We start from the raw sequence: 115343 nt of genomic DNA, 5'->3' as shown, positions 1-115343 counted from the left end.
GTGCATCAGGCAGATCAATGTCTGTGGATTGGCTCTTAAAAGGTTTTCAAGATGGTAAAGATCAACATTGCCGCGCTCATCCAACTGCACAAAACTCGTTTCGATATCACCCGATTTTTCATGTTGGAGAATGGTTTGCAAAACGGCCTTGTGTTCAATTTTACTTGTCACGACATGGCTAATGTCATATTTCGCAATCGCACCGGATATGGCGAGGTTGATGGCCTCGGTGGCTCCGGACGTAAAATATATTTCTTCCGCAGAAGCATTTAAAACCTTCGCAACCAGCTTCCGCGAATCTTCTATCGCATCTTTCACCTTCCGTCCTGCCCAGTGAGTGGACGACGGGTTGCCGAAGCTGGCGGCAAAAAATGGAAGGATCGCTTCAATCACTTCCGGATCCAGTGCAGTTGTGGCGGCGTTATCACAATAAATTTCCATGTTGATCTAAGTGTTAAATGTTATCAGTTTATTGATTCCAAATGCCGCACCTTGCCTGGATAATCGTAACAATTCCGCCAAAAACGAAACCGTAACGAACATACACGGACAAGCCTCTGGCTTTCCTTAACTCGATTGTACTCTGTTACTCCGGTGGTTGGATTCTCAGATTTATCATTAGAATTAGGTTGGGGCACCTTAAAAAGTCATAGGTTGCCAGAAGATCATAGAGCCTAACCTCTCCCTTCCTTCTTTATAAATCTACTAATTCGATAGACAAAGATGTAATAAAGATTTTAAAGATCCAAAAAGAGCGAAAAATTTCTTTGAGAAAATTCTTGATGCGCAGATTACCCGCCGTTTATTTGGTTTCCGGATAGCCTTTTTGGAGGAGCATGGCTAGTTCATTGACCGTGATAATGTAGGTGCTTTCTTTGGCGAGGTTTGTGAATTCGTTGGGGTCTTTTTGGTGGTCGTATAATTCCACGCCGGCTTTTCCTCCATCCCATTCCGTGTAACGGAAGCGCTCCGTTCTTACGCTGCGACCAGTAATTTTATTCCGCCGAACTTGGGTGTAAGCAGCTTTATCCCAAATGCCGTCCGGGTTTTTGAGTAATGATGTCAGACTTTTGCCGCCGAGTTTTTGGGTAGGCATCAGTCCGCAAAGCTCAGCCAATGTTGGGTAAATGTCCAGTAATTCCACCGTCCTGCCCGATGCCTTTCCTGCGGTTCCGCCAGGCACTGAGATGATTAATGGAACGTGCGCAGCATTTTCGAAAAGGCTTTGCTTCATCCACTGGCCGTGCTGGCCTACATTATAACCGTGATCGCTCCACAAAACGATGATCGTTTTATTGGTCAGTTTCAACCGGTCCAGTTCGTCCAGCACCCTTCCTACTTGCGCATCCACGAATGAAATTGACGCATAATAGGCCCGTAACGCCTCTTTCCTTTGTGCTACTGAAAGGCCTAAATGTGCCGGTTTGGTGGAAATTGCTGCTTCCGGAACGTCGTCAAGGTCATTTTGAATTTCTTTCGGAAGCGGGATTGATGCCAGTGGATATTGGTCAAAATATTTTTTTGGCGCTACGTAAGGGGAGTGCGGGCGATAAAAACCAACTGCCAGGAAAAATGGCCCGGCCTTCTTTTCCTTCAATAATTTGATAGCCTCGCTGGCGACCATTCCGTCTGTCTGCTCTTCATCCGCTCCCTCGCTTGCATGCCAGGCAAGTGCGCTGCCCAAGCCTTGGTCCGGCGTAAGATTTTTGACTAGTGATTCTTCGGTTTTGTCACGCCCTTTTGGATTGACTTTGCGATCCCAGGAAATAGGATCGTCCAGGCCGTCTGTCCCGATCTGGCCCGGAACGCCATAATGATAGATTTTCCCGACCCGGGCGCTGTAATATTCATTGTTCTTAAATAGCTGCGGCAATGTCACCACGTTGGGAAGATTCTTACGGAAGTGTGTTTGCAGTTCGTAGACCTTGGTAACATCAGGCCGCTGGCCAGTTAGCAGCGAAGAGCGACTCGGGCTGCAAAGTGGGAATTGAGTGTAAGCTTTGTCAAATTTCACCCCGCGTTTAGCCAGGCGGTCAATGTTTGGCGTTTTGACAAATTTGTTTCCATAACAACCTAAATCTGTGTTTAAATCATCAACTGCGATAAAAAGAACATTCAACTTCTTTTCTGCCTTGCCTTTTTCGTCTTCTGCGGCGTAACTTTTTTTAACAATACACCCGGAAAATGAGCAGACAAAAAATGCGGAAACGAAATATCTTTTTATCATCGGTTGTAGGTTTAGTTTAAACTTGCTTTACGCCCAGTGTATCCTCACCAAACGACTTTCAATCCATCCGAAGCATATTTACGAATGTTTTCATCATCGCTGATCAATGTATACTTATGGCAAAGCGCCTGCCAAATGAGCATTCTGTCAAACGGGTCTTTGTGGTAGGTGGCTGTAAGCTGATGGAAACTGCTTGTTTCACTCGCACTCAGATTCAAGATGCTAAAACCCGCTCCTTCACAAATATTGGGCATTAAGGATGGACTTGTCTCTCCTATCCGGAGTTTGCCCGAACTCACTTTAATAGATATTTCCCAAAAGCTTATGGAGCTTATCAATATCTTGTTGTCACTACTGGACAAAATTTCCTTGACGCGTCCGGTCAATTTTTCAGTTTCAAAAAATGCCCAGAGCAAAATGTGTGTGTCTAATAAATAGGTCATATTCCAAATTCTTCATCAGTTGTAATTTTAAAATCATCACTCACAAAGAATTCTCCTTTACCTTGAAGTATCCCTAATTTTCTTGGTTCTTTTTGTACATCATTCGGCACGAGCAGCGCCTTCACTTCCTTACTTCTACCGTAAGTAATACCAATCTTTTCTCCCTTTTCGACGTCTTTCAAGACCTGGGAAAAATGTGTTTTAAATTCGCCAACAGTCATTGTTTTCATAATCAGCTTTTTAATCAAATATAAAGTTTATTTGTCAAGTTGTCAAGTTGCTTATGTAATGAGCGTTGAGCTTTGAATTTGTATCAGTCTAACTTTTTTGTTAACGCATTCAACGCTGCCTCCGTGGGCGTTGCTGAGGGGATTCCCTCTTCCGGTATTTTGGCTTTGGCAGTCCAGGCAATAGCATTCAGGACTATTTTTCTGAAATTATCATTGCTCCAGTTCTTGTGCATATGCCCACCTGAAAACCCAAACCCGCGACCACCGTCTGGTCTTTCCAATGCCCAGGCCACAGGTTGCAGCTCTTTTTTGGTAAGCACTGCTTCGCGGACGGCAGGGTTATTAGAGTGCGTTCCGTCCTTTCCTTTTAACGTAGATTCTGGTGGTAAGGCTTGTAAAATTGGAGTAATATTTTTCATCCCGTCTGCAAAACGCATGTGATAATACCACTCGTCCGTGATGGAAAATGGCTTTACGCCATTAGCAATAGGATGGTCAGGAAAAGTGGAAAACGCCGCTTCCCAGACCGGGTTCACCGACCAATTTATCTCGAAATAACCCCCTATCCAATCCTTAAAGTGATTTCCAACCTCTCCCGCCGGCACTTCAAGCGAGAAATGCAGCATTACTAACCCAATTCCTTTCTTCGTCAACCGGTCCATTTCTGCCAGATGCGGAATCAACAAGTGATCGCCTCCCCCATCCGCATAGATCACAATTGCATCAGCATCATTTAGTACCGCGCTGTCCTTTGGCCAACCGCTTTGCAGCAACACAGCATTCACGCCCGGTAATCCTTCCTGGATGGATTTCACAAGCAATGTGCTTCCTCCCTGGTGCTCATGCTCTCCTTTCCCATGGCTGTCGGGCCCGGCGATAAAGACAATTTTTTGGGCGAAAATGTGACCACTCACAAGAGCCAGTAATAATGTGATTTTGAGTATCCGCTTCATCCTCGTATATAGTCGGTTGTAAATGCAGCTGGTAAAAAATCACGCCATACGCATTATTCCTTCATGAATCTTACCGCCTTAATGCTTTTACTGACAAGATCTTCGACCTGTAAAATGTACACTCCGCGCTGCAATGCCGAAACATTGATGGAATTGCTATTTGTCTGGGAAACATGTTCCAATCGCTCTAGATGGCCGTCTGCATTGTAAATCGAAACATTCATCTCGCCCCGCTTTTCCCCGTTCGTTCTGAAATGCAGCAAGTCTGCAACCGGATTCGGAGAAATAATCAGATCTGATTTTTGCAGCATTCCGCAAGTGTTCCGCAAAATTCTCGAATACTGAACTTTCCCATCCATGTCTTGCTCGGCAATGCGGTAATAATCTTCATTTGCCTGGGTGGTGTAGTCTGTGTATGTATAATGTTTCAAATCAGTGCTATTCCCGGCCGCTTCCACCGATCCGATTTTTGACCAGTTCATTGCATTGCTGCTTTTCTGGATCTCGAAATGGTCAGCATTTAATTCCTCGGAAGTAGTCCAGATGAGTTGTGGCTGATCGCCCAGACATTGGACCTTAACAGTCTCGAAAGTGACAGGAAGTGGGTCGGACGATTTTGCGATGCAGATAATTCTTAACTCCTGGGAAAAACACTGCATCACTTAAAATCCACCGGAGCATATATAGCAGGTGCGAGCCTTTATAGTAACTCAATCGCTGGCTGAAAATCCGGTTCGGATTGTTCACATCATCTACCCTTACCGACCCGCCGGGATCAGCGGTGATGGCATTTATCTGTGCATTTCGGTAGACCGTTGCGTTTGCCGGAAATTTGTTTTCAATGTAAATGCTGGCCATGTGGGTAGCGAAGCCTTCATTCAACCAGATATGTTCCCAATTGCCGCAGGTGATTTTATCCCCAAACCAATGATGCGCAAGTTCATGGGCGATGGGTTTTCACCCATAAATGCTGATCGAATCCGTTACCCCGCCTGCAACGGGAACCGGGAAAGAAACTGTTACAGCGCTATTAACAACACCTTTGATATAACGGACAGCAGAATCCACTTCCCATTCGCAACGATAGTATTTGACGTCGAAATTCTGTGAAGCGCTTGTTCGGGCATTAGCTAAGTCGCCGTTTAGTCTGCGCTGAAAGCCTTTCTGCTCCATTTGAGAAATGCGCTCTATTTCTTCCTGATAATTCGGAGCGAACTGCGCTTGTACATGGACAAAGGCAATCATTATAAATAATAGCAGAATTAATCTCATATTAGCGGGGTTGGTTAATCAATGTACGTAAAAATGACGCGTTGAAACTTTTCGCTAAAATGAGTAAAAGGATGCTGTTAACGAGAAACGGTTTACCCAGCGACCATATGATTTTTCTAACGGTAAGAAGCTGCGCCTGGAACAACAAGTACGCAGCAGAGGAGGGTGATTAGGCCGCTAATCCAATGCGTCAATCAATTGAATTGTATAAACTCCGTCATCGCCTTTTTCGGGCAGCGACATTTCAAGTCCTTCGCTTTTATTGACCCGCAAATAATTCTCGACAGCCAGGATCGCTTCATCCTCAGATGAAACATTGGATACAGAAAGCGTAACTCCCGACTTAACAGATCCCGAAGGATCCAGATTTTTGATATTTGGCATAATGTTCTGTTTTTTTAGTGACGTTAATAAATTCCCGTACCAGATTCTATATATAACAAAACAGCCCGCCGATGGGCGGGCCGTTTATATTCAAAACCGTACTATGTCTCAGCTATTATTTCTGAGGAGTTGATGGTCTTGAAGTGCTGCTACCTGGAACTGTCGATGATGATGATGGCGTGGTAGTACTTCCCGGTACTGTTGATGATGGGATAGTTGTACCCTGCGGAACAGTTGAAGGTTGTGTCGTATTGTTAGGAATGCTTGACGCTGGTACATTGCTGTTTGGCGTTGTACCTGATGATGGCTGCGTTGCGCTTCCAGGAATTGTTGTCGATGGCTGTGTAGTGGATGAACCCGGTGTTGTGGATGATCCTGGCACAGTGCTCGATGGCTGTGTAGTTCTGTCAGGCACAGTTCCCGGGGGAACTGATGATGGCCTGGTTGTAGAACCAGTTGTGGTTGTCGACGGCTGCGTCGTCGAACCTGACTGGGTTGACGAGCGAGGCTGTGTCGTAGAACCCGGCTGGCTCGATCCCGGTAAAGTTGATGGTTGCGTTGTGCTGCCGGGAACCGTTCTTGGCTGTGTTGACGAGCTGCCCGGCGTGGTCGACGGTTGCGTCGTGCTGGATGGCGTACTGCTTGATGATGAACCGCTTGACGGTGTTGTCGTTTGAGCAAATACTGCTGTTGACCCTAATAATGCAATTCCTAGTATGTTTAACTTTAAAGCTTTCATGTCAATTAGTTTTTAGTGATGAATTTTGATTGTTTTATGCAATTGTAACTGGTAAGTAAAAAGAATCATACCAATGCGGCACATGTTTAAGCAAACTTCCCCAAATTACCCCCCTGAATCCGGCTCCACGTTTTTCTGTCCCAAACGCCCCCCGGATTCGACGTTTTTACACACCCTTTTTTACCCAATTATTGGGGAAGTTTGTAAACAACAATCATATACACATGGAAAAACAGAACAAATTCTCAGCTGCTATCGCGATGGAAAGCACTGATAACCATCACATTGTATCGCAGGAAAAATGGATTGAAGCGCGGAAACACCTGCTCAAAAAAGAAAAAGAACTTACACGGCTGAATGATGAGCTGGCCCGTCAGCGCCGTCAATTGCCGTGGGTTGAAGTTAATAAGCACTATATATTTGAGAGCGAGCAGGGCCGGAAAACGCTGTCCGACCTCTTTGATGGTAAAAGTCAGCTGATCATTTACCACTTCATGTTTGCGCCCGGCGACAAAGAAGGTTGCCCTGGCTGCTCGTTCCTGGCCGACCATATTGATGGCGCTAACCTGCACCTTGCCCATCATGATATTTCAGTTGTAGTCGTTTCCCGTGCTCCGTTGCAGGAATTATTACCTTTTAAACACCGTATGGAATGGAAGTTCGAATGGGTTTCTTCCTTCGGCAGCGATTTCAATTATGATTACTTTGTTTCCTTTACCCAGGAACAGCTCAATAACGGGTCGATTTATTACAATTATGAAGATTTAAAACACGATGACGGCACGGAGTCTCCGGGGACAAGTGTGTTTTTTAAGGATAAATCGGGCAAGATTTATCACACATATTCCAGCTATGCCCGCGGTGGCGATATTCTGGTAGGTGCCCATAATTTTCTTGACATTACTCCAAAAGGCAGAAATGAAGAAGGCGCCATGGATTGGATGCGGCATCACGATAAATATGATGATTACAAAAAGGATAATAATTCCTGCTGCCATTAATACATTGATAGGGTTGAAATTATTTAAGTGTGCATGCGAAAACTCACCTTACTACTGCCTGTTATCGCTTTCGCAGCCTTTGCAGCTTATCAAACGAAAGACGATGACCGCACCTGGGCTATCTATAAGGCAGATGCCGAAAGCACGAGTTACGCGCCGCTCACTCAGATCAATACAGCCAATGTACATCAGCTGCAACCCGCCTGGACCTTCGGATTGAGCGATATGAAGCCAGGATCCAGACCCGCGAATAGCGAATGCAACCCCATTATTATAGATGGCGTCATGTACGCAACCTCAGCAAAACACCTCGTGTACGCTGTGGACGCAGGAACAGGAAAACAACTTTGGTCCTTTGACCCCTTTGATGGGGCCGAAGGTGGCGGCGTGAGCCGTGGTGTTACCTATTGGGAAAATGGCGATGACAAACGAATACTGCTCACCGGCGGAGATGTACTTTTCGCGTTAAATGCGCACACAGGCAGGCCCATCCCAACATTTGGGAAAGAAGGCAAAGTGAGCATGAATGTAGGCCTTAGGGACGACCCGGAAACGATTTCTGTGATTCCTACCAGTCCGGGAATTGTGTACAACGACCTGCTCATTATGGGTGCAGAAGTGTCGGAACTGTATGGTGCACAGCCCGGCTATATCCGCGCCTACAATTGCGTGACGGGCAAATTGGAATGGACCTTTCACACCATTCCGCTGCCGGGAGAGCCTGGCTATGAAACCTGGCCGAAGGACGCTTATAAATATGCAGGTGGCGTGAATGATTGGGCAGGAATGAGCCTGGACATAAAACGAGGCATTGTTTTTCTCGCATTGGGCTCCCCCAGCTACGATTTTTACGGCGCCGACCGGAAAGGAGACAACTTATATGGCAACAGCGTTGTGGCGCTCGATGCTGCAACGGGCAAATACATTTGGCATTATCAGCTTGTGCATCACGATCTTTGGGATTATGATCTGCCGGCTCCGCCCAATCTCGTAACCGTAGCGCGGGCGGGCAAAAATGTGGATGCAGTTGCCCAGGTTACCAAGCACGGATTTGTTTTTGTCTTTAACAGAGAAACCGGTGAGCCACTCTTCCCGATCGAGGAGCGAAAAGTGCCGGCTTCCCGCATTCCCGGTGAAGAGGCGTCGCCTACCCAGCCATTTCCGCTCAAACCCAAACCATTTGCAAGACAATGGATGACCGAAGCTGATCTGACGCACTATTCAGATGCTGGCCGGGATTCTGTTCTCAAAAAATTCAGGTCCATGCGATATGAAGGACTTTTCACCCCACCCGACCTGAAAGGCACATTAATGCTACCCGGCAGCCGGGGCGGTGCAGAATGGGGCGGAGCGGCATATGACCCGTCGACTTCTGTTCTTTTTGTCAAATCAAATGATTCACCCGAAATCCAGTCGATGAAGAAGGTGGAAGAAGAAAAGGAAGCCAGGGATCAGACGGTTTTCGAACAAGGGAAATCCGTTTATATGACTTACTGCGTGGCATGTCATGGCAAAGACAAAAACGGCGACGAACCGAATTATCCCTCCCTGATCGGACTGAAAAACCGGATGACACGGGAGGCAGCATTACATAAGATCAAAAAAGGCGGAGGAAAGATGCCTGCTTTCGCCAGTGTAGTGAAAGGTAAGGAAAAGGGAATCATTGCCTTCCTTTATGAACGCGAACAAAACTCTGGCAAAGTCAGTAAAATGGAAACCGGTCAGACCAAAGCCGGGGCTGACAAATATCTCAACCTGACTGCATACGGACATTTCCGTGATCCGGACGGCAATCCAGCGCTCCGCCCGCCCTGGGGCACATTGAATGCGATTAATCTCACAACCGGAGATTACGAATGGCAGATCCCGCTTGGAAATAACGAACGGCTACGCGCTAAGGATGCACCCGAAACGGGACAGGAAGGTTCTGCGGGACCTATCGTAACGGCCGGCGGACTCATTTTCATCAGCGGTACCAATGATAAAAAGCTCCGCGCGATTGACAAAAAAACCGGAAAGATCGTTTGGGAAACCCTCCTACCCGGCGTCGCCAATGCAACGGCCTGCACTTACATGCATAAGGGCAAGCAATATGTTGCATTGTCGGTGGGCGGGACGAAGGAAAACCCTTCTGGTTCTATCATGGCGTTCGCGTTACCTTAATACCAGGCAGCTTTTTCAGCATGCGAACCTGGCAGAAAAATGCTGCTATCGCGCAGGAATGCCGCAATCCAGATCAAAATCATCGGAAGCAGTGCATTGAATGGTGTCCCGTGAGAAAGTTCGGTGGCCAGGGCCCCGGCAAAGTAGCAGGATAGCAGAATAAAGCCAATCTTCATTGTTTTCGGGTAAATAAATAATGCGGCAAAGCCGATTTCCATCAACCCGAGCGGAACGCGATAATCGCCTACACCAACCTTCGCTAACGTGCTGACAACCTCTTCGCTTCCGGACAATTTCATGACCCCGCTCATGGCGACAAGCGCGCTGGCGACTATCGTTACGCCAATGGTGGTAATTCTCTTTGCTTTCATAATTGTTTTATTTTCAGCAAAAATAGATACCTTTACTTACCAATATATAGTAGTATACAAAAGGTTAGCAGTATCCTTTTGGTTAGTGTCAGCAATTATGGATGAAATAAACGGATTTTCAAGACCGCATTCCGGTGCGGAATGTAACAGCAAATTAGGTGCAATCGGAGATGCGCTTTATGTGATTGGCGGAAAATGGCGGCTGCGGATCATCGTGGCGCTGACAGAAGGCGGCTCGCGGTTCAATGAATTGCAGCGCATGCTGCCGGGAATCTCGCCGCGTGTCCTTTCCAATGAACTTAAAGAACTGGAAATCAACGGATTCTTAACCAGAAACGTTTTTACAGACACGCCGGTTGTTGTGGAATATAAGCTTACACCATATAGCCGCACCCTGAACAGCGTGATGGGAGCACTCGTGGAATGGGGCGAGATGCACCGGATTAAAATACGCGAGGATGATATGCAGACTACAAAGCCTATTGCTCAGGAAGCGATACTGTAATGTGCCACATGTCTCCCGAATTTGTCACTTTCGGCGTGCCCCAAACACCCGGACCGCCATCGGTTCGAAGATATACGGCAAAAACCAGGCTGGTAACATCTGAGCCGGTAACCATTAGGCTTCCGCAAGCGGCACCATTGCCGCAGTTGCCGGTTATAGTGGATTTGGTATGTAAAATTTTCGTTTTGGAATCATCCAGGACCAGCTCCTTACTCCCCGAAAGTTTGACTAGCGTTCTACCGGGCGTTTGAAGTTCCAGCTCTGTGGTAAAACCCAGTCGCTTATTGGCAAAATTGGTCGTTGCGCCTAACCCTGCCAATGTGATCACCGGATTATTGACCGGCCTGCTGAACTGCAAACGCAGCTTGCCGTAATAATAACGGCTTGTATCGGCAGTGGAAGCATTCGCAGCCTGCAAAGGTTTTGCCGACAAAAAAACCTGCACTCCTACATTGGTGTATAAATTCACCCCGCGCCCCGCTTCTCCCTTGGGATGCGACGTAAAAAGCGTTCGCGTAGAATCCTCAAAATAATAATTGCTATTGACCACCGGAACAGATTTCACCTGCGTGGCACTCGCGCCCGAAGCCGCCCCGAATGTCATTCCAGTCACATGCTGCGGAACAGTAATGTAAGGCTGATCATCGAAACTGAATGTGACGGTAAGGTCGGATTGGGGTTTTTGGAAATAAATGCCTTCGTCCTTGCTGCCGTTGTTGTTGACAAAAAAAGAGAGTGTTTGCGGAATGGAGGTCGGGCCTTTGGGGACGGGCGGCCGGTAACTGTTATTAACGCCATCCTGTACAAATTCAAGCGTATTTTGTGCAATTGTCGTTTGCGCTGTGATGCAGGCCATCAATAGGGAACACACCCGTATGGTCAGAGTCTGTTTTAAAAGCATGTGTAGTAAAAAAAGAATCGTTGAGTTGTTTTTCAGCCGCAATATAATATTTCGAGTGAAAGGTTAAAGCGTTACCAGTCACAAAAATCCGCAGACCTGCGACAGGTAACGCTATGCAATGCAATTTTAAGTATTTGAATATTAAGCCAGTGTGAACATTTGCGGCGTTCCTGAACGGATTGCAAATTTATCAAATGGCTGCGTCTGCATTACGGAACTGCGCGAAACCAGCGGTAACCGTAAGCCTCTAAGGTGATCGTATGCCTTCCCTTTTTGTCTGTTACACTTTCAATGTTGCTCATCAAGTCCGCGATTCGTGTGGCCCCTGCCATTTCCTCAGGAACGACCAATTCCAACGATTTTTCCTGGAAATTATGCCATATGAGCAGGATCTTGTTTTTCCAGGTGTAACGCATGCCCAGGATTTGATTTTGACCCGTATCCATAATTTCCCAGTTGCCGTAACCAATTTCCGGACATTCCTTTCGCATCCTTATCAGGGAAGTCATCCAATTCAGCAGGGAACTGGGTTCGCGCCGCTGATTCTCGACATTCACGTGATCATAAGCATAGTAACCTTCCTCAACCACCGGATGCACCAATGTCTCCGCTTGTGAAAAACCACCTTGTTTTTCGCCCGTCCATTGCATCGGCGTCCTCACGGCGTCGCGCTCTTCCAGTTCGAGGTTGTCACCCATGCCAATTTCATCACCATAACGGATAACCGGCGTCCCCGGCAATGAGAACATGAGGCTGTAAGCCAGTTCTGTTTGCTGCCTGCTGCCGAGCATAGGCGAAAGCCTGCGCCGGATGCCCCGGTCATAAAGTTGCATATGTTTTTCGGGACCAAACCTTTCGAAAACAGTCTGCCGCTCTTCCTCGGTCAGCCTGCCCAGGTCCAGCTCGTCGTGGTTGCGGAGGAAATGCGCCCACTGGCTGGTGCCGGGAATGTCCCTTGTCGCTTCCAGCGCCTTGATCAGCGGACGCGTGTCGGCAGTGGCCAGGGCGTAGAATGTATATTGGTTTACAAAAAAATTAAACATTAAATGAATGCCGTCACCGTCTTCCCCAAAGTACTTTTTGCTTTCATTTGGTAACACATTCGCCTCGCCCAAAAGCACCGCGTCGCCTTTACGCCATTGCAGAAACTTGCGCATTTCTTTCAGGTATTCAAAATGCAATGCGGGTTCACCACCCTTCTTGGAAGTGCTCGATTCGAGTATAAATGGCACGGCATCCACACGGAATCCTGCGATCCCGAGTTCGAGCCAGTAGCCCATAATCTTGTTTATTTCTTCCCTTACCTCGGGATTGTCCGTGTTCAGGTCGGGCTGGAATTCGTAGAAACGGTGAAAATAATACTCTTTTGACTCCTTGTCCTTTGTCCAGGTGGCCTTTTGTACACCCGGAAAAACCATGCCTTTGTTCCAGTCCGCCGGCCTCTTCTCCGACCATACATACCAGTCCCTTTTTGGACTATCCTTTGAAGACCGTGCTTCCTTGAACCACCGGTGCTCGTCGGAAGTGTGGTTCACAACAAGATCGATAATGACCTTTATACCCAGTTTACGGGCCTTATGAATGAAGCTAACAAAGTCGCCGCTGGAACCGTGGCGCGGATCAACGCCGTAGAAGTCGCTGATGTCGTAGCCATTGTCACGGTTGGGAGTGGGTTGAAAAGGTGCCAGCCAGATCGTGTCTAACCCTAATGCATGCAGATAATCGAGCCGGTTGCAAAGTCCTTCAAAATCGCCCGTTCCGTCACCATTTGCATCCATGAATGTTTCGAGATCGAGGCTGTAAATCACCGCGTTTTTATACCAAAGGTCTTCGAGCATAGGTTTGAGGTTTGTTGATTTTGCAAAAACCGTAAAAAAGCAATGCCATGAAACCTGCGTCTCATGGCATTGCCTGTATGGCCCCAATGTGCTAATTGCCTCCGCTATACATATTAAATGCTAGCAAATGCTTCCTGAAAATAGCCTCATACTTTTCTGCTTCGGCATCCTTTTTCGCGCGTTTGCATTCCTGAACAATGGTTTGCAGCATATAAAGATCCACATTCACATCGCGGTTCCTGGTGCCGCCGTTCTCCCTGGCCCAGGTAAGATTTTCATCCGATCGAAGTGCCATAATGCGGGCGGAATCCAACGCTTTTTTATCCTCACCGACATCAAACAGCATGCCCACAAAACCCACTGAAAACTGGTCAAACGGAATGGTGTCGTCCGGCATTACGGTCATGGCTGTGTTCACCACCTTCTTCGCTTTTACTAAGTCATTTTCGGCGATTAGCTGGCCTGCAAGGCGTAGGAACGAGATCCTGGCCGTAGCAACGGGCGAGCCGCGATACGTGTCATCATGATACACTTTGGGGTTATTCAGCGAACGCCACTGCATTTTTTTCATCATGTTATCATACATAATTTCAGAATTGACATACCCATCCGAAGCGCCCTGTACGCGGACTGGCAATAGTCGGTAAGTGTAACCTTCGAGCTGCAAATATTCCTGTAAACCCAGATTGTGCGTGGTGCCCATTGTGGATGAAAAATAGACGGGCCGCTTCCAGTTGTTGGTCGCGATAATGTCCAGCATCGCCAGGTCGCTTTTGTAAAGATCATTGGTTCCAATGTTCCAGCTCATAGAATTGGTGAGCATAGGCAGCAAATCATTTTTGACAATGTTCATGGACCGGACCTTTTGCGCATCCACGGGTAAGAAAAGTGTGGAAGAAGGTAAAATTGAGGTCATATCTCCGCTCGTCAGCGGAACCTGGATCGCCTTATTTCCCTGATTGATCAAATCAAGATATTCTTTCAGGTTAATGCCGTTCCTGACGGCCGGGATTTCGTAAAAGGGCACGAATTCATTCTTCCCGGTTGCATAATCGTCCAGATCCAGCGAGAGTGGCAAGGCTTCCGAAAGGTTGGTTTTGCGTCTCAGCTGCTCAATGTACCAGTCTATACCCAGGAATGTCTGCACACATACACGCACGTCCGTGCGAACGCCCTCCACTTCCTGCAAATACCACAATGGAAATGTGTCGTTATCGCCTCCCGTGAAAAGGATCGCATTAGGCGCACACGAATTGAGCAAATTCCTGGCAAAGTCCACAGAATGATATCGGTCGCTCCGGTCGTGATTGTCCCATCCTCTCGCCAGCATAATCACCGGCACCGACAGGCTCGCAGACACTGCCAGCGCAGTCCTAAGCTTAGGTGTTTTAATTAATTTTTGTAAAAGACCTGCAACAGCCATTACGCCGAACCCGATCCAGATGCAGAAAATATAAAACGAGCCTACGTAAATGTAATCGCGCTCCCGCGGTTCTGCGGGCGGTGAATTGAGATAAACAACAAGCCCTACTCCCGTAAGAACGAATAGCAAGCCAAGCACCAGCAACTCGTTCCGGCGTTTCCCGTACATCCAGACGAGGCCTGCAATGCCCAGCAAAAACGGTATCATGTAAAAGTTGTTATGGCCCCTGTTTGTGGCAATGGAAGAAGGAAATTTGCTCGCAGGTTGCCAGGGCATCACCGTCCCCGCTCCTTCCTTATCGCTTTCGCGCCCGGCAAAGTTCCAGAGAAAGTAACGCCAGTACATATGCCCCATCTGGTGTGAGAACAGGTAACGCAAGTTGTGCGTCATGGTCGGCTGCTGCCCTTCCGCCAGGCCTGTCATCTGCTGGTAAAGCTGCGGGTGGCCCGGCTGCGCGCTGTACATACGCGGAAAAAGAATGTTACTGCCCGGCGCATATTTGTAAACCGGCCGGTAATCAATGATGACATATTTGCCATCTTTCTTGCGGTAAACCGGCGCTCCCCGCTCCTGGCTGATGGGCTTTGAAGTGAAGGACGGCCCCCATAAGAGCGGTCTGCTTTCATATTGTTCCCTCTTTAAATAAGAAACAAAACGCAGCACGTCGCTTGGATTGTTCTCATTAATAGGCGGGTTAAATTCCGAACGCACCAGCACCATCGTATAAGATGAGTAACCAATGAGCACAAAAACCAATGACAGCAAAGCAGTGTTCAGCAGCGCCTTCCCTCTCTTATGCGCGTAGCGCACCGACCAGCTTAATGTTCCCAAAAATAGCACGACGAAAAAGACGATTCCGGAGTTGAACGGAAGGCCCAGCGTATTGACAAAAAAGATCTCAAACTTCCCCGCCAGGTCCGGCAGGCCAGGAATAATGCCGGAGTTAATGATCGCTAATACAACCAATCCACCGACAAATGCCAGAATCCGGCCTATAATGGTCGGTTTGCGATATGTTTTGAAATAATAAACCAAAGCCAGGGCCGGAATCGTGACCAGATTGAGCAAATGCACACCGATGGAAATGCCAATGAGATACGCAATCAGGATTAGCCAGCGGTTTGCCGTGGATGCGTCTTGCGTTTCCTCCCACTTGAACACGGCCCAGATCACAATGGCCGTAAAAAAAGATGACATCCCATAAACCTCAGCCTCAGCTGCTGAAAACCAGAATGAGTCCGACCAGGCGTATGCAAGGGCGCCGGTAAGGCCGGAAAAAATGACGAGTACTGCCTCGGATTGGCTGAGCTGTTCTGCCGTTTTACCAATAAATTTGCGAACCAGTAATGTAATGGTCCAGAACAAAAAGAGAATGGTAAAGGCACTGCTGAGCACCGAAACCATATTAACCCAGTACGCTACACGCGTCAAATCCCCAAGCGCCAGCAACGAGAAAAGCCGGCCAATGAGCAGAAAAAAAGGTGCTCCTGGCGGATGGGGCACCTGTAATTTAAAAGCTGCTGCAATGAATTCACCGCAATCCCAAAAACTCGCCGTACGCTCCATGGTGAGCACGTAAGTCAGGAATGCAGTTGAGAATGCTGCCCAGCCGGTAATGTTGTTCCATTTTTTAAAAAGTGTCATGTTAAGTTCGTTTTTTCTGTGCCCAAAGCTATGGAAAGCGCTTTGAAGCGATATCCGGCTAACTCTTAAAAAAAGTTAAGCGAATGTCTCAGAATCAACTATTTAACTTAATTTAACATGACGACTGGTCAGTGACTATCTGCCTAAAATCTGATAAAGTGCATAAATAGCGGAAAGCCAAAGCAGCGATCCGGCGGTGATAGTAAAAACAAGGGCTCCGATGAAAGGCAGAGCGCGGGAGTTCATTTCGAATTGTATAAGTCTGGCCATCTTCTTCTTCTCTCTACAATAATTTTCTGATAGGGTTACTCAAATGACCTGACGGCCATCTTTCTGTAAATATAATTATTGTTGAATTAGTGCAATTCACATGCTCAAAAACTACTTGTGCGAATATATTGACACATTGTAGCCAATATTCGACAAATTAGGAATGATGAAAGCCGGAGTTGTGCTTTTTGTAGATTTCCACTTTTTTGAATAATTCGAGAACATTAGTCACTTCGAGCTTTTCGAAGATCCTGGCCTTGTAGGTGCTTACCGTGCTCTCTTTGATGTTCAGTTCGATGGCAATGTCTTTTGTCCACTTCCCGGTGAGGAGCATATCCATGATTTCGAGTTCACGGTTAGAAAGGATTTCCAAGGGACTTTCGCGGCTTTCTCTATCGACTAATGTGTTGTTAACCAGCTGCTGCTGAACAACATTGCTTATGTATGTGCCGCCATTCAACACCGAAGATACAGCGCGTTCCAGCTCTTCATTGCTTGTGTCTTTGGGCAGGAATCCGTTTGCGCCTGCCTTCACATAGTGCAGCGCGTACAATTCTTCCTCCTGGGAGGAGAAAACCAGGATTTTAACATTTTCCTGCACAGCCCTGATCCTCGGGATCATATTAAAAGCCTCTCCGCCGGGAATCCGGATATCCAGTATCACCAGGTCAAAATGCCTGGTTTGCAGCACTCTAAGCGTCTCACTAAAACTGGCTGCTTCTAAAATAACCACAGCTGGTATAACGTCCTCAATCAGCAACTTCACGCCCATCCGCACTATTGAATGATCCTCTACTAACAAAATCGTTTTCATCAACACTGTTATTTCTTATTTCCTCTAAAAGTAGTTTAATATCAAGGAATAATACGTAGAAGTCAGGCTACGAAAGCGTCATTTCTGGAAAATGATGTGAATGGAGGCACCTTGTGTTTTGTCGGATTCGGCCAGCAGGCGCGCGTTAATCAATGCGCTTACTTCCTTAACAATCACGAGCCCCATTCCAAAGCTATCGGGATCCAGTCCGGCGCCGGGCACTTTCTCATCGCTATTGATCCAACGGATGATGGCGGGCTCCATTCCGGGCCCGGTGTCCTTCACGATGAGGTGAAGCGAATCACGATAATCTATATGTGTTACTTCAATGGTGCCTCTGCTGGTCACTTTGTTTGCATTGTCGATCAGGTTATGGAGCACAATGCTGAGCAATTGTAAATTGCTTTTCAGGATCACGCCTTGCGATACCGTATTGATAAATTCATTGCCGCTGCTTTCCGCTTCGGCCATAAAAATGGCAAACTTCTGGTCAACCAGTTCGTGCACGTCCAGATAATTGAAAGTCACACGCGTATTCCTGTAACGAAACTGCGTGTATTCCAGCAGGTTTTTCATAAAATGATAAAGCCGGTAACTCGACTGGCTTATAGCGCGGATCGTAGGCAAGTCGGGGTTGCTTTTTGCCAGGCGACCGGTGGTTGCCATCAGGAAGCGGAGCGGGCTTTTAATATCATGCGAAATACTGGCCAGCAACAATTTCTGGTGGCTAAACTCGGATTCAAGCTTGCGCTGCGATTCTTCTAAATAAGATAAACTCGATGTAAGCTCCGTTGTCCGGGCATCCAGCGCGGAGATGGTCGAGTAAAAGGAGTTAAAAAAGTAATAGTTGATTAGAAAAAGAAAAAAGAAGTTATGCAGTAACAGGATCGCAACAGTCATTTTACTGACGCCCATCGGCCCCCACGGAATGGCAGCCCCAAGCTGATGTTCCAGATACATGTAAATGAAAAAGGGTAAAATAGCGACCAGCGAATAAAAGAGCCCCCATTTGTTACCCAGGCCATAAAACGCGTAAATGCTGATGATCACTACATATTGGAGCGTGACCACATGGAAACCCTCTTTATAAAAAAACAGATTGGACCAAATAATGACCAGGAAGATCAAAATAGCCATGTGAATGGCCTTTTTCCATTTCAGCCCCAAACGCAGGACAACATAATAGAGGATCACAACGACCATCAACAGCCCGATCCGTTTGGTTTGGACAGCGTGATTTTCAAGAATGTAAAATACAAGCAGTATAATGGTCGTAATCAATCTCAGATGGAGCGACAACGATAACACTTTAATACGTGCAATGTTGAGAGCGTTTGTTTCCCCAGCCAGCTGTTTTTGAACGGGCCAATCAATAAAAGATAAATTCATGTAACGTTCAGTACTCTCCCGAAATAATATACTTTGAATAATCGGACGAAGGAAATCTTACGGCTCCGAAACAATAATAATGGGTTGCAACGAATTTTGAAAGAGGGAGGATACCTGAAATTAAAAACCAAATCTACCTAAATAAATGTCACCGGCAATGTAGAGAAATCGCTACAAGAGAATTCACAGCTATCTACAACCAATATTGCTTTGACATTGTAAATTTGTTTATTCTTTCTTTTGGAATGGCTTGTGTTATTGGCAGAAAGAATCACCCAAGAATGAACGTAATGAAATACGTTATAAACGTTGAGTATATCTTACACCTTCCGGTCCTGCCGTGAAGGTGTTTTGTTTTTTATGATACGGCGTTGAGAGACCGGGAGAAGTTAAGCAGAGGAACGAGAGCAGGTAATGCGCTTACTTTTTTATTATAACAGAGGAACGACTTAAATTTTAGTAATTGTCGGAAGTGCTAGCTTTCCCTGGCTTTTTCCTGTGCCTGTCTTTTGGATTTTTTCACTTCCCCCGGCGTAAACTCACCATTGATCCATCTTACAAAATTCTTTGATTGAACCTGGTAGACCTGTGCGGACAAAGGTTTCAAATCTGAATTTTCAATTTCCTTGAGATAATCTGCAAGTAACCGGTTAATCTCTTCCAAATACTGACTCTGCGTTCTCATGTGCAATGTTTAATTAATAATGATAATGTGTTTAAATTAAGTCTGAAACAGGCAGACTCTTCCTTTAATCGAATGCAATAATAATTATTCATTTTTTGGCAATTTTATTTTTGGGGTGATCCCTCGTTTTTTCAGGGTGTAACGTGATTTTGACGGGGAAACCCTCTTTACAGCTAACCCAACCGGCTCCGTAATACCAGTCCCTATATATGCGATAAGGGCTATACGCAATGCGTACAGCCCTTACTATTCATGGCTAACTTATATTGAAAACTATTCTTTACTCCGCAGATACACATCATTGCTGATCGATTCCAGCTTAACATCCGGCCCTCCGCCGTTCAGTGTGCCTTCCAGCAAATAGCCTACGATCGGGTTTTTCTCTTTTTTGTTTTTAAAATCAATGTCAAAATCGGAATAGACTTCTCCGGTTATGGTTTTCAAGGCAACATTAATCCCCTTGGATTTTGGCCAGCTCATATCCACAAATCCGCTGATCGTCTTCGCATAAACGGTTGTAGTAGCGCCTTGAATGTCGATATTCCCGTCGATCGTTTCCAGTTTGAGCTTGGCATTACGCGGCAGAAACACCTGGTAATTTATTTCTTTGCACAAATAGTATCGCTGCTTTCCATCCTTATCATTCCATGCGCTCCGATTGTTTCCGGGACAATCTTCCGCTTTGCCCTGTCTGAGCAGTTTATCATCAAATCCAACTTCTACAATCACTTCATCGGACGTTGCGCGGTCGGTTACGAGCAGTGCGTCGTTTAATTGGTTGTCATTGATGACCGCCCGGATTTTCACGTAAACTTCCTGTTTGTCCCAATAGCGGACCTGAATGCTGTCGGCAAACTTCAAGTTCAGGTTGGCGGTTTGCCCTTCCTTGTAAGGCAACTTTTTTTCAATGATTTTCTGGGCAGATAAAGGGCCTGCGAGCAATGCTAAAACGATTATTAAAAGTCTGTTTTTCATAACATTATATGGCCAAGGTGGTTATTTTTTCCTGATGTAGATGTTACCGCTGATCGTATTGAGCTGCATTTCAACCCCGCCGCCGTTTGTCGAGCCTTCAATGTTGCTTCCACCGCCCACTTTGGAAAGCCCGTCTTTGGTGTTTCTGGTGCCTAGATCAAAATCTGTGTACATTTCACCGTTAATGGACCGCAGCTTCATCGTCGACTTTGCGGTTGCGGGCAACGTCACATCCACTTCGCCGCTGATGGACGAAATTGCGGTCGGCTTAGTCTGGTTTAGTGCAGAAAAAACGACGTCCACGTCACCACTTGTCGTGTTGGCCACCACAGGCCCGGTAACATTGGTCAGCTGAATGTTGGCACCATTGGTTTTAATTTCAAGATCTCCATCCATATTGCTGATCACGATCTTGGATCCGCCCTGCCAGTTCACTTCCTGAAAAAGCACCGAAACCTGCCTGGGTATACGGATCGTGTATTTGGCCTCCTTGCGCGTCACTTTCTCCACTTTGATCCCGCTCGCATCCGTCGTAACCGAAAGGCCCATTCCCGTGTTGTCTACACCGGCATAATACAATGGTTTCAAACCCTTTGCCCGCTCTGGCGGCGCTTCATAACCCGAAGTCGTCTGGATCACAATTTCATCGCCCGCATATCCTTCGATCTTCACCTGACTGGCAGCCATTTCGATAGTTACCTTTTTATCTTTCGAGTTGGCCAGCTTGGCTTTGTATTCAGGCGTCTGAGCTATGGATTCGGCAAGGCACAGCAAGCAACCCATACTTATTAAAAGTATTTTTTTCATGGTTTTAATTAAAATATAAATGGAATAAAAAAAGCGTAATGTCTTTGTTCAGAAGCACTTAAACGTCCGCAGCTATAAGCTCACTGACACCCTGCTGCGCTTTAAGCCGGACCACTTCCAACACTTCCTGGTTTCTGGCCAGTTGCTGAAATGGTTCAACAGCCCGCTTTTCTTTGTTTGAAACCAGGATTTCGATCAGCATAATCTGAATGTTGGGATCGGTTTGAATGGCCAGGGAATGCATCAGCGCTTCCGCTACATTATCCTCATTGTCAAACCGTTGCAATGCCTGACAAGCTGCAAGCCTGACATTAACATTCGGATCGAAATTGAGTGTATTGATCAGCAGCTGCGTAATGTCCTTATCCAGGTTTGAAAGCGCATAGCTCTGATTTACAGCCTGAATGCGTTCGCTGGCCGATGTGGAATTCATTTTTTCAAAAGCCAGCACATTTTTCATTTCCAGCTGCGACACCGATTCTTTTGAAGCTATCAATGGAATCTCCGCACCATCGCGCTCCTGAAATGCACGTCCTCCCAAAAACCCGACGATCAACAGCGCCAGCCCGGCAGCAATCCTTACCAGCCAGCGACCAAAAGTGCGCACCGGACTTTGTTTCGGCGGATCAAGCAACATTAATAATTCACTGCCGAATGTCAGCGACGGATGTTCGTTTCTTGCCTCAACAAAGTAACCAAACTGTGCTGCGTGGCTCATTAAATGTTCTGGAACGTCACCATTTTGGAAAAAGCGTTTAATTTCCTTTTCTTCTTCAATGGTCGTTTCGCCTTCGTAATATTTCTCTAACAGTTTCTCAATATCCTGATCCATAATCGTTTGCTTTAAGATAATTTTCCCGAAGCTTCTGCCTCGCCCTCGAAAGGATCGTACGAATGTTCGCATTGCTCAATCCCGTAACCTGCTCAATCTCCTCGAACGAATATTCTTCCACGTCGCGCAAATGCAGCACTAGTTTGTGCTGGTCGGGCAGCTCGGCGATGAGCTTGTGGATGAGCGCGGCGCTGTCGCTGTTTTCCAGTTGCCGGTGCGGCGACAATTCCGCTGCCTGCACGCTGGTAACGTCTGCACCGTTTTGCATTTTCTGCTTATGATGCGATTTGAGCCTGTCCATACAGAGGTTTTTCGTCATCTGCACAGCCAGTGCCTCGACGCTATGATACGTTTCCAGCTGCTGCCTGTTCGTCCACAACCTCAGCAACACATCCTGAATGGCATCTTCCGCTTCCTCGCGGTTGCGAAGAAACATTTGCGCCAATCTGAAAAGGCGTCCCTGCACGGGAAGGATGCGTTGGTTAAAGGCTTGTAAATCCATTCACATACAAAGACGACCAAGCCAGCGCTTCGTTACAGGTTGGGGAAAATTATTTTTCAATTAGGCTTAAAATTGTTTTGTGTTTGCTTCCAGTAAGCTGTATCTGGACTTTTTCTGATATTAAACGTTTGCACTTGGATGAGATCAAAAAACATTTTTTAGATTTGAAGCTCACTAAATTACACACGGAATAAGGCTATATGGAAGCACTAAACATTTTATCTTCTATCGTCATCATCACAGCAGTTGGGGCGGTGGTTTACAAAACTGCGAAGCTTTTTTACAAGCTGATTACTAATGCAGATCTAACTGTAACCAACAAAAGAACCGGCAAATCCATAAAAATGGGAGCCCACCCTACTCCTGGTTTTGCGGAAAAACTACTGGATGTGATCAATTCGTGACCGATAATACTGTTTGGCAGCCAAACAAAGAATAGCCGGATAGAGATTTCAATTGCAACGTCAGGGCATTTCTTGCCAAACTGGCATAACCTCTAATTACATTTCAGACATAGGAAATTGCAATCCGGATGGCGGATAGCGCATATTGCACAACTTCTATCTGGATTATGCGGATTGCTGGGCTAATTTGTAATGAAATCAAATGCATTGTTACTCAATATTCTTAGCCATGAACCTGAAATTTTCTACTATTATCCTCAGCACCGCGCTGGTCGGTGGAACCATTACGGCCATTTGTCTCAGCATTTGTCAAAAGCCCTTGCCGCAGAAATCCTTGGAAGCGAAGGCTGTGCCAACGGAAACTGTGCCGAATTGTAAATATGAATACGACGAGATTGCCCATAAGCTCGTGGCTTACAGTCCAACAGGGAAATGCGCGGCTGGCCAGAGAAATTTCTCTTTCAAGATCGGCAGCCGGATTTCAGATCTTACAAACGGATCATTGACAGAGCCTCAGATTGTTACGCTTTAAATTCATTGCGCTGTCTCAAACATCTCTTCGTAGTGTGGCGATGGCGTGAGTATGCCTCCGCTTTCAGCATAGAATGTTGCGTCGGTGAGGTAAACACCTTTTTGTGTGCGGACCCAGGAACCGTCTTTTTTGGGATGATAGGTCATTAATTTCTCCCAGTTTTTGTAATACTGGTGACCATTCGTCTCCTGTAAACCAACGGTCATGCCTGGAAATGGCTGCAACCTTGCCGCCACATTCTTGTTCCAGTCTACCAGAATCGGATTAACCGTCAGGTCGGCGCAGAAGCAGGGCACTTTTTTTTCGTAGGCGAGCTGCGTGATTTTCATGGTCATGCTCAGCGTTTTAGCGATTGCTTTGACGGCAATAGCGCTGTAACCCAATTCGATCCGGTGCGCTGCATCCTCCACGGTGTGCGCACTTTCGTCGGCGGCTACGCGCACGCCCATATCACCCACAAAAGCCTCGTTTCGCTCTTCAAACGGCTCCTCGATCACCGCAATCTGGTCGAATGCACCGATCTTTCGGGCATGATCCAGGAAGCGGAGCAATGTTTCTTTCTTCTCATATCGCCCGTTTGCATCAAAATAATACGGGATTTTGCCGTTCTGAGTGTAGGGCGTTTCGTAATGTCCGATTGCCTTGTGTACCGCGCTCAGGAAGGCAATGTCCTTCTCGATCATTTCCTGTTGCGTTCCCGCTGAGCCGGTTTTCAATTTCATGATAAAATAACCTTCATCGGCTGCCTGCTTGATCCGCTCCGCCGAAGTCCCTACACTGAAAGACGGAATACTCGCCACTTTTTCGTGCCTGTGTGACAAGCCGGGCTGGTATGCCGCGGGAATAAGCTTATCGAATTGATCAATGTTGTTTTCTTTGGCATATAAAAGCCATGCAGCATTGTCAACACCTACCAATGCATTGAGTGCAAACGTTTTACGCAGGTCAGGGTTGCCCGTGATCTTTTTTCCGTAAGCCAGAACCTCCGGCAGGATGTCGTCCAGCAATTTTACCGGATCTGAGAATGTCGTGCCTTTGATCATTTGCAGAGCCCGTTCCGTCATGGCATACATCAAAGCATTGCCGGCGCTTTCAGAATGTCCCGCAAAAACCTTGGAATCAGACCATAACACGCCCTGTGTGCCAATCCCAATTTTCCTGGTCCCGGATTCGGACTCCAGCAGGGAAATTGCCTGCCAGCTGTCTGTGATAGCGCTTCCCTTGAACCTGTACGGGTTCAGCGGCTCTCTTTCAAAATTGGAATTAACGGTTTTGATCCGGATCGTTTTCATGGGTTTAGGAAGATGCGTAGATGCGCTTGTGAGTTCCGGCGCCAGCATGCCGGCCGCCGCGATGACGCCTGCCCGGTTGATGAAGTCGCGCCGGGAAATGTTTTCATCGTTTTTTAAGAACATGGAAATTACCTTTTACAGACAGTTTATTCAAAGGACTCAGAAATGCACAACTACCCTGACAGGGCCGTATTTCCCGGATTATTCACATGATTTTTCCGTTGCCTAAGTTTTTTGTAATGGATTGTTCCGGTTTTCCTATCTAAAAATGGAAACCAGTATATTTGACCTTAATCCTCCTCTCGCTGCGTTTTTATTAATGATTGCAGCTTAATAAAACCAACTGAACTTATTACTCAATGCTCTTTACAAAAAATGTAATGTATGAACGACGTGCACTTGCTTTTGATTGATGACGAAGTACAATATAGCGAGCTGACAAAAGAATACCTGGAAATGCGGGGCTGCAAGGTCACTCTCAAACACGACGGGATGGCCGGCATGGACGCATTTAAGCAAAAACCTTTTGACCTATGCGTTCTGGATGTGAAAATGCCCAAAAAGGATGGATTTACGCTCGCCGCCGAAATCAAGGAAATGAACGAGACTATCCCGATTATCTTCCTCACGGGCCAGTCGCTGAAAGAAGATAAAATCAAGGGCCTGACGATTGGCGCGGACGATTATCTGACCAAGCCTTTCAGTATGGAAGAGCTTTATCTGCGCATCCGAGCCATTTTGAAGCGGGTCAAAATCCATGAAAAAGTACAGGTGATTGATCAATTCAACATCGGATATTCGAGCTTTAATGCCGGCTTGCGCGAATTGGCCGTGATGGATAAAGTCATTAAGCTGACTTCTATTGAATCCAAATTACTGAAAATGCTTTGCGAGCACGAAAACAAGGTCCTTACCCGCGAAGTGGCGATGTTTGGAATCTGGGGAGACGAAGAGGCGTTTCGCGGTTATAGTCTCAACGTATATGTAAGCAAGATCCGAAAGTTTCTCAAAGAAGATTCCAAGGTCGAAATCCTGAATCTGCATGGGGAAGGTTACAAACTGATCAGCAAGGCATAGGAAATGGATCTTACTTTTTTACGCAACCTCATGAACGGCGACGAAAGGCTGGTCAGCAACTTCGTCCGGATCTTTCGCGAACAAGCACCGAAACAGATCGAAGAAATCCAGGAAGCACTCGCTAATGAAGACTGGGAAAACTTCTCCAACCTGGTCCACAGTCTCAAAACCCAGTTCGCCTACATGGGAATAACCAACTTATCAGAGCAAATGAAGATCATGGAGTTCGAAGTGGACAACGGCGATAAAACCCGGCTGAAACCCTTACTGGAACACTTCCATAAAGAATTCCAAATTCTTTCTGAAAAAGAATTACAATAAGGGATCATTGCCCGTTCGTTCAAACAACTTCCCCCGCCAACAACCTCCTGATCCTTGCCTTCAACTTTTTCGCTTCGATGGGCTTAGTAATATAGTCGTCCATTCCGGCTTCTTTGCATTTCTGGGCTTCTGCCGGGTTGGCGTTTGAAGTAAATGCAAGGATCGGGATTCGGCGGCCCTTCTCCCCTTCCCTGATCGCCCGTGTGGCCTTATAACCGTCCATAACGGGCATTTTTACGTCCATGAGCACAATGTCGAATGTGTGTTCCTGTAACTTCTGAAGCGCAATCTGGCCATTATCGGCAATGACGATCTGCACGTCAGGGATCAATTTTTTCAATGTTTCCTCCGCTACAACCTGATTGAAAAGGTTATCCTCTACCAAAAGTATTCTCGTTCCGGAAAGAGAAACGCCGTCATCGCGGTCCTCATTATCATCGGCCTCACTGCCGCCGCAAACTTCAAATGACAGGTTAAAGGAGAACTCGGTGCCTTGCTGGACCTGGCTGGAAACCGTCATTTCTCCACCTTGTTCCTCCACAAGCCGCTTCGCGATAAACAGGCCTAATCCGGTTCCCGTTTGCTTGCTGTTCAGGTCTTCGTCGAGGCGCGTGAATGTTTCAAAAATGTATTGCAATTTCTCTTTTGCAATGCCTATGCCTGTGTCTTTGACCGTAAAAAGCAACTCTTCAACGCCCCTGGCAGCTGATATGCGCTTTACTTCGATTTTAACCGACCCAAAATCAGTGAATTTCACAGCATTACCAGCCAGGTTGAGCAGTATCTGGTGAAGCCTCAGCGGGTCGCCTACCAGCTGATCGCTGACATCTTCTGCCACCGAAATGTCCAGGCCGATGCCTTTTTCCTCCGCGATAACCTTCAAAATATATCCCAAACGGTTCATCCGGTCGCGTATATGAAAGGGTTTTTGAACGAATGAAAACTTGCCTGCTTCGATTTTTGAATAATCCAGAATATCATTGATGATCGCCAGCAAATTCTCCGACGAATAGCGGATTCCTTTGGCATATTCAAGCTGTCGGGGGCTAAGCGGCGTGTCGAAGATCAGCTCTGACATACCAATGATGGCCGTCATAGGCGTGCGGATCTCGTGGCTCATGTTTGCAAAGAATTGCTCTTTAAACTTGGATTTCTCCTCCACAAGCATCTTTTGCCGCTCTATTTCCTCCTTCTGAACCTGGATTTCGGTCGTCCGGACGGCCACCTTTTTTTCCAGGTTTTCGTATAAAATTGAGTTTTCGATGGAAACGGCGATCTGGCCAGAAAGCAGTTTCAGCAGTTCAGTGCGCTCATGCGTAAATGCGCCGGTGGTGAGGTTGTTTTCGAGATAAAGCACGCCCACGATCTTTCCCTGGTTCATGGCCGGAATGCAGAGCACAGAGCGGATGTCGTTTCCGGAAATAATGCTATCCTGACTGAATTGCTCGTCAGACTTGGCATCATTGAGGATCACATCGGTTTTGGTCCTGAAAACATGCTCGATAATGCTTTCCGGCACCAATCCGGAACCGTCCAGTGGGATCTGACGTATATCACTTTTATCATTGGAAACCGACTGGCTTGCTTCAATATACAACTTCCCGCCCCAGTCCAGAATGAAAAACCCGGATTGTGCACCCGCATTTTCGATAGCAAACTTCATCAGCTTTTCCATCAGCCGCGCAAAAACTACTTCGCTGGATATGGCCGTCGAGGCTTTCATTAACGTAGAAATATCCAAGGAAGAACCAATGCTGCCGCCCGCTGTCTTAGCTGGCTGGCCATGCTCGGACAAGTCGGGAGACAAGCGCAGCTGCTCGCCGAATTGCTCCTTTAACTGCCTTACCTTGATCTCACAGCCCCATTTTTGGTAACATTCAATCGCGGACTGAATGTAAACCAAGCCAATGCGGGGCTGCGATTTTTCCATCCAGAAGTTCCCGCAAAGCTCATTGGCAAGCGCCTCATCCTGAGAGTAATCATTTTCTTTGCTAAGCCTTACAGCCGTATCATACAAAACCGCGGCCTGCTCACTCTTCCCATTTACACGCGCATGTTCGGCCTGCACGAGTGTATACCGGTGCTGAAAATTGACGGGCACCTGCTGCGCCCATTTTTCAAGCATTTTTTTATATCTATTGCCTGTAATTCTGTGTGTTACCGCCGAAGACTTATTGCCTGCAACAGCGTAATTCAACAATGCATAATAGTAACAGAATAGCGGCTGGAAGAGTAAACCTTTCACATTCTGGCTATAAACAAGGGCCTTTTCCGCATGGGCTAGTCCTTTGTCGTGATCCCGGGTCAGGTAACAAAGGATCATTTTGTATAAAAAGCAGGCAAAAATGCGCGTCTTGTCGCTCAGTGTCAGAATGTTGGAATAATTATTCCCTTCGTTGAAGTAATCGCCGATCAACAAAGTAGGATCATTATTTTCTCCCAAAAGATTGGAGACGATCTGGATCAGCGGTTCATTCTGATTGGAAATATGGTCGATAGAAATGGACTTGGGCAAATGGTTGAACTGGATCATTTCATCTTTAACCCAGTTGAGGTTTTTGCCCGAAAGCAGCAAAAAGAAACTATAAGTGCTTGATGCATAGGCACAATATTCAATGTCACCTAACTCTATCCCAACCTTGAATGCACGTTTCAGCGGTTCAAGGGAGTGGCTGATGTGTTCGCCGGAAGATCTGCTTACGATGTTGAAAACAAGCATCGTCCGTTCCTTGATAGCAATGTTTGAAACGCCTTCCAGCAGCTTCAAACCCGTTTTTCCAAACCTGTAACACGCCGGGTTCCGGGTCTCAATCGCATTCACGATGGCCCCATATGTAATGTAAGTCAATGCAGATTCTGGCGCATTTCCGTATCTGACCGACATGCCGACCATTTTCAGCACCATAAGCGGGTACAACAGCGGGATTCTCACAAAAGCAATGGCCGTGATATTTTGCAGGATCCGCATGGCTGCCAGCATCCGGTTATCCTGCATCTGGGGAAAATTTGCCAGATCTTCAATCGCCATTCCCCGCAAATGCCACTTCGATTTGGCATAGGCGGTCAGAATGTGAAAATTGTTGGGAACGGACGGGAATTTTATCCCTAATTCGGCCAGAACCGTAAGTGAAAGCCGGATCGCACCATCCAGATTTTTTGAGAAGATCAGTGCCTGAATGCGGAGCTGGCTTGCATTCATGCGCTCTTCCACAGATTTTGCGTGTTCAAGCAGTGTCGCGGTAAGCCTTTCAGTGGCTGCAATGTCGCCTGTCAGGTAAGCACATTCGGCATATTCGGTATGTAAATTCCTGAGCAGCATTTCCGGGTCATTCCAATCCTTTTCACTCAAAAAGCGCATTCCTGTTCTGAAATATTCCAATGCAACGGAATATGCGGCCGAGATTTTGGCTTTTTTACCCGCATCAAAATTAAGCTGTGCGATCTTGTACTTCTGGCTGTCCGAATCAATTATTTCCGCACCGAAGTTGAGATGGTTTACAATGCTGAACAATTGGTTGTCTATTTCATGCGGAGACAATCTTTCCAGCATAAAATAGCCGATATCAAGGTGCAGTTCCTGTTTTCGCCCGTCGGATAGCAATGCGTATGCAGCTTGCTGCACCTGGTCGTGGACGAAAGTATAACGCGTTTTGAAAAGATATCTGTCCCGATCCGTTTTTGGCTTTTCCATGGAAACCAGCACCAGGTTTTCGGTAATGGCCTCTTTCAGATCCTCTCCCGTTTCCTGCGGCGTTTTATCATTCAGCGCCGAAAGCATTTCGAGATTAAACTCTTTTCCAATGCACGCGGCGCAGGTCAACGCCTGTTTAGCATGCTCAGAAAGCCGGTTGATCTTGTTGGTCAGTAATTCTTGCGATGAGCCAGAATCGGCATAATCAATGATAGACTGCGCATCCCACAGCCACTTTCTGTCTTGCTGGTCAAAATGGATCAGCCCATCCTTATACAATGATCTGAGTGTTTCATTGATAAAAAAGGGATTACCAAGGGTCCGGCTGGAAATAGGTTCTGCGAGTGTATCGGCAATGTGCTGCGGGCAGGAAAATGTATCAGAAATCAGCGATGAAATTTGTCCTGTGGTCAATGGAAAAAGGCCCAGCTGTCGGAAGTTGGCACCGGCTTCTTCCATTTCCCTGATCGTAACGGCAAGCGGATGGTTCACAGGCACTTCATTGTCCCGGTAGGAACCGATTATAAAGAGATATTTACCCTCCACCGAACCCATCACGCGACTCAGAAACCGCAGGCTTGAGGCGTCGGCCCATTGCAGATCGTCGAGGAAAATGACCAGCGGATGTTCTTTTTTGGTAAAGACATTGATGAAATTCGTGAAGACATTAATGAACCGGTTTTGCGCTTCTACCGGGGCAAGCGGCGGAACATCAGCCTGCTTGCCGATGATAAATTCAAGCTTTGGAATCACGTCCACAATCACTTGCCCGTAAGCGCCCACTGCCTGCATAATGTCACATTTCCAGCCGCGGAGCGCCTCGGGATCGACGGCAGAAATCTGAGTGATCAGCTGATCAAAGGCCTCAATAACCGCTTCAAACGGAATATTTTCAACATATTGTTCAAATTTTCCAGTTGCAAAAAGTGCTCCCCGGCACGTGAGTATATCCTGCACTTCCGCCACCAGCGAGGACTTCCCTATTCCGGAATTTCCATACACCAGCACCATTTCATTTTTCGAAGATGCTCGTTGGAATGCATTCAGCACGTTTTGGATCTCAGGCTCTCTCCCATACAACCGCCCCGGGATTTCAAACCGGCCGGGTGTATCGAATCGGCGGGCCTGGAACGGCGTGGCCCGGCCCGAAGGACAAAAATCCAGGCTCGCTTTGAGGTCATGGCGGATGCCTTTCGTAGTCTGATATCTCGCTTCCGGCTTCTTTTCCAGCAAGCGCATGACCAGTTCCGAAACAACCGCCGGGATTTCGGGATCGATGACGGAAGGCAATATAGGTTGTTTGGCAATGTGTGAATGCACCAGCTCATTGGGATCCGAATGTGCAAATGGCAACCTGCCCGTGAAAATCCGGTAGAAGGCGACGCCAAGCGCATAGTAGTCAGACCGATAATCCTCCTTGATATTCATCCGCCCCGACTGCTCGGGCGACATATATTCCAATTCCGTTTCGCTCTTGGGACTAAGGTTGGTTAATTTGATTTCCAACGTTTCCGGCTTAATCAGGAAATGCGCAGGTTGGAGGTCACAGTGAATGATATTAGCGTAATGCAACTCTTCCAGCGTCTTCACAAGTGCAATGCATATTTCAATGCGCTGGCTTAAAGGCCGTTGCCGCACAAGCCAATGTTCCAGCGCCAGGCCGTCAAACGGCTCCATTTCCAGGATCAGCTTGTTTTCGAACCTTGTTTTTTGAGTATATTTTAAAACAGAATTAAAAAAACGCTGATAACCCGTGCTGAATTCCCTTTCGAAGGCCCCAAAGATCGGATCCGAAGTTTCCTGAAACGTGGCGACTTTCAATGTTACCGGGCTCGAATCCACTGTCCGCACCGCTTTATATAGTGCATGCGATGGGCCTTTGTAAATTTCACTGACGATCTCGTAACCAGGAATGGATATCATGCGTATAAGTCTTTTGTTTTAATACAAACCCCACATTATCACTGCACTTAATAAAAGTAGTATCCCCGTTTATGAACTGAAACAGCGACATGCGGATTTTTATAATTTTTTATACTTTTTAATTTTTGCTTAGATTATGAAATGGTGACGAAGGGTAGATTTGTAACATCAAAATGAACTAACCTTCTATACAATGAGAAAAATCGCGATCATGGGTGCCGGGCAATCAGGTTTGCATCTGGCAATCCGCCTTTTGAAAAGTGGTTACGACGTGACCATCATTTCGGAAAGATCGGCAGGAGAGATCTTCAATGGCCCGCCAACGGGCGCTACATATTTGTTCAACGACACTTTGCAGCTTGAAAAAGAGCTTGGGCTTGACCTTTGGAGTGACACAGCCTATCATTCGACGGGCTTTAACATCAATTTCGGAATGCCTGACGGCAATCTCGCTTTGAGTATCAACTCCAAAACCAGCAAACCGGGCGTGTCTATCGATCAGCGCTTGAAATTCTATCAGTGGATCAAACTCTTTGAAAGAAACGGCGGCAAGTTCATCGTCAGCGACACGACGCCATCGGACCTGCTGGCTTGTACGGAGCAATTCGATCTCGTTGTGGTTTCTTCCGGCAAGGGGCCGCTCGCCAAGCTTTTCCAGCGCGACGAGGCCAAATCCACAAGAGATAAACCTGCCCGCAAACTGCTGCAATTACACATTAATAACTTCGAACATCCCGGCAAAACCAAGTTCACTTCCATTACATTGGACGCGGTTATGGGAGCTGGCGAGATCATTACAGCCCCGTTTTATCAAAAGGACGACATTCAATGCTCATTCATGCTGGTAGAAAGCGTTCCGGGAGGTCCTATGGATGTTTTTGACGACGTAAAATCTGGTAGCGAGCAACTGGAAAAAGCAAAGAAAATGATCCGCGAGGTGCTTCCGTGGCGTTACGAAGCCTTTGCCAATGCTGAAATCATCCGCGATGATGCTTTTCTGAAAGGCTCGTTCGCACCTGTCGTGCGCAAGCCGGTTGTGCAACTCAATTCAACGGCTGCCGTCCTCGGAATCGGCGACACGGTGATCCTGAATGATCCGATCGTTGGGCAAGGCGGCAATAATGCGACCAAAATGGCCAATGCTTATGCAAAAGCAATCATTGCACATGGGGATAAGCCATTTGATGTGGCATGGATGAACCAGACTTTTGACGATTTCTGGGAATATTCTAAACATGTGAACCGGTTCTGCGATATATTCCTGTCTCCCCCGTCACCACATGCATTCGATATTCTGGCTGCGGCCAGTCAAAATTCGGAAATCGCATCTGATTTTGTAAATGGCTTCAACCATCCGCCAAGCCTTTTTCCATGGCTTGATGATGCGGACGAAGCGCATAAATATATTACCAGTAAAACGGCGTCGCTGGAATCGGTCGCTTAAAACCCACGCTCAGGATTACGGGACTACGTTTCCCATAACCCCCATATTTATGCCCGTTTAAGCATGCTTTCATGGAGGAATAGTTTTTTACGCATCCAGGCATAATCAACAACTATTCACCATTTGCATGTATGAAAAATGACGCAACGGTTTTGGATGCACCAATCCAGAAAAAGCAAGGATTGCCTGAATATGAATTAGTTAATTTAACTATCAACGGCCAGTTTTTCAAACTCAAATTGCAACCTTGGGTCAGTCTTCTCGATGCAATCAGGGAATACGCCGGTCTTACCGGGACCAAAAAGGGATGCGATCATGGCCAATGCGGCGCCTGCACGGTGCTCATTAACGGCAAACGCATTAACTCCTGCCTGACACTTGCTGTAATGAAAGACGGCGAGGCGATCACAACCATTGAAGGGCTTTCGGACGGCACAGTTAACCATCCTTTGCAAGACGCATTTATAGAGCACGACGCTTTCCAGTGCGGTTACTGCACGCCGGGACAAATCTGTTCTGCGGTGGGAATGCTCAATGAGGGCCGGGCTGATTCTTTGGAAGATGTGCAGGAACTCATGAGCGGCAATATATGCCGTTGCGGTGCTTATAACAACATTAATGCAGCCATTATGGATGTTAAATCGAAAATGGCATGAACAGTTTTTCATACAATAAAGCCTATGACGTCGCAGAAGCTGTGGCGGACATTCAAGTTCATGAACATGGCAAGTTCATCGCAGGCGGCACCAATTTGCTGGACCTGATGAAGGAAAATGTGATGAAACCGGATCATTTGACGGACATTAACCGGCTTGACCTGGCTAACATCACTGAGCATGAGGACGGCGGATTACGGCTCGGTGCACTCGTTACCAACGCCGACACAGCATGGAATGAACTCGTGGAGCAACGCTATCCCCTGCTTTCCAAGGCTATTCTGGCCGGTGCCTCGCCGCAGTTGCGCAATATGGCTACCAATGGCGGCAACCTTTTCCAACGCACGCGCTGCTATTATTTTTATGACACGGCCACTGCCTGCAACAAGCGTGAGCCTGGCTCGGGTTGTTCAGCAATCAACGGCATCAATCGCATTCACGCCATTCTGGGAACGAGCATGCAATGCATTGCCACGCATCCTTCCGACATGTGCGTGGCCCTTGCGGCACTGGATGCGAAGGTGAATATTTCTGGCCCTAATGGCGACAGAACATTAGAATTTGCTGATTTCCATCGGTTACCCGGCAATTCACCCCATTTGGATACCAATGTTTCTCCGGGAGAACTGGTTACTTCCATTGATCTTCCTCCAAGCAATTTTACCAAAAGCATTTTTTATCTGAAAGTCCGCGACAGGCAGTCCTATGCATTCGCACTCGTTTCCGTAGCAGCGGCTCTGGATCTGGACGGGGATGTGATCAAGGATATCCGCGTTGCGATGGGCGGCGTTGCGCATAAGCCCTGGCGGCGCAGGGATGTGGAGGAAAGTTATATCGGAAAAACGGCTTCTACGGAGAATTTCCAGGAACTGGCCGAAACCATGCTTACAGGTGCAATTGGTTTTGGTGGTAACACTTTCAAAATCGAATTGGCCAAAAGAGCAATCGTACGTGCTTTGAATGAGGCGCTCAAAACAGGAGAAAATCTATGAAAACGCAATATATAGGAAAGCCCGTCAGCCGGGTGGACGGACTGGCGAAGGTTACGGGCAGCGCCAGATATTCAGCCGACTTTAAAGTGGAAGGCATGCTGTACGGCTACATTGTATCCAGCAGCATTGCAAAAGGAAAAATCTTAAACATTGATACTTCGCAAGCCATGTCGCTGAAAGGCGTTTTGCAGGTTTTCACACATGAGAATGTTTCCGGCCTGCCTTGGTTTAGCATTAAATATAAGGATATGGATGCGCCGACCGGCTCTCCGTTCCGGCCTTTGCATGACGATAAGATCATTTACAGTGGTCAGCCTATCGCATTAGTCGTGGCCGAAACTTTCGAGCTGGCGAGATATGCGTCCTCATTGGTGAAAGTGGAATATCAGGAAGAAGGATTTACGACCGATCTGATCCAAAACCTCGAAAATGCATACAAGGCGCCGTCCGGGAAAATAGGTTTTGTTCAGCCCAAATCGCGTGGTAATGCAGAAGAAGCGTATGAGCAGGCGGAATTCAAGATGTCCGGTTCTTACCAGCACGGAGCAGAGCATCATAACCCTATGGAACTGTTTTCAACCACGGCCATCTGGGAAAATGAAAAGCTGACCGTTTATGATAAAACGCAGGGGGTTTCCAATTGCCAGTTTTACATTGGTAATGTATTCGGACTGGCGTATAAGGATGTACGGATCATTTCGCCGTACGTTGGCGGCGCTTTCGGATCCGGACTACGGCCTCAATACCAGCTTTTTATGGCTGTGCTTGCTGCGCTTGAATTAAAAAGACCTGTTAAGGTGGGGTTGACCCGCCAACAGATGTTCACATTCGGGCACAGGCCGGTTACTATGCAGAATGTTGCCCTTAGTGCGTCTGCGGATGGCACATTGGAATCCATTACGCACGAAGCATACTCTGAAACTTCCAGGTTTGAGAACTATACAGAGATCATCGTAAACTGGTCTGGGACAATGTATAATTGTGATCATGTCAAATTGAAATATGATCTGGTGGGGCTGGACATGTATACGCCTGTGGATATGCGTGCGCCGGGCGCTGTTACAGGTGCGCATGCGATGGAAAGTGCAATGGATGAATTGGCTTATGAACTAAAAATGGACCCGTTGATTTTCCGACTCAAAAATTATGCGGATGAGGACCAGACCGAAGGAAAACCATTTTCCAGTAAAGAGCTGATCGCATGTTATCGGGAAGGTGCAGAAAAATTCGGATGGACCAAAAGAAACCTCGAACCGCGCTCAATGCGGGAAGGAAACCAGCTGATCGGCTGGGGAGTGGCTACTGCTGCCTGGGATGCATTCCAGATGCCTTGCCGGGCAAAAGCCTTACTATCTATTGACGGGAAGCTGGTGGTAAGCAGCGGAACTTCGGACATTGGAACCGGCACTTACACCATTATGACGCAGATTGCGGCAGAAAGTTTAGGCCTGAAAATCGAAGATGTTACATTCAAACTGGGAGATACCAATATGCCGCTTGCGCCGCTGGAGGGTGGTTCATGGACGGCAGCTTCGGTGGGCGCAGCCGTGAAAGGCGTATGTGAAGATGTGAGAAAGAAGCTGGCAAAAATGGCTGTCAAAACCAAAGGCTCCCCTTTCTATAATGCTGATCCGAAGGGCATTTCGTTTGATTCGGGAATGTTGTCGGACCCAAATGGCAGCTTGAAGTCTATATCAATTGTTGACCTGATGCGGCTTGCGGGCGTTAACAGCATTGAGGAAACCTCAACCAGCGGCCCAAACCCGATTAACAAAATGAAGTACACTTTTAATTCGCACGCGGCAGTTTTTGCGGAGGTGAAAGTGGATGAAGATCTCGGGATCGTCCGTGTGACACGCGTCGTATGCGCGGTCGCGGCGGGAAAGATCCTCAATCCGAAAACGGCAAGAAGTCAAATCCTGGGCGGCGTTGTTTGGGGAATCAGCAAGGCATTGGAGGAAGAGAGCAAAATGGATCACCAGTACGGGCGGTTTATGAACCACAATCTTTCCGAATACCACGTGCCGGTAAATAAGGACATTAACGATATCGAAGTGATCTTCGTGGAAGAGAAGGACGACATTGTGAATCCTTTGGGTATCAAAGGCGTGGGGGAGATTGGGATTATTGGAGTGGCAGGAGCCATTGCCAATGCGGTGTTCCATGCAACCGGTGTCCGCGTCAGGAACCTGCCTATCACTATGGACAAAGTGCTTCAAATCGCCGAAGACGATCAAAATCAGGTTTCGGTTTAAAACACTTTGAAAGGCATAAAAAAAGCGTGGCGTTTGATCGCCACGCTTTTTTTATGCCTTCTCGATCCATTCAATCATTTTTTTTCTTCCGGCCTCGTCGGGAAGATTGCCCAGGGCCGCCCCCAAATTATCGGTCACATGTTTTACATCCGAAGTTCCGGGAATGGCGCAGGTTACGGCCGGATGACTGACAATGTATTTCAAAAAAAACTGAGCCCAGCTCTTGATATCATATTCAGCTGCAAAGGCCGGCAATTCCTTGCCCTTGACCGCCCTGAATAATGCGCCTTGCTCAAATGGCTCGTTGATGATCACGGCCACTCCATGATCTTTGGCCGCATTCAGCAGACTTTTCTCGGCATTCCGCGAGCGGATGGAATAGTTGAATTGGACAAAATCGACTTCCTTTGACTTCACGATCTGTTCCAGCCTGGCGTGTGCAGAATCTGTGTAATGCGTAATTCCGATGTATTTTATTTTTCCCTGCGCCTTCCAGTCTTTTAATGTCTTTAAATGCGTCTGCCAATCCTGCAAATTATGGATCTGCATCAGCTCAATCTTCTTTCGCCCCATTTTTCTGAACGAATCATTCATTTGCGCTATCCCCTGCTCTTTCCCGGTTGTCCAGACTTTGGTAGCGAAGAAAAACTTGTCATTGTTTTTCAACTCGGTGGTAAGCGCGCCGATCACCTCTTCTGCACGCCCGTACATAGGCGACGCGTCGATCAGCTTGCCGCCTAATGTCTCCATTTCCTGCAAAACCTTGGTCAATGCGGCTCTTTCGCTAGCAGCCTGACCTACATCGAATTGCTGCCAGGAACCAAGACCGATTACCGGAAGTTTTTCACCGCTGGCAGGGATTGTTCTTTGTATCATTATTTTCTGTTCCGGTTTTGCATGAGAGAACAATGGATTTAACAGCATTGCACCGCTGGAAAGGCCAATGCTTTTGATAACATCACGACGGGAAAACGAATCTTTCATATTTAAAGGGCAGGATAAAAAAGCTTACATGGCCTAATTTACACAACAATCCTAAAAATTACCCCACGAATCAAAAAAGGAGCCCGGCTCGTGGCCAGGCTCCTTTCTCAAATTTTCACACCAAAATGTAACTTCCTATTTTTTCTCAATGGTCACATTAACTTTATAATCCTCGATTTTAGGCGTTTGTGTGCTTAACGGATAAGGCTGCAATTCGCTTACCATCAGAATGTAGTTCTGACCACTTAATGTGAACGCCTGCGAATCCGCTTTTGCATCTCCTTTGAAATCAACATTAACCTCCGTGGAATTGGTCGCATCGGAAACATTGAGCTTGATTCTTGCGCTTCCCATCTGAATACAAACTACATCCTTAGGACAACGGCTGTCATTCACTTCCCGAAGGTCTACCTTCAAGTCGGCTCCTGACGCTCCGGCGCCCGACGCTGCGATTTTGGTCTGCTTGCGATAAGGCACGCTGGTTGACTGGGCCTCGGGCTGTGGCGTTGCATTTTGTTTCTCATTACAAGCCATAACCGAGACCCAGATCAGTGCAAATAAAATTGTTCTTTTCATGCTAATAGTGCTTTTTGTCATACAGTTTAGAGAAACACACGGCAATAAAAAGGTTGTAACGAAATGCGAAAATATTGCAGAATTTCCTAAACTTCGAAAGGCAGTTCGTAGTCTTTTGTAATAGGTTTTGAGCTCCGCGTTTTGACTGTGATCCGTGCTTTCAGCGGACTTCCTATTAAGAGGTGATGTTTGATATACTGATCCTCATGGTAAGTCCAGGATTTATCTTCCAAGAAATATTCTTCCGTATTTTGCTTTGACGCTTTATAGGCCCATTGTTCTACAATGTTGGGTTCATAGGTAACAATGGTTCCCATACTCACCACCTGAATTCCCGCAACACCGCTGTTTCCTAATTCCGTACAGCTTTCAACTGTAACATTAATGGATGAATTGTCTTCCAGATCCTTTACCGACCATTGATCGATGATTGTTTTTACGTTAGCCATTATTGTTTCTGTTTAAATGTGATGTATATAAACAAATAAACAGCTGTACGCCCATTTGACTGGGTTTCATTTACCAAACGGTTGATATAAAAAAGCCAAAGGTTTACAAAAAAAACAGCCGGGAAATTTTCCCGGCTGTTACTTCATCGTGTGGAAAAATTATTCCTTATCCCACATTATTACCATCTTTATCTAATCTCACCCTGGCACTTTCACTGCCCTTAGCTACTTGTAATTCGTAATATGGTGTTTTAGCGCCCTCTTTTACCAGAAAGGCTTTCTTCACCGTCCAACCCGAAAACTCTTCTCCTTTAATGGTTTTTTTAATTCCCTCAGGAAGATCTTCTGGTTTTACCGCTACCTTATCTTCTTTCGAAGTTGTAGTGGTTTTTGTCGTTGTCTCTTGCTTGGTTTCCGTTTGAGCGGACTCTGTTGTTTGCGCTGTGGCTTGAACAGAAGCGAAAGAGATAAGTGTCATGGCCAATGCCGATACTATTAGCTTTTTCATAATTTGGGTTCGTTTGAACTTGTTTATTTTACGTTTCTGTGCATCCGCACTGTTGCGTAAAAGCTAACATCATTATGCCAAAACACTTAACAAACTCATTTTCAGTAATTTATCAAAATACAACTTAGTGAGACTGTGTCGAACGAAATCCACGTTTTGTGGGATTTATAGCCAGCTAAGTTCAATTCAGGATCTGACCCTCTTTGTTCACTTTCATCCGGGATTGCTCATCCGCCTTCCTGACCACCAGTTCGTAATATTGCCCGCTGTCGTCAGCAACCACCAGATAGGCGTCAGAAATTGCCCAGCCTGCGTATGATTTATTGTTCAACGCATTGCGAACTTTTTCAGGAAGGTCCTCAGGCCGCACTTGTACGCGTTTTTCAAGCTCGATGACTGTTGCCTCTTTAACGAAATGCGCTTTGTGAATGCCATCGCCGGTAAATGCAGAGCCGACGACACCAGCTCCGAAAATCAGTGAACCAAGTAAAAGTCCTTTTTGAAAAAACGTCTTATCCATTTTCATAATTGATAGCTCATACTGACGCCTTAGTCGGAGTCAATGCTACATGGCTAAAATTATGCCTGCCCTAAAACAAAGAAGCCATACCCGGATGGGCATGGCTTCAAAGCGAACTGAATCTGATTATTTATCGTAACCTGGATTTTGTACCAGCTTCGCGTTACGGTTGATCTCATCACGGCTGAAAGGACGGAAATACATTTTATCAACCCATGTACGGTTTTCATGCGATTTCTCGACAACCGGGGTATAAGTATAAGTATAAACGTCTGTATCATAGTGATACGGCTCTTTCATCGTCTTACCTGGCTTGAACTTGCCCAAAACGTTGATGTATTCCAACGGACGACCCAATGTTTCTTTGGCAATCATCCAGCGGCGTGCATCGTGGTAACGTTGCTCTTCGTAAGCCATTTCAATGCGTTTTTCATGACGATACGCTTCTTTCAAAGCAGCGCCGGTCACTTTTAATGCTGGCATACCGGAACGGAAACGGATCCTGTTCAGCCATAGCAAAGCTTCCGCTTCCTGGCCTACTTCAATGCTTGCCTCAATGTAGTTGAACACAACTTCCGTAGTACGGATGAACGGCCAGGGGATATTCTGACGATCCGTATTGTCATACAATGCAGGGTTTGGATCAATGAATTTACGCATGTAATATCCTGTACGGCTACCATTCCAGTCTTCGATTGAGCTGCTGCGTGTATCCAATCCTTTGCGGTTGATCAATGCGCCTTTGTCATCCAGAAGGTCATATGCACCTGTCTGGATCTGGTTTGCAGGATCTTTTGCATCCGAAGGACGCGGCTTCCAGTCTGCACCGTCAAACATTACGGTTGCGTAGAAACGGGGATCGCGGTTTTTGTAAGGAGCTGCTTTGTGCGTTGGATTCGTCCAGCTGAAACGTGTTCCGTCCATCAGTTCGTAGTCGTCAACCAGCAGGCCGATAGGCGTATTTCCAGCCCAGTTGTGGTAACCGTTAGGACCGTTGTTCAAGCCGGTCTGACGAGCACCTTCGCTTAGGCTAGGTGTGAAATAACGTCCGAAAATGATCTCATTGGCAGCAGATGCGTCCAGTGATTTATCAGCACTCGCACCGCCCATAGCGATGGAGATGTAATTGATCCTTCCCTGTGCAGGCGTTACCGGAGCAGTCAGATTAAGTTTATATCCACCGTCCGTTGCAGCCAGAGCCGCTTTTGCAGCAGCATGCGCAGCCGTCCAGCGCGCCTTTCTGTCACCGGATACATAACCCAAAAATTCAGGGTTAGGGTAAGCAGCAAGCACAGCAGATTTGGCTTTCGCAGTAGTCATATCATGCAAATCGCTGGCAGCATACACCAATACTCTGGATTTCAGCGACAATGCAGCCGCTTCGCTTGCACGGCCTTTCACAATCGTTTTGCCTTTCAGCAACATGGCAGCACTGTCCAAGTCAGTAACGATGCGGTTCACACATTCTTCATAGGTGTTACGGGGCACAGAGTAATCTTCATTCAGGTTATAAACCTTTGTGATGATCGGCGCAGATCCGTAGTAGCGAACAAGCTGCTGATAGTAATATCCGCGCAGGAAGTAAGACTCTCCCATCAGACGGGCTTTCAAAGTCTCATCTGTGAAAGTCGCCGTTTTCAGATTAGCAATCGCAAGGTTTGCAGCCCTGATCCTGGTATACATAGGACCCCAGCCATAAGTATCATCTACCCAGCCAAGGTTGGAAGGACTTAAACTTCCTTCGTTCACCGTATTAATGTTCCGGCCGGTGTGGGTAAATACTGCTTCATCCGTAAGGGAAGCCAGCATCTGCTCACTAAAACCGCCTTGCTGAAGACCTGCGTAAATACCTGTTACAAATCCTTCGGCAAGCGGACCTTCTTTCCAAACTTCTTCTGACGGAATTTCAGTTGGAGGCGTTACGTCCAAGAATTCCGTGTCGCAGGACACCAGCCCGAATGAGCCAAGTGCTGCTAAAAATATCCAATGTTTATAATTCAGTTTCATTTCTAATTCTTAAAAAGTTACACGTACACCTGCATTAAGTACTCGCGATTGCGGATAGTATTGTCCGTTTGAGCTTGTAGATTCCGGATCCCAGATCTTGATCTTATCAAATGTGAACAAGTTAAGTCCGTTAACATACAGTCTCAGGTTACCCAAACCGATTTTGCTTCCAATTTCAGAAGGCAGATTGTAACCAAGCTCAATGTTTTTAAGACGCAGATAATTGTTGCTTCTCAGGAAATAAGTGTTGGCACCGGCGTTGTCGAAATTGGTATAATAAGTGTTATTTCTGTTGGCCAGCCTAGGTTCTGTTGAACTTGGATTATCGATGGTCCAGCGGTTATCATATGCATATTGCAGATAGTTACCAATGTCACCAGACTCTGTTTGTCCAATGTACTGCAACCCGCCTAATGCGCCCTGGAACAGGATTGAAAGGTCAAATGCTTTGTAACCTAAGTTGATCGACGCACCTCCGGTGAATTGCGGACGGTTTGTTTTTTCAGATCTCACTTTATCATCAGCTGTGATTCTTCCATCTCCGTTGATATCCTTAAACTTCATGTCACCCGGACGGATCGTTCCTGTGATACCTTTGTAATCCAATGGGTTAGCATCAACTTCGCTCTGATCGCGGAACACACCGTCGTACTGATACGCCAGGAATGAGTTATATGGCATTCCCGTTGTTTGCTGGTAAGCAGGTGCACCCGGCGTTTCATCCCAGAATTTGATCTGGTTCTTCGCATAACCACCATTCACGCTCACAGAGTAAGTAAAGTCGTCTAAGCTGCCATCATAGCTCACTTTGAATTCCCATCCTTTGTTTTGCAGCTTACCCAGGTTTTGAGGAGGAAGTTTTCCATCGATACCAGCGCTTGAAGGCGTAGAACCCGTTTTTGGGATCAAAATATTCGAACGGTTGTTCACGAAATAATCAAATTCGAAAGCAACTTTATCGCGGAACAATGTTCCCTCGATACCGAAGTTCATGTTGTTGGCAACCTCCCATGTAAATGCCTTGTTAGCCACACGTGATTCAAGAAGCGTTTTAGCAACCTGATCGTTGATCACATAAGAACCAAAGCCCATTGTTGACAAATACTGGTATTCAGCAAGGATTTCTGTTCCTACCAAATACGGCTCAGCTCCCATTTGTCCCCATGAACCACGGATTTTAACATTGTTCAGGAAGTTGATATTGCCCTTCCAGAAATCTTCTTCCGAAATTCTCCAACCTGCCGAAATTCCAGGGAAGAAACCAAAACGGCCATCCTGTGGGAATACGTAAGAACCATCGACGCGCCAAAGGAATTCAGCAAGATATTTCTCTTTGAAGTTATAACCGGCTCTACCGAAGTAGCTCAGACGAGCTCTGTTAAACAAATCTGTATTGTTATAAGTTATCCCGTTAGCGGTTGTAGAACCTGAGTTACCAATGTTCTGCTCAGGCGTTCCGCCCGCAAAAAGCTGATCTACAACGGGCGAGATAAAGTAGCGACGGTAAGCAAAGAAACCATCCGCATCTACTTTCTCGCGCTGGATACCAGCCATTACGTTGAAGTTATGCGAGCCGAAAGATTTCTCGTAAGAAACCTGACCTGTCAGCTGAATAGACAATTCCTGAGAAGAAGTTTCAGTCAAACGCGGATCGCTGAATGTAGAACGAACAGTTCCCGTCAGGAATGGAGAAGTTCCATCCGCCTCATAGGTTTTCTTATCCCAATAATAAAGCGTCCATGGTTTCTGGAATGACTTCTGACGGCGGATTTGCTTATCAATCGCTGCCATTGCATTCACTTTCAAACCTTCAACACCCGGAATAAGGATTTCGAGAGAACCGTTTGTTTGGATATAGTCACGTTTGTCGTGGTTATAACCTGTTGTGTTGGTTGTAATAACCGCAGGGTTTTGACCATTCTCAATATCAGGACCAGGTCTTCCGTCCGGCCAGATTGCGATCTCAGTAGGTTTTCCACGCATCAACATACGGAAAATATCACCTGCACCACCACCATTAGGGAAACGACGGAATTCTTCACGAAGCGTCAGGCCCAGGTTTGCACTTACATATTTGTTGATTTTTGTATCCAAATTGATACGCATATCATACTGTTTGTAACCTGTTGCAGATTTTACATAGTTACCTTCCTGGTTAATGTGTCCGAGGGATGCCAGGTATCTGATGTTCTCACTACCACCGGTTAACTGCAAGTTGTGACGTTGCTGCGGCGACCAGTTACGGATCACGCTGCCATACCAGTCTGTGTTCGGGTGAATCAAAGGATCAGATCCATCCGAAAATTTCTTGATATCATCCGGCGTGAAAACTGCATTCAATACATTGCCGTTGTCTTTTCTTGTGTAAGCGCCATTGGTATTGAACCCTTGCAACGCACCTGCCCACTCACCTACTTCAAGGTTATCATAAATCTGCAATTCGTTACGGATTGTGGCGTATTGCGTTGCATTAGACATCGTTGGCGTGCGCGTAGGCTGCCCGATACCCATGTTCAAATCATACGACAACTGTGGTTTTCCAGTCTTACCTCTTTTTGTAGTGATCAAAATAACCCCGTTACCGGCACGTGAACCGTAGATAGCAGCCGCCGCATCTTTCAAAACGGATACGCTCTCAATATCAGCAGGGTTCAGACGGTCCAAACCACCACTTCTGTTGGGAACACCATCCACAACGATTAGTGCATTGCTGTTACCCAGTGAGTTAGTTCCACGGATACGGATGGCAGAACCATCGTAACCCGGCTCACCGCTGCCTTGTACAGCAGACACACCCGGCAGACGACCGCTTAATGTGTTGGAAAGGTTGGTTGCTGGTGCCTTTGCCAATTCGCCACCCTTAACAGCTGTTACCGAGCCTGTTAATGTTGCTTTCTTGGCAGTTCCGTAACCTACAACCACCACTTCTTCAAGTGCTTTTGTATCGGTCAGCAATTTTACATCCAGACTGGTTTTGTTGCCCAGCGGAATCTCCTGTGTAATGTAACCGATAAATGAAAATACCAACGTTGCGGATCCTGGTGCATTCACCGTGTAGTTTCCTTCCAAATCCGTAACAGTACCGGTAGAAGTACCTTTTACCACAACGCTAACGCCGGGAAGCCCCTGCGACTGCTCATCATTGACTTTTCCCTTTACCGTAACATCCTGAGCAAATGTACCGGCCGTGACGATGAACGTCAGAAAAAGGGAAAAAAAGTACCGGCTTAGGCCCCGGCCTTTTTCAGGTTTAGAAATCCCCATAAACAGAGTATAGATAGTAGATAGTTAAAAAATAGTTAAACAATGAAAAATCTTGACTTTATACAAATGGCATTCAGGCGTAATTCCTGTGTCTTTTTTACACAATTATTTTGATTAAAAATCAGTCACATTCTTTTCTCCGCGGGACATCATTTTCCGCGTAGCGCTATTATAAGATTTGAGGGGGTTGAAGCAAAAGCGGCATTTGCGCTGCTACATTTCTGTCTTTGCGAAGCCGGCGAATTGGTAACCGGCAGTACAAAAAGATATGATATAATTCACATAAACAAGCATTCCTGCTTTCTGACTATGTTTTCTTCGAAAATAACCATAGGTTACTTTACGTATAGTCGCAAACAGTGTCTTTCGGACACTTAAATATTGTTTATTTCATAGATTGTTATAAAATTCGATTTTCGATGGTGCTTTCACTAAACCAATTTCAACACTTTTCATGGCCATCCGTCGGCGCATCGCCGCATAGAAGAGAGCAAAAGAACATTCCGCCCGGTAATTGATATAACAACAAGCGAATTGTTTTTATTATGTTTTAAAAGAAAATATTTACATCACGTTATAAGCAGCGCTGATAGGGAGTTTGAGAAAGAGAATTTAAATTTGCAGCGGAGATAAAGGAAACCAGAAATTAATATTCACACATTACAAAAGCATCTGTCAATGAAAAATCAACCAAATGATATCCAATCCCTGAACACACCGCTTAACGGAGGAATTGCTTGCGGTCTTCTTTTAGGCGTAGTGGGAGGTCCGATAGGCGCGCTGTTCGGCGTCATCCTGGGAGCAACCGCGGGATTTTATTATGACAAAAAAGAAAACTCCCGAAAAAACGACGCTGTTAGTTAAAGAAACAACGACGTCATATAGTCTTATACACACATTATAAATGGACAAGTATTTAACCGCATTAGTGGTCCCAATTATCATGGCGCTCAGCGGTGCCATCATTTATGTTGCTGTCAGCAGCAAGCGCGACGGACTGCACAATGTTAAAGAGAAAGAGGCAATTCTGGTCATGCTGGATGTTGGCGGTATCAATGCCGCCGTCCGCATTGTTATGTTAGCTCTCAACTCCAACACGCTCATCGACAGTAATGTTGACCGCATTTATCTGGTAATAGGAGCCTTCGTAACAGGACTAATCTCCTACAAAGACCTAATAGGACGATTTAAACCCAACCACTAAAAACTCGCAAAGATCACCCTGGCCCAATCAACGCCTTGCAACACAACACAAGCCCGGCCACCGGTCATTCACTCATTCACTCATTCACTCATTCACTCATTCTGTCATTCACTCATTCTGTCATTCCTTTCAATGCGCTGTCCATCCTCCGTCAACCGTCATTATCGACCCAACCATATAGCTGGATGCTTCGCTGGCCAGGAAGATGGCGGCTCCCTGGATTTCTTGCAGATTGGCCCAGCGCTGTAATGCGGTGGCGCCGATGATGATGTCGCGGGCTTCGTCGCTGTCGGCGATGGGGATGTTCATTTCGGTGAGGAACGGGCCGGGACAGATCGCGTTGACATTGATGTTGAAAGGCGCGAGTTCCATCGCCAGTGCACGCGTCATTTGCACGACTGCTCCTTTGCTGGCGGTGTATGGCGTTCTGTTTGCAAGCCCTACGAGCCCCAGCGGGCTGGCCAGATTGATGATCTTACCGCTTTTCTGCTGCTTCATAACGGGTGTAACGGCACGCGATGCGAGCCACGTGCCGTTTACATTTACATCCATAACCCGGTTAAAATCTGCCGGCGAAAGCTCGTCGATCGGCCCGCGTATATTGATACCCGCACTGTTGATCAGGATATCAATCTTACCAAAAGCTGCTATCACGAATTTTACCATAGCTTCTGTCTGTTCCAGGCTGGTAATGTCTGCCGGGAATGAGGTTATCTGCGTTCCGAACGAGCGCAATTCTTCTGCGCTCGTTTCGGCGTCGGCTGCATTGCGGTTCACCAGCACAATATCGGCTCCGGCAGAAGCCAGCCCGGCGGCCATAGCCAGGCCAAGCCCTTTCGAGCCACCGGTGATAACGGCTACTTTTCCTGCCAGATCAAAAAGCTTGATTCCTGGTAAATTTGAAACCGACATCATTCAGTACTGATGAAACGACTGTGATACGAATTCGAGCACTTTGGGCAATGACTCCCTCCAATATGTCCAGTTATGCGCACCATCGCGGATCCTGAATTCGTGCGGGATTTCCTTTTTCTTCATTGCAATGTGAACCAGGCTGTTGCCTTCGTACAGGAAATCGTCGTCGCCGCAATCAATGTACCAGCGAACGGCTTTTTTCTGATCGTCTTTGATGTTGTTGATCAATGCCAGGGCGCTGTGGCGGTTGTAATAATTGGTCACTGTGGAATCCTGAATGTCGGGATTAGCATTGTTGCGCTGTAAATTCTTTTTCGCGTCCTCCACCGTGATCGGGCCGGCTGCTGCGCTCAATGGGCAGGCCGACGAAAAGAGTTCGGGATGGTGCAACGCATACATGAAAGTGCCTCCTCCTCCCATCGAAAGTCCGGATATAGCCCTGAATTTCTTGTTGGCCTTGATCCTGAACTTTTTCTCCACATGCGGCATCAGTTCCTGAAAAAAGAAATCTTCATAGTTCCAGTCGCCTTTTACATCATTGAAATAACCCCTTCTTCCCGTGTCTGCGTCCGGCATAACGATGATCATGGGCGTTGCGGAACCTTCGCGGATGGCTTTGTCGGTAATGCTTAGGACTTCGCCAAACTGGACCCAGCCGGTGTGGTCGTCGCCGGCACCGTGCAGCAGGTAAAGCACAGGATAGCTTCTTTCTGACGTCGCGTAATCGGGCGGCAGGTAAATGGCGTATTTTCTTTCGGATTTAAGGAGCTTACTGGGAACTGATAAATTATCCATTACCTTGCCCGTTTGGGCAAATGTGGGAACCGCCAGCATAGCCAGCAGAAAAGTAGCGTAAATCTTGCGCATAGATCCGGGTTGATTTGGTTTAAAAAATCCTTCGGACTAAAAAGTAACCGCGCATCACACTTTACCCGCAATGTTAGTAATCATTCCTTTAAAAATGAATGCATGAAAAGGAAGCACCGAGTACCAGTATAACCTTCCCGCCAAGCCAAGGGGGCGAAATGTGGCCGTTTGCTTCAAAACGTTGTTTTCATCGAGGCAAAATTCCAGCCAGGCTTCGCCGGGAAGCTTCATTTCCGCGTATAGCAAAAGACGCTTTTCTTCTTTGTTAGCAAGCAGCACCCGCCAGAAATCGAGCGGATCGCCGGGATAGATTTGCTCAGGATGCCTTCTCCCCCGCCGCAGTCCTACCCCGCCCGTAACCTTATCCAGAAACCCGCGTATCTCCCAAAGCCAGGTTCCATAATACCAGCCGGTTTTGCCGCCGATAGACCAGATCCTTTTCAACACATACTCGGGATCATCGATTTTAAGTTCTCTTTTATCAATAAAACAACCGTTGGTAGGCACTTGCATGTAACTGGAAATGCCTTTGGACAGCGCCGCACTGCTTTGTGCGCCCGTCCAGCTGGATAAAACCTGATTCTGCTCTATTTTATCAAATGCCAGACTGATCGCTTTTTCATAGCCAATAAGCTCAATGTGTAGCTTTTCCGCAAGATCATTCGGTCGGCAGACGACTTTGACCTTCATGCTGTGCACAAGGTTTTTAGCGAGGGAATAAGAGGTGGAAGTGACAAAATAGAGCCAGTAGGACGATAATTTGGGTGTCATAACAGGCACCACCAGAATGCGTCGTTTCAACCCACGGACTTCTGCAAATTTCAGCAGCATCTGTTTGTAAGTCAAAATGTCTGGCCCGCCTATGTCGAAACTTTTCCCATAGGTTTCTTCCAAAAGCAATGTGCCGGTCAGGAAATCGACGACATTACGGATGGCTATGGGCTGACATTGCGTATGCAGCCAGCGGGGCGCGATCATGACCGGCAGTTTTTCGACAAGATCTCTGATAATTTCAAAAGAAGCGCTGCCCGAACCGACAATGATGCCCGCACGCAATGTTGTCAATGCATAATGTTCGGATTTCAGGATCTCTTCGACGTTTTTGCGGGAGAGCAAATGTTTGGAAAGATCTTCTTCATTGATAATGCCGCTCAGATAAATGACCTGCCGGGCTTGCGTTTCTTCAACTCTTTGCTTGAAATGCGTTGCAGTGGTTTCTTCCAGTTTCTCAAAATCCTCCCCGCCGCCCGTGGACATGGAGTGGATCAGATAATAGGCGGCGTCGATGTCATCCGGGATGTTAGCAAGCGTTTCTACACGCAAAAAGTCCACTTCCAAAACAGTTGCGTCAGGGAACTGCTGCGCATTGAAACGCTGCTTATCCCTGACGCAACAAAATACTTCATGCCCTGCTTCCAGAAGCACCGGCAGTAATCGCTGTGCAATGTATCCGGTGGCACCCGTCAGTAGGATTTTCATTCAGTTTGATTTATTTCTTTTTGACCTTCATCGCAACGGGGTCCCAGTTGATGATTTTTTTGGAAAAATAACTTTCATTACAAGCTAGAACAGGCGCTGCGGCGCGGAAACCGAAAATCGGGTCTTCAATTGTCCCTACGCTTCCTTTTTTAATGTTGTCAAAAAAATCGGCGAAATGGTTGGCATGCGCATCGTCCTCTTTCGGGGCTGTGAACTTTACTTCTTTTACCGGCTCGGCCTTGCGGGTGTCTTCCGGATATTGGGCATCGTATTGTTTTTTGAAAGCCTGCTGTTCGCTTTCCGAGAAAGTGTTATAACTGTCGTATCCCCCGAAACCAGGCGCTTTTGGGAGCTTTTTCTTGGTCAGTACCAAATTATTCTCTGTAAATTCTATCTGCCCTTCGGTTCCGATGATACGCGTGTTGTTCGCGATCGCACCAGCATTAGCAAAGTTCACGCGCAGCACCATCTGGAAGTTAGCGTGAATGTCTGTTTTTGGGTAATCCAAAATGGAAACCAGCACATCCGGCACGTCACGGCCATCTTTCCAGTAACTCAGCTCGCCTGACGACATAATGCGTTCGGGCCCTAGGGAATTAGTAACAAAATGCACGCCAGTGATCAAATGCACAAACAAATCCCCGCCTACGCCTGTCCCGTAATCCCGGTAATTTCTCCATCTGAAAAAGCGCTTGGCCTCAAACGGAACTTTGGGCGCATCGCCCAGGAATTGGTCCCAATCCAATGTGGTCTGCGACGCATCCGTCGGAATCGAATAATTCCAGGCCCCTATGGAGTTAAAACGGTCATTATTAGACTCTACATAATTAATCTCCCCGATTTCGCCTGCCTGAAAAAGCCTTTTAGCTTCCTTAAAAGAAGCAGAACTAATGCGCTGGCTGCCGATCTGCATGGTCTTGCCCGATTTCTTCCAGGCGTCGATTACAGAAAGGCCTTCGTTAATGTGGTGCACCATTGGTTTTTCACAATAAACATGCTTGCCGGCCTGCAATGACGCTTTGGTAATGTGGTCATGCCAATGGTCCGGCGTTACGATCAGGACTGCATCAATGTCTTTTCTTTCCAGGATCTGACGATGGTCACGTGTTGTAAAAATATCTTTTCCGAAAACCTCTTTTACCCGGGCCAGCCTGCCGTCGTACAGGTCTGCCGCAGCAACAAACTCTGCATCGGGCGCGCCTCTCAATGCAGCTTTCGTATCCTGGTGGCCCTGGATTCCCATCCCGATCGTCGCAAAACGGATCTTATCATTGGGGCTGATCTTTTTGAGGTCTTTGATAATGTTGAAAGGCTTGGCAATGCTTTCAGTAGCTAACAAAGCGGAGGCCGCCGTTACGTTCCTGAGAAATTTCCGTCGGGTAGGATTCATATTAAATATGACTAAAATGTTACATTGTGATGATTCCACTAAAATAAGGAATAAATGTTTGTCGAACCACAACGATCTTCTATTTACAATTTATGGACAACTCGCAACGAAAAAAACTTGTAGATGAGCTTATCGGCCTCATTGAAAAAGGAAACGCACACGTCAGCTTTAAGGATTCGGTTGATGGTTTACCGCCGGAATTACGCACCGTTATCCCGGAAAATCTGCCATACAGCATTTGGCAATTGGTTGAACACATCAGGATTGCGCAGCAGGACATTGTCGATTTTTCCGCTTCTGCTGACAGTCCTTCGCTCGCCTGGCCGGACGATTACTGGGTGGAGCCAACCGAACAAATCAGCGATGAGGAATGGAATCATTCGTTGAAGCAAATTGAAGCAGATCAGCAGCGTTTTCAAGCGCTTTTGGAAGACGAGAAACACGATCTTTTTACGCCGCTGCCCTGGGGAACCGGGCAAAGCCTCCTACGCGAAGCCATGCTTATAGCCGATCACAATGCCTATCACACCGCCGAAATAGTGGTTGCAAGACGATTACTGAAAAGCTGGAAATAAGACCAAAGCCACGTCCCCAGCGGCGTGGCTTCATAATTCTTCTATAAAAATATCTTTATAATAAACCTTTGCTTTTCCGCCACCGTGGATCTGTAACCCGATGAGCCCCTGCTGAGGAATGGATTTGTCCGGCTCGGTATAATCCACAGTTTGCTTACCATTGAGCATAATCCTGATACGGCCGTGTTCACTCCGCACCTGATAATCATTCCAGTCGTTCAGCTTAACCAGTTTGAGCACTTCCACCGAATCGGGCGCGATGAGGGTTTTGTTCCTGCGGGATTCATCATAAAGGCTTGCCCAAAACTTTTCTCCCAGATCTGCCTGATAACCAATCATTTCATAGGATGGATCTTTCGATCGCACACTATGAAACTGAACGCCGGTATTAATGAAGCCATCATTCCCCGTAAGCTTGAATTTCAGGTTTAGTATAAAGTTTGAATAGGTCTTTTTGGTAACTAAAAATTCATTGTGCGGCACCGTTTCTTCCAGCGAACCACCAGCGATTGTGCCGTTCTCTATCTTCCAGGTCTTCACCGTATCACCCTCCCAGCCGCTGAATGTTTTGCCGTCAAACAGCGAAACTTTCTTCTTCTGGGGCACCATTGCGATAAATGTTACCAGCATAACTGATAGAAACAGGCATAATGATGTTTTTAACATAACGCAGATATAATGTTGGATCTCGGATAAAAGTCTGCCCGCTATGGACTTTACTATATAGGGTCCGGCTGCAATCCGGAAATGAGTTAGGAACGTAGCTGTTTATTATTCGTGACACGAATGCGCAAATGCCTGTTTGGCTAATGCTTTGTCATTAATATGATTATTTTTACGGATAAAATGTATTCAGGCATCGGGGAAAATGAACACCAAACCGAACTTAAATAACAATAAATTAATGGGGGATTTGTCGGAAGAATTGCAGTCCGAAGTGGCAAGACTGGAAAGTGAAGCCAATTTGCAATTTGCGCTGGGGGCCGCGCAGCTGGGCGTCTGGAATATGAACCCGGATACCGGGGAAGTTTACTTTGATGAAAGATGCAGAGAACTGTACGGAAATCCCCCCGAAGAGATATTAAATTTTGAGAGTCTGATCCTGCACATTCATTTCGAGGATCGGGAAAAAGTAACCAGTGCCATCAGTGACGCGCTCGACCCGAATAAGCGGCTCACCTATAATGTGCGTTACAGAACGGTTGGCGCCGCGGACAATCGATTGCGCTGGCTGCATTGCACAGGTAAAGCTTATTTTACACCCGAAGGGACGCCTTACCGGTTTTCAGGTGTGTCCCGCAATGTTACCGATGAAATATCCAACCGGGAAAGAGTGGCCTGGGCCGATCAGCAGGCTGCCATGACGATCGAAGGCTCCGGTGCGGGTTCATTTTTGGTGACGCTTGCAACCGATGAGATCATTTATTCCCCTACCATGTCACGCATCATTACGGGCAGGGACAACAATACAGCTTCGCGTGAGGTGTTTATCCGGCATGTACACCCGGAAGATGCCGATAAGCGCCTCAACGCGTATAAGGTTGCCTCTGCAACCGGTCAGCTGCGGTATGAAGCGCGTTTTGTATGGCACGACAAGTCTGTACATTGGGTGCGGGTAATCGGACAATATCTTTTTGACAGCACCGGAAAAGCCGTGTCGCTTTCGGGCGTGGTTATGGACATTACGGACCGTATCGAGGCCGAAAATATCATCAGGACCAGCGAAGAACATTTGCGCACATTGATTGAGCAGGCGCCTGTGGCTACTTCCCTATTTGTAGGCAGGGAAATGATCATTGAGCTTCCGAACGAGGCGATGTTAAAAATCTGGGGAAAAGGTAACACTGTGATCGGCAAGCCATTACACGAAGCGCTTCCAGAACTGCAAAGCCAGCCGTTCTTTAAAATCCTGAGTGAAGTTTTTGAAACAGGGGTGCCATATGCAGCTTCGGGAAGCCGGGCGGACCTCGTCATGAACGGTGTCCTCGAAACTTTCTACTTCGACTTTACCTACAAGCCGCTCCGGAATTCGAAAGGTGAAATCTATGCAATTCTTGATATGGCAGTAGACGTGACCGAGCAGGTGAAATCGCGACAGGCTTTGGAGCAAAGCGAAGAGCGTTATCGTCAGCTGGTTAATGAGTTGGAACAAAGAGTACAAAAGCGAACCGAGGAATTGCACCAAGCCAATCAGGAGCTTTTGAACTCGAATAGCAACTTGCAGCAATTCGCCTATGCGGCAAGTCATGACATGCAGGAGCCGTTGCGTAAAATCCTGTCGTTCAGCTCACGTTTGCAGACTGTTTACGGCAATTCATTCGATGAGAACGGCATTTTTATGCTTAACCGGATCCAGGATGCTTCCAAAAGAATGTCGAGTATGATCGATGATTTGCTGGCATATTCGAGGCTGACCACACGTGACAGCGCTTTTGAGCCTGTTGACCTGGATAAAATCGTTTCATCCGTGATAGCGGATCTTGAATTCTCTATTGAAGAACAGAAATCCGAGATTAAGATAGGGTCATTACCAACCGTTTGGGGTAATGCCTCGCAGCTGACCCAGCTTGTGCAAAATTTGCTAAGCAATGCGATCAAATACAGGAAGCAGGATGTGCCGTCGGTGATCGAAATTTTGGCCAGAGATGTGGACGCGGCCGAACTCGCAGAGTTGCCACGCTTGTTTTCAGAGTATCATTACACCCGTTTTGAAGTCCGCGATAACGGGATCGGCTTTGACGAAAAATATCTGGACCGTATTTTCCAAATGTTCCAGCGCTTGCACGGACGCGGTGAATTTTCCGGCTCGGGAATCGGGCTTGCGCTATGTAAAAAAGTTGTTCAGAACCATCACGGTTACATTACGGCCAAAAGCGAGCCGGAAGTGGGATCCACTTTCATTGTTTACCTGCCTGTTCCAAATTAAAACACAAAACATCCCGGCTTATTTCCGCCAGACGTCCTGGAACTCGTCGGGATGTTTTTTGAACTGGACATGCACATATTCACACAGCGGAACCACTTGCAGATTCTGTTTGCGCGCATAACCTACCATTTCATCCAGCATTAACTTCGCATATCCTTTCCCGGACATGTTCTCGTCAACTTCGGTGTGGTAAACCGTCAAAGCCGTGTCGCTGACGCCAACGACCATTTCCCCTATCTGCTTGCCCTCTTCCTCGATATAAAACGCGCCTCTCTTGCGTTCATCCAGCCTTAATTTTACTTCAATCATATTTTTGTCTGATAAACCAATAAATCCAGGATAACGACCGGTAAATAATTGTTCCCGCCGTTCGCCGACAAATTGACCCATATTCAAGTAAAAACCAAATATGTTGGCCACAAACACCGCTATGTTATTTAAAATCCTCTTCCCCGTCCTGCTGCTAACAGGCATTTACTTTTTAATTAAAAGCATTGGTCGGATTATGCAGGTTTGCGGAGTTCACAAGATTGAATTTCCGGCTGAGAATTTTACCAAAAAAATTCAAATTGACATAGCGGGAACTTACAAAATCTCATATAAAAGGCAATCGCTAGCCGGAATTATCCCAACAGATCTCGCTTTCGAGTTGACGCGAGAGTCAGATAAGAAAAAAATTGACATTCGAAGATCGGTATATCCCTTAGGCAGCTACAAAGATCTATCTGGAAATCGCATTGTCCAAATAGCAACGTTTTCCGTTGAAAATCCTGGAATGCTTACACTGAGTTCAACAAAATCAATCAACTTTAAAAAAGGCGACAAGTTATTAATTGGTGCTATAACGGGCTCCAAGGGATTTCTTGCCATATTCGCAATCATTATCTCTGCAATTGCAACCATTGCAGGACTGGTGCTTAGCATTCTGGCGTGGATGAATAAGTTTAGTTAAACACCTTCGGTCACCTTTTTCATCTTGGCCAGGCCCGTTTTTGCCACAAGCAATGCATCCTGCGCATAGTAATCTTTGTTAAAAACCTCGAAAGAAAGGATAACCGGCCGTTCGGGATTTTTCAGGGATTTTAACAGATTTTTCAGCGGTGCGACACCATCACCTGCATATACGCGGTCTGCGTCTGTGATCGTTTCCCGCGGAGGCGTTGCGGGATAATCATTAATATGGAATATCTCAACCAAAGGTTTGCCAACATCCTTCACAGCATCCATTCCCGAGCCACCTTTATGCAAATGGTAAACGTCCATCAGCAAGCGCGCCGAAGGGTGCCCCGACTCCACTGCCACATACAGGATCTCTCCTACCCGGCTGAGATTTTTGGAAAAACCCCAGAGTTCAAGGTGCGGCACGACGCCAGTTTTATCCCCTAATTCAAGAATAGTCCGGTAACGTTCTGCCACTTTTGCCAGGTCCAGCGAATCGCCGGTAGTTGCACCCATAGGCGGTGCCGCAATGCGCGGGCAGCCGATTTGTGCAAGCTGGTCCATCTCCACTTTAAGCTGTTCAATCGCCTTTGAACGCGCCGATTCGTCGTCCACGATCCAGGTTGCGAAGCCGATGGCATCTTCCACTTTAATGCCAAGATCATTGATAATCTTTTTGGCATCCTGTAATGTCCCACCTGTTTTCAGGTAATCCTGCAATGTATTGATCCAAATTTCGACAGACCCGAACCCGGCTTTTGCAGCCACTTCCAGTTCCTTCCTGAAACCAAGCTTATGCCCGCGCAACGTACTCATATTCAATGAATAAATAAAAGGCTGTTCTTTGCTTTTAGCGGCTTCGGCAGGCAAAATCCCTGCACCGGAAACGGCAAGGATAGAAGATAGAGCGGTTCTGCGGTTCATGAAGAATTGAGTGAAATTAACGAATGATTTACACGAAAAGCTGCAACAGGCGCTTTTTTACCGACTCAGGATGCAATTTAGTATTTCATCATTAAGGTCAGCAATTTCCTGTCGAGCTTGTGGCCATGCCAGTCTTCGTAGGCTACATCGTCACGGCGGGAATCCAGTACGCCGAAATCGCCCATAAATTCCCATAAGGAGAAACCGATTCCGTTGGACGTTAGAATGTCGAGCACATCGCCGAACCAGGCAAGGAAAACGGCGTGCGGGGTTTTGTTCCAGCAGCCACATTCGCCGCAATGTACACCTACTCCCTTCCCTACCATATCGATCCAGGGTTTGTAAAAGCTTTCGAGCATGGCTCGGCTCAGATATTTGTCGCCTACCTGTCCCGGCCATTTCGGTTCGGGAAGATTATCCGGATCTTTGTTCGCCCAGGGCGCTTTGTAATGTGAGATAATGCCCGGATGATAACCCCGGCAGCTTTGTGCAATGTCCAGATCGGCGATTTCCGGAATAACCGAACTGCCCACATCGTTGCCATCGGCAATGATCAGGTGCATGGCATTCTCCCTGCGGATCGCTTCCGAAGCTGCTATGGCCAATTTGCGATAAACGGCTCCCGGCACAGACGATCTTTTGGAATGCTGATCGTTCATATCCTCGCGCATGCTAGGCTCATTCAGGAGATCGAAGCTTATTTTTTTGTTGGACACATTCTTGTAACGCTTCGCCCACATATTCCAGTGAAAGCAAAAGGCATCCAACGCTTTCTGATCCGTCCACAAATTATAAGGCTCATGAAAACCTGCGTTAACACAGTAACCCGGCGCTCTATGCAGGTTCAGACTGACGTGAATGTTGTATTTATGTGCCGTTGTAACAAGCTTATCGATGCGCTCAACCGCTTGCTCATCAATCTGATAAACTTCTTCGGGTGTAATGTTCCGGCTGCGGTCGAACTTTACATATGCAGGATAAGCCATCGGAATCCTGACAAAATCAAAACCCCAATCGCTCATCCATTTAAATTGTTCCTCGGTTGTCGGCTTCCGGCTGGAAGCGGGATCTGGTGAAAAAAAATCGAGCAGATTAAAGCCTTTCCATTTGGGCAGTTTGTTTTTCGCGTTCTGCGTTTTGAATGAGAAGCCACTCGAAACGGCCGCACCTGCTGCTACGCTGACAGCCGTATTTTTAATAAAAGTCCTGCGATGCATGTTCCAACATGTTCGTTTGATACTTTTAGTAAAATGCAGGCGCGGTAACGTTTTACTTACTTGCTCAGCGATTAACGCACAATCTTAATTTTTATAGTGTATCCCAGTCTTGTTTTCCATCACAGATATCGCCAGATCGTCGCAGCAATGTTCTCTTTCCTCGCGGATCAATCGTGATAACAATAGCAATGCGGGATTGAAGAAAAACACATTCTCACAAAAAATCTGGATGGATATTTAAGTGTTTACTTATCCAGCTTTTTCAAGAAATCTTTAATCTCATCCAGCTCCTCCTGCGAGGTGTTTTTATTGCCAAAAAGCTGCATAACCAGGTTCGAGGCCGAGCCTTTGTACATCGAATCCACAAACTTTTCCAGCAATGCATTTTTTGTTTTATCCTCTGCTTCCGCGGGACTATATACGTGCTTCATACTGCTTTCATCCCGGATCACAATGCCCTTTTCGGTCATGATCTGCATGAGCTTCAAAGTGGAAGAATACTGCACAGCCCGCTTTTCTTCGTTCAGTTTGTCATTCACAAACCTCACTGTTGAAGGGCCGTGCTCCCATAGCACCTGTAATATTTCCAATTCCGATTTTGTAGGCTCCATGATTCTATTTTCTAGTCAACAATTCAAAGGTAGGAAATATTTCGTACGAAAAAATATTTAGGCAAATTTTTACTTTAAAAATGAAAAAACCGTCACGGAACGAATCCCGTGACGGTAAGAAAATTGGTCACTTTTTTTTAGGCGCCCAACGCTTTTCTGGCATACTCCACGCACTTGGCAGTTTCTTTCACTGCGTCGGAACCAGCCGGGATCTCATATTCCAGCTCGATCGTTGCGGGAAACTTATATTTCCTGGTGCGCATGAGTTCCAATGCGGCTGTAATGGGTGTATCTCCTTGCCCCCAGACTACATTGGCACCGCCGTTTTCTTTGTTTTTCCGGTCTTTCACGTGCATGCTTACAATGTGGTCATGTTTGGTTTCGATTAATGGAATCGGGTCAAAACCTGCGGCTACATAATGTCCCATATCAAAGTTCATAGCATTGTATTTCGATTGGTTCAATGCAGTGTCCCACCAGGTTGGCGTTTGCTGGGTATGACCGTGATAACCTACGTATACTTTGTTTTTTGCAGCAATGTCTCCCAATCTTTTTGTTTGTGCGGGATCGTTGGGCTGTTCAATCGTAGCCTGGTTTGCACCCAGTGCTTTGGCAGCGCGGAATGCATAATCCACTTCCTGATCCGTATTTTTTTCGCCCAGTGCCGAAGGTTTAAATGCATAAATGCTCACACCGGCATCATTATACATCTTCCGGAGCTGAACAAATTTATCCATAGGGACCTTTGCACGCCACTCCGCCATTTTAACCAGGTGCTCGGCCTGCGCCGCTTTCTGATCGTCGGTCAGCTCGGGACGCTTGCCTCCTGTCCAGGGCGGCATTTTGGGTCCTTCGGGTGCGCCTGCGAACAGCTCGCCTGTTGGCCCCATGAGCTCAATAGCGCTTACATTGGCTTCAACACAATATTTGAGAATGTCTTCGGCGGTGCCCGGCATACTGCGCCACGAGTACGTGATCGCTCCCACCTGTACACCATTGAAAAGGGAATTGGGCTTGCCCAGGTTTTTGATATAAGCCGGAAAGCCAAAGCCTGTGCCTGGCAAAAGGCTTACGCCAGCAGTCACAAGCGCGGATGCGCTTAAAAACTGACGTCTTGAAATTTCGTGTTCTGCCATAATTAGTAAAGGTTAATGATCAGGTTGTTAGTAATATCTGCCTACGTATTTATTTTCGACGACTATTTTTTTCATTTTATGTGGGTCAATAGGGCCCTGCTGTGCGTAAACTATCTTCCCTCCCGGCTCCACCAGGATTGTGTAGGGCAATGCGCCCTGCCATTTAGGATCAATAGCTTCAATCATTTTATACTTATCTTCCATATTAAAAATATAATTCTTATTGGAAGCAAATTTCCCTTGCAGGAACTTCAAGGCCTTTTCCTTTTTATCCGGATTATCGGCGCTGATGGATACAAATTCGAAGTCCCGACCACGATACATATGGTGCATGCTCATAAAATCGGGAAATTCAGTGACGCAAGGGCCGCACCACGTAGCCCATACATTAATCAGCCGCAGCTTATCCGATTTGTTACTGATCAGCTCTTTTAATCCCACCTCATCAATGGCTTCGAGCGTAACCGGTTCTTTTGCCCAGCCAGCTTTTTCTTTTTGGACGCCATCTTCTTTCGAGATCCATTTCATCGAGCACCCGAAGGTCTTGGTAGCCGGCACAGGAACTGGTTTGTTGGCCAGCAATGCTTCAATGGCATTTTTTGCGTCCAGGTTTTTAGGCGTTCCCGTCGGCTTTTCAACGTCGTCGATGCGACCGTGATATTGCAGTTTTCTGGCCTTGTCAAAAATGAAAATATGTGGAGTCGCCACCGGACCATATGCCAGTGCGGTTTTCTGATCGTCACCATCATACAGGTAAGGAAAGTTGTAGGCCATATCCTTGGCACGCACCTTCATTTCGTCATATGTGTCGCTCAAATCCGTGTAACCCAGCTCGTCCAGGCGGATCGCTTTGGGGTCGTTGGATGAAATAGCGATCAATGCGAGGCCTTTTGCTTTATAATCAGCCGTTAATTTTTTGATACGATCCTCGTAAGCCTGTGCGGTGGGGCAATGATTACAGGTAAAAACAATGGCCAGAACCGGTGAAGCGGCGAAGCTTTTGAGGGAATATTTCTTACCATCCACGCTCATCAGGTTGAAATCCGGAGCCGCCGCGCCGATTTTTAAGGTCTCGGGTTGCTCTGCTTTGGTAAACTGAATGCTGGAAACGAGAACAATAAGCGCAAGTAAAATCCTGTAATAAATCCGCATAACGATCTCCTGTTTGGTTTGAGTTTTAATTTAAATCAAAAGTAGATCTATTACAATAAATTACTGGTATCGTGCCATTTATTTGGGTAGTTCAACCTGCGCTGTGGTTCTCAGATAAGCCACCAGCTCAGTCACTTCCTTATCCGACAATGCTTCCAGAAGCCCCGAAGGCATCATGGAAACCGGCGTCACCTCGCGCGTCTGAATGTCTGATTTATTGATAGCAACCGCATCCTGCCCAACAATGCGCAATGTCAGCTGCCGCTCCGTTTCCTTGGCAATGTTGCCCACATAAGTGCGGCCATCACGCGTGGTGACTACAACCATTTTATAATCGTCCTGAATTTCTCCACTCGGATCGAGAATGTTACCGAGCAAATAATCGAGATTCGCACGGTTTGAACCTGTAAGTTCAGGACCGATAATGCCGCCTTCGCCGTAAAGCTTATGACACGGCGCACAAGTTCTCTGAAAAATCATGCGTCCCTGGTTGCGACTGGCCTCGGAAACATTCTTGTCTGTAAGTAGCCCCTTATACTTTTTATAGGCCTTTTCATCAAAAGCCACATGGTCGATCGGCCCCCAAACCTCCACAAAACCGCTTCCTACTACCCTTCTGAGCTGCCGCGCAACGTAAGTCGGAATGTCTTTTTTGGGAATCACATTTTTAGAAATGGCCTGGGTGAGTAACCACCCTGATTTTGGCCGGGATGCCAATGTCTGAATGGCCTCGGCTTTTTCGGCAGCATTGAATTTGTGATATTGCTCAATCAGCAGTTTGCCCAATGGTTCGCTGTCGTACCCGGCCATAGCACGGATCGCATCAAGCTTCAAGTCCTTATTATTGAGTAAATTAGACAGCTCCGCAACTAATTCCGGTCTTTGTCGGGTTGCCAGTGCCTGTAATGCTTTGCGGCGCTGTTCTGCGGGTGCATTTGCATTTTTAAGTGTTGTCAAAAAGCCTTTTGCCGCCTCCGTGTCGCCGAAATGCTGGGATATTTCTATTGCCAGCGTTGCAGCAGGCCCGCTGGATTGTTTTAAGCTGGCAAAAACAGCTTTCCAGTTTGCGGGCGTCTTAATGTCTGTGCGGCCTTCCAGTCCGTCACGCATTCCTTCCATCATAACAACATGGTTCGCAGGCATTTTGCCAATCGCCGCCACCACCGTTTCCACAGCATCCGCATCCACCGCCCGACGCGCAATGTATTGCGTCACCATGGGAATTTTGCTTTTTCCGGCCATTTCCAGCGCTTTCGCAGGATTGTTTTTAACCAAAGGCTCAATGCCATACCAGATCATTTTCGGAAGATTATGATCTTCGGCGTCAGCTAAATGGGCGATCAGATTTTCTGCAATGCCCCACCGCTGCGCGGGATCCATGCGCTGCAACGCGGACGCCAGATAAAGTCGTACAACAGGAGACGGATCTTCTTTTGAAAGCTTTACAAATTTGGCAACCGCTTCCTGCGATGGCTTGCTGTTTTCCGTTAATAATTGAATGGCCCATGCACGAACATAGATGTCTTTATCGTCCAATGCTTTCATCAATTGATCAGCATTCAGCGCATTCGTGACCTGCAAAGCCCACATGGCGCGGAGTCTGTAATCTGCGTTATTATCTTTTGCATAAATGTTCGCCATTTTTTCAAGCGCATCCTTGGACAGCTTGCCTTTCACAGCCCTGTTTTGCAATATGATCCTGGCGCGGCGTGCGTGCCATTCGCTTTTGCTCGTTTGCAAATCGGCCAGTTGCATATCAGACATTTTGCCAAGATCATCATAGCGACCTTTCCAGTTTTCCGCATTGGAAACTTTTGGCATAATCCTAAAAATCCGGCCCGTTTCCGAGTTCAAAACATCCGATCCGCAGATGTCGGCATCGTGCCAGTCGAGGACATACATGCCACCTTCCGGTCCGATTTCCATGCTGAAACCAACCCATTGCGCATTGTTGGCCATCATAAAATCGTCGCCGTGCTTTCCGCTGAAACCCGAGCCCTTTGGCGTTAGAATGTCAGATAAGATGCCGTGCTCATGAATGTTGGCCATGAAAATTTTCCCGCGTTCGGATTCCGGGAAAGCATCGGACAAGTAAACCCGTGCGCCGCCATGTGCGGAGCGGTGCGTGTGATCGGCTATGGTTTTGATATCATTATAAACGTAAGGGTTGAAATGCTGGCCGCCCTGCCGGTGGTAAATGCCGCCCGGGATCACGTGCCATAAATGCGGGATCACGCAAGCAGTCATCAGCAACTGGCCTTTTGCATCATAATCTATTCCCCACGGATTGCTGAAACCATGCGCTACAACCTCAAAAATGGCTTTCGTAGGATGGTAACGCCACACACCGCCATTGATATCGACGCCATCTTCCACCTCAAAATTCTCCGGAAACGGGTCCTTATGCTTGTAAAGCTTGCCTTTATCCTTAGGCTTGCCCACTTTGGAAGGCGTGGCAAAACCCTGCAAACCATATAACCAGCCATCGGGCCCCCAGTGAAAACTGTTCAATGTTTCGTGCCGGTCGCGGATGCCCCAGCCTGTCAGGCGCACTTCAATGTTGTCCATATCGGCCTTGTCGTCACCATTTTTATCCGGGACAAAAAGCAGGTTCGGCGGAGCGCCTACGAACACGCCGTCAAAACCCACTGCAATGGCGGACGGAAAGGCAATGCCTTCCATGAAAACCTTCCGGCTGTCGGCAACTCCATCGCCGTTTGTATCTTCCAGGATCAAAATCCGGCTGTCGCCTGCATTTGAAAAACCTTTTCCCCTCGACTCATAATCCTTGTTTTCCGCGATCCACATTCGTCCCTTATCATCCCAGCAGAACGCCATCGGCTGCGTCATCATGGGTTCCGAAGCATAAGCATTCACCAGAAAACCATCCTTGATCGTCATAGCAGCAACTGCCTCCTGCGCACTCAGAAATTTAGCCTCCCTACCCTCTTTTTGTGCAATCGCCCACAATGCAGCGGTGTTATAAGTGCCATTGTTGCCGATGAATTCGCCAAATGTTTTATTTAATTCCACATCATTCAGCTCGCCGGTGTAAATGACGAGTTCATGCTTGATGGTTTCGGTTTCGCCTTTTTTAATGTGCCAATCTGCTTTCCGCGCCCTTGCCGGGCCAGCGCCTAGTTGCTGATCAACCCGCCAGGTTTGGGGATAACCTTTGTTTTCAGGATGATCCAGAATCGCAATGTGAGCGAGGTTATCGCGGCCCGTCACCTGCATGCCAATATCCACCCACATGGCGGCCTGGCCTTCTGCTTTTTCATTTTTTTGACGCGCAGCATTGATCACCTCGCCCTTAATGCCTTCCTTCCAGGGCATTCTCACGAACAAGCCGCCGTAATCATATTTTCCAATGGTCACATCCGTTTGGGCCTCGCCATTCCATTCGAGATCGAGCAGATATTTGCCATCTTTGAAACGCATAGACCAGTTCTGAGTTTCAGTCAAAACGGCCTTTCCCGTTGAATCAAGCAGATTATAGACTGTTTGCCATTTAACTTCGGTTCCTTTTGCTTCAACCACTTTTGCCGAAACCCTTTTCCAATAATCACCGTCGGGATGGTGAAAATAATCGCGTCCGTTCACGCGCGTGTAACCCCAGTAAATGCCCGTTTGGTGCTTGTGATGGCCCGGGCTATATTCGGTAAGCACGCCTTTTCCGTCCGGCGCGACAATCGGGTGCAGGTAAGGGCGGAAATTTGCTTTCGCATTCTGGACTAAAATCGGCTTTTTATCTGTTCCATTAAATATACTGATGGTCTCTTCCGCTTCGTTTTGAACGGCAGAAAGGGAATTTTCCGCAACCACATTTTTTTTGATTTCCTTGGCGGGATTTTTTAAATTATATCCGAAATTGAGCAACAGGAAAATGAGGAAAAGCGGGGCTGACCTTATGATTTGCATAGGTGTTACAATCAGGTAATAGTTGGTGAAAGGGCTTGGAATGACAGGAATAAGCACAAAATCTTCTGGAAATACTCTTAAACCTTTCGGGAAGACTACATTTAAAAACTTAGGTTTCGATCTGTCATGGTGTTGATCAAAATGATATGGCTGCTTATACTGATTACCATGATGGACTTCCATGGGATCATTTACCGTGGCGTGAAGCAGAAAAAAGATGCAAGTTACCAGGGTCGGATCACCAACATTAACCCCTTGATCCTGAACAAGGGAAAGCTGGCTGGAAGCTGGCGGTTTGCTAAATTCAGAGGCAGTTCGGCCGTCCCGAATAAGGATCGCAGCCTGCTGAAAGTAACCGGCAGCATGGATCAGGTTTTGATGTCCTTTTTCCCCGACAGCACTTTCACCCGTGTTTACCAAGATGGCAAATACGATTTCGGCCAATATTCCTATGACGAAAATGACCAGTCGCTTTTATTGACGGCCAATCGTAAAACAGAGGAATTGAAGGTCATTATACAAACGTCACCCTCCGGAAAGCAGCGACTTCTGGTAGAATTTATGCCGGGAAACAGTCTGCCGCTGGCCCAGTATGGCGAGCCGATAGATAAATATATGGAAGACCCTTTTTCGGTTCAGAACAATGCCTGGCGCATTAAACCGGACGCACCTGAAACGAAGGATGAAATTTATGACCGGCTGATCAATTACATCGGCCACAATGCATCCATATTAAGGGCCGCTTACACGCGGGAGCAGGATTACATTTCTTGGGAATTCTCAAAAGGCATCATTAAGGTCTATAATGTAGGCATCGGCATTGTGCCCAAAAACGAAGTGCCTGAGGCGTGGATCGACAGTTTTCATTCGCGCGAGGATGCGATGGAATGCTATGCGTTATTTGAAAATTACCTCCGCAATGCAAAGCATACCAAACATAATTCGGGCAACTGGGTCAAAGACGATTACCAGATCCTGGCCGACATCCGTGAAGGCTTGCTCAGATGGCAAAAAACCGGCGTCCGTGAATAGGTAAGGGCACAAAAAAAGAGGGAGAAATAATCCCCCTCTTTAACTTTCATTCTCCATAAAGCCTTCTCAAATTAAGGCTGATTTCAATTACTTCGTAGTGCTTTTCAATTGTAGGCCTACGATAGCTGCTTTTTGTGATGCACTGTGATTGTTGGTGTCAATCGAATTTTTTGCTTTCTGTGGTGCCGGACTTTCCAAAACGGGAAGTGAAGCTGGAAGTGCTTTGCTTAGTCCGGAAACTTTTACTTTTTCTTCAACTGTATATGCAGTGGTATTAGCGTTAGCGTAAGTTACGAAAGTCAAGGCCATCAAGGCTGCTGCGAAAATATTTTTTGTATTTTTCATTGTTAATAGTGTTTACGTTTTTTGTTCTGTTTTTGTCTCTAATTCTTGTACAAATATACTACAATTATCTGAATACAAACGTTCAAGCAAACAATGTGCTTTATGACATTCGGTGTTAATGATCATAAATTGGAGTGTAAGATCAGCTTATATTGTTTCAGAAAATATCATTATTTAAAGATTACAAATTGAATAGTAACCTAAAATCTATTTTTTTGACTTTACTTAATTCTGTTTGGCTATGCCAATGGTCAATCTTAGAACAATCCAATTAAAAAGGATAGGATACAATTTGGCAAAGTGATCTTAAATCAAAATAAAATTCGGAGTGTACTTTATCAATAGCCGTTTTTACCAATTTTTCGACCCAAAAAGCTCCTGTTGCCAAAAAATATTTTGAAAATAATTTTAAATATTTTCCCCGATTGATTATTCGGTCAGTTTTTCGGGTGTTTTTATAAACTTTGCGGCTCAATCGAGTAAGTTTGCAGCTATGAAATTGTGTATTGCTGAAAAGCCAAGTGTTGCCAAAGACATTGCGGGAATCATCGGGGCCAATCAGCGCAGGGACGGTTATTATGAGGGGAATGGTTACCAGGTCACCTGGACATTCGGTCACTTCTGCACATTAAAAGAACCGCACGACTATACAGAACGCTGGAAATCATGGCGGTTGGAAGACCTTCCCATGATCCCGTCCAGCTTCGGCATCAAGCTGATCGATAATGCGGGGGCAATGAAGCAATTTGCGGTGATTGAAAGCCTGGTCAGCAAATGTGAGGAAGTGATCAACTGCGGGGATGCAGGCCAGGAAGGTGAGCTGATCCAGCGCTGGGTATTGCTGAAAGCCAAATGCACCGTTCCCGTGAAACGCCTCTGGATCTCTTCGCTTACCGAACAAGCGATCCGCGAAGGTTTTGAAAAACTCAAAGACAGCGCACTTTATAACAACTTATATGCAGCAGGCAGCGCACGTGCCATCGGCGACTGGCTGCTGGGCATGAACGCGACACGCCTTTTTACCAAAAAATTTGGTCAGGGAAAGGTCGTCCTGAGCATTGGCCGCGTACAAACGCCTACGCTCGCATTGATCGTTCAGCGTCAGAAGGAGATCAACGCATTTGTTTCGGAAGAATATTGGGAATTAAAAACCATTTACCGCGAAACGGAATTTACGGCCACCATTGACCGTATCAGGAGTGAAGAAAAGGCAAACAAAGGCCTGGCCTATTTGTTGCTGCATGATTTTGAAATAACATCATTTGAAAAAAAGGAAGGAAAAGAAGGAAATCCAAGGCTCTTCGACCTGACTTCACTCCAAGTGGAAGCCAACAAAAAGTTTGGTTATTCCGCCGAGGATACATTAAAGCACATTCAAAATCTTTACGAAAAGAAGTTCGTGACTTACCCGCGGGTGGACACAACCTACCTTTCCGAAGATCTGCATCCCAAAGTAGAGGGCATATTGAGGCAGCTCACTTACTATGCGCAACTGACCGCGCCGCTTTTGGAGAAACCAATCCCAAAATCGAAAACGGTTTTTGATGATAAGAAAGTAACGGATCACCACGCCATCATTCCTACCGGCGTTTTGCCCGGCAACATCAGCCCGGAAGAAAAGCGCATTTACGACCTGATCGCCCGCCGGTTTATCGCTGTTTTTTATCCGGAATGTAAGGTTTCAAACACAACGGTGCTGGGAATGGTGGGACAAGTTGAATTCAAAGCAACAGGGAAGCAGATTCTGGAACCGGGCTGGCGCGCTGTTTACGCCAATGATGCCAGCGCGAAAAAAGAGGCAGCGGAAGAGGAAAAGCTGATGCCCAACTTCGAAGTGGGCGAGAGAGGCCCGCACGAGCCGCGCGTGCATCAGGGAAAAACCACACCACCCAAAGCTTACACGGAAGCCACATTGCTGAGAGCTATGGAAACGGCCGGGAAGCAAGTGGAGGATGAGGAAATGCGCGAGCTTATGAAAGACAACGGCATCGGAAGGCCGTCCACCCGTGCCAACATTATCGAAACGCTTTTCAAAAGACGTTATATTGAGAAGAAAAAGAAGAATATTCTGGCCACACAAACGGGCATTGACCTCATTGACACCATTCAGAATGAACTCCTGAAAAGCGCCGAGCTTACGGGAAACTGGGAACGGAAATTGCGGCTGATTGAAAAGGGCGACTATTCGATGGAAACATTCAAACAGGAGCTGATCCAGATGGTTGTGGAACTGACCAACGAAGTGAAGAACAACCGCGGACGTGCGATCAGCATTGCCGAAGAAGTGCCCGTTGTGGTCGAAAAGGAGGAAAAAGAAAAGAAACCGGCCAAGCCCCGCGAGCCGAAAGAGCCTAAGGAAGAAATCAACATTGAAGCGCTTACTTGTCCGAAATGCAAAGAGCAATTGCTCAAAAAAGGAAAAACCGCTTACGGCTGCTCCAATTTCAGCGTATGCGGTTTTAAAATTCCGTTTGAGTTTCTAAGTAAAAAACTTACGGACAAACATGTATATGACCTGCTAAGCAAAGGCAAAACTGCCAAAATTAAAGGGCTGCAAATCCCCGGCAACCCTGAAACCACCGACGCCAGGCTGGTCATGAATGGTGATTTCAATTTTGAAGTGGCAAGGTGATGCAGCTTTGAAGTGGCTAAATATGCAGCCTTCTTCCCCTTACATCGGCGTATTCGGCGTTTCGACAGTTGGCAACTGGAATGAAATCCCTGAAATCTGGCATAATGCGAGGAATTCCGAAAGACTAGGCAGTTGCTCACCATTGAAAATCCTTCCTACAATCTCCTGGCTCAGCCCCGCTTCTTCCAAAGCATTACCATTATTAATTCCCTTTGTTTCAATTAGTTGCTTCATCTCAGCGACCAGTGCTTTTGCCTGATCTTCGTAAATTGTGGTTTCCATTTTTCTGAACATTGATTTAAATGATTTGGAACAAAACTGTGCCAAATTATGCCTTGGCGTGACATTTGTGATTTCTCAAATAATTAAGCATTAACATGCGCATTATGGCGAATCAAATCATCAAACTGCGGGTTACTGCTTAATAATCATTAACAAATCACAAACTATGAGCACATCCATTGCAGAGACATTCCGCGTTGGCGGGGAAATAGAGATAAAAAGACTGGGTTATGGCGGCATGCAGCTCACAGGCAAGGGCGTCTGGGGCGAGGTTGCTGATCGGGAAAATGGCAAAAAAGTGTTAAAAGCCGCCGTTGAAGCAGGAGTAAACTTCATCGATACAGCCGATTCTTACGGCCCGCATACCAACGAAGTCCTGATCGCAGACGCACTGCACCCCTATCCGCTCGACCTGCTGATCGCGACAAAAGGCGGCTTCGACCGCACCGGCCCGAACCAATGGGTTACCAACGGAGATCCGAAACACATCCGTGAGGCAATTGATGGCAGCTTAAAACGCTTGAAAGTCGAGAAAATCGATCTTTGGCAATTGCACCGTTTCGATCGGAAATTCCCTGTTGAAGAGACGCTGGCACCTGTTGTTGAGGCTGTTCAAGCTGGTAAGATTCGTTACGTAGGACTTTCAGAAGTGAATGTCGAACAGATTCAGCGCGCTGAAAAAGTGATCGAAATCGTTTCTGTTCAAAACCTGTACAACCTGGGCGACCGCAAATGGGAAGAAGTCGTTGATTACACCGAGCAGCAGGGCATGGCTTTTATCCCCTGGTATCCGCTAGCATCCGGCCCGAACAAGCTACAATCCAAAATCGCACAGATCGCTGAGAAGCACGGCGCTACAACATCGCAGATCGCATTAGCCTGGCTATTGAAACGAGCTCCACACATTCTCCTCATCCCCGGCACCAGTTCCCTGGAACATTTAAAAGAAAACATGGGCGCAGCAAACATTACATTGTCCGATGAGGACTTTGAAGCGCTGTCGAAGTAGAAAAGCGCAATTGACGTACGGAAAGTTGTTACATGCCTCCGGCATTTATTCAATGTGCCCGGTTTGTTGTTTTCTACCAATATCGCATGCCTCCGGCATTTTCATTTTCAGAAATCCCGGAGGGATGCAATATTGGTAGTATTGTTATTTTGTATGTAATCAAATCCCAGAGGGATACAATATGGGTAGCAAAGTTATCTTGCATGTAATTAAATCCCGGAGGGATGCAACGATGTCCCTGACGATTTTGACCTATGATCAACTCAAAGCCGCTACATTCTGCGCGTTCTTTTGCGCTTTCAATGCAAGCTCTGTGGCCAGGAAACAATGTTCTTGTGACATGGCAGTTTCGGTTCTGTTGAGGACGTCGTCTACGAGTTGGCGGCCGTAGGGAAGTTCTACTTTGCTGCAATCGATGTATTGTGTTTCCTTGTTATTGACTACAAAAAGATGGTTTCCTCCTTCGCGGCCGGCAATGTCGATGTTTTTGCGGATTTCGATGTAGCCTTCTGTTCCTAGCACGGTTAAGCGGCCATCGCCCCAGGATTTGAGACCGTCGGGCGTAAACCAGTCGACACGGATGTAGCCGGTGCCCCCGTTGCCGCGCAGCATTGCGTCACCAAAATCTTCAAACTTCGGATATTGCGGATGGTTGACATTACCAACCTGGGAGGCGACAACTTCCGCTTTTGTGGATCCTGTGAAGAAAAGGAACTGGTCAAACTGGTGCGATGCAATGTCACAAATGATGCCACCGAAGCGTTTTTTATCAAAAAACCACTCCGGACGGGATTTCGGCGTCATGCGGTGTGGCCCGAGGCCGATTGTCTGCACCACTTTTCCGATCACGCCTTCTTTGATCAATTCTCCGGCCTTAATGGTCGCGCGGTTTTCCAGGCGCTCGCTGTACATAATGGAGTAGATGCGTTTGGTATCCTTTTGCACTTTGCGCACCTGCGCGAGCTGTTCCAATGTGGTTATGCCCGGCTTATCAACCATATAATCCTTTCCGCTTTTCATCACACGAATGCCCAGCGGTGCGCGTTCGTCGGGAATCCCGGAACTTAGGATGAGCTGAATGGATTTGTCATCCAGGATTTCCGCTTCGCTTTTTGCTTGCTTGGCTTGCGGGTAACGCTTGGCGAATGCCGCTGCTAAGTCCTCTTCTTTGGCATAAAACGAAACCAGCTCACCGCCGCCCCGCGTAACCGCCTCCACCTGACCGTAAATGTGACCGTGGTTCATTCCAATCACAGAAAACTGAATTCTGGGCGGCATATCAGGCGTTGAGGGCTCTTTCACAGGACGCGCCAAGGCGGAAGCGGAAGCGTTTTCGGCCCGGCCGGGTGCGGCCCAGCCGGGTGCGGCCAGGCCAGGCAACAACATAATTCCAGCGGCTGTGCTTACTGAATTCCGGATGAACTGGCGGCGGTTATCGTCTGATTCTTTCATGTCAAGGTTGGAAAATTGTGATTATATACAAAGCACATTTTATGCATATATAATGTACCGCAACCATGGACATCATTATGCCTCTTTTTCCCTGACAAGCGCCGGGCCGGCCAGCGCATTTATTTATTCCCTACGGAGACCCCGAACGTGATCCGCGAATCATTGCGTTTGCGGGTGGCTTCTACGACACTTTCATATGAGTTTTCGAAGCTGGTCCGCAATGTTACCCATTTGTTCAGAGGCAGTTCAAAGGAAATGATCGTGTTCCAGCGCAGGTTTGAAAAATCATTCAAAGCCGGTTGCAGGAATGTAAGGTGGTTAATCCGAATTTTATCCTGTAACAGCGAATGCTTGCCTTTTACCCGAAATGAATTTCTGATCGTGCTCACCGTTGAAATTTCCTGGAAATTGGTGGATTCATAAAGGATCGCATTGGTCAGGCTCATGTCATTGGATTTGTTTCTGATGAGGCGGTAACCTATCCCAGCACCTGCCATCTGACGCAAATCGATGCGACGCAGATTGCTGGTTTCCAAAGCACCCAGCCCAAACGCATAGGTTCGCCGCTTTTTGAAAACGTCTACGAAAAGGTCAACATAACTATCCCTTTCTGCGAGGATTCCACTTTGCTTTCCGTAAGTAAAGCGTGGGTTGGTGGCCACATTAATGGCAGGTCCGCTGAATGTGAGCTCTGCCCTGAGCACAACGAGGCTGCGGTTTACATTACCCCGCGCAAAATTCCCGTCACCGATAAAGCGGTAACGAATGGTGTCGAACAATGGAGGCGGAGGCTTTACGGCGCTATCCGGTTTGACCGACAGCACTGAGTCGAGTGGAACGGCCTGCGGGGAGCCGGATGACGGCTGCTGCGCATGAGCTAGAATTGTTGAAATGAACAAAAAGAAAGCGACAAGCTTTGTGAAATTTAACCCCATACTTATTTTTCTAATGCCTTAACCTTTCCTAACCTGCGTAAATGCCTCTCCTCGCCCGTAAAACGCGCATTAAGGAAAGATTCTACGAATTCCTGTGCAACCATATTCCCGGTAATGCGACCGCCCAGACAAAGCAGGTTCAGGTCGTCATCTTCCACACCCTGGTGGGCCGAAAAGTGGTCATTAATCAACGCTGCACGAACGCCAGCAACCTTATTAGCCACCACAGAAGCGCCCACGCCGCTCCCGCAAACAGCAATGCCGCGTTCCACTTCCTTTTTCACGACGGCGTTGGCCAACGGAATCACAAAATCCGGATAATCGTCCTTGGAATCCATTTGATAGGCGCCAAAATCTGTTATATGATGCCCTTTTCCGATTAAATAGGTCTTCAAGAACTCTTTCAGTTCGTATCCGCCGTGATCAGCAGCAAGTCCGATTTCCATGTTGAGAATGATTTAAAATGAATGTGCAAAATAGTTCATTAATTTGCCATATGAAAAAGAATGCCCCTGCCGACGCAGAAAACCAGCCAGCCCACAACTTTGTTTTTGAGGATTTCAATCTCGCTGATTTAACCACTACACACATCCTGCAAAACAGCGCTGAACTGCCTGCTACCGACCGGAGAGGCTTCTTTGACATCCAACCGCATGAAATTGATGTGGATTATGCATCATTTAAAATCTCCGAAGCATTAACCGACCATTGTAAAGTCGTTGCCAGACAAAACAGTCATTCGCTCACGGTTTATTGTGAATGCAGTAAGCCTAAGAAACGCCTTTGCGAGCATCAGATCCAGGTTTTATACAATCTCAATAACAGAAAGGACCTGCGTGCATTTTTTGATAAAAAGCTGAGATTTGACAAAATACGAGTTGTTGCGCAGGATTATGGCTTGGAGAACGAGACGGACCTGGATGCTTATTTTCAGCTGATTTATGCAAATAAGGAGCTGGAAATCAAGCCAAAGATGAAAGAGCTGATCCCGATCAGCGCGTCGTCGGTTTCGTTTTTAGAGAACCAATGGATCAACAAGTCTTCGATCGACATTCCGGGTTCAGCAGTGCAGAAGGAGAATTCGAAAACGATTGTCGTCATTGGTCAGCATAAGTATTACGAGCATTTCTATTTCGAGATTCATGAAGCTGCAACTACGCGCGACGGAAAGCTTAAAAACCCGCTGACATTAATAAATCCGCTGGACGCGATATGGAAAACGCAGGACGCGGACGTGATCAAGTTTTATACGGCTATCGCTTCTTTCCAGAACAATTTCCGGAAAAAGCAGGTGGATACCGATCTCGCGGGACTGAAAAGCATTGTCAGGAATCCGCACGGACTCGACTTTTTTTTTCATAACCCGTTGATCTCCGAGAATGTCAGCGCAGCGTCACTGGTTTTGGTAAAACTGGAAAAATCTCCCGTTGATATGCATCTGAATATCGACCGGAAAGACCCGTTTTTCCAGATTTCGGGCCAACTGAGCTTGAATGGCGTTTCCCTGGATCTGGAATTGGTCAAGATGCGTTACGACTACTTTGTGTTGTATCTGGATGCTTTGCATTTGATTGACAATGAAGACATTCTGAAAACCGTTGAATTTTTCAGCCAGCACAATCAAAAAATAATCATTCATAACTCGAAGTTTGAAGAATTCAGACAAAACCTGCTTTCCAAACTGGAATCGAAGATCCGGATCACTTATTCGTATCTGAAACCGGCCACGCAGGCGCAGAGAGAAGAACAGGGTTTTCATCTCGAAAATGAGAAGATCATTTACCTGGAAGATTTCGGGAATTATGTAATGATCACGCCCGTCATGAAATACGGACGTGTGGAAGTGCCGGTTTTTTCGAAAAAACAGATTTATTCAGTCGATGCGCACGGCAATCCATTCAGCGTGCAAAGGGATGAAAGTGAAGAGCTCCGTTTTGCAAGTGCTATTATCCGCCAACATCCTGATTTTGAGGATCAGCTGGGCAGGGAATTCTTTTATTTGTATAAAGAACGCTTCCTGAACGAGTCCTGGTTTCTGAACACATTTGAGGAATGGAGAGACCAGAAAATAACGGTGCTGGGATTTGATAAACTAACAAAAATCCGGCTTAATCCGAACCGCGCGCAAGTGTCTGTGCATGTGATCAGCGGCATAAACTGGTTCAATACAACTGCGGGTGTGCGGTTTGGAAATCAGAAGGTTACCTTAAAAAATCTGCATAAGGCCGTTAAAAACAGAACGAAATATGTGCAGCTGGACGACGGCTCTCAGGGCATTTTGCCGGATGAATGGATCGAGAAATTTGCTAAATTCTTTGAAGCCGGTGAAATTGTCGGGGATGTTATCCAGACATCAAAGATGAACTTTGCTTCGGTTAGTGAAATGTATGATGCTGAGGCGCTTAGTATGGAAGTGAAAGAGCAGATTGCATTCTATAAATCCCGTTTTGCCGACTTTGAATCGATTGAAGCCGTGGAAGTGCCGGCGGATCTGAACGCATCGTTGCGCGAATATCAGAAACAGGGCCTTAACTGGCTGAATTTCCTGGATGAATTTGGGTTTGGCGGCTGCCTTGCGGATGATATGGGACTGGGCAAAACCTTGCAGATCATTGCCTTCATTCTAACGCAAAGGGATAAGGACGTTCAAAACACAAACCTGATTATTGTCCCTACGTCCCTGATATTCAACTGGCTGGCAGAAATCGAAAAGTTTGCCCCGTCGCTCAAAGTCCTGACCATTTACGGCGCAGACCGCGTCAAGACCGTTTCTGACTTTGATAATTACGAGGTGATTTTGACTTCGTATGGCACATTGCTTTCGGATGTCAATTTTCTGAGGAAATATCATTTCAATTACATTGTCCTTGATGAATCGCAGGCCATTAAAAACCCTGAATCACAGCGCTATAAGGCCGCAAGATTATTGCAATCCCGGAACAAGCTTGTGCTGACGGGGACACCGATTGAAAACAATACATTCGACATTTACGGCCAGCTTTCGTTTGCTTGCCCGGGCTTGCTAGGCAACAAAACGCAGTTCCGAAACCACTTTTCCATGCCTATTGACCGCTTCAAGGACAATGACAGGGCGCGCGAACTGCAAAAACGCATTGATCCGTTCATTTTAAGAAGGACTAAAAAGCAAGTGGCGACCGAGCTGCCGGATAAGACCGAAATGGTGATTTACTGTGAAATGGGCGAAGAGCAGCGCAAGGTTTACAATGCTTATGAACTCGAATTTTATACATTTTTAAACACAAAAAACGAAGGCGACATTGCGCGGGAGAGCTTGCATGTGTTGCAAGGGCTTACCAAGCTGCGCCAGATCTGCAACTCTCCTGCCCTGCTGAATGATCACCTTTATTATGGGAACGCGTCGGCCAAAATCGACACGCTTCTGGAACAGATTGAAAGTAAATCCGCGCAGCATAAGATCTTGGTTTTTTCACAGTTCGTGACCATGCTGGATTTGATCAAAGCGGAGCTGGTCACGCGCGGGATTAAGTTTGAATATCTTACCGGCCAGACGAAGGACCGGGCTGCCAGGGTCGACAATTTTCAAAACAATGCGAACATTCGCGTGTTTCTGATCAGCCTGAAAGCGGGCGGAACGGGCTTGAATCTCACCGAGGCGGATTACGTCTATCTCGTGGATCCCTGGTGGAACCCGGCAGTTGAAAATCAGGCCATTGACCGGAGTTACCGCATCGGGCAGAAGAAAAATGTGATCGCCGTGCGGCTCATATGCCCGGGAACCATTGAGGAAAAAATCCTGGAATTGCAGGAATCCAAGAAGGACCTCGCCGACGATCTTGTAAAAACAGATGCTTCCGTCCTGAAAACTTTAACGAAAAAGGATTTGCTTAACCTTGTCAGCTAGTCCAGGTTTTTACTGATTTCAGTGATCAGGTATTCTTTTGGATCGTTAAAATATTCCCAAAAGAAAATGCCAGCTAACTTATTCTTCTTGACATATTTACATTTATCCCGCACCGACTTTTCATCCTCGTAAGTAATGAACACTTTCGTTGAATCATTGAACAGATACGGTGCTTTTGCCTTTTTATCATAAAACTTTTTGTAACCATTCTGGTTGATCAATGTGTCTTTCAGCTTGGTATAACCGCCTCCCTGCACGGCTTTTACGCGTTTTTCGCCAAGTCCGTTATTGTTCGCCGTTTCGGCTTCCCAGCCTTTTCCGTAAAATGCAGCGCCGAGAACAATCTTGCTTGCCGGAACGCCTGCTGCCATGAAATTCTTTACGGAGCGGTCGGCCGAGGAACCGTCCGGGTTGTAATCATATAAATTGGTGTGGTGGCCGACAGTTCCGTTTTTCCCGCCGTAATCATAAGTCATGATGAAAACATAGTCCAAAAATGGCTGTGCAAGTCCCATTTCGGTGTTTTCGACGAATGATTTCGAGCCTCCTACTGCCGTTGTGAGTTGATAAGCCCGGCTTTTTTCTTTTTGCAGCAGATCCAGTTCTTCGCGGATGGCCTTGAACATTAATGTAAAATTCTGCTTGTCCTCGGGCCGGAAAATGTTGCCTTCTTCTCCCCGCATGGCAGGATATTCCCAGTCAATGTCCACACCGTCCAGGTTGAACTGGCGTACAATGTCCACGCTGGATTTGGCAAATTTTCTTCTGGAAGTTTCGGTTAGAACAGCATCCGAAAAGTTTTCACTCCAAGCCCATCCACCGATGGAAATCAGGATTTTAAGATCCGGATTTTTGGATGCTTTCATTTCGTTCAGCTTGCGAAAATTGGTGGAGTCCGTTGCCAGATTGGTCAGCACGGCGAGGCTGTCCTGCACATTCACAAATGCGTAATTGATGTGGGTCAGCTTTTCGGCATCAATTTCTTCTGTCTTAACCAGGCCGCGAAAACCGCCTACATACGCATTAACAATATATTTTTTCTTTTTTTGAGCAAATGCTGAGGCAGGGTAAAGAATGATCAGCGCGAATGCTGACAAAAGTAGATACTTAGCAGATTTCATGTTTCAGGATTTAGGATATATTAGTCAAAAAGCACTATTCTTCGTGATATTACTTCTTTATCTGTCTGAATGCGAACGATATAGATACCAGTGGTAAACCCGGAAAGGTCTGTGCGCGAAGATGCTGTTATTTCCTTGTCCATTTGTTTCATTCCGCCAACATTATAGAGTCGCATTTGTGCCGCCACAGGTCGTTTTAATTCAATAACCAGCGTTTTTTGGAATGAATAAATGAGATAGTCCGACATCGGAGCCTCATTGCCGGTAATGATAGCATTGGCTAAAACGATAGAAATAAGGCTGTAAAGCGAACTTCCACCCGCATTAACGGCCTTGATCCGATAAAAATAATTGGTATTAGCCAGCGAATCGGTGTCCTGGAATTGCAGCACATTCGCCGCCACTTTTCCGATCTGTTCAAACTGAGTGGTAACGCCTTTGGAACGTTCTATAACGACTTCTTTGGCATTTTCAGATACGGCCGACCAGCTCAATTGTACCACATCCGGCGCGATAGGAACGGCGGAAAAGTTTTCGGGCCTATCGGGCACCGGAATGTTATCCGTGGTCGCCGAATCCACATTACTGTATGCAGAAGCACCGGCGGCATTGATGGCACGAACGCGATAATGATATGTGGTGGCTGGGTTAAGGCCTGTGTTTTGGAATGAATTAATGTTCGCTGCAAGGTCGGCGAGCTTTGTAAAGGAAACGCCATCCAGCGACCGTTCCAATTGAAAGCTGCTCTCATTCAATGCATTATCCACCCAACTGACATTGATTTGCGTCGTGAAGACGGAAACCGCACTCAGGTTCGCAGGGGCATTTGGCGCAACGAGGAAAGTGGTTGCATTGGCAATGTTGCTGTAAGCTGATTTGCCGACGGCGTTTTTGGCCAAAATCCTGAACCAGTATTTCGTTGACGGCGTAAGGCCCGTGTTAGAGTATGTTTTGACGTTGGCTGCAAGGTCCGTGATTTTCACAAATTTCAGGCCGTCGGTAGATCTTTCCAGCTCAAAGCCGGTCTCGTCAACCGCATTATCGACCCAAGTCAGATTTATCTGCGTGGCGGAAATAGCAGTGGCGGCCAGCGCTGACGGTGCCTTGGGAATGACAGCAGCCCAGGCAGCAAGCTGGATCAAGCAGAAAACGGCGGAAAAGAAAGCGTATTTAAATGTTTTGGTAAAAATATCATTCATAGGTTGAGTGTAATGCAGCAGCTTTTTCAATAAATATTTCCTTCATAACGATCTCACAACCAGCCCTTCTTTTTGAACCAACCGTAAATTGCAACCGTAATAAGCCCCATAACGATCATGACAACGGGGTAACCATATTTCATCCTCAATTCAGGCATAAACTCGAAGTTCATGCCGTAAATACCGACGATGAAGGTTAAGGGCATAAAAAACACTGAAAACAGGGTAAGGACGCGAACGATCTCGTTGGTACGCTGGGAAGAAATTGAAAAATAGATCATCACCAGCTGATTCATATTCTCAAAAAGCGTGTCATAAATGTTCTGCATTTTGACAAAAAGATCCCTCGTATCCCGTGTATAGGCATTGGAATGATCGGGAGCATCCATCTTGTCCACAATCTCATGCGATAACATGATGATGCGGCGCGTCACTTCCACCCTGCGCCTTAGATAATACAGGCCCTTTAATAGAGACGGCCTGCGGTTTTTGAGAAACATATTTTCCTCGTAAAACTCAATGTCGCTGGTCAATTTGGCCGAAGGTGCTTCATAGGTGGATAGGCAGCTCTTAATGATCTCATTCACAAGATGTAATGTGTCCTTGCATTGATGTTGTTCGAGTTGATTTTCGGCGATGAAATTTGGCGCGTCCCACGGTTTACGGTGTAAGGTGATTACTTTTTCCTCGAACATAAAAATGGCAACCTTATCAGTCAGCTCCGGAACTGTATCTGCTTCCGGACCAACCTTTTCGGAATGGAGCCGGAAAATGATGAACACGTAGTCACCAACTTTTTCATATTTGGGAAGATGGTCGGGCTGTAACCAGTCTTTGATGGAAGATTTATGGAGTGAATGAGTTTCGGTAAGTTGTTTCAACTCTTCCTCATTAGGGTCTGTAATATCCAGCCACTCGAATGGATATTTTGGCTTCTCGGCAATCGTATTGATCATAATTTATTTGTCGGGCTTTGCATCCATGATGAAGCGCAGTGACTGATCTCTGGTAAAAAACGCAACCATCCAGTTATAAAAAGTTTTCACCTGGTTCCGATAGCGGATCAAAGAGAACAAATGCACGACCAGCCACAGAAAGTAAGCTATAAAACCTTTGAAATGCAAACCGGGAAGGTCGGCTACGGCCTTGTTGATGCCGATAATCGCCATAGTGCCCTTGTCTACATAATGGAAATCCTGGAGCGGCTTACCGTCGAGCACCCGAGACAAATTCGCTGCCAGGTTTTTGCCCTGCTGAATGGCCACCTGCGCGAGCTGCGGATGGCCTTGCCGGAATTTCTCATCCGAAGTCATCATGCAGATATCCCCTAATGCAAAAATATCGCTGAAACCCAGCACCTTGTTATGCGCGTCCACAAGCACACGTTTTCCTTTCCCCAGCGCTTCTTTCGGAATGCCGGGCAATGCAGTGGCAGTCACTCCCGAAGTCCATATTAATTTTTCGGTTTCAATGGTTCGCCCATTTTCAAATGTGACGATACCGTTCTCAAAATCCTTTACAGCATGGTCCAGGAGCACATTAATGCCCAGTTTTCGCAATTCTTCCAATGTATCTTCTTGTGATTTTTTGGACATCGGGTTGAGAACCACAGGCAAAGCGTCCACCAGGTAAATCTGCACTTCTTCCCTGTCGAGTTCGGGGTAATCCCATTTAAAAATATTCTTATGCATTTCAGCCAGCATACCGGAGACTTCCACCCCTGTGGGACCCGCGCCGGCGACAACTATACAAAGGAGTTTTTTGCGTTCATTGGAATCCTGCATCTTCGCGGCTTTTTCCTTATTCAAAAGAATGTGGTTGCGCAAAGCGAGGGCGTCTCGCACCGTTTTCATCGGAACGGCATGCTTTTTCACGTTTTCCATCCCAAAATAATTGGTTTCCGTGCCGGTGGCGAAGACCAGGTAATCGTAGTAAATATCCCCGCTGTCGGTGGAAATGCACTTTTCATTCGGAAAAACTTCCTGAAATGCGCCCAGACTGAATCTCAGATTTGGTTTTTCCTGAAAAAATTTCCTGAATGGATAACTGATGTTGGAGGCTTCCAGAAAACCCGTTGCAACCTGATAGAGCAGAGGCGGGAAAAAGTTGTAGTTGTTTTTATCAACAAGCACGATATCAAACCGCTTGTCTCCGGAAAGTTTTTGCGCAAGATTAATCCCTGCGAAACCACCGCCCACGATCACCACTTTTTTCGTATCCATATTCTTTTATTTATGCCTCAATGCGTGAAATCAGCTATTATAATTGTGCCGAATGCATGAGCGCGAGCATGAAGGGCATATTTCGCGCACGAACACTGTGCAAAACATTGCTCATGCCGATTTTTAATATGATTTTTTGAAAAAAACATCGAAATCCACGGCCGTTTGATTCACTGGCACATGGTTTTAGGGATAGGCCGCATTCACAATAATTAGAAACATTAACATTACTAAACCATGGATTACAACATAGATACGAAAGGACAAACGCAAGGTTCGCAGCCTGGTATTGAACACATTATGGATCCGGCTCCGGTCATTATCCGGGATAATTACCGGGGAAGCGGCAAGTTGGAAGGCAAAGCGGCACTGATAACCGGTGGCGACAGCGGCATAGGAAGATCGGTTGCGGTTCATTTTGCACGTGAAGGCGCGGATGTAGCGATCGTCTACCTGGAAGAAGACCAGGATGCGCAGGAAACAAAGGCGTTGGTAGAAGCAGAAGGGAAAAGATGCCTGCTCATTCCGGGTGACATTCGTGATGAGTCATTTTGTAAAGAAGCTGTTTCGCAGGTTGTAAGCGAGTTTGGCAAGCTGAATGTGCTGGTAAATAATGCTGCTGAACAGCATCCCAAGGAAGATATCCGGGAGATCACTGCCGAGCAGCTCCACGTAACCTTTGCTACCAACATCTTCTCATTCTTTTTCTTTACACAAGCTGCATTGCCGCATTTGGCAGAAGGTGACAACATTATTAACACAACATCGGTAACCGCGTATCACGGAAGTCCTGCATTGCTGGATTACTCTTCTACGAAAGGGGCTATTGTTGCATATACAAGATCGCTGGCACTGGCGCTGGCAGAGAAGAAAATAAGGGTGAATGCAGTAGCGCCCGGTCCCATCTGGACGCCACTTATCCCGGCCACATTTGATGCTGAGAAAGTTGAAAAATTTGGGAAAGACACGCCTATGGAGCGTCCGGGACAGCCTGCTGAGGTTGCTCCGTCGTATGTTTTCCTGGCATGTGAGGATGCTTCTTACATTAGCGGACAGGTGCTGCACCCGAACGGTGGGCAGGTTGTTAACGGATAATAGTAAATTAAAAAATGGGCTATACGGCCCATTTTTTAATTTACCTCGACTTCCGAACGTTGCAGAAGCCACTTCACAATCGTTTCTTGCAATGTATCTTTCACGACGGGTTTGGTAAGATAATCGTCCATTCCAGCATTAAGGCACTTCTCCCGCTCGCCTACCACTGTTCCCGCAGTAAGCGCAATAATCGGGATCCGCCTGCCCGATTCCATCCTCCGTATCTCCTGCGTGGCTTCATAACCATTCACTTCGGGCATCTGGATATCCATAAATATGATGTCAGGATTTGTTTCCGCATACAGTTTGACGGCTTCTTTCCCATTCACGGCTTCGATCATCGTTACGTTGGACAGAATCTTGCCTAACATGGTTTTCACCAGCAACATATTAATCTTGTGATCTTCGGCAATCAGCACTGTAATGGCGTCGGATAATGCTTCTGCAGTAATGCTTCTTGCAGTATCGACAATGAGTTGCCGGGTAGGCTGATTTTTGGTATGTATCCGCGACAACATCGAGAACAACTGCTTGATCTTGACAGGCTTTACGAGGAAACGCGGAACATTGAGCTCGGTCATTACAGCCGTAAGCGTTTCCTCTTCAAAAGAATCATTGAGAAGGATAATAGGCAAATTTTTCAAATCCTCATCATTGCTGTTACGGACTTTACGGATCGTTTCAATGCCGTCCATTTCCGGCATCTGGCAATCCATCAGGACTACGTCATATTTCACGTCCGAGAATAATTTTTCTAATGCTTCCTGCCCGCTTGAAACGAAATCGGAATCAATGTCTTTGTTGATCAGGACGTCGGTGAGGATAGTTCCGTTGTGCACATTGTCGTCCACCACAAGGACACGCCTGATGTTGTCCGTGTTGTCCCAGAAGAACTCGTCCCCGTCCGGGATGATTTTGAATGTTACATCAAAAAAGAAAATACTGCCTTCATTGGCTTTGCTGCTGAGCTGCAATCGGCTGTCCATTAATTCCAGCAGACTGTTTGAAATGGTAAGCCCCAGACCTGTGCCGCCAAATCGTTTTGTCGTGGAAGAATCTGCCTGGGAAAAAGCATCAAATATCTTACGCTGGTTTTCGGGCTCGATCCCAATCCCGGTGTCCCGCACCAAAAAACGGATGGCCACTTCATCATCGTTACGGCCAAGCAATGCTATTTGCAGCTCTACCTCCCCGTCAATCGTAAATTTCACTGCATTGCTAAGCAGGTTTGCCAAAACCTGTTTCAGACGCAACGGATCTGCCAGCACATAATGCGGAATGTCTGCCGGAATGTTCAAAAGCATTTCCAGATGCTTCTGCTGCGCCTGGTAAGTAAGCATATCCGCTACTTGTCCGCAGACTGTCAGCAGATCTGTTTTCTCATAGCGAAGATCCAGCTTTCCGGCCTCGATCTTCGAGAAGTCGAGAATATCATTGATGATTTCCAGCAGCGAATTGGCAGATTGGAAAACCATGGACATGTATTGCTGCTGCGTTTCGTCCAGGCGCGTTTTCATCAGCAAGTCGGTGAAACCAACCACGCCGTTAAGCGGCGTCCGTATTTCATGGCTCATATTGGCCAGAAATTCAGATTTAAGCTTGCTCGCTGATTCAGCCTGTTCGCGTGCTTCCAGCAGTTCCAGCTCTGCGTGCTTTCGCTGCGTAATGTCCCTGATCACGGCTTGTATGATCTGGGAGTCGTTAACATTGATCAGATTCAGAAGCACTTCCGCAACGAAACTGTCCGTATCGGGTCCGAAGCGCTTGAACACCCATTCAAAACTATGGCTCCCGATCTCGTAAGCCATTTCAAGATTCTCTTTGGCAATGCCGGCCAGCTGGTCGTAAGTTGTGTAGGTTGCAGCGGCGAGCTCTTCATGCGTTTTACCGATCAGACTGTCAATCGAATCCAGATTGAACATTCTCAATGCGGCCTGGTTGCAATCCAGGTATCCCTTTCTATCGAGCAGCACTACTGCGTCACTTGTGGAGTCGTACAGACTGCGAAATTTAGCTTCCGAATCAAGAATTGCCTCGTCTGAGCGTTTGCGGCTGGTTATATCCTGAAATGCACCATAAAGTCTCACACAGGCGCCATCCACCATTTCGGACTTGCCTATCGTCCTGACCCAGATCTCATTTCCTTTTGCGGTATTGAGCTGCAACTCAATGTCCCAGGGCGTTCCGTGGGTAATCCCGTCCAGCACCACCCTGTTGATGGCATCGCGGCTCGTGCCTTCTTTATAAAATGCGATTGCCGTGTTAGCATCCGGTAAAAAATCTTCGTCTACTTCGTGTATCTGCCTTGTGATGGAAGACCAATACAATTCACCCGTTTTGGCATGCAATTCCCATCCGCCTATCCGGGCAACGCTGTTTGTTTGTTCCAGCAAATCCTTCATCCGCCGCATTTCGTCGTCCGACTTCTTGCGCTCAGTAATGTCCCGCTCTATTGCAATGTAATTCGTACAGTTTCCTTCATCGTCAAAAACGGGAGTAATCTTCAAGTCAACCCAGTAGCATTCCCCATTCTTTTTATAACACAATATCTCAACCTGAATAACCTTCTTTTCTATGCTGGCCTTATTGATTGTCTCGATGGTGGCCATATCCGTTTTAGGGCCGCACAGAAGATCAACCGGTCGGCGGCCTTTCACTTCACGCCGTGTATAGCCGGTTTGGTTCTCGTATGCCCTGTTTACCCAGGTGATTAATCCCCTGTTATCGGTTATGACTATATAATCCGTTGTGTTGGAAGCAACGATAGCGAGTTCTTTCAACCTTTCACGGGATCGGCGAAGCTCGGTAATGTTGTGGCTGGTCAGGATAATTTCGTTGCCACGGGTATCGATGCTGGCATTGGTATTACTCCAGGACCACGTTCCGTTCTTGTGCAGGATGCGGTGCTCTATCCCGCCCCGGATGGACGTGTTGGTTTCAACAACCTTTAAAAGAGAAGCTGTACACAAATGCAGGTCATCGGGATGTATATAGTCTGTAAAGGATTGGCCCAGGGTTTCTTTGATCTGATAGCCATATACTCTTGTCCAGCTCGGCGAAACATAAGTGAATGTCAGCGTTGGCGATAATGTAAAAAGAACGTCCTGGACATTGGACACCAACACGGAAAGGTCCTGTTCTGTTTTAATCTTTTGCGTGATGTCATAACCCAGGCAAAAGATCTCCTTTACCGTGCCTGATTCATCTTTCAGGGCAGTAAATTCCCACTGGGTTGTGGCGATTGTGTTGTGTTTAGAACGTTTTCTGAGAATTACCGAATGTGGCTTGCCCGGATTCAGCAAACATAGTTCAGCCACTTTAAGGCATTTTTCTATATCTTCATTGACCACGCCCATCAGGGATGAGTGCCCAATAAGCTCCTCACGCTGCACGCCGTAGAAATTGCAGAAATAATCATTAAGGAAAATATAGTTTCCTTCAATATCTGTACGGACTACATACATGGAATGACTACCCATGAAAGTCTGAAAGAGCTGAAAGTCGCTTGCATTATTAGGTCCGCCCTGTTCCTCGGACATTGCGTTACCTGATGTATTCATTAATCAAAATTCCTTACAATTAAGCGTCAGTGTCACAAATACATATATGCGTACAATATAGCGTTTATTTAATTACTTTAACGGTTACAACAGGATAGTTTGTAATACTTTTCGTCACCGAACCGAGCTACTTCGACATCTTAATGTAGAATGCGCATTTAGGACGAAAAATGTCACATTTTCAGTAAGATCAGATAAGATCGTATAGGAATCAGAACAAGAAATTAATCTTTCTTTTTCGGCACCTTTGCGCCTTCTTTTCGTGCTTCGGATAAGCCGATGGCGACGGCTTGTTTCTTGGATGTCACCTTCTTACCCGAACCTGTTTTAAGTTTTCCTTCTTTTTGCTCGTGCATCGCTTCCTCTACTTTTTCTCCGGCCTTTTTTGAATACTTTGCCATGATTACAAGAATTTTGGTTGAAATAATTTACTTTGACGTTCAAAAATGATTCTCCGTTTTATACAAAAGCTATACCAGTTGAAAGTTATTATAAGGGTCGGTACAGTTATAGTGCAAGATTTCAAAAACGCGTCTTTATGAAAAATCAGGTCAATCACTTTTTCTTACTTCTGCTGCTGCTGGTAACCGGATTTTCTGCCATTAGCCAGCCGCAGTCCATTATATTAAAAAACGCCACGGTGATCGATGGCACCGGCGAGGAGCCGCGCGAGGATACGGACATTCTGATCATGGATGGCCGGGTTGTCGCGGTAGAATCCAATATTAAACTGAAAGGTGCGAAAGAGATTAATCTGACAGGGAAAACGGTAATCCCGTCGCTGATATGTGCGCATGCGCATGTCGGCACATTGCTGGGGACAACTTCTGCGGCAGAAAACTACACGAGAGAAAACGTCCTGCGCCAGCTCAAAAAATATCAGGATTATGGAGTTAATGCTGTGCTTGCTATGGGAACCGACAGGCCGCTGATCTTCGACGGCATGCGGGATTCGACGGTAGCAGGTTTGCTTCCGGGCGCTCGCCTCTTTTCGGCAGGGTACGGCTTCAATACGCCCGATCCCAATCCCGGTTCCTGGATGAACTTGCTGTTCCGCCCCGAAAATCCTGAGGAAGTGCCCGCCATGCTGGATAAGCTGGTTCCGCTTAAACCTACGGTTGTGAAAATATGGGTGGACGATCATGGCGGCAATGCTCAGAAAATGAAGCCCGAAATATACCAGGCCATTATCACCGAAGCGCATAAACGCAATATACGCGTGGCAGCACATTTGTTTTATGCAGAAGACGCACGGCTCCTGACCGAGGCCGGCATTGATATCATTGCCCACAGCATTCGCGACAGGACGGTAGATGCGGAGCTTTTGAATAAAATGAAGGAGAAGAATGTCATATACATCCCCACACTTGCACTGGACGAATATCAGTTTGCCTATGCCAGTCAGCCGGACTGGGTCAATGATGAATTTTTTATAAAATCACTGGAACCGGGTGTGCTTGAAATGGTTACCGATCCGGCTTACGCAGAAAAAGTCCGGGCATCCGCTGACTATGAACGAAATGCTGCTGCATTTAAAACAGCATCAATTAACCTGAAAAAAATCGTGGATGCGGGCATTACCGTCGCGCTCGGCACCGATTCCGGCGCATTTCCGATCAGGACGCAGGGTTTCACAGAACATCTTGAACTTGAATTGATGGTCCAGGCGGGCCTTACGCCGGTTCAGGCCATTATGCTTGCAACTCAAAATGCTGCAAAAGCGTTGAAAATTGACAATGAGCTCGGCACCCTGACACGTGGCAAAAAAGCCGATCTGATCATTCTGAGCGCTAATCCGGCTAATGATATCAAGAATACGCGCAAAATTGAAGCGGTTTGGAAAGACGGCCGCGAAGCAAGTAAAGGTCCTTTGTGATGCGATTAAAATGAAACACTCCTGAATATGAAAATTGAATTTGAAAGACTGAATCACATTCTGCTGTGCATTCCTCCTGGTGCAGAAGAAGCGGCCAGGGCCTTTTATGGCGGTGTATTAGGTTTGAAAGAGTTGAGAGAAACGGGCTATCCGCTTCCGAATGGCGCTATCTGGTTTGCTATGGGCGACATTGAGCTGCATATCCGGGCGGAGGAGCCTTCGGAGCAGTCGCAGCGGCATCCTGCATTTGAAGTGAAGAACCTGGATGCGGCGCGGGAAATTTTGGAGAAGAATGGAATTGCAATCCGTCAAGACAGCCCCATACCCGACCGGAAGCGATTTTCCTTCCGCGATCCGTTTGGTAACCGCATTGAACTGATAGAAATGTTAGCCTGAAACCAGATTCCAGGCTAACACGATCATTTATATGGTGATATCTGCAATTCTGTTAAATTATTCCTGTGCGGTGTTAAAAAGTCGTAAATGGGAAAAGTAATTCTAAATTTGCAAGCGCATTTGCAGCGGACACAGCGTTTTCCTTGATGTTAAAATATTTTTATAGATTCTTAATCTTCGTCGTGATCCTGGCAGTTACCACGGAAGTTGTATTGAGATATAAATATGGCTTCTGTAATTCTCCGCTCTATATTTCGGATCCGGATTTTGAATACATATATGCACCCGACCAGGATGTGAAAAGATTTGGCTACCGCGTGCAGACCAACAGCTTTTCCATGCGCAATGAAGAGGTCCTGCCGTCGGACAGCATTGTGATCCTGCTCATCGGCGACTCGGTTGTGAACGGCGGAAGCCTTACCGACCAGGACAGCATTGCTTCTACTTTACTTGAAAAGCGTTTTCTGAAAGACTTCGGTACGCGCGTCCGGGTCCTTAACATTTCGGCCGGCTCGTGGGGCCCTGATAACATTGCCGCGTATCTTAAAAAGTACGGGACATTCAAAGCCAGGCTGATGTGCCTGGTTACCAGCAGCCACGATGCGTACGACATTATGTCGCACCAAAGTCCTGTGGGCATCGATCCCGGCTGGCCTGACAAGCAATATAAAGTGGCGCTCTACGAACTTTGGGATCGTTACCGTTGGATTTTCTTTTACTATTTCAACACCTGGTTTTTCGCCCCAACCATTGAAAAAAATCCCGAGCGAGCCCTTCTGGATTCCATGAAAAAGGATTCCCTGAAAAAAGAAGAGCTGAATGATGCCGGAATCAGGAAGCCAGGATTGACTTTCAACCCCGGGTATGAGCAGATTTACGAAATCGCTAAAAAAGATTTTATCCCGCTCTTCATTTATCTCCACCCCGAAACTTCGGAAATAGAGCTGGGACATTTCAATGATCAGGGCGACCAGATTATAGCTTTCGCCATTCAGCACAATATCCGGCTTGTGAACGAATTCAGCCTAGGAATTGATCCCAAATATTACCGGAAGCTGGATGTTGTGCATTATAACAGCCAGGGACAGCTTTTTTTGGCAAACAATCTTTATCCTTTGTTCCAGGAATATTTAAATCTTAAAAAATAATGCGCGTCCTCGTTGTACACAACCAGTTATGGGCGCATTATAAGTCGCGGCTTTTCAGCGAAATTCATCGCGCATTCAAGGAAAAATATCCTGAAAGTGATTTCCTTGTTGTCCAGATCGCGCTTTATGAAGCCAGTCGCAGCGTGATGCAAAGCGATGACGCCATTACATACGATTATCCTTATAAAGTTCTGTTTCAGCGCAGCCTGGATGAAGTGAGTTTTAAAGAAAGACGTGCAGCATTGTTTGCTGCTTTCGATGCTTACCAACCAACTGTCCTCAACATTACGGGTTATTTCGATCCTGCGCAGGTCCTTCTCATGTTTTATGCCAGGTTGAAAGGCGTGAAAGTGGTGCTTTCTTCTGAGTCATCTGCTGCGGACAACAGCCGGTCATTTATCAAGGAATCGCTCAAAAAATTCATTGTGAACCGTGCCCAGGCATTTTTTTGTTTCGGCAAAACGTCCGCAGACTACCTGGAAAGTCTGGGTGTAAAACCTTCGCAAATCCCGGTACGGAATGCGGCGGTAATCGATGAGGAAGTCATCAGCGCGAGATACAATGCTGAAAAAAAGGCTAATGTGAATGTGGCTCGGGCTTACAGGTTTGTGTTCGTAGGCCGGCTTGCGCCTGAGAAAAACCTGGGATCCTTGCTGCGTGCATTCGCACAGGTTCGTCCGCTTGATTCAGAAATCTTACCGTGGGAAATGATGCTCATCGGCGACGGCCCCGAGCGGGCAACACTCGAAACGCTGACGGCAGAGCTTGGTTTGCAAAATAAAATATCATTTGCAGGCGGACTTCCCTGGTATAAGGTCCCGGACCTGCTTGTGCATTGTGATGTACTGGTTTTGCCCAGTAAATCAGAGCCCTGGGGTTTGGTTGTGAATGAAGCAATGGTTTGCGGATTGCCAGTGATTGTGTCAAAGAATTGCGGTTGTGTGGCAGATTTGGTAGAAAACGGCGTGAATGGTTTTACTTTTGACCCGGATAACCAGCAGGAATTGGAAACTGCACTGGCCTTTTTCATCCAGAATCCGGAAAAAATGGCCGCTATGGGCCAGGAATCGCGGCGCCTGATTGCGCCTTTTTCCTCCCGGCAGGTTGCCCGGCAAATGGCAGACTGTTACCATAAATTGGCATAACAGCTTAATGTTTAGATTTTTACACAAAATGCACGCATGCGGATTTTAAATATTTGCGCTTACACCTGGGAAATTGGCGGCCCGGCCCGGATTATATACGACCATACCACGGAGGTTTTGCGGCAAGGTCACCAGGTGGACATCCTGAGCCCCATGACGCCGGGCGATGAAATGTATCCGGCTCCGGAGGGTGCCAGGCTGTTTCCCGTAGCGCGCACGACGCCAGTCAGCAATGTTTACAGGGAATTTTCGCTTGAAATGTATCGCTTCCTGAGGCATCACATTCACGAGTATGATGTGATACACATGCATGGAATATGGCATTTCGGGAGTCTTGTGCCATTTTTGATCCCGAACAATGCCGTTAAGGTGATTACCATACACGGACTGCTCGACAAATGGGCTGTTGCGCATCACAAATGGAAAAAAGACATCGTAACGCTGCTTTATCAGAAGAGAATACTAGGAAAAGCGGACCTGATCCAGATCAACAACACCGACGAAGAAGGTGACGTGATCCGTTACCTGGGTTACCGTCCCAAAAACATGGTGATCGTTCCCAATGGGATGAAGCTGTCGGAATATTCCAATTTGCCTGCCAAAGGGAGCTTTCGTGCCAAACACCAGGTTCGCGAGAATGAGCAGGTCGTGCTTTTTATGGGCCGGCTCAACATTAAGAAGGGGCTTGACCTCCTGCTTCCTGCATTCAAAAAAATTGAAAAGCAGCTTCCGAATGCTACCCTTTTCCTCGCTGGCGGCGATGATGGTTACCAGCAGGAAACGGAAGATTTTATCAGAAAAAACAATCTGCAAAACCGGATCAAACTCGTAGGATTACTGACCGATACGGCTAAAAAAGAAGCACTTGCAGACGCCGATGTCTTTGTCCTGCCCTCCTATTCCGAAGGATTTTCTATTGCGGTCCTGGAAGCAATGACTTCCAAAGTACCCACCATTGTATCCGATCGCGTTGGGTTCGGGGATTATATCAAACGCTATGACGCAGCCTTTTTGACGCCGCTCACGAGCGATGGCGTGGCTAAGGGACTTCTTAAAATATTACAAGATAAAACCTACGCGCAGGATCTTGCAAATCGGGCTTACAAGATGGTAACGGAAAATTTTGACATCCGGAAGGTGGCTAATCAGTTATTGGAAGAATACAAGAATGTTAAGAAAAAGTAAGTATCTTTGGCCGTTTGCAATAACCGCAAATTCGTAATTTTTGACTGTTGCTCCCGGGTATGATTGATTTGTCCGTCATCATTTTAACACACAATGAATCAAAGCACATTGCACGTTGCATAGAAAGCTTGCTTCTGGTGACTGATAAGATTTTCATCGTTGATTCATTTTCTACCGACGACACGGTTGCCATTGCCGAAAGCCTCGGCGCCACGGTCGTTCAGAACCCCTGGGTTTCCTACTCTTTTCAATTCAATTTCGGTATTCAGCATATTCCATTCGGCACCAAGTGGCTTATGCGCATGGACGCCGATGAATACATTACGCCCGAACTGGCGAATGAGCTAAAAAACACATTACATCTTACGCCTGCGGAAGTTTCCGGGCTGTATGTCAAACGCCGTGTATTTTTTATGGATAAATGGATCCACCGCGGCGGTTACTATCCGATCTGGCTGCTCAGGGTCTGGCGCAGTGGCATTGGTCATTGTGAAGAGTTGTGGATGGATGAGCACATTAAGCTCAGCAGCGGCACCACCGCCCAGTTACAGCACGATATTGTGGACCATAACCTCAACAACCTGACCTGGTGGACCCAAAAGCATAACAATTATGCAATAAGGGAAGTCATTGATCTATTGAACATTAAATATAATTTTGATAGTAAAGAAACAGTAACCCCAAGCTTCTGGGGAAGTCAGGAACAGCGTACAAGGTTTTTAAAAGTCAAATATGCGGGCCTGCCTTTGTTTACGCGGCCTTTTATCTATTTCGTTTACCGGTATATTTTTAAACTTGGTTTTCTGGATGGTATGAAAGGATTGATCTGGCACTTTCTGCAAGGGTTCTGGTATCGCTTCCTGGTGGATGCCAAGATTTACGAAGTGTACTACCGGGCTGGAAAAGATAAGCAGGATATCATAACACATTTTAAGACAGAATATGGAAAAGACCTTAAAAGCCCGAACCGATCTGTCAAAGTATGATAACAGCTGGTACAAGCCGGGCGGTTTTTTAAAACAGCTGCTCTGGTATTTTGCCAACCGGCTATTTATCAATACTTACTTACCCTATCCGATGGCGATCAAGCGGTTTGTGCTGGAAATGTTCGGTGCAAAGTTGGCCAAAGGTGTTGTGATCAAGCCAAAAGTGAATGTCAAATATCCCTGGTTTCTGGTGATCGGAGAAAACGTCTGGATCGGTGAAAATGTGTGGATCGACAACCTCACTATGGTGACAATAGAGTCAAACGTATGTTTATCGCAAGGTTGCCTGTTGCTGACTGGAAATCACAACTTTACGAAGAGCACATTCGACCTGATCGTCAAATCGATAACGATTGAAAGCGGTGCCTGGATTGGCGCTAAGGCAACGGTTTGCCCGGGCGTGCGTGTCTATTCTCATGCAGTGCTTACGGTGGATTCCGTGGCTACTTCGGATTTGGAAGCATATGGGATTTATCAGGGAAATCCGGCTAAATTTGTCAAAACAAGAAACTTGTTCAGTTGAAAGTAAGTATCATAACCGTAGTTTATAATGGTGCGAAAACCATCCGGCAGTGCATTGAATCTGTTCTTGCCCAGGATTTTTCCGACATCGAGTACATTGTCATTGATGGAAATTCCAAGGACGGAACGCAGGAAATTATAGGCGAATACGGAAGCAAGATTGCCGCATTTGTAAGTGAACCCGACGGCGGAATTTACGATGCGATGAACAAAGGCATAAAATTAGCAACAGGTGATATCATAGGCATACTGAACGCAGACGATTTTTATGCATATAATGCGGCGATTAGCGACGTGGTAAGCAAGATGGAATCGCCTGATATTCAAGGTTGTTATGGTGATCTTGTATATGTTGATGCAGCGAACGAGGTGGTGATCAAGAGAAAATGGATTTCCGGAAACTACAAGGAAGGTGCTTTTCTCAATGGCTGGATGCCTCCCCACCCCGCATTTTTTGTGAAAAAAGAACTTTATGAAAGGTTTGGCTTGTTTCGGCTAGACCTGGGCAGCGCGGCAGATTACGAACTGATGCTTCGCTTCATTCATAAAGCCAAAGCGAAAATTGCGTACGTGCCGAAAGTCCTGGTGAAAATGCGGACCGGAGGTGTTAGCAATAGCAATCTCAAAAACAGGATTGCAGCCAACCGGAACGATTTGAGGGCCTGGAAGGAAAATGATTTAAAACCACATTTTTATACATTGTGGTTGAAGCCGTTAAGAAAAATCTTACAGTTTCGATAAAATAGAAAACCAAAAGCTGCATCCAAACCGCACAATAATTATTTTGATATACAGCGGTTTAGCTTTTATAATATAAATTAAAATTGCGACTTTTGATTTAAAGGTTACAAAATTACTACAACGTTACTAGGCTATTACATTGGCAGGCACTATGGAATTAAAGTTACCCCTACAGATACTGAGTGAAGGAAACTTCAGTAACATTATTCATCATGATGTTTACCAATGCCTCCTTTCCTTTCTGATCGCCTGTTTCCTGTCCATTATCAGCATTCCGATCATCATCAACTTATCGAATCTGTTGCATTTGACAGCGAAACCTGGTTTCAGGAGCTCACATGAAACGGAAACCCCTACTTTGGGAGGCATAGCGATATTTGCGGCAACGCTGATCGCTTATTTTTTATGGCCGCATTCCGAAAACATCCTGGATTCCAACCTGATCAGCCTCGCTATGACGGGCGTAATTATCTTGTTTTTTCTTGGGATTAAAGATGATATCCTTGCTGTTGACCCTACAAAAAAGCTGATTGTACAGATATTTGCCTCGCTGATACTTGTAGCAATGGGCAATTTCAAGGTCGATAATTTTTACGGAATATTTAGCATTCATGGTGTTTCAGACTTTATCAGCATCCCGCTTACCGTCTTCATTTTTATCGCGATCATTAATGCGATAAACCTGATCGACGGAATCGACGGACTGGCGGGTGGTATCAGCCTTATTGCGGGCCTGGGGTTCGGCATCTGGTTCATTGCTAACGATCATTTTTCGTTTGGTTGCCTGGCTTTCGCCATGTCGGGTTCGTTGCTAGGATTTTTGCGTTTTAATTTTTCCAAAACAAGCAAAATCTTCATGGGCGACACCGGTTCGCTGATTGTGGGTTATCTGCTTTCTATTTTCTCTGTTGAATTCCTGTCTTTAAATGTAGGTTACCTGCACGATCCGAATGCATATTTCAATGCGCCCATCATCGTTATGGTCCTGCTCATCGTCCCGATTTTTGATACATTACGTGTATTTATCGTCCGGATTTTCAAAGGAGGCTCGCCATTTATTGCGGACCGTAACCACATGCACCACATCCTGATCGACAATGGCCTGAACCATTTCTGGGCATCCTGCACACTTTGGATGGTAACGATCATGAATACCACGTTGTTTTTTGCTTTTCACGGCGACATTACAAACACTGCTTCGTTGTACATTTATATAGGCATGTTTGGCGTGTATATGATATTTGCCTACTTCCTTAAAAGGCGTGTCGTGTCTGTAAAAAAAAGAAAGAACCTGGCGAATAGTCATTCTTTTAATGGTGATGATCTGAGTTCTTCGAACAACATTCTGAGGGATTTGTAAAAATCCGGCTTCAAAAACCGCTGTTAATACCGCTGCAAATTCATTGCGTTGCACCTAATGTTTGTACCTTAGCACGAAATAATCGTCAACAGGTATGAATAAAAAGATCAGAAAAGAAGACGCCCTATACTACCACTCAAAAGGCCGTCCTGGCAAGATCCAGGTAATCCCGACCAAAGAAACCAGCACCCAGCGGGACCTTTCACTCGCGTATTCTCCCGGTGTTGCAGAGCCATGTCTCGAAATCGCTGCTAATGTTGAAGATGCCTATTTGTATACAGCAAAAGGCAACCTTGTAGCTGTAATCAGCAACGGAACCGCCGTGCTCGGACTCGGAGACATTGGTCCTGAGGCTTCCAAGCCGGTTATGGAAGGAAAGGGCCTTCTCTTCAAGATATATGCAGACATTGATGTATTTGACATTGAACTGAATACAAAAGACGTCGACGAATTTGTTAGGACCGTTAAGATCCTGGAACCTACGTTCGGGGGCGTCAACCTGGAAGATATCAAGGCACCGGAATGTTTTGAAATTGAGGCCCGCCTCAAACAAGAGCTGAACATTCCCGTCATGCACGACGACCAGCACGGAACGGCCATCATCAGCGCCGCAGCCATGTTAAATGCCCTTGAATTGGTTAAAAAAGACATTAATGATATTCGGGTAGTCGTTTCCGGCGCAGGCGCTTCGGCCGTTTCCTGTACTAAACTTTACCTGGCACTGGGTGCCAATCCGAAGAACATTGCGATGTTCGATACCAAAGGCCATATTCACAATGGCCGGACGGACCTTTCGGAAATGAAGCGGCAGTTTGCAACGGAAGTAGCTTACGAGTCGCTGGAAGAAGCAATGGTCGGCGCCGATTTGTTCCTCGGACTTTCAACAGCGGACATTGTGTCTAAGGATATGGTGAAATCAATGGCGAAAGATCCCATCGTGCTCGCTATGGCTAATCCCAACCCGGAAATCCCCTATCCTGATGCCGTTGAAGCGCGTGAAGACGTGATCATGGCAACAGGCCGCTCGGATTATCCGAACCAGGTGAACAATGTCCTTGGCTTTCCCTACATTTTCCGCGGCGCGCTGGACGTGCGTGCGACGGAGATCAATGAAGCAATGAAACTGGCGGCCGTTCACGCGCTTGCCGATCTTGCCAAGAAATCAGTTCCGGACATTGTAAACCTTGCGTACAATGAAACGAACATTGTTTTTGGCAAAAATTATATTATTCCAAAACCCGTTGATCCGCGATTGTTAACTACTGTGGCACCTGCTGTTGCAAAAGCTGCAATTGAAACAGGCGTTGCCCGCAAAGTCATTACGGATTGGGACGCTTACGAGCAGGAACTTTCCAGCCGCCTTGGCCGTAACGAACAGATTTCCCGCGTAATCCTGAACAAAGCGAAACTGGCCCCAAAAAGAGTTGTTTTTGCAGATGCAGAGAACATTCAGGTGCTTCGTGCCGCGCAACAGGTTCGTGATGAAGGAATTGCGATTCCTATCTTGCTGGGCAGCAAAGACATTGTGTCAAACCTGATCAAAGAAAGTAAGCTTGATCTGGGTGACGTAGCGATTGTGGATCCGCGTGCAGAAGAGAATGAAGAGATCATTAACAAATATGCCAACCTGCTTTTTGAAAAACGTAAAAGAAAGGGCCTAACGCCTATTGAAGCGCACAGAAGCATTTATTTCAGAAGCTATTTCGGATCAATGATGGTGGAAAACGGAGAGGCCGACGCGCTGATCTCCGGTCTTACAAGGACTTATCCGGATACGATCCGTCCCGCATTGCATGTCATTGGAAAAGATCCCGGTGTAAATAAAGTGGCGGGTATGTACATTTTGCTAACCCCAAAAGGACCATTATTCTTCTCGGATACAACCGTCAACCTGGATCCAACAGTTGATGAAATCGTTGAAATCACCGAACTGACGGCAAAAGCGGTCGAGCGGTTCAACATTCAGCCCCGCATTGCATTGGTAACGTACGCCAACTACGGAAGCGCCGACGGAACCGATGCGGTGAAAATGCGCGAAGCCACTGCGATCCTCAAAAAGAGAAATCCTACGATGATCGTAGAAGGCGAAATGCAAGCCCACCTCGCATTCAATACAGCATTATTAAAGGAAAATCACCCATTCAGCGACCTCGTAGATGGCGGCGCAAACACGCTGATCTTCCCGAACCTGTCGGCAAGTAACATTGCTTACAACTTGCTGAAAGAAGCTGCCGAACTGGAAACCATCGGGCCGATCCTGCTCGGAATGAAAAAGCCGGTCCACGTCTTGCAATTAGGAAGTTCCGTTAGGGAGATTGTTAATATGGTTGCAATAGCGGTTGTTGAGGCTCAGATGAAGAAGTAGTAGTCGGGTTGTGACAATTACAACCCCTGTCACACTGAGTATTTTGCCCTGTCACACTGAGCGGAGCCGAAGTGCGTTACTGCTAGCAGTTGCGCACTTCGGCCGCCCGGCGGCCCGGTCCGCTCAGTGTGACAGGGGGTTGTTTTATGTGACAGGGGTTGTTTTGATTGGCTCAGCTTCAGGGCTTCAACTTCACCCAGTCCGCATTATAAAGCGGCATATGTATCGCTTTTAGCTTTGCTTCGGGGAATTTGATTACTTTGCGGTCGTAGGTCATCAGGCCGTTTGTTTCTATTTCTACGTCGGTTGTTTGCGTGTAGACTGCGGCTGATAATCCTTTTTTGATCAGGGATTCAAATCTTTTTACGAAGGACTCGTAACGGGCGTAGAGCTCCTGCTGGTTTTTGAAACTCTGGTATCCCCAGTTATCCTTTTGCTGCCAAACGTGACCGTCTATCGGCAGCCCCAGCCCGCCGAATTCACCCAGCACAATAATCTGCTTTGCACCAAAAATTTCCGGTCTCGGCATCACCGGTGCGGGGTAATTATGCATGTCGATAATGTGGCCTACCGGGAAAAAGTTGCCTCCGCTGGCACTGTTAACCAGGCGGCTTGGGTCGTATTGCATGGTCCAGTTGGTGATTTCTTCTGTTTTGAATTGTCCCCATGCTTCGTTGAAAGGAACCCATACGACAATGGATGGAAAATGGTCATTGGCATCCATGATGGCCTTCCATTCCGTCTTATAAATGTTCTCTGACTCGGGCGTGCGCTGCTTTTCCGTTTCGTCTCCGGTAATGCCGGGACGCTGTTCCCAGTTGTTGCCCATATCGCCGCTCGGCATGTCCTGCCACACCAGCATTCCCAGCTCATCGCAATAGCGATACCAACGCGCAGGCTCTACTTTCACGTGTTTTCTGATCATATTGAAGCCCATTTCCTTGGTTTTCAAAATGTCGAATTTCAATGCTTCGTCCGTTGGAGCTGTATAGAGTCCGTCTGGCCACCAGCCCTGATCGAGCGGGCCATATTGGAATAAGAACTTGTTATTCAATGCCATACGCTGAATGCCGTTTGCATCCAATTGCATCGAAATTTTACGCATAGCGAAATAGCTTTTCACTTCGTCTACTACTTTTCCGTTCCGGGTTACTGTGATCACTAAGTCATACAAAAATGGATTTTCGGGCGACCACAACTTAGCATTAGCAATGTTCAGCACGGCATTTTCACCGGATGCGATTTCCTGCTCAGCAACTTTATTGGAGCCGTCCAGCGCAACGATTCTGATCTTGTCCGTTGTTCCTGCATTTTTAAGCGTTGTTGTAACAGTCAATGTTTGCTTATCAATGTCAGGAACTTGCTTGAAATCAGCAATGTGCGTTGTTGGAACGGTTTCCAGCCAAACGGTTTGCCAGATTCCGGTTACAGGCGTGTACCAGATTGCATGTGGATTTTTGATTTGCTTTCCTCTTGGCTGCGGACCATCGCTGCTGGGGTCCCAGACGCGAACGCTGATGTCCTGTTGCTTTTTCTTCACCAAAAGGTCCGTAATGTCAAAAGAGAAAGGATCGTAACCGCCCTGATGCGAGCCCGCCGGCTTTCCATTGACAAACACATCACATTTCCAATCCACCGCCCCAAAGTGCAGGAGCACTCTCTGATCTTTTAGCTTGGGCGCAAAGTCAATGTTTCGCTGATACCAGAGCACACTGTCTTTTCCCACAGTCTTACCCACGCCCGACAATGCGGATTCCACGGCGAACGGGACCAAGATCTGACCGTCAAAGGCAGCCGGTTTAGTTTCGGACGATTGTTTTGGAACAATTGAGAAATTCCATAATCCATTGATATTAACCCAATTCTGGCGGACCATTTGCGGCCGCGGATATTCAGGATGGACATTAGCTGCATTTACCTTTTCCGCCCAGGGCGAGACGATTTTCCCTTCAACATATTTCCATTCGGGAGACTTCTGCGCAGCCGAGTCGACGCTCAGGATGCATGATAGCAATCCCAATCCTAGCAGTGCTGTTTTCATTAAATTTGAGTTACTGAACAAGATGTTAATTAAATTCAAATTTAAAAGGTTTGCAGGAAACCGCTCTACTATCATTTTGCTTAGCTTTGAAATAACTCACTCAAATTCCAACCCATGAAAAAACGCTGTTACCTGGCCATTCTCCTGCTGATCAGCTTTTCTGCCTTCGCACAGGACTACTCCGATAAAATCACACTTGCCCTGCATGGCGGCGCAGGCACTATTACGCGCGCCAGCATGTCACCGGAGCAGGAAAAAGTTTATAAAGAAGTCCTTAATACGGCGTTGCAAAAGGGTTATAGCGTATTAAAAAGTGGTGGAACGAGTGTTCAGGCGGTGGAAGCAACGATCAGGGTTATGGAAGATTCACCGCTTTTCAACGCTGGTAAAGGTGCTGTTTTTACCAACGAGGGCAAAAATGAGCTGGATGCCTCCATTATGGAAGGAAAAACACTGAAAGCCGGCGCCATAGCAGGCGTTACCACGATCAGGAACCCGATTAGCACGGCCATTGCCGTCATGGAGAAGTCCCCGCACGTCATGATGGCGGGCAAAGGCGCGGAAACATTTGCGAAAGCGCAGGGACAGGCAATTGTTGATCCTTCCTATTTCTATACCGAGTCCAGGTTTAAAGCATTGCAACGCGCCAAAGAGCAGGAAAAAACAGAGCTGGACCATGACGCCAAAGAAAAGCAGGAAGTAAAAAAAGCGCCGAAGACAGGTTTCGTTGAACAAGACGAGCTGATTTTTACAGAAGGCAAAAAATTTGGGACGGTGGGCTGTGTTGCACTGGACAAATTCGGGAATTTAGCGGCTGGAACGTCCACGGGCGGCATGACCAACAAACGATACGGCCGCATCGGCGACGCACCGATCATTGGCGCAGGAACTTATGCAAATAATGCCACATGCGCGGTTTCGGCAACGGGACACGGCGAATATTTCATCCGCTCCGTGGTTGCCTACGACATCTCGGCATTAATGGAATATAAAGGCATGACTTTGCAGGATGCTGCGAATGAAGTGGTGATGAAAAAACTGGTGGAACGCGGCGGAGAGGGCGGCATTATTGCGGTGGACAGGAACGGTAATGTTGCGATGCCTTTTAATAGCGAAGGCATGTATCGCGGTTATATCAAAAGCGACGGAAAAAGTGAGATCCTGATTTATAAGGACTGATTTTGGGCCTTTTGAGCAGTCGATTTTGCTATGGTTACAAAAACGCGTTTTTATACACTTGTTTATCATTCCCGTAATACAAAACGGGCGGCTTTTGTCGTTTGGATTATGTAACGTAACATTCAGCTTCCTTTACTCTATGAAATCAGTTTACAAGGTTTTTCTTCTGATCTTACTGGCTTCTCCGCTTTGTTTTGCGACGCATATCCGGGGCGGTGAAATTATGGCCTCACATGTTTCTGGTCAAAATTATAAGATAAAAGTTCGGTTATACTTTGACAGTAATGTTGGTGAACCAGCTGCGGCTGCACAAACGAACGTGCTGGTTTGTTTTGGAGACGGTTCTACCAAAGAATTTAAACGATCGAAAACGGAAGCGCTTCCTGGTGATGTGCTGGTGTCTGACTATGACGGAACGCACACGTATCCTTCATCCGGAACATTCCAGATATCAGTTTCACTGGAAAACCGGTCGCCGGGAATTCTGAACTTACCAAATTCCGGTGATACGAGAGCTTTTTTCTGGACGGTTATTAACACACAGGTTTCTAATTCCACCCCAGTCCTTCCTTATCTAGTCTTTGAAGCGGGTGTAAAGCAATTATTCAAAATTGATCTCAAACCAACTGTTGCTGATGCCGATAGCATTACCGTGAAGCTTCCTAAGCTAAGCAAGCCTTCACCTGGCGAATGCGGCGTCCGTATGTTGGAGCATACTTATATGTATCCCAATGAAGTAAGCAGCACAGGCACATTCAAAGTCGTTCCATCGGTTAATCAGTTGGTTTGGCAGGCTCCGGAAGTGTTGGGCAATTACATATTTGCAATGGTGGTAAGCGAATGGCGCGACGGCGTTGCTATTTCGGAAACTTACCGCGAAGGTCTGATTATAGTAATCGACAAGCCCGGCCCCACCGTCGAGATCCCACCTTACGAATCGGCTGCAAATGGTGGCTTGATCACGTCTACGCCAAATGTAAAATCGGCAGAAGTTTCCATGGCCATTGAAGCGTATCCGGTTCCTACTGAGACATCTATAACTGTGAAAGCATATAGCAAAAAACGTTCTGTTGTAACATTACAGCTTATAGATATTCGCGGAAGGGTTATCAAGGAAATCAAAAGCGGCGGCCCGGTGATTTCAGTTCAGGAGGAGTTTGATATGCGTAATCTTGCCAAAGGGATTTACATCATAAAAGCAGCAAACGAGAATGATGCGGTGTCGCAGAAAGTGTTGCGGTAAGAGCATTGTAATGGTGTAAAAGCGAAATTTCGTCTTATGTAAATACGACACTTGTATATGCAATTGGTCTCCGTATTTATCATAGGTTAATTATAATTCAGAAAAATGGCTGATCACATGATCAGCCATTTTCTTTTCAATTCAATGTAAAAATTTCTTAATTAGCCGCCTGCCCTGACGCCGCAGACATATCGAGCGAAGTAATCCTATCCTCAACAAACTGGCTTTTCAAAAGCATTTCTTTGATCATCGACAAATGGGTGTAGGTGATCATATGTCCGGCTTTGTGCAGGAAAATGTATTGAGCGCGCTTGCTCTTAATGTGTTTCTTGGCAAAATCAATGTTAGCCGGATCGGCTATCCAATCATTTCCACCCTGGATTACGGTTGTAGGAAGGTCCAGGTTATGCCAAACGGGCAATAGTTTTCGGAGTTCATCGGAGTGGCTGTATTTCTCAGCCGTGGCCGTATTGAACTCTCCCGGCAAGAATAGCTGGATCAAAGAATTCCTGCCCCATTTTGAAAACCAATAAAACTTCTCTTTTTCAGGATCTATAACGGGCGAAACCATGATCAGCTCTTTCACTTGATCCGGTTGCAGTGAAACCAGCTTGGCAGCGATCGGTGCACCGTAAGATCTGCCCAGAACGGTTACTTTTTCTTTGCTTTTATTTAATTCAAAAACGGGTAAAAGTGCATTGGCTTGTGTAGCAATGGAAGTCACATAGCGGTGCTTCTTCTTCATTTTAAGGCGGGATTTCCCATAGCCCACACGGTCAACGGACACAATGTGGAAGCGCTTTTGCAGGTCTTCATCATCCATCAAATTCATATAACCCCATAACGAGCCGGGAGCACCATGGATCAGCAGCAACATTGGCAATGTATCCGCACCCACACTTGCAATGCAAAGTGCAAGCGTATCATTTTTAATAATGCGTTCCTCAGGTTTTACTTTTTTCGCTGCATAATGTTTCCGCACCTGTTTGGCTGATATAGTGTACCGGGAAAAGCAGGAACTGAGCGAAATGGATATCAGAAAAACAACAATTACAGATCGCAAAAATTTAAAACTTGGCATACATTCAGGAATCTTACTGTAATTTATAACTTCACAGGATATTTCAATATACGATTATAAATAGAAAAAGAGTGAAATTCAGGACGTGTTTCTCAAAGAAACAGCCTGGACAAAATTTTTCCTGCTGATTATGTGTTCAATATAAAATTGATGCCAGAAATCCGGGTTATCTAAGCCAAATTCCTACTGTTGATGACAACCAACCAACAAAACGAGTTCTTCCAGCGCCTGGCAGAGCAAAATGAGCAGTATCGCTATCAATTACCTTCGAGACACGATGCTGGTAAGTTTATTCAGGATCTGATTAATTTTCTTTTTCCGATCAGTAAGGACTGCACGAGCTGCCCCACCAAGGACATTGCGATGAAATATGCTGATTTACGCAACAGTCTGAACTGCATGCTGGAACCGCTGCTTCCGGAACTGGAAAAAAGCAAGGAGGAAATTTTGGACGATGTTTTTGGCCAGATTCCCGGGATTTACGAGAAATTGTTGCTGGATGCCAAATCAATCACGGATAACGATCCTGCTTCGGTAAGCATTGAAGAGGTCATTTCGGTTTATCCCGGCTTTATGGCCATTGCTACTTATCGCTTTGCCAACTTGTTTGCGCTTGCCGGCATTCCGCTTCTACCCAGGATGTTAACTGAATTCGCACACAGCCAAACAGGAATCGACATTCACCCGAACGCAACAATCGGCCATTCGTTTTTTATAGATCACGGAACTGGCGTTGTCATCGGCGAAACCACGCATATTGGTAACAATGTTAAATTGTATCAGGGAGTGACATTGGGGGCGACATTTGTATCAAAGTCACTTGCTTCCAGCAAACGTCATCCAACCATTGAAGACAATGTGGTGGTATATGCCAATGCGACGATTTTGGGAGGAGAAACCGTGATAGGCCACGATTCGATTATTGGCGGAAACGCCTGGCTGGTGCGAAGCGTACCTCCATTTTCACAGGTTTATCACCAGAGCAAAATAGAGATACGCCAGCAAACACCTTCGATTACATAATACTTCTTATAAATCTGCGAACACCTTCCATATACACGGGCTCAGCTTGCGGAAACGCATATCTGGGCTGTGTGGTCATGGTAATGCTTATAAAACCGTAGGTAAGGCACCACCACTCGTAATAGGTTTTGGTAACCATCTCGCCAGATCTCGGACGCAGGCTTGCAATCATTTCCCAAACCGGATTGCCCTTAATGCTCATGGCCTTTCCGTACACATTCTTCGAATCGCAATAAGCGCCTTCCAGATTGAACATTACCTGAAAAACCTCTGGATTTTCGATCGCAAACACCCAGATCCGCTGCGCTACTTCTGCCAACTGCTTCTGGGGATTGCTGAAATGGGTCTTGATTTTTGAAAACTCAGCCTGCAAGATATCGAACCCTTCCATGCGGATCGCTTCGAGCAATTTATCCTTGCTCTCAAAATATTCATAGAGAATTGGAGGGCTGTATTCGATCACTTCAGCAATTTTGCGGATAGAGACCGCTGTCCACCCGTCCTCACGGGCTATTTCTTTTGCTGTTTTGACGATATCCGAACGTACCTGTATTCTGAGGCGTTCTCTTCGCTCTACTATTCCCATACTATAATGCTGATTTTAAGATGGAGTCAGAATGATATGCATTCAAATATAAACATATAGTCCTTACCGCTCAAGAGGATTTTGACCCGTTTATTCAAAACATTTGTCCTTTAAAATATTTTTTCCTGCAAACACCCCAGATTAAATCTAACAGCGGATTATTAAATTTATGCGTAAAAAAATTTTTTTAAACGCCTGAAAATGTTTTATTCAGCCCTTTTCGTGGGTCCTGTTTTCTCAATTTTTTCGACCAGACGATAATTCGATTCCTGCGCGCGAACCTTCCCGCGCGAGTCGTCGGTGATTCTTAAATTGTTCTGATAAAGGTCCAGCCTGACAGACTTCTGGTTGTCGCTTACATAGTTCCTGAGCACAAGACGCATCTGATTTTTCAGCGCTTCATCCAGGATCGGGAAGCATACATCAATGCGGCGGTGCAGGTTGCGGTGCGTCCAGTCGCAGGACGACAAGTACATTTCATCATTGCCGCGGTTGGCAAAATGAAAGATCCGCGTGTTCTCCACATAGCGGTCTACATGACGGCTTACTACAATGTTATCACTAATCGACGGCAGCCCGGAAATGAGCCCGCAACTTTCACTGACGATCACATGCACCGGAACGCCGGCCTGACCTGCCTGATAAATCTTATCGATCAGCATATGGTCTTGCAGCTGATTAATTTTAATGGTCACAAAGGATTTCAGCCCCGCGTTACAATTGGCAATTTCGCGGTCTATCAGATCCAAAAGCCTTTTTTGGAGTGTAAATTGTGTTACAAACAGATTATTAAATGGCAGATATTTATATTTCTTCGGCTCGTCCTGCGTAGACAAATATCCAAAAAGCAATTCCAGCTCATTGGTCAGTTCCCGGTGGCTTGTTAACAATGCGTGATCAACGATTTCCCGGCTGGTAAGCCTGTAAAAACCGCCCGTTCCAAAAAATGCGTATCGTTCCCAGCCTTTGTGGACCTTGCGTTTGACCAAAGCAATTTTGGCATGTACTTTCAATCCGGGGACGCTCAGAATGATCTTTACGCCCGCATCCCGCATTTTTTTGGACCAATGCAAATTTTCCTGAATGTCGAGCTTCGTATTAAGCTCTACATAAGTTGTTACCCGCTTTCCATTGCGTGCTGCGCTGATCAACGAGTTCAGTATAAAGGAATTGGGACTGATCTTATAAAGCGAAACGTGGATCTCGCGCACATGCGGGTCGACGGCAGCTTCATTAAAAAACCGCACGATGGGCTCGTAAGAATGGTAAGGCAAATGCAGCAGCTGATCTGCCCTTTGTATGGATTCAAAAACAGAGGTAACATCGTCGAAATCCGGGTTTTGGATTGGGCGCTGAACAGGATAATCCAATCGCCGCGAAAGTTGCGGGAAGGTCATCAGGTCCTGCATATAAATGTAATGTCCCCGCTCATGAAACTCGTTCATCGGGATGGCAGCCTTGCTGACCAGATATTCACGCATATACAGCGGCATACCCGATTCATAGAAATATTGCGCGGGCTGGACGAAATTGCGTTTTTCAAGCTGTTTCAAAATGCGCTGCGCAAGCTGCATCGGATACTCGTCTTCTATCGACAGTTCGGTATCTTTCTCGACCCGTAACGCATAGCTTTCCAAAACATCGTAACCCGGAAATAGCAAGGGCAGATGTTCCCTGATAACGTCTTCCAGGAAAGCAACCTGCTTTTTCCCATCCAGTTCCGGCAACTCCGCAAAGCGGCCAAAAAGCTCGGACGGAATATTGACAATGGCATACCAATCCTCTTCCGTATCATCCCTATGCTGCAACCTGACAACCAGATATAATTGTTTGGACTCGAAAAAGGACATTTTCGAACTTCTCCGACTGTCCAGAAAAACGGGCTGCAAATGCCTGAAAAGCTTGTCGACAAAAAATTTCCTCAGAAAATTCAGATGCTCATTCGCAAATGTTTCCCGATAATATAAATGTACGCCCTGCTCATGCAGCGCGGGAAGAATTCCTGTAAGTAATATGTCGTTGAACTCGCGCAGCTGGTTTTCAACCGTTTCGTAGACGTGTTCCAGTAATGACTCAGGGAAAAGATTGAGTTTGGTACGGATATCGTTGCTCACCTCCCCCATGGCCAGCAAGCTGGGAACACGTGCGCGGAAGAATTCTTTGGTTTGATATGCGTAAATGCCAAGAAAACGTAAACGTTCCCTCACCGGTACAGTCTCATCGTTGGCTTCCAGTAATAATCGGTAATTATTAGACAGCCAGCTTAGATTTGTATCGAAGTAGGGATAAGCAACATCTATCATTGATTAAGGTAAAAAAGATTCAAAATTTGCTACAATATAAATACATTTGGCCGGTAAGGATCTAACTTTGCGACACAAAGATTTAACAAAGTTCGGCAAGCATCCGATGTTATTTCTTTCATTTAAAACTTAATTACAGTACTATGCAATATCAATTATTGGGCCGGTCAGGTTTACGTGTTTCGGAAGTTTGCCTGGGCACCATGACCTTCGGAACTGAGTGGGGATGGGGAGCGGATAAGCATGAAAGCTATAAGATATTCGAAAGTTTCGCAGGCGCAGGAGGCAATTTTATCGATACAGCTAACCGCTATACAGAAGGCTCTTCTGAAAAATATGTAGGTGAATTCATTGAAAATGACCGTGATCACTGGGTCTTAGCGACCAAATTCACACTGAAAGACCGGAACGACGACCTTAATTTTGCCGGTAACCACCGCAAAAACATGATGCGCTCGGTGAGAGCAAGCTTGAAGCGCCTGAATACGGAATACATTGACCTGCTATGGGTTCACCTTTGGGACAATACAACCCCCGTTGAGGAAGTAATGCGCGGCCTGGACGACCTGGTTACAAGAGGTTTGGTCCATTATGTCGGCATTTCGGATACACCGGCCTGGGTGGTTTCACAGGCAAATACGATTGCAGATTTTCGCGGCTGGAATGCATTTGCGGCCATTCAGTTTGAATATTCCCTCATTCAGCGCACACCGGAACGCGACTTACTTCCTATGGCAAAAGCGCTTGGACTTGCGGTAACACCCTGGGGCACAATAGGTGGCGGCGCACTTACCGGAAAATATTTACGCGGTGAAGCCGGCCGCGTTCCTGACCATAGCATCCGCAGAAACGAGCATAGTAGCATTATAGCACAAACTGTGGTGGATGTGGCCAGTGAACTTGGCGTAACGCCGGTGCAGGTGGCGATCAACTGGGCGCGTCACCGCGATCAGGTAATGATCCCGATCATTGGTGCTTCAAAAGAAAAACAACTTGTGGATTCGCTTGGCTGCCTGTCGTTCAAGTTGCCGGATGAAATGATCGCGCGGCTTAACGAGGTAAGTAAAATCGAGCTGGGTTTCCCGCATGAATTTCTTAAATCCGAAGGCGTGAAGGAAGAGGCGTTCGGAGGACTTTATGAAAAGCTGGAAAATCACAGAAACTAACTGTAACGTATCGGCTGCCGGCCATCAAATGTAAAGCCGGCAGCCGATAGCATTTGGCTACTACTGATTTCTGCCCCAGGTCTCAGGAGCTACGCGCCATGCGCTCAGACTTTCCAGTTGAGAGCTGTCAATGTAATTATGTTCCAATGCGGTTTCTATCAATGCATTGTAGTTGCTCACTGTGCTGAGCTTTACATTTTTCTCTCTGAAATTATTTTCTGCAACCGCGAAGCCATAAGTAAAAATCGCGACCATTCCAGCCACTTCAATCTCCGCTTCCCGCAACACATCAACCACTTTCAAAGAGCTTCCGCCGGTTGAGATCAGGTCTTCAATGATAATCACCGACTGACCTTTTTCCAGTCTACCCTCGATCTGATTGCCCATGCCGTGCTTCTTAGGCTCAGGACGAACATATGCAAAAGGCAATTCCAGCAAGTCTGCTACTAATGCTCCCTGGGCAATGCCGCCCGTTGCTACACCTACAACTGCCTGCACATCAGGATATTCCTTTTTAATCAATGCCGCTAAGGTCTTTTTGATAAAAGTCCGCGTGTCAGGATAAGATAACGCCACACGGTTATCGCAGTAAATGGGAGACAGCCAGCCCGAACTCCATTGGAACGGCTTGTCGGGACTTAGTTTTATTGCTTTGGCTTCAAGCAGCAATTCAGCGATTCTTTTGGTAATATCCTGTTGGTTTAGCATTGCTAGTCTTCGGATTCTTCGTTTGTACTATGATTGATTACTAATAATTTATCGATCCGGCTCCGGTCCATATCAATCACTTCAAACTCGAAGTGCTTCCATTTGAACTTCTCGCCGGTGGTAGGAATATTTTCAAGAATGTGCAGCACAAAACCGCCCAATGTGTTGAATCCAACAAACTCCCGGCGCTCAGCTTCCTGAATGTTGAGATTGAAATACTGGATAAAATCATCGAATGGCAATTGCGCATCGATAAGGAAGCTGCCATCTTCCCTCCGGACCACTTCGGATGCTTCTTCAATATCCTCTGAAATATCACCAACGAGCGCATCCATGATGTCGTGCATGGTTAAGACTCCTAAAAGACCGCCATACTCGTCCACAATGATACCAAAATAGACACGCTGCTCTTTAAATTTGGCTAGGGCCTGATACGCGCGGTTGCTTTCGGGCAGGTAAACAGGGTCTTTTACAACCGCATTCATATTGGCAAGCTGCGCTTCTATATCCGTTGCAATGAGGTCTTTCACATAAACCAAACCCACCACATCATCCACAGCGCCGCGGCAAACTGGATAAATCGAATGTCTTGCATCGAAAATCTTGGCTTTATTTTCCTCAACAGAATCTTCCAGGTCCAGCCAAACGATCTCCTGGCGATTGGTCATGAGTGACGTCACTTTCCTGTCTCCCAACTGGAACACATTGTGAACGATCTCCTGCTCAATTTCTTCAAAGACACCGCCCGAAGTCCCTTCCTGTATCAAACTTTTAATTTCCTCTTCTGTGACCGAATTTTCACTTTGTTTGATATTTAAAATCTTGATAATGAAGTCACTGGAAAAGCCTAGCAATGCGATAAAGGGCGCCGTGGCCTTCGAAAGCAGGTTCATAGGCATGGCCATGAACTTCGAAATGGATTCGGGATTAGCCATTCCTATTCTTTTAGGAACCAGCTCACCGAGGACTAATGATAAATATGTAATAAATACAAGCACTGATCCAACAGCCAGAGAATGGGCATATGGCATCAGAAACGGGATGGTAGCAATGTATTTTTCAAAATCACTCGTAATGTTGTCACCGCTGTACATACCCGTCAAAAGACCGATAAGCGTGATGCCGATTTGCACGGTGGACAGAAAACGAGTGGGTGAATTGGCGAGATGAAGGGCTGCTTTCGCACTGGAATCTCCATTTTTTGCAGCGGCTTCGAGACGTGATTTCCGGGATGAAACGAGTGCAATCTCAGACATGGAAAAGACACCATTGAGCAGCACAAGCAGTAGAATTATCAGGAGTTCCAAGAACTGTATATTTGATACAAGCACAAATTTATCAATAATAATCACTGTCTAAACTAAACTCTTTACTTAATTTTGGCATCGATTCACGTACCATTTGAAAAATGATCATTTTTTTTGACGACCGTCCTTTGCGAATTGTACGGAACAATCAGCTTTCTGCAACGGAAACTTCCGCCTTCGATCACATTGTAGACCTGAGACTTGATAAGCTGCAAAAAAAGATGTTAACCGGCCACGTGCTCTTCCTGAACACCACTGCCGCCTCTGCCATGCAGCTCATTGAACTCCTGGACAAAGCTGTCCCGGCAGACATGTTATCAGTCACGATGGCGACGCGGGAAAGGTCGGAAGTAGAAGAGAAAATTAAAGGCAGTTACAAAGTTATCAAGGCCGCGGGAGGTGTTGTGGTAAAGGAGGGAAAGTGGCTTTTCATGTTCCGCCGTAAAAAGTGGGACCTGCCCAAAGGCAAGCTGGACAAAGGTGAAAATTCCAGAACGGCTGCTATCAGAGAGATTGAAGAAGAAACCGGCGTAAGAGCATCAGTTAAGGACAAAATCTGCACCACATGGCACACTTACAGCCTCAATAACAACCGGATTTTAAAGCGGACGAAATGGTATCTTTTTGACTGCATTGATGACGCCAACATGCAGCCGCAGGCGGAAGAGCAGATTGAAAAACTAGGCTGGTATACGCAGAGCGAAGCTAAATCGATTCTTATAAATTCTTACAGCTCAATTCGTTACGTAATTGAAAGCTTGAATAAAACCCACGACATTAAAGAATAATAATATCGCAAGACTATACTTTTAATAAACTCAGCCTTAATGGTTGAGTTTATTTAGTTCAGAAAGGGAATAAGGGAGAAAATCATCCACACGCTGCCCGTACCGGTGCAAATCGCGGATAATGCTTGAACTGATCGGCGCCAGCATGGGCGAAGTGATCAGAAATACCGTTTCAATTTCTTCGTAAAGATATCGGTTGACCTGCGAGATGCCATTTTCGTACTCGAAATCGGTCGTATTGCGCAAGCCTCTCAGCAGAAATGTGGCTCCCAGTTCACGGGCTGTATGCGCAGTAAGGTCATCATAAGTAACAACCTTCACATTAGTTTGATCCGAAAAAGTCTTTTCGATCATTTCCTTCATCACATCGAGCGGGAAATAGCGCTTCTTGGTTGCGTTGTTCCCAATGCCAATGACCACTTCATCAAAAAGCCGTAATCCGCGTAAAACAATGTCTTCGTGCCCTTTTGTGAATGGATCAAACGATCCCGGAAATAGTGCTATACGCTTCATAAGAGCAGTATTTACAATTAAGATGATACGAGGTAGGTATTGAAAAGGCCAAAATAACGATGTCCCGGAACGTCCGCACATTGTCTGTTGTATTTCAGCGTTGTGGGTCCGTTGCCAATCTGCAAATTGGGAAAAAATCTTGAAAGCTCGGTGTAAGCGTCGGAAGAAGATGCGATTTCACCGTAGCAAAGCACTTTCATCTCCTCGGGAAGGAAATTAAGCTGGCTTAGTGTGAACAGAATGATGTAGGCCAGTTCCTGCGTTTTGGAAAAGCGGAACCGGTTGCAAAGTATCAGTTGCTGGCTTTCGGTAATGACCAGCGTGAAATAATCTTTTTCAAAATAAACGGAAACCATCCTCAGCTGCTGATGTTCCAGATGGCTTACGAGTGCGCCAATGATCAGCGGGCTGGTCAAATGGTAGAATGTGATCTGCGACGACCCAAAATGGTTGATCATCCAGTCGTACCAAATCTGCGGAACGCTGAAGACATTGTGTGCGCAGATAAGCGGAAGATCGTGATAGAGCACTTTTTCATCCTTAGGAACCGGGTTACCCAATGCAAATGCGAGATAATCGGCCGCAGCATCCTGCTCAAAAATCAGATTGGGAATTAAGCTGAATGCGTGTGAATTAATTGAAATCCTGACATATTTCCAGCTATGCGATGACCAGAGCAAATGTCCGGTAAAAACCTTTTTGAGCCTTTCAAAGATCTCCGTAGGGTTTAAAACGGTTTCAAAGCTGTAATCTTCCAGCCAGATACATTCCATGTTTTCATCGCGGACAATGCAAAACCGGATGCGCCTTTCATCCACCTCAATGCACAATGTGCACAATGGAATACTGGACGCGTCGAATGAGTTATCGCCTACAAGCAGCGTAGGAATAATTTCAATGACCTGGTTTTCAGAATTTGCCACAATAAAGGGGTAAAGTTAAAATCTATATTAATGTTTCAGGTTGAGCCAAAAACTTGTCCAACCTGAGCAACTCTTCCAATGATCGCACTCTGCTGAAAATGCTGTGAGATGCATCTGAGGGAAAAGATTTGATTTCATCGAGCCGTAAAAATTTGACTTCCTCAATGATCTGGTTTGCCGCTGAAATTTCCGGATCAGCGCCTTTATCCATCTTGCCTTGCACTGCTTTTATCTCAAAAAAAAGCTCAATAGCGTGAAGTGGAGGCCGTACATGCTCGTTGACAAACAGTAAATCCCCGATTTCAGCATCCAGACCGGTTTCTTCTTTGATCTCCCGTTTCAAGGCCGCCCCGGCAGTTTCCCCGAAAAGAATCCCTCCGCCCGGCGGGCTCCAAAAAGACTTCCCTTCGCCATACAATGAATGATTTACCAAAAGAATCTGGTTCTGAACAATGTATATGCCACTCACGCGGACACGCACATTACCCCCATATAGATTCTTTACTTCATCATTCAAAGTCTGCACCAGCGCTCACTTTTTTGGAGCGGCAAAGATAACCAACCTGGGATAATTGACAAGATATAATATAAGGATCAGGAATAAGGACTTCCTGAGATGTAGCTTTCGAGCGTATTGATGTGCTCCTTTTGTTCGTAGATAATAGCGGAAACAATGTCATTGATGGAGATGATTCCGACGAGCTTTCCATCCTGATTAACAGGCAGATGTCGGATATGTTTATCAGACATGATCTGCATACACTCCTCAATTTTCTGGTCCGTTTCAACCGTGATTACTTTGCTGGTCATTACTTCCCGGATGCGCGTGTCCCGCGAACTCTTTCCCTGCAGAATAACTTTTCTGGCATAATCCCTTTCAGAAAAGATCCCGATCAATTCATTATCTTCAAGAACCAAAACTGCACCGATGTTCTTAGCGGCCATGAGTTCCAGAGCTTCAAACACCGTATTGTCCTGCGTTACCGACCAAAGCGCATTGACAGGCTTGTTGCCCATTACATGTTGTACTAGCATAGATGATTGAGGTTTTGGAGTGTAATTGATAAACTTTGGAAGTCTAATATATGCAATTACGCCTTTAAAATACAATAAATTCTAAGTATATTTTTGTAACTGAGGCACACTTTGATTTTAGTAATCCTTGCCTTAGCTTCGGCATTATGGAAACAGATAAGATTTTACCTTCCCAACTTTTACGCAGGCGTTTTCCTTTCAAACCCACCGAAGGCCAGCTTCGTTTTTTCGAGCAGACCAATGATTTTCTCGTCGAAGAAAAAGGCCTGGAACGTTACCGCGACTGCTTTTTGCTGAAAGGTTATGCGGGAACAGGAAAGACAACCATCATCAGCACATTGATTAAAGTGTTGAAGAACTTTGGCTATAAATCCATTTTGCTCGCCCCGACCGGCCGTGCTGCAAAAGTAATGTCAGGCTATTCCGAAAAGGTCGCGTTAACGATCCATAAGAAAATATACAAGCAAACCGCCGACTCGTTTTCGGGCAACCTGACATTCCAGCGGCAGAAAAATTACCATGATAATACGCTCTTTATTGTCGATGAAGCTTCCATGATCACCGATGATGCCGATTTCGGCAACAAAAGTTTGCTCGCCGATTTGATCGAATTCGTTTTCGAAAACCCCGGAAACAAGCTCATGCTGGTTGGCGACGTGGCGCAGCTCCCACCCGTTGGTAAGGAACTGAGCCCAGCCCTGGACGGCGATTATCTGGAAAAGACATTCTATATGTCTGTGTTTCAGGAAGAATTAAGGGAAGTAATGCGGCAGGATGAAGAATCCGGAATATTGTTCAACGCAACTTCATTAAGGAACCAGTTGGTCGCAGAAAAACCCGAAATTCAGATCACCACACGCTCCTACCGAGATGTTTTCAAGATGACCGGTGAAAAATTGGAAGAAGGGCTTCGCTACGCTTACGACAAATACGGCCAGGAAAATTCCATCATTCTGACGCGTTCCAACAAATCCGCAGTACAATACAATGAATACATCCGGCGCACTATTAACTTTTCCGAAGAAGAACTCGATGCCGGTGACCGGCTGATGGTGGTTCGCAACAATTACAACATTCTCGACGAGGATTCACCCGCAGGCTTCATCGCCAACGGAGATTTTGTTGAATTATTAAAGATCCGAAAAACGCAGGAAATGCACGGTTTCCGCTTCGCAGACGTAACATTACGCCTGACCGATTACGAAAAGCAACCGGAATTCGACGCCAAAATCTTCCTCGACACATTGCATTCCGCCTCCCCTTCCCTATCCGCCGAGGATAACAAGAAGCTGTACGAAAGCGTCCAGAAGGACTATTTTGATATTGCTTCCAAGAAAGAAAGAATGGAAGCATTGCGGAAAGATCCTTTTCTAAATGCATTGCAAGTAAAATTCGCATATGCATTAACCTGCCACAAAGCGCAGGGCGGCCAATGGAGTTCCGTTTTTATTGATCAGGGCTATTTACCCGAGGAACAAATCAATATAGAATTTATCCGATGGCTCTACACGGCCATTACAAGGGCAACCGACGAGGTTTTTCTAATTAATTTCCACCAGCACTTTTTCAAATAAAAATGCTAAAAGCATCAAAATGCCGGAGGCATGACATATCGGTAGCAAAAACGATTTCGAATACAATGTAATGCCGGCAGGCATGTAACGACATGCATAATGCTTGCTGTTGCATCCCTCCGGGATTGGCAATTTGCATCAACATTGTTCATTCTACCAATATTGCGTCGCTCTGCGACTTTCATGGCAAAAATACATCACCACAAAATGTAAAAAAATGCCGGAGGCATGACATATCGGTAGCAAAAACAATTTCGAATACAGTGTAATGCCGGCAGGCATGTAACGACATGCATAATGCTTGCCGTCGCATCCCTCCGGGATTGGCAATTTGCATTGACATTGTTCATTCTACCAATATTGCGTCGCTCTGCGACTTACTACTTCGCTTCGGCGCGGTTGCTACTTGGCAGCGGCGCGTTGCAGACGGTCGTTGATCGCAAGGCCTAAGCCTTCTGAAGGGACACGTTCTGCCCGGATCTGCTCCACAGGCAATGTATCCAACTCCCTCAGAAATGCAAACAAGTTATGCGCAGCTTCCTTCATATCACCACTTTTACTTAAAATACGCTGATATTTCAGATCAATGTCTTCCAGATATTTGTCAAAAACCAGATAACCTGTCAGCTCATCATCTCCTGCCGGAAATATTCCTCTCTCATACAAATAAAGCGGTTTCCTGGGCGCGTAGTGGCTTTTCAACATTCCCGGCGCTTTGGGATTCGATGAAGAATGTGGCATAAGCTTTATTTTTCCAACGATCTCTTCAATCTCCTCCACGGCTAAACCGCCCAACCTGTAAACCACCGGTTCGTCATTTTCAAAACCCACAATGGTCGATTCGATACCCACCTCACTTTCAC

General features: G+C 46.5%; 101 protein-coding genes and 1 riboswitch (2 of these 102 only partly in view). Of the genes, 38 read left to right on the top strand and 63 right to left on the bottom strand.

Annotated features, from left to right (window positions below; all coding sequences use genetic code 11):
- The 9 genes from LZG74_RS08955 to LZG74_RS08920 all read right to left on the bottom strand — a co-directional run.
- Nucleotides 1–441: the start of a cysteine desulfurase family protein gene (locus LZG74_RS08955; protein WP_233796203.1), read on the bottom strand. 735 nt of this gene lie to the left of the window's left edge; the window shows 441 of its 1176 coding nt (coding positions 1–441); it begins with the start codon at nt 439–441; the stop codon falls past the left edge of the window.
- Between the two features lie 168 nt (nt 442–609).
- A riboswitch (SAM riboswitch) is annotated at nt 610–703 on the bottom strand.
- Nucleotides 704–802: 99 nt separating this feature from the next.
- A complete protein-coding gene (locus LZG74_RS08950) occupies nt 803–2227 on the bottom strand; it encodes a sulfatase (RefSeq protein ID WP_233796202.1) in 1425 nt (474 codons plus the stop codon).
- Between the two features lie 44 nt (nt 2228–2271).
- Entirely contained in the window at nt 2272–2670 is a 399-nt protein-coding gene (locus tag LZG74_RS08945; protein WP_233796201.1) for a type II toxin-antitoxin system VapC family toxin, read from the bottom strand.
- Complete coding sequence (locus LZG74_RS08940) at nt 2667–2900, bottom strand: type II toxin-antitoxin system Phd/YefM family antitoxin (RefSeq protein ID WP_233796200.1); 234 nt, start codon at nt 2898–2900, stop codon at nt 2667–2669. Before LZG74_RS08940 ends, LZG74_RS08945 begins: the two co-directional genes overlap by 4 nt.
- An 83-nt stretch (nt 2901–2983) precedes the next feature.
- Nucleotides 2984–3853, bottom strand: coding sequence for a ThuA domain-containing protein (locus tag LZG74_RS08935; protein WP_233796199.1), 870 nt, complete (start codon nt 3851–3853; stop codon nt 2984–2986).
- Between the two features lie 53 nt (nt 3854–3906).
- Nucleotides 3907–4512, bottom strand: a complete 606-nt coding sequence (locus LZG74_RS08930) for a T9SS type A sorting domain-containing protein (protein WP_233796198.1) — start codon at nt 4510–4512, stop codon at nt 3907–3909.
- A complete protein-coding gene (locus tag LZG74_RS26495; protein ID WP_409014454.1) occupies nt 4430–4765 on the bottom strand; it encodes a M1 family aminopeptidase in 336 nt (111 codons plus the stop codon). The genes LZG74_RS08930 and LZG74_RS26495 overlap by 83 nt, the downstream gene beginning before the upstream one ends.
- 45 nt (nt 4766–4810) lie before the next feature.
- On the bottom strand, nt 4811–5125 hold the full coding sequence (locus tag LZG74_RS08925; RefSeq protein ID WP_233796197.1) for a hypothetical protein: 315 nt from the start codon (nt 5123–5125) through the stop codon (nt 4811–4813).
- A gap of 177 nt (nt 5126–5302) precedes the next feature.
- Nucleotides 5303–5509 (bottom strand): hypothetical protein, encoded by a 207-nt coding sequence (locus LZG74_RS08920; protein WP_233796196.1) that lies wholly within the window; start codon nt 5507–5509, stop codon nt 5303–5305.
- Between the two features lie 260 nt (nt 5510–5769).
- Here LZG74_RS08920 and LZG74_RS08915 point away from each other — a divergent pair, with 260 nt between their 5' ends.
- The 3 genes from LZG74_RS08915 (at nt 5770) to LZG74_RS08905 (ending at nt 9412) form a co-directional block, all read left to right on the top strand.
- Nucleotides 5770–6186, top strand: coding sequence for a hypothetical protein (locus LZG74_RS08915; RefSeq protein ID WP_233796195.1), 417 nt, complete (start codon nt 5770–5772; stop codon nt 6184–6186).
- A 286-nt stretch (nt 6187–6472) separates the two neighbouring features.
- The gene (locus tag LZG74_RS08910) at nt 6473–7249 is read left to right on the top strand and encodes a thioredoxin family protein (RefSeq protein ID WP_233796194.1); all 777 of its coding nucleotides are present in this window, start codon (nt 6473–6475) and stop codon (nt 7247–7249) included.
- Between the two features lie 33 nt (nt 7250–7282).
- Nucleotides 7283–9412: a PQQ-binding-like beta-propeller repeat protein gene (locus LZG74_RS08905; protein ID WP_233796193.1), complete on the top strand. Its 2130-nt coding sequence runs from the start codon at nt 7283–7285 to the stop codon at nt 9410–9412.
- Here LZG74_RS08905 and LZG74_RS08900 read toward each other — a convergent pair.
- Nucleotides 9409–9783 (bottom strand): DoxX family protein, encoded by a 375-nt coding sequence (locus tag LZG74_RS08900; RefSeq protein WP_233796192.1) that lies wholly within the window; start codon nt 9781–9783, stop codon nt 9409–9411. The two genes, LZG74_RS08905 and LZG74_RS08900, sit on opposite strands and share 4 nt — an antisense overlap.
- A gap of 97 nt (nt 9784–9880) precedes the next feature.
- On the opposite strand from LZG74_RS08900, the gene LZG74_RS08895 reads away from it, so the two are divergent.
- Nucleotides 9881–10288 carry a helix-turn-helix domain-containing protein gene (locus tag LZG74_RS08895; RefSeq protein WP_233796191.1) on the top strand — a complete coding sequence of 136 codons (408 nt, stop codon included), beginning with the start codon at nt 9881–9883 and terminating at the stop codon, nt 10286–10288.
- On the opposite strand, the gene LZG74_RS08890 is transcribed toward LZG74_RS08895, so the two are convergent.
- The 10 genes from LZG74_RS08890 to LZG74_RS08845 all read right to left on the bottom strand — a co-directional run bounded on the left by LZG74_RS08890 (nt 10263) and on the right by LZG74_RS08845 (nt 22368).
- Nucleotides 10263–11189: a hypothetical protein gene (locus LZG74_RS08890; protein WP_233796190.1), complete on the bottom strand. Its 927-nt coding sequence runs from the start codon at nt 11187–11189 to the stop codon at nt 10263–10265. The genes LZG74_RS08895 and LZG74_RS08890 overlap by 26 nt on opposite strands.
- A 209-nt stretch (nt 11190–11398) precedes the next feature.
- Nucleotides 11399–13027, bottom strand: a complete 1629-nt coding sequence (locus LZG74_RS08885; RefSeq protein WP_233796189.1) for an alpha-amylase family protein — start codon at nt 13025–13027, stop codon at nt 11399–11401.
- 91 nt (nt 13028–13118) lie between these two features.
- Nucleotides 13119–16094, bottom strand: coding sequence for a DUF2723 domain-containing protein (locus tag LZG74_RS08880; protein ID WP_233796188.1), 2976 nt, complete (start codon nt 16092–16094; stop codon nt 13119–13121).
- Between the two features lie 427 nt (nt 16095–16521).
- Nucleotides 16522–17178, bottom strand: coding sequence for a response regulator transcription factor (locus tag LZG74_RS08875; protein ID WP_233796187.1), 657 nt, complete (start codon nt 17176–17178; stop codon nt 16522–16524).
- Between the two features lie 78 nt (nt 17179–17256).
- Nucleotides 17257–18567, bottom strand: coding sequence for a sensor histidine kinase KdpD (locus tag LZG74_RS08870; RefSeq protein ID WP_233796186.1), 1311 nt, complete (start codon nt 18565–18567; stop codon nt 17257–17259).
- A 475-nt stretch (nt 18568–19042) separates the two neighbouring features.
- Complete coding sequence (locus tag LZG74_RS08865; protein ID WP_233796185.1) at nt 19043–19252, bottom strand: hypothetical protein; 210 nt, start codon at nt 19250–19252, stop codon at nt 19043–19045.
- Between the two features lie 273 nt (nt 19253–19525).
- Entirely contained in the window at nt 19526–20227 is a 702-nt protein-coding gene (locus LZG74_RS08860; RefSeq protein ID WP_233796184.1) for a hypothetical protein, read from the bottom strand.
- A 21-nt stretch (nt 20228–20248) separates the two neighbouring features.
- Entirely contained in the window at nt 20249–21034 is a 786-nt protein-coding gene (locus tag LZG74_RS08855) for a DUF4097 family beta strand repeat-containing protein (protein ID WP_233796183.1), read from the bottom strand.
- Nucleotides 21035–21092: 58 nt separating this feature from the next.
- Entirely contained in the window at nt 21093–21866 is a 774-nt protein-coding gene (locus tag LZG74_RS08850) for a HEAT repeat domain-containing protein (protein ID WP_233796182.1), read from the bottom strand.
- The gene (locus tag LZG74_RS08845) at nt 21850–22368 is read right to left on the bottom strand and encodes an RNA polymerase sigma factor (RefSeq protein WP_233796181.1); all 519 of its coding nucleotides are present in this window, start codon (nt 22366–22368) and stop codon (nt 21850–21852) included. Before LZG74_RS08845 ends, LZG74_RS08850 begins: the two co-directional genes overlap by 17 nt.
- A gap of 200 nt (nt 22369–22568) precedes the next feature.
- On the opposite strand from LZG74_RS08845, the gene LZG74_RS08840 reads away from it, so the two are divergent.
- Both LZG74_RS08840 and LZG74_RS08835 read left to right on the top strand, forming a co-directional pair.
- Complete coding sequence (locus LZG74_RS08840; RefSeq protein ID WP_233796180.1) at nt 22569–22772, top strand: hypothetical protein; 204 nt, start codon at nt 22569–22571, stop codon at nt 22770–22772.
- A gap of 229 nt (nt 22773–23001) precedes the next feature.
- Nucleotides 23002–23304, top strand: a complete 303-nt coding sequence (locus tag LZG74_RS08835) for a hypothetical protein (RefSeq protein ID WP_233796179.1) — start codon at nt 23002–23004, stop codon at nt 23302–23304.
- 2 nt (nt 23305–23306) lie between these two features.
- Here LZG74_RS08835 and LZG74_RS08830 read toward each other — a convergent pair whose 3' ends face one another.
- Nucleotides 23307–24719, bottom strand: a complete 1413-nt coding sequence (locus LZG74_RS08830) for a mandelate racemase/muconate lactonizing enzyme family protein (protein ID WP_233796178.1) — start codon at nt 24717–24719, stop codon at nt 23307–23309.
- A 261-nt stretch (nt 24720–24980) separates the two neighbouring features.
- Between LZG74_RS08830 and LZG74_RS08825 the strand changes: the two genes are divergently transcribed.
- Both LZG74_RS08825 and LZG74_RS08820 read left to right on the top strand, forming a co-directional pair.
- Nucleotides 24981–25673, top strand: a complete 693-nt coding sequence (locus LZG74_RS08825; protein WP_233796177.1) for a response regulator transcription factor — start codon at nt 24981–24983, stop codon at nt 25671–25673.
- A gap of 3 nt (nt 25674–25676) precedes the next feature.
- Nucleotides 25677–25994, top strand: a complete 318-nt coding sequence (locus LZG74_RS08820; protein ID WP_233796176.1) for an Hpt domain-containing protein — start codon at nt 25677–25679, stop codon at nt 25992–25994.
- Between the two features lie 19 nt (nt 25995–26013).
- Here the strand turns inward: LZG74_RS08820 and LZG74_RS08815 are convergent, their stop codons facing one another.
- Nucleotides 26014–31608: an AAA family ATPase gene (locus tag LZG74_RS08815; protein ID WP_233796175.1), complete on the bottom strand. Its 5595-nt coding sequence runs from the start codon at nt 31606–31608 to the stop codon at nt 26014–26016.
- 193 nt (nt 31609–31801) lie between these two features.
- Between LZG74_RS08815 and LZG74_RS08810 the strand changes: the two genes are divergently transcribed.
- From LZG74_RS08810 to LZG74_RS08795, 4 genes are all read left to right on the top strand, one after another.
- The gene (locus LZG74_RS08810) at nt 31802–33052 is read left to right on the top strand and encodes a styrene monooxygenase/indole monooxygenase family protein (protein WP_233796174.1); all 1251 of its coding nucleotides are present in this window, start codon (nt 31802–31804) and stop codon (nt 33050–33052) included.
- A gap of 131 nt (nt 33053–33183) precedes the next feature.
- The gene (locus LZG74_RS08805) at nt 33184–33708 is read left to right on the top strand and encodes a (2Fe-2S)-binding protein (RefSeq protein ID WP_233796173.1); all 525 of its coding nucleotides are present in this window, start codon (nt 33184–33186) and stop codon (nt 33706–33708) included.
- Nucleotides 33705–34700 (top strand): xanthine dehydrogenase family protein subunit M, encoded by a 996-nt coding sequence (locus tag LZG74_RS08800; RefSeq protein WP_233796172.1) that lies wholly within the window; start codon nt 33705–33707, stop codon nt 34698–34700. Before LZG74_RS08805 ends, LZG74_RS08800 begins: the two co-directional genes overlap by 4 nt.
- A complete protein-coding gene (locus LZG74_RS08795) occupies nt 34697–36955 on the top strand; it encodes a xanthine dehydrogenase family protein molybdopterin-binding subunit (protein WP_233796171.1) in 2259 nt (752 codons plus the stop codon). Before LZG74_RS08800 ends, LZG74_RS08795 begins: the two co-directional genes overlap by 4 nt.
- Nucleotides 36956–37006: 51 nt before the next feature.
- Here the strand turns inward: LZG74_RS08795 and LZG74_RS08790 are convergent, their stop codons facing one another.
- From LZG74_RS08790 to LZG74_RS08760, 7 genes are all read right to left on the bottom strand, one after another.
- Nucleotides 37007–37939 carry an aldo/keto reductase gene (locus LZG74_RS08790; protein ID WP_233796170.1) on the bottom strand — a complete coding sequence of 311 codons (933 nt, stop codon included), beginning with the start codon at nt 37937–37939 and terminating at the stop codon, nt 37007–37009.
- Between the two features lie 135 nt (nt 37940–38074).
- A complete protein-coding gene (locus LZG74_RS08785; protein WP_233796169.1) occupies nt 38075–38515 on the bottom strand; it encodes a hypothetical protein in 441 nt (146 codons plus the stop codon).
- Between the two features lie 86 nt (nt 38516–38601).
- The gene (locus LZG74_RS08780) at nt 38602–38964 is read right to left on the bottom strand and encodes a hypothetical protein (protein WP_233796168.1); all 363 of its coding nucleotides are present in this window, start codon (nt 38962–38964) and stop codon (nt 38602–38604) included.
- A gap of 166 nt (nt 38965–39130) precedes the next feature.
- Nucleotides 39131–39472 (bottom strand): hypothetical protein, encoded by a 342-nt coding sequence (locus LZG74_RS08775; RefSeq protein ID WP_026630234.1) that lies wholly within the window; start codon nt 39470–39472, stop codon nt 39131–39133.
- A 181-nt stretch (nt 39473–39653) separates the two neighbouring features.
- Nucleotides 39654–39992, bottom strand: coding sequence for a hypothetical protein (locus LZG74_RS08770; RefSeq protein WP_233796167.1), 339 nt, complete (start codon nt 39990–39992; stop codon nt 39654–39656).
- A gap of 126 nt (nt 39993–40118) precedes the next feature.
- Nucleotides 40119–41999 (bottom strand): RagB/SusD family nutrient uptake outer membrane protein, encoded by a 1881-nt coding sequence (locus LZG74_RS08765; RefSeq protein ID WP_233796166.1) that lies wholly within the window; start codon nt 41997–41999, stop codon nt 40119–40121.
- 9 nt (nt 42000–42008) lie between these two features.
- Nucleotides 42009–45263, bottom strand: coding sequence for a TonB-dependent receptor (locus tag LZG74_RS08760; protein WP_233796165.1), 3255 nt, complete (start codon nt 45261–45263; stop codon nt 42009–42011).
- Between the two features lie 678 nt (nt 45264–45941).
- On the opposite strand from LZG74_RS08760, the gene LZG74_RS08755 reads away from it, so the two are divergent.
- Together LZG74_RS08755 and LZG74_RS08750 are read left to right on the top strand one after the other, a co-directional pair.
- The gene (locus LZG74_RS08755) at nt 45942–46127 is read left to right on the top strand and encodes a hypothetical protein (RefSeq protein ID WP_026630238.1); all 186 of its coding nucleotides are present in this window, start codon (nt 45942–45944) and stop codon (nt 46125–46127) included.
- A gap of 64 nt (nt 46128–46191) precedes the next feature.
- A complete protein-coding gene (locus LZG74_RS08750) occupies nt 46192–46467 on the top strand; it encodes a hypothetical protein (protein ID WP_233796164.1) in 276 nt (91 codons plus the stop codon).
- 129 nt (nt 46468–46596) lie between these two features.
- Here the strand turns inward: LZG74_RS08750 and LZG74_RS08745 are convergent, their stop codons facing one another.
- Genes LZG74_RS08745 through LZG74_RS08730 form a run of 4 tightly spaced genes read right to left on the bottom strand, consistent with a single transcriptional unit; the run spans nt 46597 to nt 51118 of the window.
- Entirely contained in the window at nt 46597–47379 is a 783-nt protein-coding gene (locus tag LZG74_RS08745) for an SDR family NAD(P)-dependent oxidoreductase (protein ID WP_233796352.1), read from the bottom strand.
- A 3-nt stretch (nt 47380–47382) separates the two neighbouring features.
- A complete protein-coding gene (locus LZG74_RS08740) occupies nt 47383–48249 on the bottom strand; it encodes an esterase family protein (RefSeq protein ID WP_233796163.1) in 867 nt (288 codons plus the stop codon).
- Between the two features lie 54 nt (nt 48250–48303).
- Entirely contained in the window at nt 48304–49728 is a 1425-nt protein-coding gene (locus LZG74_RS08735) for an SDR family oxidoreductase (RefSeq protein WP_233796162.1), read from the bottom strand.
- A gap of 10 nt (nt 49729–49738) precedes the next feature.
- A complete protein-coding gene (locus tag LZG74_RS08730; protein ID WP_233796161.1) occupies nt 49739–51118 on the bottom strand; it encodes a Gfo/Idh/MocA family protein in 1380 nt (459 codons plus the stop codon).
- A 92-nt stretch (nt 51119–51210) separates the two neighbouring features.
- Between LZG74_RS08730 and LZG74_RS08725 the strand changes: the two genes are divergently transcribed.
- Nucleotides 51211–51693, top strand: coding sequence for a DinB family protein (locus tag LZG74_RS08725; RefSeq protein ID WP_233796160.1), 483 nt, complete (start codon nt 51211–51213; stop codon nt 51691–51693).
- Between the two features lie 30 nt (nt 51694–51723).
- On the opposite strand, the gene LZG74_RS08720 is transcribed toward LZG74_RS08725, so the two are convergent.
- A complete protein-coding gene (locus tag LZG74_RS08720) occupies nt 51724–52359 on the bottom strand; it encodes a DUF1080 domain-containing protein (RefSeq protein WP_310589295.1) in 636 nt (211 codons plus the stop codon).
- Between the two features lie 202 nt (nt 52360–52561).
- Between LZG74_RS08720 and LZG74_RS08715 the strand changes: the two genes are divergently transcribed.
- Entirely contained in the window at nt 52562–54619 is a 2058-nt protein-coding gene (locus LZG74_RS08715) for a PAS domain-containing protein (protein WP_233796159.1), read from the top strand.
- Between the two features lie 18 nt (nt 54620–54637).
- On the opposite strand, the gene LZG74_RS08710 is transcribed toward LZG74_RS08715, so the two are convergent.
- Nucleotides 54638–54928, bottom strand: coding sequence for a GNAT family N-acetyltransferase (locus LZG74_RS08710; RefSeq protein WP_233796158.1), 291 nt, complete (start codon nt 54926–54928; stop codon nt 54638–54640).
- A gap of 121 nt (nt 54929–55049) precedes the next feature.
- Here LZG74_RS08710 and LZG74_RS08705 point away from each other — a divergent pair, with 121 nt between their 5' ends.
- A complete protein-coding gene (locus tag LZG74_RS08705; protein ID WP_233796157.1) occupies nt 55050–55571 on the top strand; it encodes a hypothetical protein in 522 nt (173 codons plus the stop codon).
- Here the strand turns inward: LZG74_RS08705 and LZG74_RS08700 are convergent.
- The 6 genes from LZG74_RS08700 to LZG74_RS08675 all read right to left on the bottom strand — a co-directional run bounded on the left by LZG74_RS08700 (nt 55568) and on the right by LZG74_RS08675 (nt 64519).
- Nucleotides 55568–56482, bottom strand: coding sequence for a sugar phosphate isomerase/epimerase (locus LZG74_RS08700; RefSeq protein WP_233796156.1), 915 nt, complete (start codon nt 56480–56482; stop codon nt 55568–55570). The two genes, LZG74_RS08705 and LZG74_RS08700, sit on opposite strands and share 4 nt — an antisense overlap.
- Before the next feature lie 77 nt (nt 56483–56559).
- The gene (locus LZG74_RS08695) at nt 56560–57699 is read right to left on the bottom strand and encodes a glycoside hydrolase family 5 protein (protein WP_233796155.1); all 1140 of its coding nucleotides are present in this window, start codon (nt 57697–57699) and stop codon (nt 56560–56562) included.
- A gap of 245 nt (nt 57700–57944) precedes the next feature.
- Nucleotides 57945–58310: a BlaI/MecI/CopY family transcriptional regulator gene (locus LZG74_RS08690; RefSeq protein ID WP_233796154.1), complete on the bottom strand. Its 366-nt coding sequence runs from the start codon at nt 58308–58310 to the stop codon at nt 57945–57947.
- 137 nt (nt 58311–58447) lie between these two features.
- Nucleotides 58448–59446 carry a sugar phosphate isomerase/epimerase gene (locus LZG74_RS08685; RefSeq protein WP_233796153.1) on the bottom strand — a complete coding sequence of 333 codons (999 nt, stop codon included), beginning with the start codon at nt 59444–59446 and terminating at the stop codon, nt 58448–58450.
- A 27-nt stretch (nt 59447–59473) separates the two neighbouring features.
- A complete protein-coding gene (locus LZG74_RS08680; RefSeq protein ID WP_233796152.1) occupies nt 59474–60598 on the bottom strand; it encodes a redoxin domain-containing protein in 1125 nt (374 codons plus the stop codon).
- Nucleotides 60599–60676: 78 nt separating this feature from the next.
- Nucleotides 60677–64519: a PVC-type heme-binding CxxCH protein gene (locus LZG74_RS08675; protein WP_233796151.1), complete on the bottom strand. Its 3843-nt coding sequence runs from the start codon at nt 64517–64519 to the stop codon at nt 60677–60679.
- A gap of 168 nt (nt 64520–64687) precedes the next feature.
- Between LZG74_RS08675 and LZG74_RS08670 the strand changes: the two genes are divergently transcribed.
- Complete coding sequence (locus LZG74_RS08670; RefSeq protein ID WP_233796150.1) at nt 64688–65551, top strand: hypothetical protein; 864 nt, start codon at nt 64688–64690, stop codon at nt 65549–65551.
- An 87-nt stretch (nt 65552–65638) separates the two neighbouring features.
- Here the strand turns inward: LZG74_RS08670 and LZG74_RS08665 are convergent, their stop codons facing one another.
- The gene (locus LZG74_RS08665) at nt 65639–65896 is read right to left on the bottom strand and encodes a hypothetical protein (RefSeq protein ID WP_026630255.1); all 258 of its coding nucleotides are present in this window, start codon (nt 65894–65896) and stop codon (nt 65639–65641) included.
- Nucleotides 65897–66389: 493 nt separating this feature from the next.
- Between LZG74_RS08665 and LZG74_RS08660 the strand changes: the two genes are divergently transcribed.
- On the top strand, nt 66390–68528 hold the full coding sequence (locus LZG74_RS08660) for a type IA DNA topoisomerase (RefSeq protein ID WP_233796149.1): 2139 nt from the start codon (nt 66390–66392) through the stop codon (nt 68526–68528).
- A gap of 39 nt (nt 68529–68567) precedes the next feature.
- Here the strand turns inward: LZG74_RS08660 and LZG74_RS08655 are convergent, their stop codons facing one another.
- The gene (locus LZG74_RS08655; RefSeq protein ID WP_233796148.1) at nt 68568–68810 is read right to left on the bottom strand and encodes a transcriptional regulator; all 243 of its coding nucleotides are present in this window, start codon (nt 68808–68810) and stop codon (nt 68568–68570) included.
- 166 nt (nt 68811–68976) lie between these two features.
- On the opposite strand from LZG74_RS08655, the gene LZG74_RS08650 reads away from it, so the two are divergent.
- Entirely contained in the window at nt 68977–69819 is an 843-nt protein-coding gene (locus LZG74_RS08650) for an aldo/keto reductase (protein WP_233796147.1), read from the top strand.
- 258 nt (nt 69820–70077) lie between these two features.
- Here LZG74_RS08650 and LZG74_RS08645 read toward each other — a convergent pair whose 3' ends face one another.
- The 3 genes from LZG74_RS08645 to LZG74_RS08635 all read right to left on the bottom strand — a co-directional run bounded on the left by LZG74_RS08645 (nt 70078) and on the right by LZG74_RS08635 (nt 72652).
- Nucleotides 70078–71271: a Gfo/Idh/MocA family protein gene (locus LZG74_RS08645; protein WP_233796146.1), complete on the bottom strand. Its 1194-nt coding sequence runs from the start codon at nt 71269–71271 to the stop codon at nt 70078–70080.
- A gap of 119 nt (nt 71272–71390) precedes the next feature.
- Nucleotides 71391–72206, bottom strand: a complete 816-nt coding sequence (locus LZG74_RS08640) for a DUF481 domain-containing protein (protein WP_233796145.1) — start codon at nt 72204–72206, stop codon at nt 71391–71393.
- A 2-nt stretch (nt 72207–72208) separates the two neighbouring features.
- Complete coding sequence (locus LZG74_RS08635) at nt 72209–72652, bottom strand: RpiB/LacA/LacB family sugar-phosphate isomerase (protein WP_233796144.1); 444 nt, start codon at nt 72650–72652, stop codon at nt 72209–72211.
- A 50-nt stretch (nt 72653–72702) separates the two neighbouring features.
- Between LZG74_RS08635 and LZG74_RS08630 the strand changes: the two genes are divergently transcribed.
- Entirely contained in the window at nt 72703–76089 is a 3387-nt protein-coding gene (locus LZG74_RS08630; RefSeq protein ID WP_233796143.1) for a DEAD/DEAH box helicase, read from the top strand.
- On the opposite strand, the gene LZG74_RS08625 is transcribed toward LZG74_RS08630, so the two are convergent.
- Genes LZG74_RS08625 through LZG74_RS08610 form a run of 4 tightly spaced genes read right to left on the bottom strand, consistent with a single transcriptional unit; the run spans nt 76086 to nt 80631 of the window.
- On the bottom strand, nt 76086–77210 hold the full coding sequence (locus LZG74_RS08625) for a glycoside hydrolase family 18 protein (RefSeq protein ID WP_233796142.1): 1125 nt from the start codon (nt 77208–77210) through the stop codon (nt 76086–76088). The two genes, LZG74_RS08630 and LZG74_RS08625, sit on opposite strands and share 4 nt — an antisense overlap.
- A gap of 20 nt (nt 77211–77230) precedes the next feature.
- Nucleotides 77231–78409, bottom strand: coding sequence for a fibronectin type III domain-containing protein (locus LZG74_RS08620; protein ID WP_233796141.1), 1179 nt, complete (start codon nt 78407–78409; stop codon nt 77231–77233).
- Nucleotides 78410–78462: 53 nt separating this feature from the next.
- Entirely contained in the window at nt 78463–79365 is a 903-nt protein-coding gene (locus LZG74_RS08615; protein WP_233796140.1) for a CorA family divalent cation transporter, read from the bottom strand.
- Nucleotides 79366–79368: 3 nt separating this feature from the next.
- Nucleotides 79369–80631 (bottom strand): NAD(P)/FAD-dependent oxidoreductase, encoded by a 1263-nt coding sequence (locus tag LZG74_RS08610; RefSeq protein WP_233796139.1) that lies wholly within the window; start codon nt 80629–80631, stop codon nt 79369–79371.
- A 237-nt stretch (nt 80632–80868) separates the two neighbouring features.
- Between LZG74_RS08610 and LZG74_RS08605 the strand changes: the two genes are divergently transcribed.
- Nucleotides 80869–81726: an SDR family oxidoreductase gene (locus LZG74_RS08605; protein ID WP_233796138.1), complete on the top strand. Its 858-nt coding sequence runs from the start codon at nt 80869–80871 to the stop codon at nt 81724–81726.
- A 35-nt stretch (nt 81727–81761) separates the two neighbouring features.
- Here LZG74_RS08605 and LZG74_RS08600 read toward each other — a convergent pair whose 3' ends face one another.
- Both LZG74_RS08600 and LZG74_RS08595 read right to left on the bottom strand, forming a co-directional pair.
- Nucleotides 81762–85265, bottom strand: a complete 3504-nt coding sequence (locus tag LZG74_RS08600; RefSeq protein ID WP_233796137.1) for a PAS domain-containing hybrid sensor histidine kinase/response regulator — start codon at nt 85263–85265, stop codon at nt 81762–81764.
- Nucleotides 85266–85510: 245 nt separating this feature from the next.
- Nucleotides 85511–85687 carry a DUF6496 domain-containing protein gene (locus LZG74_RS08595; protein WP_169720032.1) on the bottom strand — a complete coding sequence of 59 codons (177 nt, stop codon included), beginning with the start codon at nt 85685–85687 and terminating at the stop codon, nt 85511–85513.
- A gap of 137 nt (nt 85688–85824) precedes the next feature.
- Between LZG74_RS08595 and LZG74_RS08590 the strand changes: the two genes are divergently transcribed.
- From LZG74_RS08590 to LZG74_RS08545, 10 genes are all read left to right on the top strand, one after another.
- Nucleotides 85825–87162: an amidohydrolase family protein gene (locus tag LZG74_RS08590; protein WP_233796136.1), complete on the top strand. Its 1338-nt coding sequence runs from the start codon at nt 85825–85827 to the stop codon at nt 87160–87162.
- Between the two features lie 27 nt (nt 87163–87189).
- On the top strand, nt 87190–87558 hold the full coding sequence (locus tag LZG74_RS08585) for a VOC family protein (RefSeq protein WP_233796135.1): 369 nt from the start codon (nt 87190–87192) through the stop codon (nt 87556–87558).
- A gap of 146 nt (nt 87559–87704) precedes the next feature.
- Nucleotides 87705–88706 carry a hypothetical protein gene (locus LZG74_RS08580; protein WP_233796134.1) on the top strand — a complete coding sequence of 334 codons (1002 nt, stop codon included), beginning with the start codon at nt 87705–87707 and terminating at the stop codon, nt 88704–88706.
- Nucleotides 88706–89851 (top strand): glycosyltransferase family 4 protein, encoded by a 1146-nt coding sequence (locus tag LZG74_RS08575; protein WP_233796133.1) that lies wholly within the window; start codon nt 88706–88708, stop codon nt 89849–89851. The genes LZG74_RS08580 and LZG74_RS08575 overlap by 1 nt, the downstream gene beginning before the upstream one ends.
- A gap of 36 nt (nt 89852–89887) precedes the next feature.
- A complete protein-coding gene (locus LZG74_RS08570) occupies nt 89888–91036 on the top strand; it encodes a glycosyltransferase (RefSeq protein ID WP_233796132.1) in 1149 nt (382 codons plus the stop codon).
- Between the two features lie 59 nt (nt 91037–91095).
- Nucleotides 91096–92022 (top strand): glycosyltransferase family 2 protein, encoded by a 927-nt coding sequence (locus tag LZG74_RS08565; RefSeq protein WP_233796131.1) that lies wholly within the window; start codon nt 91096–91098, stop codon nt 92020–92022.
- Nucleotides 91979–92545 (top strand): WcaF family extracellular polysaccharide biosynthesis acetyltransferase, encoded by a 567-nt coding sequence (locus LZG74_RS08560; protein ID WP_233796130.1) that lies wholly within the window; start codon nt 91979–91981, stop codon nt 92543–92545. Before LZG74_RS08565 ends, LZG74_RS08560 begins: the two co-directional genes overlap by 44 nt.
- Entirely contained in the window at nt 92542–93285 is a 744-nt protein-coding gene (locus LZG74_RS08555; protein WP_233796129.1) for a glycosyltransferase family 2 protein, read from the top strand. The genes LZG74_RS08560 and LZG74_RS08555 overlap by 4 nt, the downstream gene beginning before the upstream one ends.
- 151 nt (nt 93286–93436) lie before the next feature.
- On the top strand, nt 93437–94645 hold the full coding sequence (locus tag LZG74_RS08550; RefSeq protein ID WP_233796128.1) for an MraY family glycosyltransferase: 1209 nt from the start codon (nt 93437–93439) through the stop codon (nt 94643–94645).
- 94 nt (nt 94646–94739) lie between these two features.
- Nucleotides 94740–97010: an NADP-dependent malic enzyme gene (locus tag LZG74_RS08545; protein WP_233796127.1), complete on the top strand. Its 2271-nt coding sequence runs from the start codon at nt 94740–94742 to the stop codon at nt 97008–97010.
- 178 nt (nt 97011–97188) lie between these two features.
- Here the strand turns inward: LZG74_RS08545 and LZG74_RS08540 are convergent, their stop codons facing one another.
- Nucleotides 97189–99051 (bottom strand): glycoside hydrolase family 2 protein, encoded by a 1863-nt coding sequence (locus LZG74_RS08540; protein WP_233796126.1) that lies wholly within the window; start codon nt 99049–99051, stop codon nt 97189–97191.
- 114 nt (nt 99052–99165) lie between these two features.
- Between LZG74_RS08540 and LZG74_RS08535 the strand changes: the two genes are divergently transcribed.
- Together LZG74_RS08535 and LZG74_RS08530 are read left to right on the top strand one after the other, a co-directional pair.
- Nucleotides 99166–100230: an isoaspartyl peptidase/L-asparaginase family protein gene (locus LZG74_RS08535; RefSeq protein ID WP_233796125.1), complete on the top strand. Its 1065-nt coding sequence runs from the start codon at nt 99166–99168 to the stop codon at nt 100228–100230.
- 139 nt (nt 100231–100369) lie between these two features.
- A complete protein-coding gene (locus tag LZG74_RS08530) occupies nt 100370–101473 on the top strand; it encodes a T9SS type A sorting domain-containing protein (protein WP_233796124.1) in 1104 nt (367 codons plus the stop codon).
- 157 nt (nt 101474–101630) lie between these two features.
- Here the strand turns inward: LZG74_RS08530 and LZG74_RS08525 are convergent, their stop codons facing one another.
- Complete coding sequence (locus LZG74_RS08525) at nt 101631–102455, bottom strand: alpha/beta fold hydrolase (protein ID WP_233796123.1); 825 nt, start codon at nt 102453–102455, stop codon at nt 101631–101633.
- Between the two features lie 291 nt (nt 102456–102746).
- On the opposite strand from LZG74_RS08525, the gene epsC reads away from it, so the two are divergent.
- Nucleotides 102747–103577, top strand: a complete 831-nt coding sequence (gene epsC / locus LZG74_RS08520; protein ID WP_051350139.1) for a serine O-acetyltransferase EpsC — start codon at nt 102747–102749, stop codon at nt 103575–103577.
- Here the strand turns inward: epsC and LZG74_RS08515 are convergent.
- Nucleotides 103570–104163 (bottom strand): TetR/AcrR family transcriptional regulator, encoded by a 594-nt coding sequence (locus tag LZG74_RS08515; RefSeq protein WP_026630281.1) that lies wholly within the window; start codon nt 104161–104163, stop codon nt 103570–103572. The genes epsC and LZG74_RS08515 overlap by 8 nt on opposite strands.
- Before the next feature lie 206 nt (nt 104164–104369).
- Nucleotides 104370–106466 carry a polyphosphate kinase 1 gene (gene ppk1, locus LZG74_RS08510; protein WP_233796122.1) on the bottom strand — a complete coding sequence of 699 codons (2097 nt, stop codon included), beginning with the start codon at nt 106464–106466 and terminating at the stop codon, nt 104370–104372.
- A gap of 143 nt (nt 106467–106609) precedes the next feature.
- Between ppk1 and LZG74_RS08505 the strand changes: the two genes are divergently transcribed.
- Nucleotides 106610–107632: an aldo/keto reductase gene (locus LZG74_RS08505; protein WP_026630283.1), complete on the top strand. Its 1023-nt coding sequence runs from the start codon at nt 106610–106612 to the stop codon at nt 107630–107632.
- Nucleotides 107633–107692: 60 nt separating this feature from the next.
- Here the strand turns inward: LZG74_RS08505 and pyrE are convergent, their stop codons facing one another.
- Nucleotides 107693–108340: an orotate phosphoribosyltransferase gene (gene pyrE, locus LZG74_RS08500; protein ID WP_233796121.1), complete on the bottom strand. Its 648-nt coding sequence runs from the start codon at nt 108338–108340 to the stop codon at nt 107693–107695.
- A gap of 2 nt (nt 108341–108342) precedes the next feature.
- Nucleotides 108343–109647 (bottom strand): hemolysin family protein, encoded by a 1305-nt coding sequence (locus LZG74_RS08495; protein ID WP_255699045.1) that lies wholly within the window; start codon nt 109645–109647, stop codon nt 108343–108345.
- 101 nt (nt 109648–109748) lie between these two features.
- Between LZG74_RS08495 and LZG74_RS08490 the strand changes: the two genes are divergently transcribed.
- The gene (locus LZG74_RS08490; RefSeq protein ID WP_233796120.1) at nt 109749–110435 is read left to right on the top strand and encodes an NUDIX hydrolase; all 687 of its coding nucleotides are present in this window, start codon (nt 109749–109751) and stop codon (nt 110433–110435) included.
- 36 nt (nt 110436–110471) lie between these two features.
- Here LZG74_RS08490 and coaD read toward each other — a convergent pair whose 3' ends face one another.
- From coaD to LZG74_RS08470, 4 genes are all read right to left on the bottom strand, one after another.
- Nucleotides 110472–110948: a pantetheine-phosphate adenylyltransferase gene (gene coaD / locus LZG74_RS08485; protein ID WP_233796119.1), complete on the bottom strand. Its 477-nt coding sequence runs from the start codon at nt 110946–110948 to the stop codon at nt 110472–110474.
- A gap of 17 nt (nt 110949–110965) precedes the next feature.
- A complete protein-coding gene (locus LZG74_RS08480) occupies nt 110966–111871 on the bottom strand; it encodes a DUF3822 family protein (RefSeq protein WP_233796118.1) in 906 nt (301 codons plus the stop codon).
- A gap of 22 nt (nt 111872–111893) precedes the next feature.
- On the bottom strand, nt 111894–112397 hold the full coding sequence (locus tag LZG74_RS08475; RefSeq protein WP_233796117.1) for an NUDIX domain-containing protein: 504 nt from the start codon (nt 112395–112397) through the stop codon (nt 111894–111896).
- A gap of 68 nt (nt 112398–112465) precedes the next feature.
- Entirely contained in the window at nt 112466–112906 is a 441-nt protein-coding gene (locus LZG74_RS08470) for a CBS domain-containing protein (protein ID WP_026630290.1), read from the bottom strand.
- A gap of 146 nt (nt 112907–113052) precedes the next feature.
- On the opposite strand from LZG74_RS08470, the gene LZG74_RS08465 reads away from it, so the two are divergent.
- A complete protein-coding gene (locus LZG74_RS08465) occupies nt 113053–114480 on the top strand; it encodes an ATP-dependent RecD-like DNA helicase (protein WP_233796116.1) in 1428 nt (475 codons plus the stop codon).
- Between the two features lie 402 nt (nt 114481–114882).
- Here LZG74_RS08465 and LZG74_RS08460 read toward each other — a convergent pair whose 3' ends face one another.
- A protein-coding gene (locus LZG74_RS08460; protein ID WP_233796115.1) for an L-threonylcarbamoyladenylate synthase crosses the window boundary here: on the bottom strand, nt 114883–115343 show its end. 493 nt of this gene lie beyond the right edge of the window; 461 of the gene's 954 nt are visible here — the last part of the coding sequence; its start codon lies beyond the right edge, outside the window; it ends in the stop codon at nt 114883–114885.

Origin of the sequence: Dyadobacter sp. CY327 (assembly GCF_021390415.1) — a bacterium.
Classification (GTDB): domain Bacteria; phylum Bacteroidota; class Bacteroidia; order Cytophagales; family Spirosomataceae; genus Dyadobacter; species Dyadobacter chenhuakuii.
Note: the sequence above shows the minus strand (reverse complement) of the source record. Positions and strands in the feature narration are given on the sequence as shown.

Excerpts from the sequence above, each read along its gene's own strand:
- LZG74_RS08820 (WP_233796176.1), top strand. The coding sequence starts at position 25,677 with ATGGATCTTACTTTTTTACGCAACCTCATGAACGGCGACGAAAGGCTG.
- LZG74_RS08865 (WP_233796185.1), bottom strand. The coding sequence starts at position 19,252 with ATGAGAACGCAGAGTCAGTATTTGGAAGAGATTAACCGGTTACTTGCA.
- LZG74_RS08465 (WP_233796116.1), top strand. The coding sequence starts at position 113,053 with ATGGAAACAGATAAGATTTTACCTTCCCAACTTTTACGCAGGCGTTTT.
- LZG74_RS08885 (WP_233796189.1), bottom strand. The coding sequence starts at position 13,027 with ATGCTCGAAGACCTTTGGTATAAAAACGCGGTGATTTACAGCCTCGAT.
- LZG74_RS08740 (WP_233796163.1), bottom strand. The coding sequence starts at position 48,249 with ATGCGCAAGATTTACGCTACTTTTCTGCTGGCTATGCTGGCGGTTCCC.
- LZG74_RS08595 (WP_169720032.1), bottom strand. The coding sequence starts at position 85,687 with ATGGCAAAGTATTCAAAAAAGGCCGGAGAAAAAGTAGAGGAAGCGATG.
- LZG74_RS08590 (WP_233796136.1), top strand. The coding sequence starts at position 85,825 with ATGAAAAATCAGGTCAATCACTTTTTCTTACTTCTGCTGCTGCTGGTA.
- LZG74_RS08565 (WP_233796131.1), top strand. The coding sequence starts at position 91,096 with ATGATTGATTTGTCCGTCATCATTTTAACACACAATGAATCAAAGCAC.
- LZG74_RS08930 (WP_233796198.1), bottom strand. The coding sequence starts at position 4,512 with ATGCAGTGTTTTTCCCAGGAGTTAAGAATTATCTGCATCGCAAAATCG.
- LZG74_RS08535 (WP_233796125.1), top strand. The coding sequence starts at position 99,166 with ATGAAAAAACGCTGTTACCTGGCCATTCTCCTGCTGATCAGCTTTTCT.
- coaD (WP_233796119.1), bottom strand. The coding sequence starts at position 110,948 with ATGAAGCGTATAGCACTATTTCCGGGATCGTTTGATCCATTCACAAAA.
- LZG74_RS08915 (WP_233796195.1), top strand. The coding sequence starts at position 5,770 with ATGCTTGACGCTGGTACATTGCTGTTTGGCGTTGTACCTGATGATGGC.
- LZG74_RS08905 (WP_233796193.1), top strand. The coding sequence starts at position 7,283 with ATGCGAAAACTCACCTTACTACTGCCTGTTATCGCTTTCGCAGCCTTT.
- LZG74_RS08765 (WP_233796166.1), bottom strand. The coding sequence starts at position 41,999 with ATGAAACTGAATTATAAACATTGGATATTTTTAGCAGCACTTGGCTCA.
- LZG74_RS08760 (WP_233796165.1), bottom strand. The coding sequence starts at position 45,263 with ATGGGGATTTCTAAACCTGAAAAAGGCCGGGGCCTAAGCCGGTACTTT.
- LZG74_RS08805 (WP_233796173.1), top strand. The coding sequence starts at position 33,184 with ATGAAAAATGACGCAACGGTTTTGGATGCACCAATCCAGAAAAAGCAA.
- LZG74_RS08925 (WP_233796197.1), bottom strand. The coding sequence starts at position 5,125 with ATGAGATTAATTCTGCTATTATTTATAATGATTGCCTTTGTCCATGTA.
- LZG74_RS08650 (WP_233796147.1), top strand. The coding sequence starts at position 68,977 with ATGAGCACATCCATTGCAGAGACATTCCGCGTTGGCGGGGAAATAGAG.
- LZG74_RS08755 (WP_026630238.1), top strand. The coding sequence starts at position 45,942 with ATGAAAAATCAACCAAATGATATCCAATCCCTGAACACACCGCTTAAC.
- LZG74_RS08630 (WP_233796143.1), top strand. The coding sequence starts at position 72,703 with ATGAAAAAGAATGCCCCTGCCGACGCAGAAAACCAGCCAGCCCACAAC.
- LZG74_RS08870 (WP_233796186.1), bottom strand. The coding sequence starts at position 18,567 with ATGAATTTATCTTTTATTGATTGGCCCGTTCAAAAACAGCTGGCTGGG.
- LZG74_RS08860 (WP_233796184.1), bottom strand. The coding sequence starts at position 20,227 with ATGAAAAACAGACTTTTAATAATCGTTTTAGCATTGCTCGCAGGCCCT.
- LZG74_RS08620 (WP_233796141.1), bottom strand. The coding sequence starts at position 78,409 with ATGAATGATATTTTTACCAAAACATTTAAATACGCTTTCTTTTCCGCC.
- LZG74_RS08800 (WP_233796172.1), top strand. The coding sequence starts at position 33,705 with ATGAACAGTTTTTCATACAATAAAGCCTATGACGTCGCAGAAGCTGTG.
- LZG74_RS08945 (WP_233796201.1), bottom strand. The coding sequence starts at position 2,670 with ATGACCTATTTATTAGACACACACATTTTGCTCTGGGCATTTTTTGAA.
- LZG74_RS08570 (WP_233796132.1), top strand. The coding sequence starts at position 89,888 with ATGCGGATTTTAAATATTTGCGCTTACACCTGGGAAATTGGCGGCCCG.
- LZG74_RS08895 (WP_233796191.1), top strand. The coding sequence starts at position 9,881 with ATGGATGAAATAAACGGATTTTCAAGACCGCATTCCGGTGCGGAATGT.
- LZG74_RS08715 (WP_233796159.1), top strand. The coding sequence starts at position 52,562 with ATGAACACCAAACCGAACTTAAATAACAATAAATTAATGGGGGATTTG.
- LZG74_RS08900 (WP_233796192.1), bottom strand. The coding sequence starts at position 9,783 with ATGAAAGCAAAGAGAATTACCACCATTGGCGTAACGATAGTCGCCAGC.
- LZG74_RS08680 (WP_233796152.1), bottom strand. The coding sequence starts at position 60,598 with ATGCGGATTTATTACAGGATTTTACTTGCGCTTATTGTTCTCGTTTCC.
- LZG74_RS08580 (WP_233796134.1), top strand. The coding sequence starts at position 87,705 with ATGTTAAAATATTTTTATAGATTCTTAATCTTCGTCGTGATCCTGGCA.
- LZG74_RS08835 (WP_233796179.1), top strand. The coding sequence starts at position 23,002 with ATGAACCTGAAATTTTCTACTATTATCCTCAGCACCGCGCTGGTCGGT.
- LZG74_RS08730 (WP_233796161.1), bottom strand. The coding sequence starts at position 51,118 with ATGAATCCTACCCGACGGAAATTTCTCAGGAACGTAACGGCGGCCTCC.
- LZG74_RS08785 (WP_233796169.1), bottom strand. The coding sequence starts at position 38,515 with ATGAAAAGAACAATTTTATTTGCACTGATCTGGGTCTCGGTTATGGCT.
- LZG74_RS08780 (WP_233796168.1), bottom strand. The coding sequence starts at position 38,964 with ATGGCTAACGTAAAAACAATCATCGATCAATGGTCGGTAAAGGATCTG.
- LZG74_RS08530 (WP_233796124.1), top strand. The coding sequence starts at position 100,370 with ATGAAATCAGTTTACAAGGTTTTTCTTCTGATCTTACTGGCTTCTCCG.
- LZG74_RS08490 (WP_233796120.1), top strand. The coding sequence starts at position 109,749 with ATGATCATTTTTTTTGACGACCGTCCTTTGCGAATTGTACGGAACAAT.
- LZG74_RS08505 (WP_026630283.1), top strand. The coding sequence starts at position 106,610 with ATGCAATATCAATTATTGGGCCGGTCAGGTTTACGTGTTTCGGAAGTT.
- LZG74_RS08825 (WP_233796177.1), top strand. The coding sequence starts at position 24,981 with ATGAACGACGTGCACTTGCTTTTGATTGATGACGAAGTACAATATAGC.
- LZG74_RS08635 (WP_233796144.1), bottom strand. The coding sequence starts at position 72,652 with ATGGAAATCGGACTTGCTGCTGATCACGGCGGATACGAACTGAAAGAG.
- LZG74_RS08890 (WP_233796190.1), bottom strand. The coding sequence starts at position 11,189 with ATGCTTTTAAAACAGACTCTGACCATACGGGTGTGTTCCCTATTGATG.
- LZG74_RS08815 (WP_233796175.1), bottom strand. The coding sequence starts at position 31,608 with ATGATATCCATTCCTGGTTACGAGATCGTCAGTGAAATTTACAAAGGC.
- LZG74_RS08920 (WP_233796196.1), bottom strand. The coding sequence starts at position 5,509 with ATGCCAAATATCAAAAATCTGGATCCTTCGGGATCTGTTAAGTCGGGA.
- LZG74_RS08545 (WP_233796127.1), top strand. The coding sequence starts at position 94,740 with ATGAATAAAAAGATCAGAAAAGAAGACGCCCTATACTACCACTCAAAA.
- LZG74_RS08540 (WP_233796126.1), bottom strand. The coding sequence starts at position 99,051 with ATGAAAACAGCACTGCTAGGATTGGGATTGCTATCATGCATCCTGAGC.
- LZG74_RS08560 (WP_233796130.1), top strand. The coding sequence starts at position 91,979 with ATGGAAAAGACCTTAAAAGCCCGAACCGATCTGTCAAAGTATGATAAC.
- LZG74_RS08745 (WP_233796352.1), bottom strand. The coding sequence starts at position 47,379 with ATGTCGGTTTCAAATTTACCAGGAATCAAGCTTTTTGATCTGGCAGGA.
- LZG74_RS08810 (WP_233796174.1), top strand. The coding sequence starts at position 31,802 with ATGAGAAAAATCGCGATCATGGGTGCCGGGCAATCAGGTTTGCATCTG.
- LZG74_RS08665 (WP_026630255.1), bottom strand. The coding sequence starts at position 65,896 with ATGAAAAATACAAAAAATATTTTCGCAGCAGCCTTGATGGCCTTGACT.
- LZG74_RS08790 (WP_233796170.1), bottom strand. The coding sequence starts at position 37,939 with ATGAAAGATTCGTTTTCCCGTCGTGATGTTATCAAAAGCATTGGCCTT.
- LZG74_RS08575 (WP_233796133.1), top strand. The coding sequence starts at position 88,706 with ATGCGCGTCCTCGTTGTACACAACCAGTTATGGGCGCATTATAAGTCG.
- LZG74_RS08855 (WP_233796183.1), bottom strand. The coding sequence starts at position 21,034 with ATGAAAAAAATACTTTTAATAAGTATGGGTTGCTTGCTGTGCCTTGCC.
- LZG74_RS08585 (WP_233796135.1), top strand. The coding sequence starts at position 87,190 with ATGAAAATTGAATTTGAAAGACTGAATCACATTCTGCTGTGCATTCCT.
- LZG74_RS08515 (WP_026630281.1), bottom strand. The coding sequence starts at position 104,163 with ATGGGAATAGTAGAGCGAAGAGAACGCCTCAGAATACAGGTACGTTCG.
- LZG74_RS08950 (WP_233796202.1), bottom strand. The coding sequence starts at position 2,227 with ATGATAAAAAGATATTTCGTTTCCGCATTTTTTGTCTGCTCATTTTCC.
- LZG74_RS08940 (WP_233796200.1), bottom strand. The coding sequence starts at position 2,900 with ATGAAAACAATGACTGTTGGCGAATTTAAAACACATTTTTCCCAGGTC.
- LZG74_RS08840 (WP_233796180.1), top strand. The coding sequence starts at position 22,569 with ATGGAAGCACTAAACATTTTATCTTCTATCGTCATCATCACAGCAGTT.
- LZG74_RS08625 (WP_233796142.1), bottom strand. The coding sequence starts at position 77,210 with ATGAAATCTGCTAAGTATCTACTTTTGTCAGCATTCGCGCTGATCATT.
- LZG74_RS08705 (WP_233796157.1), top strand. The coding sequence starts at position 55,050 with ATGTTATTTAAAATCCTCTTCCCCGTCCTGCTGCTAACAGGCATTTAC.
- LZG74_RS08615 (WP_233796140.1), bottom strand. The coding sequence starts at position 79,365 with ATGATCAATACGATTGCCGAGAAGCCAAAATATCCATTCGAGTGGCTG.
- LZG74_RS08795 (WP_233796171.1), top strand. The coding sequence starts at position 34,697 with ATGAAAACGCAATATATAGGAAAGCCCGTCAGCCGGGTGGACGGACTG.
- LZG74_RS08690 (WP_233796154.1), bottom strand. The coding sequence starts at position 58,310 with ATGGAGCCTACAAAATCGGAATTGGAAATATTACAGGTGCTATGGGAG.
- LZG74_RS08610 (WP_233796139.1), bottom strand. The coding sequence starts at position 80,631 with ATGGATACGAAAAAAGTGGTGATCGTGGGCGGTGGTTTCGCAGGGATT.
- LZG74_RS08600 (WP_233796137.1), bottom strand. The coding sequence starts at position 85,265 with ATGTCCGAGGAACAGGGCGGACCTAATAATGCAAGCGACTTTCAGCTC.
- epsC (WP_051350139.1), top strand. The coding sequence starts at position 102,747 with ATGACAACCAACCAACAAAACGAGTTCTTCCAGCGCCTGGCAGAGCAA.
- LZG74_RS08605 (WP_233796138.1), top strand. The coding sequence starts at position 80,869 with ATGGATTACAACATAGATACGAAAGGACAAACGCAAGGTTCGCAGCCT.
- LZG74_RS08775 (WP_026630234.1), bottom strand. The coding sequence starts at position 39,472 with ATGAAAAAGCTAATAGTATCGGCATTGGCCATGACACTTATCTCTTTC.
- LZG74_RS08880 (WP_233796188.1), bottom strand. The coding sequence starts at position 16,094 with ATGACACTTTTTAAAAAATGGAACAACATTACCGGCTGGGCAGCATTC.
- pyrE (WP_233796121.1), bottom strand. The coding sequence starts at position 108,340 with ATGCTAAACCAACAGGATATTACCAAAAGAATCGCTGAATTGCTGCTT.
- LZG74_RS08655 (WP_233796148.1), bottom strand. The coding sequence starts at position 68,810 with ATGGAAACCACAATTTACGAAGATCAGGCAAAAGCACTGGTCGCTGAG.
- LZG74_RS08550 (WP_233796128.1), top strand. The coding sequence starts at position 93,437 with ATGGAATTAAAGTTACCCCTACAGATACTGAGTGAAGGAAACTTCAGT.
- LZG74_RS08720 (WP_310589295.1), bottom strand. The coding sequence starts at position 52,359 with ATGTTAAAAACATCATTATGCCTGTTTCTATCAGTTATGCTGGTAACA.
- LZG74_RS08725 (WP_233796160.1), top strand. The coding sequence starts at position 51,211 with ATGGACAACTCGCAACGAAAAAAACTTGTAGATGAGCTTATCGGCCTC.
- LZG74_RS08735 (WP_233796162.1), bottom strand. The coding sequence starts at position 49,728 with ATGAAAATCCTACTGACGGGTGCCACCGGATACATTGCACAGCGATTA.
- LZG74_RS08640 (WP_233796145.1), bottom strand. The coding sequence starts at position 72,206 with ATGGGGTTAAATTTCACAAAGCTTGTCGCTTTCTTTTTGTTCATTTCA.
- LZG74_RS08710 (WP_233796158.1), bottom strand. The coding sequence starts at position 54,928 with ATGATTGAAGTAAAATTAAGGCTGGATGAACGCAAGAGAGGCGCGTTT.
- ppk1 (WP_233796122.1), bottom strand. The coding sequence starts at position 106,466 with ATGATAGATGTTGCTTATCCCTACTTCGATACAAATCTAAGCTGGCTG.
- LZG74_RS08830 (WP_233796178.1), bottom strand. The coding sequence starts at position 24,719 with ATGTTCTTAAAAAACGATGAAAACATTTCCCGGCGCGACTTCATCAAC.
- LZG74_RS08845 (WP_233796181.1), bottom strand. The coding sequence starts at position 22,368 with ATGGATTTACAAGCCTTTAACCAACGCATCCTTCCCGTGCAGGGACGC.
- LZG74_RS08670 (WP_233796150.1), top strand. The coding sequence starts at position 64,688 with ATGATGGACTTCCATGGGATCATTTACCGTGGCGTGAAGCAGAAAAAA.
- LZG74_RS08850 (WP_233796182.1), bottom strand. The coding sequence starts at position 21,866 with ATGGATCAGGATATTGAGAAACTGTTAGAGAAATATTACGAAGGCGAA.
- LZG74_RS08675 (WP_233796151.1), bottom strand. The coding sequence starts at position 64,519 with ATGCAAATCATAAGGTCAGCCCCGCTTTTCCTCATTTTCCTGTTGCTC.
- LZG74_RS08700 (WP_233796156.1), bottom strand. The coding sequence starts at position 56,482 with ATGAACCGCAGAACCGCTCTATCTTCTATCCTTGCCGTTTCCGGTGCA.
- LZG74_RS08645 (WP_233796146.1), bottom strand. The coding sequence starts at position 71,271 with ATGAAAGAATCAGACGATAACCGCCGCCAGTTCATCCGGAATTCAGTA.
- LZG74_RS08695 (WP_233796155.1), bottom strand. The coding sequence starts at position 57,699 with ATGCATCGCAGGACTTTTATTAAAAATACGGCTGTCAGCGTAGCAGCA.
- LZG74_RS08875 (WP_233796187.1), bottom strand. The coding sequence starts at position 17,178 with ATGAAAACGATTTTGTTAGTAGAGGATCATTCAATAGTGCGGATGGGC.
- LZG74_RS08770 (WP_233796167.1), bottom strand. The coding sequence starts at position 39,992 with ATGGATAAGACGTTTTTTCAAAAAGGACTTTTACTTGGTTCACTGATT.
- LZG74_RS08685 (WP_233796153.1), bottom strand. The coding sequence starts at position 59,446 with ATGGCAGAACACGAAATTTCAAGACGTCAGTTTTTAAGCGCATCCGCG.
- LZG74_RS08935 (WP_233796199.1), bottom strand. The coding sequence starts at position 3,853 with ATGAAGCGGATACTCAAAATCACATTATTACTGGCTCTTGTGAGTGGT.
- LZG74_RS08660 (WP_233796149.1), top strand. The coding sequence starts at position 66,390 with ATGAAATTGTGTATTGCTGAAAAGCCAAGTGTTGCCAAAGACATTGCG.
- LZG74_RS08910 (WP_233796194.1), top strand. The coding sequence starts at position 6,473 with ATGGAAAAACAGAACAAATTCTCAGCTGCTATCGCGATGGAAAGCACT.
- LZG74_RS08470 (WP_026630290.1), bottom strand. The coding sequence starts at position 112,906 with ATGCTAGTACAACATGTAATGGGCAACAAGCCTGTCAATGCGCTTTGG.